This window comes from Streptomyces sp. NPDC039465, from assembly GCF_055639315.1.
In genome coordinates this window covers 738,495-850,699 of record NZ_JBVKAP010000003.1, presented here as the reverse complement: position 1 = coordinate 850,699, position 112,205 = coordinate 738,495, and the positions used below count along the sequence as shown (strand labels likewise).

The following is a 112,205-nucleotide window of genomic DNA, read 5'->3' as shown; positions in this document are numbered from 1 at the left end:
CGTACGCGACGGCAGCGACGAACTCCTCGACGGTGAAGCCGATCTCCTCGGGCAGCACCGGCAGGCCGTGCCGGCGCAGCACCTCGGTGAACAGTCCCGACTGCGCGCTGGCGCCGCGCAGGTGCATGGCGAACGCTGCGCCGATGCCGACCTGTTCGCCGTGGCTGGCCGCCCGCTTCGGATAGAGCAGGTCGAAGGCGTGGCTGATCTCGTGGCAGGCACCGGAGGAGGGCCGGGAGTCGCCGGAGATCGACATGGCGATGCCGGAGAGGACCAGTCCCTCGGCGAGGACGGTGATGAAGTCGTCGTCGCCGACGCCGCCGGGGTGGCGCAGCACGGATTCGCCGGCGGTGCGGGCCATCGCGGCGGCCAGGCCGTCGACCGGCTCGCCGGTGATCTCGTGCGACAGCTCCCAGTCGGCGATGGCCGAGATGTTGGAGATGGCGTCGCCGATGCCGGAGCGGACGAAGCGGGCCGGCGCGTCCCGGATCACGTCGAGGTCGATGACCATCGCGATCGGGGTGGGTACACCGTAGGAGCCGCGGCCGTTGTCGTTGTCCAGGATGGACACCGGCGAGCACAGGCCGTCGTGGGAGAGGTTGGTGGCGACGGCGGCCATGGGCAGGCCGACGCGCGCGGCGGCGTACTTCGCCACGTCGATGATCTTGCCGCCGCCGAGGCCGACCACGGCGTCGTAGCGCCTGCCCTTTATGTCGTCGGCGAGTTTGACCGCGGAGTCGAGGGTGCCGTCGCAGACCTCGTACCAGTCGGCGCCGGGCAGGGCGGGCGCGAGCTTCTCGCGCAGCTTCTGCCCCGAGCCGCCGCTGATCGCGAAGGCGAGCTTGCCGGACGCGGAGATCCGCTGGTCGGCCAGGAGGCCGGCCAGATCGTCCATGGCGCCGCGGCTGATGTCGACGACGACCGGGGACGGAATGAGCCGGGTCAGTACAGGCACGCGATCTCACGGCCCTTCGCGAGGTCGTCGTGGTTGTCGATCTCGACCCACTTGACGTCGCCGATGGGCGCCACGTCGATCTGGAAGCCCCGGTCCACCATTTCCTGGTAGCCGTCCTCGTAGTAGAGGTCAGGGTCGCGCTCGAAGGTGGTCTTCAGGGCGTCCGCGAGCTCCTCGGCGGCCTCGGGCTCGATGAGGGTGACACCGATGTACTCACCGGTGGCGGTGGCCGGGTCCATCAGCTTGGTGATGCGCCGCACACCCTGGCCGTCGGCGGTGATGACCTTCATCTCCTCGTCGGCGAGGTGCTTGACCGTGTCGAGGGCGAGGATGATCTTCCGGCCCTCGCCTCGGGCGGCGAGCAGGCTGCGCTCGACGGAGACCGGGTGGACGGTGTCGCCGTTGGCGAGGATGACGCCCCGCTTCAGGACGTCACGGGCGCACCACAGGGAGTAGGCGTTGTTCCACTCCTCGGCCTTGTCGTTGTCGATGAGGGTGAGCGTGAGGCCGTACTTCGCCTCCAGCTCCTCCTTGCGCGCGTACACGGCCTCCTTGCGGTAGCCGACGACGACGGCGGCCTCGGTGAGGCCGATCTCGGCGAAGTTGCCGAGGGTGAGGTCGAGGACGGTGGTCGAACCGTCTCCGGCGGGGTCCACCGGCACGAGGGCCTTCGGGAGCGTGTCGGTGTAGGGGCGCAGACGCCGTCCGGCACCGGCTGCCAGTACGAGGCCGATCATGCGGGTTCTCCTTCGTCGTGTACGGCGGGTGCTCCGGAGGACACCCAGAAGCGGATGGACTCCACGAGCACCACGAGCGCCACGGCGACCGCGCAGGCGACGAGCCCGAGGGTGAAGTGGTCCTCGCGCGGGGACAGCACGGCGGCGAGGACCGCCACCGCGACCGTCCGGCCTTCGTGGCCGCCGATCGTCCGCACCAGCCACGCGGGCGGCGCGCCGGTGCCCCCGCGGATGCGGTACACCGTGTCGTAGTGATGGTAGGCGACGGCCGCGACCAGGCCGTAAGCCGCGGGCAGCGCCCCGGGGACGCCCGCCTTGGCGGCGAGCAGCAGCACAGTGCCGTATTCGGCGGCGCGCAGGAAGGGGGGGACGAGCCAGTCCAGGGCGCCCTTGAGCGGCTTGGCCACGGCGAGACCGGCCAGGATCGCGTAGCCGCCGGCGGCGACGGCGGTCCAGGCGCTGCCGAAGGGCTGGGTCCAGGCGACGGCGAGGATCAGCGCGGCTGCCGCGGCGGCGATGAGCGGCGCGGGCGGCCGGGGCAGCCGGCGCAGCAGGCGCGCGGTGAGCTCGGCGAGCGGGCCGGAGTCGGCGAGGTCGGACAGGGCCTGGGCGGCCCGGTCGGTGCGGCGGGCCTTGCGGGTCACCGAGCGCAGGACGCGGCCGGCGGTGGTGTAGCAGGCGGCGAAGGCGCAGCCGACGAGGAGTGCGTAGAAGACGACGCGGGGCGTGGTCACGGCGGTGAGGACGGCGATCATCGCCCAGCGCTCACCGATCGGGAGCACGATCATGCGGCGGGCCCAGACCGTCCAGCCCTTGCTGTCGAGCCGGTCGGAGAGGGCGGCGGTGGGGCTGGTGTTGGCGGTGGCGTCGTGGTTGGCCTCGTTGAAGGAGAAGTCCACGACATGGCGGCAGGTCATCAGGACCATTGCGCCGAGCGCCAGGGCCCAGACGTCGTCGCCGTTGCGGGCGGCGCCGAGGGCGAGGCCCGCGTAGAAGGCGTACTCCTTGGCCCGGTCGAAGGTGGCGTCGAGCCAGGCCCCCATCGTGGAGTACTTCAGCGCGTAGCGGGCGAGCTGCCCGTCGGTGCAGTCCAGGACGAAGGAGACCAGGAGCAGGATGCCGGCGGCGACGTAGCCGCCGCGGGTGCCGGTGGCCGCGGCGCCGGCCGCGACCAGCGCGGTGAGCAGCGAGGCGGTGGTGACCTGGTTGGGGGTCAGTCCGCGCCGCGCGCACCAGCGGGCGATGTAGCGCGAGTACGGGCTGATGAAGAAGGTGGTGAAGAAGCCGTCGTGGGCCTTGACCGCGGAGCGCAGCCGGACGGCCTCGTCGTCGACGGCGGCGGTGGCGGCGGTGGCCCGGGCGCGGCTCTGGGCGTCCTCGGGCACGGCGGCGACGAGCGAGCCGAGCTCGGGGCGGTGCACGGCGACGCCGTCGGCGGCGAGCGCCTCGGCGAGGGTGTCCGCGGGGTGGTGCCAGCCGGTGGCGGGGGCGCCGGCGAGCGCGCGGGTGAGTGCGGGGCGCGCCTCGGGCTGCGCGGTCACCGCGCCGGTGGCGCGGGCGGCGGGGAAGCGGGGGTCGGTGAGGGCCAGGCGCAGGGTGTGGCGGTGGCCGACGAAGCGGGGGTCCACCACGGCGACGCGCTGGTCGGCCGGGACGGCGGCGAGCAGGGTGCCGATCTCCCAGGGGCCGTAGGCGACCTTGACGTCGAAGCCCAGCGACCGCAGATCCCCTTCGAGCGGCGATCCGGGTACCGGCGGACCGGTGAGGATGGCGGTCGACAGAGGAACTCACTCCTTGGAGCTGACAGGGCTGGTCCACGGCGGCTCGGCCCACGGTCCGGGCGGCGGCGCGCGTCGGCTGAGGCTATCGGATGAACGGAAGGTCGAGTTCACCGAGGTTTTCCGGTGTGCGGCCCCGCCCGTTCACCGGGCCCGCGGGGCGCGGGGGCGGCCCGGGACCGGAGGGATCATCATCGTTGATCACCGCCTCGCCCTCCAAACCCGCCCCCGGCCCCCGCCCCCGGAGGCCCGGCGTCCGCGACGGGCGGCCCCGTATGCTGACCGGCATGACTTGGCTGATCACGGGCGGGGCCGGCTACATCGGGGCCCATGTGGCATGGGCCATGGCGGAGGCCGGGGAGCGGATCGTCGTCCTCGACGATCTGTCGACCGGGGTGTCCGGGCGGCTGCCGGCCGGTGTGCCGCTCGTCCACGGCTCGATCGCCGACCAGGAGCTGGTCGCGCGGACGCTGGTCGATCACGCGGTGAGCGGTGTGGTGCATCTCGCGGCGAAGAAGCAGGTGGGCGAGTCCGTGGCGCAGCCGCTGCGGTACTACCGCGAGAACGTGCACGGACTGACCGTGCTGCTCGAAGCGGTGGCGGCGGCCGGGGTCGAGCGGTTCCTGTTCTCCTCCTCGGCGGCGGTCTACGGCGTCCCGGACGTGGAGCTGATCACCGAGGACACCCCCGCGGCGCCGATCAACCCGTACGGCGAGACGAAGCTCGCCGGCGAGTGGCTGGTCCGGGCGACGGGCCAGGCGCACGGGATCGCGACGGCCTGTCTGCGGTACTTCAACGTGGCGGGCGCCGGGCGCCCGGAGCTGGCGGACACCGGGGTGTTCAACATCATCCCGATGTACTTCGACCGGATCAGCCGGGGTGAGGCGCCGCGGATCTTCGGCGCGGACTATCCGACGCCGGACGGCACCTGCGTCCGGGACTACATCCATGTCGCCGATCTCGCCGAGGCGCATCTGGCGACCGCGCGGCGGCTGGCCGAGCGGTCGGGGGCGGGCGATCTGACGCTGAACATCGGCCGCGGTGACGGGGTCTCGGTGCGGGAGCTCGGCGATCTGGTGACCGAGGTCACCGGGAGCCGTCACGCGCCGGTGGTCTCCCAGCGGCGCCCCGGTGACGCGGCGCGGGCGGTGGCCTCGGTGGACAAGACCGCCAGGGAGCTCGGCTGGACCGCCTCGCGCGGGGTGCGCGAGATGGTGGAGTCGGCATGGGAGGGCTGGTGTCTGCACCGGCCCGCAAACGGTCACGGCGCGGCTCTCTGATCGTTCCGGGGCCCTGACCTGCGAACACACCCGGAGGGCATAACCGCAGGTCAGAGCATATGACAACGGTGTTCAACACCGGCTTGCGCATACCCCCCACCCGTAGTTCACTCATGGCCGTAGGAGATTTTTTCCGTCGACCGGGAGGCGCTCTCATGGGGGCTGGGCACGACCACGGGCATACACACGGCGGGCCGGTGCCCACCGGCACCGCCGCCAATGCCTACAAGGTGCGGCTGCGCATCGCACTGTCGATCACCCTGTCCGTGATGGTCGTCGAGATCGTCGGCGGCATCCTCGCCGACTCCCTGGCCCTGATCGCCGACGCCGCGCACATGGCGACGGACGCGGTCGGACTCGCGATGGCCCTGCTGGCGATCCACTTCGCCAACCGGCCCGCGAGCGGGAACCGCACCTTCGGCTTCGCCCGCGCCGAGATCCTCGCGGCGCTCGCCAACTGTCTGCTGCTGCTCGGCGTCGGCGGCTATCTGCTGTACGAGGCGATCGAGCGGTTCATCGAACCGGCCGAGACCAAGGGCGGTGTGGCCATCGCCTTCGCGCTCGTGGGCCTGGTCGCCAACATGGTCTCCCTCTCGCTGCTGATGAAGGGCCAGAAGGAGAGCCTCAATGTGCGCGGCGCCTATCTGGAGGTGCTGGCGGACGCGCTGGGCTCGGTGACGGTCCTGGTCTCGGCCGGGATCATCCTGGCCACCGGCTGGCAGGCGGCGGACCCGATCGCCTCGCTGGTGATCGGCCTGATGATCGTGCCGCGCACGCTCAAGCTGCTGCGCGAGACGCTCGACGTACTCCTGGAGGCGGCGCCCAAGGGCGTGGACATGGCGGAGGTACGGGCCCACATACTGGCGCTGCCCGGTGTGGAGGACATCCACGATCTGCACGCCTGGACCATCACGTCCGGGATGCCGGTGCTCTCGGCGCATGTGGTGGTGGCCCAGGAAGTGCTGGACTCCATGGGGCACGAGAAGATGCTCCACGATCTCCAGGGCTGCCTCGGCGACCACTTCGACGTGGAGCACTGCACCTTCCAGCTGGAGCCCAGCGGTCACGCCGCCCACGAGGCGAAGCTCTGCCACTGACGGCCAAGGCCCGTCGCCGTCGCCGCCGATCACCGTCACCGGCCGCTGTTAGGCTGAGAAGGTCGTACGCGTGTATGACGTGGTGTGAGAGGAGCTGAGGTTGATGACCGTCGCGGTGAGGGCTGCCCAGCGCAGCGCCCGGATCAGCATCGACCTCAGCTTCCGGGCCTTCGGCTGACCTGACGTCACACGTCGGCCGGGGCCCGCTTCACCAAAGGGTTTCCCACGTTGTCCGACAACGCTTCCGTACACGCCTTCTTCACCCTGCACCACGGTCTTCCGCGGCAGGGTCCCGGTTCCGACGACACCACCCGCCGTCTGCTCTCGCTCTGCGGTCCGCTGCCGCGGCGGCCGCGCGTCCTCGACCTGGGCTGCGGCCCGGGCCGCAGCGCGCTGCTGCTCGCCGAGGAGGCGGGTGCGCGGGTGACGGCGGTGGATCTGCACGAGCCGTTCCTCGACGAGCTGCGGCGGGCCGCGGCCGACCGCGGGCTCGGTGACGCCGTCACCGCTGTCAACGCCGACATGGGCGAACTGCCCTACGAGGATGGTTCCTTCGACCTGATCTGGGCGGAGAGCTCGGTCTACTCGATCGGTTTCGACACCGCCCTGCGCTCCTGGCGCCGGCTGCTCGCACCCGGCGGGATCCTCGTGGTCACCGAGTGCGAATGGACCGTCCCCGACGCGGGGCCGGACGCCCGCGCGTTCTGGGACGCGCACTACTCCCTGCGGACGACCGCCGAGAACACCGCGGCGGCGGTCGACGCCGGCTACCACGTCCTCGGCGTGGTGGGGCAGCCGGAGTCCGACTGGGACGCGTACTACCGTCCGCTCGGCGCACGTGCCGACGCCACCGACCCGGCGGCGCCCGGCATGGCCGAGGCCCTCGCCGCGACCCGCGCGGAGATCGCCATGCGCCGCGACCACGGCGCCGAGTACGGCTACACCGGTTATGTCCTGCGCCGCCGCGACGACCGGTGGCGCACCCGTCCGGAGACCGTCGCGGACATCGGCGCCGTACGCCTGGTCAACGCGGCCGCGTTCCCGACGCCGGAGGAGGCCGCCCTCGTCGACGCCCTGCGCGCCGACGAGTCGGCCTGGCTGCCGGGTCTTTCGTACGTGGCCGAGGCTCCCCCTACGCCCTGCGGCGTGGGGGGACCCCCAGACGGCACGGTCGCCGCGTACGCCCTGATCACCCGCTGCCGGGTGGACGGGGCTCCGGCGGCGGCGCTGGCGCCGGTGTCGGTGGCCCCGGCCCATCAGCGCACCGGCGCCGGGCAGGCGGTGGTCCGGGCGGTGCTTGACGCGGCGCGGCTCGCGGGTGAGCGGCTGGTGCTGGTCCTCGGACATCCGGACTACTACCCGAGGTTCGGCTTCACTCCGGCGTCCCGCTTCGGCATTCTGGCGCCGTTCGAGGTCCCGGACGAGGCCATGATGGCGCTCGCGCTCGAGGTGGCCGGGCGTGGTTCCGGGCCGCTGCCCACGGGAACGATCACCTATCCGGCGGCCTTCGGCGTCTGACCGTGTGCCCCCGCGTCGCGCTGCGGCGCGGCGCGGGGGGGACATGCCCGGCAGGCCAAGTACGGACAAGCCGGTTTTGTGCGGCAGACTGAGATGGCCCGACAGGGCCGAGGACCGATGCGAAGGATGGGTATGCCGACCACACCAGCCCCCGTGGCACACAGCTCGTCGTCGAACGGAACGCAGCCGTCCAACGGGACGGATCCGTCGATCATGCTCGAACTGGTCGACGAGGACGGCAACACCATCGGAACGGCGGAGAAGCTCGCCGCCCATCAGGCGCCGGGGCAGCTGCACCGGGCGTTCTCCGTGTTTCTCTTCGACGAGTCCGGGCGGCTGCTGCTGCAGCGGCGTGCGCTGGGCAAGTACCACTCCCCCGGCGTCTGGTCGAACACCTGCTGCGGGCACCCGTACCCCGGCGAGGCGCCGTTCGCGGCGGCCGCGCGGCGTACGTACGAGGAGCTCGGGGTCTCGCCGACGCTGCTCGCCGAGGCGGGCACGGTCCGCTACAACCACCCCGACCCGGCGTCGGGGCTGGTGGAGCAGGAGTTCAACCACCTCTTCGTGGGCATGGTGCAGGCTCCGCTGCGGCCGGACCCGGAGGAGGTGGAGGAGACCGCGTTCGTGACGGCCGAGGAGCTGGCCGAGCGGCATGCCTCCGCGCCGTTCTCCGCGTGGTTCATGACCGTCCTGGACGCGGCGCGTCCGGCGGTCAAGGAGCTGACGGGGCAGACGGGGGGCTGGTGATCCCGTAGACCGGGGGCGACAGGGGCAGTGCGGCCCAGATGATCTTTCCGCCGCTCGCGGTGTGCTCGACGTCGCACGCCCCGCCCGCCTCCAGGGCGATCTCCCGCACCAGCAGCAGCCCCCGGCCGCCGGTGCGGGCGTCGTCCGCCTCCAGTGCCTTGGGCCGGTAGGGGTGGTTGTCCTCGACGGAGACCCGGATCCACTCGGGGCCGATCGCCACCTCGACCCCGATCTGCGGGGAGAGCAGGGCCGCGTGTTTCACGGCGTTGGTGACCAGCTCGGAGACGATCAGCAGCAGCCCCTGGACGAGGTCGTCGTGGGCGGGGACGCGCTGACGGTTCAGCAGGTCGCGTACGGCGTGCCGGGCCTGCGGCACCGAGACGTCGACCGCGGGGGCGGTGAAGCGCCAGACCCCTTCGTACGACGGTGGCCGGGCGGGGATGCTCCCGCGGCTCTCCATAGTCCGGCTCCCACCCTCGTGCTCGATTGTCGCCACGAATCGAGTCTTGGGAATGAGCTGGTCCGGACCGACCTAGTGACCAGAAGTCGACACGTATCGATGCTTTCTGACCGGACGTGTGTGGCAGCGCCAGTTCTGCGACTGGTTCTGCTCTGCGTGTGATGGCTTCGAGGTCTGTTCGGCGACCAGGCTGACGATACGACGGCCGCCGATGCCGGTGGCCGGCGGACCGGGCCCGTCGTGGTCGGGGCGGGCATACGCGCCTGCTCGCGACGCCCCCCTGCGACCCTTCCGATCGTGCGGGCGACCTGCCCGGATAGCATCCGGCGCATGCAGCTGGAACACAGTGTCGCGGACGGCGTCGCCACGGTCGTCATCAACAACCCCGCCAAGCGCAACGCCATGACCGCGGACATGTGGCGGGCGCTGCCCGCGCTCCTCGGCACGCTCGCCGAGGACCGCTTGGTACGGGCCCTGGTCCTGACCGGCGCCGGTACGACCTTCTGCGCCGGGGCCGACATCTCCACGCTGCGGGAGCCCGGCGACGAGCAGCAGGCCCTCGCCGTGGGGGCCGAGGAGGCGCTGGCCGCCTTCCCCAAGCCGACCATCGCCGCCGTGCGCGGCTACTGCGTGGGCGGCGGCAGCCAGCTGGCCGCCGCGTGCGACCTGCGGTTCGCCGAGGAGGGCGCGCTGTTCGGGATCACCCCGGCCAAGCTCGGCATCGTCTACCCGTCCTCCTCCACCCGCCGCCTGGTGGCCCTGGTCGGCCCGTCGACCGCCAAGTACCTCCTCTTCTCGGGCGAGTTGATCGACACCGGGCGGGCGCTGCGCACCGGTCTGGTGGACGAGGTGCTGCCCGCCGGTGAACTGGACAAGCGGGTGGTGGAGTTCACCCGCGTCCTGGTGGCGCGCTCGCTGCTGACGCAGGCCGCGGCGAAGGAGTTCGCCGACGGCCGCACCGACCGGGACGCGCACTGGGCGCAGCGGGCGCGGGGCAGCGGCGACACCGCGGAGGGGGTCGCCGCCTTCCTGGAGCGCAGGTCGCCGCGCTTCACCTACGACGGCTGAACCAGCCCCGCGGCCTCGGGCTGCTGGGCCAGCTCGCGCCAGTAGGCGACCACCTCGGCCGGGGCCTTCTCCGGTGAGCCCGCGTCGTACGGCGGCTGGGGGTCGTACTCGGTCAGCAGCTGGACGATCTGGGCCGTCCGCTCGCCCGCGATCCGGCCCAGCAGGTGCAGCGCCATGTCGATGCCGGCGGAGACACCGGCGGCCGTGACGTACTTCCCGTCGAAGACGACCCGCTCGCCGGTCGCCTCGGTGCCCTTGGCGGCGAGCTCCTCCAGCGAGAGCCAGTGGCAGGTGGCCCGGCGGCCCTTGAGCAGCCCCGCGGCGGCGAGGACAAGTGAGCCGGTGCAGACCGACGTCGTCCAGGTGCTGGTGGCGTCCGCCGCGCGCAGCCAGCCAAGGATCTCCTCGTCCCCCATGGCCGGCCAGGTGCCGGGACCGCCGGGCACCAGCACGATGTCGGGGCGCGGCACCTCGGCGAGGGTCTTGTCGGCGACCAGCGCGAGACTGCGCTGATCGCCCCGGACGGGCCCGGTCTCCTTGGCGACGAACACGGTCTCGGCGCCGGGCAGCCGGCCGAGCAGCTCGTAGGCGCCGACGGCGTCGAGGACGGTGAAGTCGTCGTACAGGAGGATGGCGATCTGCATGCCAGTTTCCCTTTCGGTGGGCCGGGCCGCGGTCGACGGGCCGGCGGTACGGGTGCGGGCGGGTGCGTGGGGTGGTGGGCCGGCCGCGGTCGGCGGGCGGCGTTACGGGTGCGGGGGCACGGGTGCGTGGTACGGGGTGGTGGAGCCGACGCGGTCAGCGGCCGGCGGCACGGGGTGGTGGAGCCGGCCCGGATCAGCGGGCCGGCTGTACGGGTGCGTGGAAGCGGCGGCGGTAGTCGGCCGGGGCCGTGTCCATCGCCTTGACGAAGGCGCGCCGCATCGCCTCGGCGGTGCCGTAGCCCGCGGCCCGCGCGACCTCCTGGACGCCGTCGGCCGACTCCTCCAGGAGGCGGCGTGCGTGCTCCAGGCGTACCCGGTCGACGTAGCGGCCCGGGGTCGTGCCGGTCTCCGCCTGGAACGCGCGGGCGAAGTGCCGGGGTGAGAGCCGGGCGCGGGCGGCGAGCGCCTCCACGGACAGGTCCGCCTCGGGATGGTCGGCGATCCAGGCCTGGAGCTCGCGCAGCGGTTCACGCTTCGCGGTCTGGGCGGCGAGCTGGGCGCTGAACTGCGCCTGGTTGCCCGGGCGGCGCAGGAACACCACCAGCGCGCGGGCGATGGTGAGCGCGGCGTCCCGGCCCAGGTCCTCCTCGACCAGGGCGAGCGCCAGGTCGATCCCGGCGGTGACCCCGGCGGAGGTGGCGACGTTCCCGTCCCGGACGAAGATCGGGTCGGGCTCGACGGTCACCTCGGGGTAGTGCCGGGCCAGATGGTCGCAGGCGTACCAGTGCGTGGTCGCCCGCCGGCCGTCGAGCAACCCGGCCTCGGCGAGCAGCAGCGAGCCGGTGCACACCGAGACGAGCCGGGTGGCGCGCGGGCCGTTGTCCCGCAGCCAGTCGATCAGGCGCGGGTCGGGGACGCGGGTGCCGTCGCCGCCGGGAACCAGCAGGGTGTGCGGCCGGCCGGCCTGCGCCAGCGTGGAGTCGGGCAGCATGCGCAGCCCGCTCTGGGTGCGCACGGGCCCGCCGTCGAGCGAGGCGGTACGGATCGGATAGGCGTCCCCGGAGCCGGCGAGCTGCCCGGCACCCGCGAACACCTCCACCGGTCCGGTGACATCCAGGCTCTGCACGCCGTCGAAGAGGACGACGAGGACGGGTCGCTTCGTCATGACCCTCATCCTTCGCCGGGGCGCACTGTGGCCGCAATGACGAAGACCCCACCTTTCCTGCCATGCGGGAACACCCGCGCCGCGCGTCCCGGCGGCAGCCCGGCCACCACCTGCCCCCGGCAGGGTTTCGGGAAGGGGCGGGGTGGGGGACAAACCGCCCCCGGGTCGCCGTCCGACTACGTACCGCCCCCGCATTCCCTCCGTACCGACCAGTCGGTAACGTGCCGTCCATGACTTCTCTGCCCGCACGTGCCGGACGCCGCTGCCACAACGTCCTCAACCCGCTGCACTCGACGCACTACTTCTCCCCCGACTGCGACCGCGAATTCGCCGCCCTCGGCATCACCGACGGCGCCGCCGCCCGGCTCGCCGCCCGTAGCGCCGCTCTCGGGGCCGTCGGTCCCGGCACCGTCGCCGCCGCCTTCTACAACTACAACCACGCCCTGCTGGCCCAGCACCTGCCCGCCGTCTGGCGCGCGGCCTCCCCCGAGCAGGTCCTTGAGGCACGGCTGCGGGTCGTCGACGCCACCTTGCGGCGGCTCCTCGGCGACGCCGTGGACTCCGCCGAGATGAAGGAGGCCGCCCGCCTGGCGCTGACCGCCGCCGAGGCGTGCGGCCGGCACGCCCGGCCGCTGTACTCCGCCCACGCCGACCTGCCGGTGCCCGAGCAGCCGCATCTCGCCTACTGGCACGCGGCCACCCTGCTGCGCGAACACCGCGGCGACGGCCATCTCGCGGCGCTGCTGACCGTCGGGCTCGACCCGCTGGAGGCCCTGGTCAGCCACACCGCCACCGGCAAGGGCATGTCACCGCGCTGGGTGCTCGGCTCCCGCGGCTGGCGGCGCGCGGACTGGGAGGCGGCCGCGGGACGGCTGCGCGAGCGCGGGCTGCTCGACGCAGACGGCGAGTTGACCGAGGACGGCACCGCGCTGCGCGCCGCGCTCGAGGACCACACCGACCGGCTGGACGCGGCGCCCTACGAGCACCTCGGCGCGGCCGGTGTGGCACGGCTGACCGAGCTCGGCCGGGGCTTCCTGGAGCGGGCGCTTGCGGCGGGCGCGTTTCCGGCCGACCTGACCGGAAAGAGCTGAGCTGCGCCGCGCGGCGGGGGCGGTTGCGGCGCTCGGGGCGGCGAACCGGCAGAATGCAGGCGCAAGCTTGAGGCACGAGAAGGCGAGTCGGGACACGTGACGACGTCCATCGAAGGCAGGATCGCCGAGGAGCTCGGCGTACGCGAGCGACAGGTGAGGGCGGCCGTCGAGCTGCTCGACGGCGGTTCGACCGTGCCGTTCATCGCGCGCTACCGCAAGGAAGCGACCGAGATGCTCGACGACGCGCAGCTGCGCACGCTCGAGGAACGGCTGCGCTATCTGCGGGAGCTGGAGGACCGGCGGACCGCCATCCTCGACTCCGTACGCGAGCAGGGCAAGCTGACGGCCGAGGTGGAGGCCCAGCTCCGGGCCGCCGACACCAAGGCGCGGCTGGAGGACATCTACCTGCCCTTCAAGCCCAAGCGCCGCACCAAGGCGCAGATCGCGCGCGAGGCGGGTCTGGAACCGCTGGCCGAGGGGCTGCTCGGCGATCCGTCCGTGGAGCCGGCCGCCGCGGCGGCCGCGTTCGTCGACCCCGCCAAGGGCGTCGCCGATCCGCAGGCCGCCCTGGACGGCGCCCGGGCGATCCTCGCCGAGCGTTTCTCCGAGGACGCCGACCTCATCGGGGAGCTGCGCGAGCGGATGTGGGGCCGGGGCCGGCTGGTGGCCAAGGTCCGGGACGGGAAGGAGGAGGCCGGCGCCAAGTTCGCCGACTACTTCGACTTCGCGGAGGGCTTCACCCAGCTCCCCTCGCACCGGATCCTCGCGATGCTCCGCGGCGAGAAGGAGGACGTCCTCTCCCTGGAGCTGGAGCCGGAGACCCCCGCCGAGAACGGCGGCCCCTCCACGTACGAGGGCCTGGTCGCCCGGCGCTTCGGCGTCGCCGACCGGGGCCGGCCGGGCGACCCGTGGCTGCTGGACACGGTCCGCTGGGCCTGGCGCACCCGGATCCTGGTCCACCTCGGCATCGATCTGCGGCTGCGGCTGCGCACGGCGGCCGAGGACGAGGCGGTCCGCGTCTTCGCGGCGAACCTGCGCGACCTGCTGCTGGCCGCCCCGGCCGGGACGCGGGCGACGCTCGGCCTCGACCCCGGTTTCCGTACGGGCGTGAAGGTCGCCGTCGTCGACGCGACGGGCAAGGTCGTCGCCACCGACACGATCTACCCGCACGTGCCCGCCAACAAGTGGGACGAGGCGCTCGCCAAGCTGGCGCGGCTCGCGAAGGAGCACGCGGTCGAGCTGGTCGCCATCGGCAACGGCACCGCCTCCCGGGAGACGGACAAGCTCGCCGCCGACCTGATCGCCCGCCACCCCGAGCTCGGCCTGACCAAGGTGATGGTGTCGGAGGCGGGCGCGTCGGTGTACTCGGCGTCCGCGTTCGCCTCCCAGGAGCTCCCCGGGCTCGACGTGTCCCTGCGCGGCGCCGTCTCCATCGCGCGCCGCCTGCAGGACCCGCTCGCCGAACTGGTCAAGATCGACCCCAAGTCGATCGGCGTCGGCCAGTACCAGCACGACCTGTCCGAGGTGAAGCTGTCCCGCTCCCTCGACGCGGTCGTCGAGGACTGTGTGAACGGCGTCGGCGTCGACGTCAACACCGCCTCCGCGCCGCTGCTTTCGCGGGTGTCCGGCATCGGCGCGGGACTCGCCGAGAACATCGTGGCGCACCGGGACGCCAACGGCCCGTTCCGCTCCCGCAAGGCCCTCAAGGACGTGCCGCGGCTCGGCCCGAAGGCGTACGAGCAGTGTGCGGGCTTCCTGCGGATCCGCGGCGGGGACGACCCGCTGGACGGGTCCAGCGTGCACCCCGAGGCGTACCCGGTGGTGCGGCGGATGGTGAAGACGACGGGCGGCGAGGTCGCCTCGCTGATCGGCAACACGGGCGTACTGCGCTCGCTGCGCGCAGACGACTTCGTCGACGAGACCTTCGGTCTGCCGACCGTCACCGACATCCTGCGCGAGCTGGAGAAGCCGGGCCGCGACCCGCGTCCGGCGTTCCGCACGGCCACCTTCAAGGAGGGCGTGGAGAAGATCGGCGACCTCTCCTCCGGGATGGTCCTCGAAGGCGTGGTGACCAATGTGGCGGCGTTCGGCGCGTTCGTCGACATCGGTGTGCACCAGGACGGGCTGGTCCATGTGTCGGCGATGTCGAAGACCTTCGTCAAGGACCCGCGGGACGTGGTGAAGCCGGGCGACGTGGTGAAGGTGAAGGTCCTCGACGTCGACGTGCCGCGCAAGCGGATCTCGCTGACCCTGCGCCTGGACGACGAGGCGGGCGACCAGGCGCCTCCGAAGCGTGAGCGGGAGCGCGGCGGCCGTCCGCCGCAGCAGCGGCAGGGCGGTGGCGGCGGCCGGGACCGGGACCGCCGGCAGGGCGGCCAGGGCCGTGGCGGCCAGGGCGCACCGGCGCCCGCGAACAGCGCGATGGCGGACGCCCTGCGCAAGGCAGGGCTGCTGGACCCGAAGGGCCGTAAGTAGCGGACAGAGGGGCGGGTGGGGTGGCGGCATGCGGTGCCGGCGCCCCACCCGCCGTTCGTTCCGGCCGACGTGCGGGCCGCCCCGGGCTGTGTGACGCTGGCCGCGTCACCGGATCGGACGAGGCGCGGAAGGCGTGAGGTCATGAACCAGATCGGAGACAAGCCCGAAGAGGTCCGCAAGCACCTCGAGGAGGAGAAGCGGGGGGCTCGCCGCAAGGAGCGCAAGCACGGCGAGCGGGCCGCGCAGCCCGTGGACCCCGCCCGGCCTCGCAGGCCGGACGAGGAGACGTACGAAGAGAAGGACCGCCCGTAGGGGCGGCCCCCCGTTCAGGGCTCGGTGACCCAGGTCAGAGCTCGGTGACCTTGCCGGCCGCCACCTCGACGCGGCGCGTGGTGTGCACGGCGTCCAGCATCCGCCGGTCGTGGGTGACCAGGAGCAGGGTGCCGGTGTACGCGTCGAGGGCGGACTCCAGCTGTTCGATGGCCGGCAGGTCGAGGTGGTTCGTCGGCTCGTCGAGGACGAGCAGATTGACGCCCCTGCCCTGGAGGAGCGCGAGCGCGGCGCGGGTGCGCTCACCCGGTGAGAGGGTGGTGGCCGGGCGCAGCACGTGCTCGGCCTTGAGGCCGAACTTGGCCAGCAGCGTGCGCACCTCGGCCGGTTCGGTGTCGGGGACGGCGGCGCAGAACGCGTCGAGCAGCGACTCGGCGCCCAGGAACAGCCCGCGGGCCTGGTCGACCTCGCCGACGACGACGCCCGAGCCGAGCGCGGCGTGGCCCGCGTCGAGCGGCAGACGGCCGAGGAGGGCGCCCAGCAGCGTGGACTTGCCCGCGCCGTTGGCGCCGGTGATGGCGACCCGGTCGGCCCAGTCGATCTGGAGCGAGGCCGGGCCGAAGCGGAATCCGCCGCGGTGGATCTCGGCGTCCCTGAGCGTGGCGACGACGGTGCCGGAGCGCGGCGCGGCGGCGATCTCCATCCGCAGCTCCCACTCCTTGCGGGGCTCCTCGACGGTGTCCAGGCGTTCGATCATGCGCTGGGTCTGGCGGGCCTTGGCGGCCTGCTTCTCGCTGGCCTCGCTGCGGAACTTCCGGCCGAGCTTGTCGTTGTCCCCGGCCTTGCGGCGGGCGTTCTTGACGCCCTTGTCCATCCAGGAGCGCTGCATCTGGGCGCGGCCTTCGAGGGCGGCCTTCTTGTCGGCGTACTCCTCGTAGTCCTCGCGGGCGTGCCGACGGGCGGTCTCCCGCTCCTCCAGGTAGGCGTCGTAGCCGCCGCCGTAGAGGGTGATCCGCTGCTGGGCGAGATCGAGCTCCAGGACCTTGGTGACCGTACGGCTGAGGAATTCGCGGTCGTGGCTGATGACGACGGTCCCGGCGCGCAGGCCGCGGACGAACCCTTCGAGCCGCTCAAGGCCGTCGAGGTCGAGGTCGTTGGTGGGCTCGTCCAGGAGGAAGACGTCGTAGCGCGACAGCAGCAGCGAGGCGAGTCCGGCGCGGGCGGCCTGCCCGCCGGAGAGCGAGGTCATCGGCTGGTCGAGGCCGACGGTGAGGCCGAGGGAGGCGGCGACCTCGTCGGCGCGCTCGTCGAGGTCGGCGCCGCCGAGGTTCAGCCAGCGCTCCAGGCTGACGGCGTACGCGTCGTCGGCGCCGGGCGCGCCGTCGACCAGGCCCTGGGTGGCCTCGTCCATGGCGGCCTGGGCGGCGGCCACGCCGGTGCGCCGGGCGAGGAAGGCGCGCACGCTCTCCCCGGCGCGGCGCTCCGGCTCCTGGGGGAGGTGGCCGACGGTGGCGGCGGGCGGGGAGAGCCGCAGCTCGCCCTGTTCGGGGGTGTCGAGCCCGGCGAGCAGCCGCAGCAGGGTCGACTTTCCGGCGCCGTTGACACCGACGAGGCCGATCACGTCGCCGGGGGCGACGACGAGGTCGAGGCCGGAGAAGAGCGAGCGCTCGCCGTGGCCGGCGGCGAGGTCCTTGGCGACGAGGGTTGCAGTCATCAGGCCTCGCATCCTAAGCCAGGTTTCCGGGGGTGCCCGGGCCGGGATTCGGTTAGCGTCCGGGCATGAGCGGCGAGGTGGTCGTGGTGGGCGGCGGGGTCGTCGGGCTGACGACGGCGGTGACGCTGGCGGAGCGCGGGCTGCGGGTGAGCGTGTGGAGCAGGGACCCGCTCCTCGCGACGACGTCGGCGGTGGCGGGGGCGCTGTGGTGGCCGTACCGCATCGAGCCGCAGGAGCGGGCGGGCGCCTGGGCGCTGGTGTCGCTGCGGGTGTACGAGCGGCTGGCGGGGCTCGATCCGGCGGTGACGGGCGTACGGATGGTGCCGGGGGTGCACGAGGGGGTGCTGCTGGGCGGGCTCGGGGCGTGGGCGGGCCAGGTGGCGGGGCTCCGGCAGCTGACCGGTGACGAGGTGCCCGGCCCGTCGTCGACGGGCCTGTCGGCCCGGCTGCCGCTCATCGACATGCCGGTGCACCTGGCCTGGCTGCGGGCCCGGCTGGAGGCGGCGGGCGGCGAGGTGCGCGCCCGTACGGCCGGCTCGCTGGCCGAGGCGGCGGCCGCGGCGCCGGTGGTGGTGAACTGCACGGGCCTCGCCGCGCGGGAGCTGGTGCCGGATCCTGGACTGCGGCCGGTGCGGGGCCAGTTGGTGCTGGTGGAGAACCCGGGTGTGGAGGAGTGGTTCACCTCGGCCGACTCGGCGGCGAGCACGACGACGTACTTCTTCCCGCAGCCGGGGCGGCTGATCCTCGGCGGCACCGTGGAGGAGGGCGACGAGGACCTGACGGCCCACGAGGAGAGCGCCGCGGCGATCGTGGCGCGCTGCGCGCTGATCCGCCCGGAGATCGCGGATGCCCGGATCCTCGGCCACCGGGTGGGCCTGCGCCCGGCCCGGGCGGGCGGAGTCCGCATCACCGCGGAGCGGCTGCCGGGCGGGCGGCTGCTGGTGCACAACTACGGCCACGGTGGCGCGGGGGTCACGGTGGCGTGGGGCTGCGCGGAGGAGACGGCGGCGCTGGTGGGTTGAGCGCGGGGTGGCGGGGGCCGCGGGGCCCGGGAACCGGGACCGCGGCCTCCGGCCGCCTCTTAGTTGTTCTCCTCCGCGGCGATGATCGCGTCGATGCGGCGCTGGAGCTGGTCCGCCTGGGCGTAGGTGGCGCGGGCCTCGGCGTAGGCGCCGAGGTTCTGCAGCTGGGCGGCCCTGCGGCGGAGGTCGGCGACCTGCTGGCGCATCTCGTCGATGTTGACGGTGATGGAGCCGACGGTCTGGGTGCGCTCCAGGGTGTCGGGGGCGGCCTGGAAGCCGCCGGCGCCGAGGAAGGTGCCGCCGGCGATGGCGGCGGTGACGGCGAAGGTCGTCAGAAGCGACGCATGGGTGTTACTCCAACTTCCGGGTCGCGGAGACCCGTTGGGGTGCGGTCAGTACCGGTCGGTAACTTTAACCCAGAAGATCAACTTCCGACGACCGGGGACCTCGCCCCCTCCGGCCCGGTGCCCGTATCGGGCCCTACGCCCGGCCCGATACGCAGCTCGAAGTCGCCGTCGTACCTCTCGTGGCCCGCGATCACGGCGAGTTCGACGACCTCCTCCCCCATCTCACCGCGCACGATGAGCGGGTCGTGGCGCAGATCGCGCATGAGCGCCACGCACATCCCCGCCATGACGAGCACGAACGGGGCGGCGACGAGGATCGTCAGGTTCTGCAGTCCGGCCAGCGCGTCGCCCTGGCCGTTGCCGACCAGCAGCATGACCGCCGCGACCGCACCGGTCACCACACCCCAGAAGACGACGACGAACCGACCCGGCTCCAGGGCCCCCCTCTGGGAGAGCGTGCCCATCACGATGGACGCGGCGTCGGCGCCGGAGACGAAGAAGATCCCGACGAGGACCATCACGAGCAGGCTCATCGCCGTGGCCCAGGGGTACTGCTGGAGCACCGCGAACAGCTGGCCTTCCGGCGAGGCCTCGTCACCGAGGCGCGAGCGCTCCTGGAGGTGCATCGCCGTACCGCCGAAGACCGCGAACCAGCAGAGACTGACCGTGCTCGGCACGAGGATCACTCCGCCGACAAACTGACGGATCGTACGGCCGCGGCTGATCCGGGCGATGAACATGCCGACGAACGGCGTCCAGGAGATCCACCACGCCCAGTAGAAGACCGTCCAGCTGCCCAGCCAGTCGGCGACCCCTTCACCGCTGGAGGCCTCGGTGCGGCCGGCCAGCTGCGGCAGCTCGCCGAAGTAGGTGGCGATCGACGTGGGCAGCAGGTCGAGGACGAGGATGGTCGGCCCGACGACGAACACGAACACGGCCAGGATCAGCGCGAGCACCATGTTGATGTTGGACAGCCACTGGATGCCCTTCTCGACCCCGGAGACCGCCGAGACCACGAAGGCGACGGTGAGGACGGCGATGATGCCGACGAGGAGGCCGGTGCCCACCGTGTCCAGCCAGCCCAGTTCGATCGCCCCGCTGCCGATCTGGAGCGCGCCGAGGCCGAGGGAGGCCGCGGAGCCGAAGAGGGTGGCGAAGATGGCCAGGATGTCGATGACCCGGCCGCCGGCGCCCCGCGCGTGGCGCTCGCCGATGAGGGGTTCGAAGACGGCGCTGATGGTCTGGCGCCGACGGCGCCGGAAGGTGCTGTAGGCGATGCCGAGTCCGACGACGGCGTAGATCGCCCACGGGTGGAGCGTCCAGTGGAAGAGCGTGGTGGCCATGGCGGTCTCCATGGCCTGGGCGGGGTCGGTGGGGGTGGTCCCGGGCGGCGGTTTGGTGAAGTGCGCGAGGGGTTCGCTGACGCCGTAGAACATCAGGCCGATGCCCATGCCGGCGCTGAACATCATGGCGACCCAGGAGACCGTACGGAACTCCGGCGGCTCGCCTTCGTTGCCCAGCGGGATCCGTCCGTAGCGGCTGATGGCGAGCCAGAGCGCGAAGACCACGAACCCGGAGGCGGCGAGGACGAACGCCCAGCCGCCGTTGTGGATGAGCCCGGACAGCATGCTGCTGGAGACGGTGTGCAGGGCGTCCGTGGCGATGGCTCCCCACAGGACGAAGGCGAGCGTCAGGGCGGCGGTCACGCCGAAGACCACCCGGTCCGTCGAGGAGCGGGCCCCGGTGTGGGGCGAGCCGGGAAGGTCCGCCGTCACCAGCGGGCCCTTCCGGCCGTGCGGGTCCTTCCGGCCGTACGGCGGCGGTTCACCATCCGACTCGTGCGGCTCGCGCGACTCATGTGACACAGAGGCACCTTTCAGGTGATACCGGGGATTTTTCCCCGGTATCACCTGTTACCACAGGTGGTGGCGAACTCCCGGGATCAACAGGCCTGGACGGCCTGACCCGTTGTGAGGTGGTAGGCCGCACGCGCATCGAGCAGGAGCGGCACCAGCGCCCGCTGGGACTGCCGCAGCGGTACGAACACACCGCCCGGCACAGGCCGCACCGCCACCCCGTGCAGCGCCAGCTCGTCCTTGAACTCGTCGTACTGGCCACGGTCCAGGCGGTAGCCGCACGGCGGGTCCTGAAGGACCTCGGCGGGCTCGGCCGGGTCGTTGTCGGCGCCGCCCAGATACACCGGCCCCCGGTCGGCGAAACCGGCCAGCCGGGCCGCGCCGGTCGCCGCCTCGATCCGGCCACGACGGCCCTCGACGTAGCCGAAAGCGCCCTCCAGCGCGGCGCGTTGGGTGTCCACCCGGCGCCGGTGGTTGAGCGCCGGGTCCCTGCTCTCCGCCTCCGTCAGCGCCTCGACCCGGGTCTCGACGAGCAGACCGACCGCGTGCTTGAGCCCCGCCGTGTTACGCAGGATGCGTTCCTGGCCGTCACCCGCGACCTGCTTGAGCGGCTCCCCCGTCACCGGGTCGGTCCAGATGCCGTACACACCGCTGCTGAAGCCCGCCCCCTCGGCCGCGGGCCGGACATGACGCTCCGACAGCGTCCGCGCCTCGTCGTGAACGTGGCCGTCCGTGTTGAGGTTGCGCGGCCACAGCGCCAGCAGGTCCTTGTCGTAGTACGGCGACGTGCCGCCGTACTCGTGCAGGTCGTAGATCACGTCGGGCCGCCGGTCCCGGATCACCGCCGCCAGCGCCCGGCCCTCCGCCGTCTTCAGGGCGATGTGGTCGCGGTTGATGTCGACACCGTCGGCATTGCCCCGGGTGTCCGCCGCCCGCCCGTCGGGGTTTGCCGTCGGCACCACCAGAACCGTCGTACGGGCCAGGAAACTCCGGGTCTTCGGGTCCTGGGCGTAGCCGAGGTCCCGTACGGTGCTCAGACACGCCTCCCGGCCGGACGGCTCGTCACCGTGCTGGCTGCAGATCAGCAGCATCGTGTTCGCCGTGCGGCCCGAGCCGATGGTGAGCAGCTGCAGCGGCCTGCCCTGGACAGTGGTGCCGATGGTCCGGGCCGACACCCGGTCACTGCCGCGGTCCACGGCGGCCAGGAACTCCCACTCCTCCGGCTGGCTGGTCCAGCGCGCACCGCCGGAGGTCTCGAAGCCGGTGCGGGGCGGCGCGACCGCACGGTCCTCGGCGGCGGCCTGCGCCGGGGCGCCGAGCAGCGGCAGGGCGAGCGCGGCGGAGGTGACGGCGAGAACGAGGGCGCGGATACGGGGTCTCATCGCGGGAAGCCTCCAGGGATCGGACGGATCAGGCGCGGCACGGTCACACCCGTCGACCGCGCCGCGGGCGGGGCGGCGTCGGCCAACGGGCCAGAGGTGGCCCGGACGAACGAGAACGCGCCGCCGACCAGCGGCAGCCTGGCCGAGGTGCGGGCCAGGTCGAGGGTGAGGGTGGGCCGGGTGGCGGGAGCGTCGAGGAGGCCCCGGTCCGTACCGCCCACGATCAGCGCCAGACGGTGGCCGGCCGGGACGACATGGTCGGCCGACGCGAGGTCGAGGGTGAGGGTGTACGCCCGGCCGGGGGTCAGCGGGCGGCCCTTTGCGGGGTCGGCCCAGGTGCCGAGGTCGGCCCAGCCGCGGCTGACGACGCTGTACCCGACGTCGGCCGTCTTCGCCTTCGTCTCCTTGAAGCAGGCGCTGTCACCCGGGGTGCTCGCACCCCAGCAGGTGCGGTGGGCGAGAGTGATGATGCCTTCGCCGGAGGCGCCGTAGTCCCGGATGGTGTCCGGGCCCAGGTCGACCAGGACGGCGGACAGATGGGCGCTGGGGGTGCTGGGGGTGGCGGTGACCGTCACCTTCGAGGCCCCGGAGATCCGCAGGTCCCTGGCGAGCGGGCGGGTGAGGAACCCGGCCTTCGACGGGGTGGAGCGGTCTGCGGCGGCGGCCCAGTCCAGCTCGCCGAGCGCCGGATCGTCGGTGAACGTTTCGCTCGCGCCGGGCCGGGCCGGGGTCAGGGAGAGGGTGCCGACCCCGGCGGCCGCGCCGCGGCCCGGGCGGAGCGTGGTGGCGGCGGTGGCGCGCGGCGGCCAGACGCGGTCGGTGGTCCACCGGTCGGGGCTCCGCTCGATGTCGGCCATCGGCTCACGGTCGATGCCGTTGTCGATGCCGAGGAGGTAGTGGTCGAACCAGCGGTGCAGGGTGGTGACCCACTCGGCGCGCCGGAAGTCGAACGGGTCGACGTGCCCGGTCTGGGAGAGCCAGATCTTGCGCTCCACGCCGTGCCGGGCGAGCGCGTCCCACCACTGACCGTACTGCTTGGCGCGGACGTTGAGGTCCTGCTGCCCGTGCACGACGAAGACGCTCGCCCTCACCTTGTGGGCGTCCTTCACATGGTCCCGCTCGGTCCAGGCGGGGGTCCGGTCGCCGCTGTACGGCGTCCCGGCCGTGATCCGCTGCTGCACCGCCGCGCAACGCGCGTGCGCCTCAGGGCTGTTGACGTAATCGGAGAGCCAGCTGGGGTTGGCGTCGTAGAGCGGGGCGCCCTGGGAGTGGAAGTAGTCGTACCAGGAGGAGATCGCGCCGATCGGCACGATCGTCTTCAGGCCCTCGACGCCGGTGGCGGCGACGCCGTTGGCGATCGTGCCGTCCCAACTCTTGCCGATCATGCCGACGTCGCCGGTGGACCAGGCCGTGGCGCGGGCCGGCTCGGAGCCCGTACGGCTGGTGAAGGCGCGGGCACGCCCGTTCAGCCAGTCGACGACGGCCTTGGCGGACTGGACGTCGGAGCGGCCGCCGACGTCGTCGCAGCCGTCGGAGCGGTTGGTGCCGGCCAGGTCGACGGCGACGAAGGCGTAGCCGCGCGGGACGAAGTAGTTGTCGTAGTAGAGCGGGAACTGGACGGGCCGGCCGTCGGCGTCGTAGGTCTTCTTCTGGCTCTCGTTGCCCCGCCCGCAGCAGGCGTAGTACGGACTGGCGTCCATGATCACCGGGATGCGGCGGCCGCTCGCCGCCGGCTCGCGCGGCCGGACGATGTCGGCGGCGACCCGGTCCGTACGTCCGTCGCCGTCACCGTCGAGACCGGTGTCCACCCAGACGGACTCGCGGATGGCGTCGGCGTAGGAGTGGACAGGCTTGGACTCCCGGCCGGGTGAACGCTGATCGGGGGCCGGGGCGGGGAGCGCCGCGGGCGGTGTGACCGCCGTCGCGGGCGTGACAAGGACGGACATCAGGGCGGCCGCGGCCACCACCACGAGTGTTCTGCACGACAGCGGGGTTCTCCGCACGGATATCGGCATGGGCGGGAACGTACTGGAGTCAACTCCCGTGCAAAAGAGGGCAGTCAGCGGACCAACGCGACTGAAGGGACGCCCGGGGCGATGGTGGTTCATGTCCGCCAAATGGCGATCGTGTGACAGATGGGGCCATGGACATGACGTGATCCGAGAGGGCTGAATAGGGTCCAAGAGACGCCCAAGAGACCTGTTCACCTCATGACTTGGAGCCTTCCGTGCACCGCAGACTGATCGTCCCGAGCGCGCTCGCGGCCTCCCTGCTGCTGGCGATCCCGGCATCGGCCGCCGACTACGTCCCCGGCACCCCGGGCATCGGCGACGCCTACTACCCGGCCAGCGGCAACGGCGGATACGACGTGTCCCACTACGACCTGCGGCTGAAGTACCAGCCGGCGACCGATCTGCTGGAGGGCACGGCGACCCTCAACCTCACCACCAAGCAGAACCTCTCCCGCTTCAACCTCGACCTCGGCCTGAAGACCACCGAAGTACGCGTGGGCGGCAAGAAGGCGACGTTCAAGGCCACCGGCGACCACGAGCTGGAGATCACCCCGGCCACCCCGCTCGACAAGGGCAAGAGCGTCACGGTCGTCGTACGGTACGCCGGCAAGCCCTCCGAGCTGAAGATCGGCGGCTGGACGGCCTGGCACCGCACCCCCGACGGCGGCGTCGCCGCCCAGGAACCCGACTCGGCCGTCTGGTGGTTCCCCTCCAACGACCACCCGCTCGACAAGGCCACCTTCGACGTCTCCGTCTCCGTCCCGGACGGCACCCAGGCCATCAGCAACGGCACCCTCCAGTCGCAGTCCTCCCGGCTCGGCTGGACCCGCTACAACTGGCGCTCCAACAAGCCGCAGGCCACCTACCTCGCCACGCTCGCCATCGGCAAGTTCGACATCACCACCGACAGGACCGCGGGCGGTCTGCCGGTCCTCAACGCCTACAGCAAGGACCTCGGCGACAACGCCGGAGCCGCCCGCGCCTCCCTCGAGCGCACCACCGAGGTGGCCGAGTGGCTCGAGGAGATCTTCGGGCCCTACCCCTTCAACGCGCTCGGCGGCTACGTCCCCAACGTGACCAGCGGCTACGCCCTGGAGACCCAGACCCGGCCGTTCTACAGCCCGCGGCAGTTCGCGGGTGGCGCCAACGTGTCGGTGGTCGTGCACGAGCTGGCCCACCAGTGGTACGGCGACAGCGTCTCCGTCGACAACTGGAAGGACATCTGGATCAACGAGGGCTTCGCCCGCTACAGCCAGTGGCTGTGGTCCGAGAAGGAGGGCGAGGGCACCGCGCAAGAGCTCGCCGACTACGTGTACGCGCAGCGCGCGGCCGAGGACCCGTTCTGGACGGTCAAGCCGGGCGACCCGGGGCCGGACAAGCAGTTCGACATCGCCGTCTACGACCGGGGCGCGCTGGCCCTGCAGGCGCTGCGCAACAAGGTCGGCGACGAGGACTTCTTCGCGATCCTCAAGGGCTGGCCGACCGAGTACAAGTACGGCAACGCCAAGGTCTCCGACTTCGTGAAGTACGCCGAGCGGATCTCCGGCAAGCCGCTGGCCGGGCTCTTCGACACCTGGCTGTACCAGCCGGTGAAGCCGTCCGCGTCCACCGCCGCCCAGGCGAAGATCGCCCCGAAGGCGCGCGCGGCCTCCCCGTCCGGGGCGGTGGCGAAGCCGGCCAAGCCGAAGTCCTGGCAGAAGATCGCCGCGACGAACTCGATCCACGACCACGGCGACGAGCACGGCCACAGGCACTGAGCTCGGGCGACTCCGCGGCGCCGTCCGTCCCCCTCGGCGGGGCGGGCGGCGCCTTGCCGTCGCGCGGGGGGCCGGGGTGGCTTTGCTGAGAGCGCTCTCATCACGACGGGAAGCGGTTACCCTCTTCCCGTACTTCCCGTACGGACAAGGCCCGCGCCCGCCGTACGGTCCGTCCGCCGCCGTCCGACGAGGAGTGTCCGTTGCCCGAGCCGACCCCCGGGGCCCGTCCCACTCTGGAAGCCGTCGCGGCCCGCGCCGGGGTCTCCCGGGCGACGGCCTCCCGTGTCGTCAACGGCGGCGCGGGGGTACGCCGGCCCCTCGTGGAGAAGGTCAGCCGGGCCGTCGAGGAGCTCGGCTACGTCCCCAACCACGCGGCCCGCACCCTGGTCACCCGGCGCAACGGCGCCATCGCCGTGATCATCGCCGAACCGGAGTTCCGGGTCTTCTCCGATCCGTTCTTCGAGCAGCAGGTACGCGGCATCAGCCGGGAACTGACCGCCCACGACGCCCAGTTGGTGCTGCTGTGGGTGGAAGGCTCCGGCGACTACGAGCGGATCGCCCGCTACCTCGGCGGCGGCCATGTCGACGGGGCGCTCGCCTTCTCTCTCCACAACGACGACGAACTGCCCGCGGTCATCGCCCGGGCCAAGATCCCCACCGTGTTCGGCGGCCGGCCCGGCTGGCCGGGCGCCGGGGCCGGGCAGCAGGTGCCGTACGTCGACTGCGACAACCGCGGCGGCGCCCGCGAGGCCGTACGCCACCTCGTCGCCCTCGGCCGCACCCGCATCGCCCACATCGCCGGCCCACGCGACCAGACCTCGGCCCTCGACCGGATCGACGGATACCGCGACGCCCTGCTCGACGCGCCCGCGGGCGGCGGGCCGGGGCTGCTCGCCCAGGGCGACTTCACCGTCGACAGCGGGGCCCGTGCGATGGCCGAACTGCTGGAGCGCGCCCCCGACCTGGACGCGGTGTTCGCCGCCAACGACCTGATGGCGTCGGGGGCGTTGCGGGTGCTGCGCGAGCGGGGACGGCGGGTGCCGCAGGACGTGGCCGTGGTCGGCTTCGACGACATGACGCCGCTCGCCGAGTCCTGCGACCCTCCGCTGACGACGGTCCGTCAGGACATCGAGGGCATGGGCCGGTTGATGGTGAGGCTGCTGATGCGGGTGCTGGGGGACGGCACAGGACCGGGGGCGGACGGTGATGCGGACGAGCCCGGGGCGGGCGCCCCGGGCTCGGTGATCACGCCGACGCGGCTGGTGCGCCGGGCGTCCGCCTGACGGCCACCCGGCGACACCCGCCGTCATTGGTCAGCCGTCATCTGTCATCTGTCATCTGTCATCTGTCGTCCGCCATCGGTCATCGGTCATCGGTCATCGGTCATCCGTACGGGATGACCAGGACGGAACGGTCCGTCCCCGTCTGGAGCGTGGCCGTGCCGTTGCCGATGGCGTGCCACACCTCCAGGCGTACGGTGCCGCCCCGCAGGTCTCCCGGTGTGCCGGTGGCCGACTTCAGGCCGCGGGCCTGGTTGTACTCCTCCCAGCCGTGGACCGGGTCGGTGGCGAAGTAGTGGTACGTCTCCGTCCGGTCGAAGGTGCCGTCGCCGGTGTGGTCGTAGCTGATCCTGGCCTGCTGGCCGAGGCCGACGGTGGTGCCGGCGTCGACCTGGAGCCGGAAGGCGGTGGTGGCGCCGGGGGTGAGGGTGGCGTTCACGCCCTTGGCCTCGTAGACGAGGGGCCGGTGCGGGGTGCCGTCGTGGTTGGCGCCCTGGGCGGAGGCGAGGGTGTCGTTCACGGCCGTGGTTCCGGTGGTGGTGGTGAGGGTGCCGCCGGTGCGGAGCTGGAAGGTGTTGCCGGTGGACGGACCCGGCTCCCCCGGGTCGGTGGAGCCACTGCCCGTCTTCGTGGCGGTGGAGCGGGCGGGGACGGTGAGCTGGGTGCCGTCGGAGAAGGTGACCGTACGCGCGGTGGCCGCGTGGTTGTGGGCCGCGTACGTCCGCGCCGTTCCCTTGGTGAACACCGCCGATGTGGCGAGGTCACCGGTGACGGTCGCGTCGGGGGCGCCGAGCGTGTCGAGTGTGGTGATCCAGTGGTATGTGTGGGCCTTGGACTCGCCGGCCTCCGGGGTGTAGCCGGCGTGTCCCGCGTCCCACTTCGCCCGGGCGGCGGCCGGGTCGGCGAGGGACTGGAACTCCCAGAGGATGTCGCGCCATTCGACGGCGGGGCCGCCGTTCTCCCGTTCCAGTTCGGCGAGGTTGCGCCGGATCGCGGCCTTGTGGCGGGCGAGGTGGAGGGAGCCGCCCGCGGTGACGGGCAGGACGTTGATGCCGTGGATCTCCTCCGGGTTGGCGGTCCACCAGGTGGCGTAGGCGGCGCCGCTCCCCCACACCATGCCGGCCGTGTCATGGCCGAAGGAGCCGGGGAAGACCTGCTGGTCGGCGTCGAACCAGTACTGGGCGATCGCCTCGGACTCGGTGGTGAGCAGGTAGAGACCGAGATCGCGCAGTGCGGTGTCACCGGTCACGGAACCCCACAGGACGAGACCGGCGCTGAGGTTGGTGGACTCGGAGGAGGATTCCTGGTTGTTGCCGGCGGCGAAGCCCTGGTGTCCGGAGGCCCAGCTGTGGCCCGCGTACACGTCGAAGCCGCGCAGGAAGGGGAAGGCGGTGTCGGTCCTGCTGGGGTTGGCGGCGTCGCGGATCAGTGTCTTCACCATCCCGCCCCAGGCCTGGTCGGTGGCCCATGCCGGGTCGTACTGGGCGACGATGGCCGCCGCGTACACGTAGTACGAGTAGTGGAAGTGGTGGTCGTTGAGTTCGGTGTCGCTGCCGTAGGAGGCGGGGTAGCCGATGAGGGTCTTCCAGTTCTTGTCGTACGAGAACTCGTTCGCGCCGCCGGCCGTGAACCAGTCCTGGAGGCGACCCTTGAGCAGGCCGATCAGTCTGTCGCGGGTGGCGTGCTCGCCGATCTGGTCGGCGAGGGGGACGAGTTGGGCGAGCCGGCCGAGCGCCTTGCCGGTCCAGTAGGTGTCGGTGGCGCCGGCGAAGGGGTCGGCGGCGTTCGCGGCCTCGTTGAGGTGGGTGCGCAGCCGGGCCTGGTCGATGCCGGTGGTCTTCGGCAGGGCGGGCAGTACGGCCGCGGCCCGCTGGGTGGTGGTGAAGGTCCTCGCCGCCCTGACCTTCATGGTGCCGCGAGGGGAGACGTAGGTGTACGGGGTGAGCGGGTCGGTGGTGTGCAGCCACTGGTGGCGGTAGAGGGCCTGGAGGGTGCCGGTCTCGGTGCCTTCCTGCGGCTGGGTGGTGAGGGTGTAGGTGGCCTTGACCGTGCCGCCGGTGGCCGTCCAGGTGGCCTTGGAGCCGGTGACGAAGGAGTACGCGTACGTCTTGTAGAAGGCGAGGGCGTCGGTGGAGGGGAGGACGGCGAGTGAGAAGTAGTCCTTGGTGCCGAGCCCGGCGGTGAGGGTGTCTCCGGCCACGGTCCAGTCGCTGCCGGTGGGTGCGAACAGCGCGTAGTGGTGGCCGGCGACGGTGATGCCCAGCACGTTGCCCTGGTCGGCGAAGACGGTCGGGGTGGTGGCGGTGGTGACGCGGGCGCTGCCGCCGGTGCCCTTGGCGTACACGAAGGGCAGGCCGTGGCCGATGGTGGTGCGCAGGGTGCGGGTGCCGTCGGACCAGTACGGTGTGACGGTCCAGTCGGACCAGGAGTCGGCCTTGGTGTCGGGGGAGTTGAGTCCGCTCAGGCCGAGGGTGAGGTCGCGTTTGTGGGCGTACTCGTACTGCCGTCCTTCGCCGACGATCGCGGGTGTGGTGGGGTGGCCGATGTCGAGGCCGTTGGCCGTGGCCTGGTAGGTCAGGGGGTGGCCGTACATCGGGGTGGAGTACGGGTTGTCGCCGTAGCGCTGGTAGGCGAGGGAGGACCACCAGTCGTTGGTGGGGACGGGGCGGCCCTGGGCGGCGGCGGTGAGTTTGGGGAGGACCGGGGCGCCGGTGTGGTTGGTGGGGCCGGAGGTTCCGGCGGGGCGGGTGTCGGAGTAACTGCCGGATCCGACGGGGATGGTGGCGGCGGCGGCCGGGGCCGCGGCGGGCCCGGTCAGTGCGGCGGCGGCCAGGGCGGTGGTCAGCAGGAACGCTGCGGTGGGGCGGGCGCGGGCTGGCATGGACGGCACCTCGAAGTCGTGGGGGAAAAGGGTGTCGAGAGCGCTCTCAGGTGCCGAGGAACGTAAAACTCCTGAAACACACCTGTCAATACGGCGCGTCGGAGCCGGAGTTGATCGAATAGTGGGGCTGTTGTGTGTTCGACTCTTGACGGGAGGAGGATCGGGGATGCACGCTCCAGACGCCATCGTGAGAGCGCTCTCACCCAGATCTCCCGGTGAAGGCACACCACTTCGCACCGCGTTCCCTCCCGTATCGAAGCCAAGGAGGCTTCCCATGCCCCTCGCCCGAGCCGCCAGAACGGCCGTCGCGGTCGTGCTCGGCGGAGCCCTGCTCGCCGCCTGTGGATCGGGGCCGTCAAGCGGCGCGTCCGACGGCGCGGGCGGCAAGGTCACCCTGACCGTCGACCTGTTCGGCTCGTTCGGATATCAGGAGGCCGGGCTCTACGCCGAGTACGAGAAGCTCCATCCGGGCGTCACCATCAAGCAGACCGACACCGAGGACGAGCAGGACTACTGGAAGTCGCTGCAGACCCGGCTCGCGGGCGGCGGCGGACTCGCCGACGTGCAGGCCGTCGAGGTCGGCCGTATCGCCTCCGTCACCCAGCAGCAGGCCGACAAGTTCGAGGACCTGAAGAAGTACGGCGCGGACGGCCTGAAGAACCAGTTCGCCGAGGCCAAGTGGTCGGCCGCCACCACCAAGGACGGCCGTGTGGTGGGCCTCGGCACCGACGTGGGCCCCGAGGCGATGTGCTACCGCACCGACCTGTTGCGCGAGGCCGGGCTGCCCACCGACCGTGACGTGCTGGCCCAGAAGTGGGCCACCTGGGACGGCTATCTCGCCCTCGGCAAGCAGTACAAGGCCAAGGCCCCCGCCAAGAGCGCCTGGCTGGACAGTGTCGGCAGCCTCTTCACAATCATGATCGGGCAGGAGAAGGAGCGCTATTACGACGCCTCCGGCGCCCTCGTCTACGAGAACAATCCCGCGGTGAAGGCGGCCTGGGACGCCTCCGTGCGGGCCGCCGGGGAGGACTTGAGCGCCAAGCTCGACCAGTGGTCGCCACAGTGGAACCAGGCCTTCTCCTCCGGCTCCTTCGCCACCCTCCCCTGCCCCGCCTGGATGCTCGGCTACATCAAGGGCCAGGCCGGTGACGCCGGCAAGGGCAAGTGGGACATCGCCAAGCTCCCCGGCGGCGCCGGGAACTGGGGCGGCTCCTATCTGACCGTGCCGCGCGCGGCCAAGCACAAGAAGGAGGCGTACCAGCTCATCCAGTGGCTCACCGCCCCCGAACAGCAGGCCAAGCTCTTCCGCAAGCAGGGCAACTTCCCCTCCGCGACCGGCGCCATCGCCGCCGTCGCGGACGCCACCGACCCGTACTTCTCCGGCGCGCCCATCGGCAAGATCTTCGGCGAGGCCGCCAAGGCCGCGCCCGTGCAGGTCCTCGGCGTCCACGACAAGAACGTCGCCGACCAGATCACCAACGCGCTGAGCGAGGTCGAACGCAAGGGCACCTCGTCCGACGAGGCCTGGTCGCATGCGAAGAAGGGCGTCGAGAACGCCACCGGCTGACCGGCGCGGGCGGGCCCGGCCATCGCGCGCCCGGCCCGCCGCCCCGGCCCGACCCCAGCCCCCTCACGCCTCCCGAAGGGCCGCTCGATGACCCTGCCCTCCGCCCCGCCCACGGCCGCGCCGCCCGCCGCCACGCACTCCCCGCCCGCGACCGCGCCGCCCGCACCGCGTCGCCTGTGGCGCGCCCTCTCCCCGTACACGTACATCGCCCCGTTCTTCACCCTCTTCGCCGCCTTCGGTGTCTTCCCGCTGATCTACACCGCCGTCGTCTCCCTCTACCGCGTGGAGCTCCAGACCCCCGGCGAGATGGAGTGGCGGGGCCTGGGCAACTACACCGCCCTGTTCACCGACGCCTATTTCTGGACGGCGCTGCGCAACACGTTCACCATCGGGGTGCTCTCCACCGTCCCGCAGCTCGCCATGGCGCTGGGCCTGGCCCATCTGCTCCACTACAAGCTGCGCGGGCGGACCTTCTTCCGTACGGCGATGCTGCTGCCGTACGCGACCTCGGTCGCCGCCGCCACGCTCGTCTTCGCGCAGCTCTTCGGCCGGGACTTCGGCCTGGTCAACTATGTCCTGTCGGCCGTGGGCATCGGCCCCGTCGACTGGCAGACCGGCACGCTCGCCTCCCAGATCGCCGTCTCCTCGATCGTGATCTGGCGCTGGACCGGCTACAACGCGCTGATCTACCTGGCCGGGATGCAGTCGATCCCGGGCGAGCTGTACGAGGCGGCGGAGATGGACGGGGCCTCCCGGTGGCGGCAGTTCGTCCATGTGACCCTGCCGGGGCTGCGGCCCACGATCGTCTTCACGACCGTCGTCTCCACGATCGGCGCCACCCAGCTGTTCGGTGAACCGCTGCTGTTCGAGGGGTCTTTGTCGGGCGGCATCTCCCACCAGTACCAGACCCTTGGCCTCTACCTGTACGAGCAGGGCTGGGGCTTCTTCCACCTGGGCCGGGCCGCCGCCATCGCCTGGGTGATGTTCCTGCTGATCCTGCTGCTCGTGGGCGTCAACGCCCTGATCGCGCGCCGCCGTTCCCGTACGGAGACCACCCGATGACCAGCCACGCGGGCCGCACCCGGCACGGCGGAAAGCTCACCTACGCGCTCCTGACCGTCGCCGTCCTCATCTCCGCCTTCCCGTTCTACTGGACGCTGGTCGCCGCCAGCCGCTCCAACGCCGATCTGGCGCGGGTGCCGCCCTCGCTGCTGCCCGGGCCTCATCTGCTGCGCAACATCGAGGCGGTGACGCTGGAGGCCGACATCGGCAAGGCGCTGCTCAACTCCCTGATCGTCTCGACCTCGATCACCGTCGGCACGGTGCTGTGCTGCACGCTCGCCGGGTTCGCCTTCGCCAAGCTGCGCTTCCGGGGGCGGGGAGCGCTGCTCGCCGTCACCGTCGCCACGATGATGATCCCGCCGCAGCTGGGGGTGATCCCGCTGTTCATGCTGATCGCGAAGTTGCAGTGGGTGAACCAGCTCCAGTCCGTGATCCTGCCCGGGCTGGTCTCCGCGTTCGGGGTGTTCTTCATGCGGCAGTTCCTCGTGCAGGCGCTGCCCGACGAGCTGATCGAGGCGGCCCGGGTCGACGGCGCCTCCACCGCGCGGATCTTCTGGGCCGTCGTCGTGCCGATCGCCCGGCCCGGCATGGCCGTCCTCGGCCTGCTCACGTTCATGACCGCCTGGAACGACTTCTTCTGGCCGATCGTGGCGCTCTCCTCGCAGGAGCCGACCGTGCAGGTCGCGCTGCGTCAGCTCGGCGGCGGCTATGTCCACGACCAGTCCGTGATCATGGCCGGCACGCTGCTGGGCACCCTGCCCGTCCTACTCGTCTTCGGGCTGCTCGGCCGGCAGATCGTCGGCGGCATCATGCAGGGCGCCGTCAAGGGCTGACGCCCCCTCATCTTCTGTATGTCTCACCTCTGTTGGGAGTTCCTTCTCGATGACCTCCGTCGACGCCCGCCCCGAGGCCCCGGCCCTCGCCTTCCCGGCCGGTTTCCGCTGGGGCACCGCCACCGCCGCGTACCAGATCGAAGGCGCCGCCACCGAGGACGGCCGCACCCCCTCCATCTGGGACACCTTCAGCCGCACCCCGGGCCGGGTCCGCAACGGCGACACCGGCGACATCGCCGCCGACCACTACCACCGCATGGACGAGGACATCGCCCTGCTGGCCGACCTCGGCGTCAGCGACTACCGCTTCTCCATCGCCTGGCCACGCGTCCAGCCCACCGGCCGGGGACCCGCCGCCCACAAGGGCCTGGACTTCTACCGGCGGCTCACCGACTCCCTGCGCGCCGCCGGGATCCGCCCCGTCGCCACCCTCTACCACTGGGACCTGCCCCAGGAGCTGGAGGACGCGGGCGGCTGGCCGCGCCGCGACACGGCCGCCCGGTTCGCCGAGTACGCCCACCTCACCGCCGAGGCCCTCGGCGACCGGGTCGCCACCTGGACCACCCTCAACGAGCCCTGGTGCGCGGCCTTCCTCGGCTACGGCTCCGGCGTCCACGCCCCGGGCCGTACGGAACCGGCGGCCGCGCTGCGCGCCGCCCACCACTTCAACCTCGCCCACGGCCTCGCCGTACAGGCTTTGCGCGCGGCGCTGCCCGCGGCGGCGGAGATCTCCCTGACCCTCAACCTTCATGCGGTACGGTCGGCTTCGGGCGATGCGGCCGACCTGGACGCGGCCCGCCGGATCGACGCGCTCGGCAACCGGCTCTTCCTCGACCCGGTCTTCCACGGGCGCCTGCCGACCGATCTCGTCGCGGACACGGCCGCGCTGACCGACTGGTCCTTCGTCCGCGACGGGGACCTGGAGGCCGCGCACACGCCGATCGACTCGCTCGGCATCAACTACTACGCGCCGACCGTGGTGGCCGCGGGCACCTCCTCCACGCCCTCGCCGTGGCCGGGCACGGAGGACCGGGTGCGGTTCCTGCCCGCGCCCGGACCGCGGACGGCGATGGACTGGCCCGTGGACGCGGAGGGACTGTACGAGCTGCTGACCCGGCTGCGGGACGACCTGCCCGGTGTGCCGCTGGTGATCACCGAGAACGGTGCGGCGTACGACGACTACGCCGACCCGTCCGGCGACGTCCACGACCCCGAGCGGGTGGCCTACCTCCACGCCCATCTCGCCGCGGTCCACCGCGCTCTCGCCGACGGCGCCGACGTCCGCGGGTACTTCCTGTGGTCGTTGCTGGACAACTTCGAGTGGGCGTACGGCTACGGCAAGCGCTTCGGTATCGTCCATGTCGACTTCGCCACCCAGCGCCGCACGCCGAAGGACAGCGCCCGCTGGTACGCGCGGGTCATCGCGCGCGGCGGCCTGAGCGGCTGAGCCGCTCCCGGCGGCGCGCCTCGCGGGCGAGCGGCAGGTAGCGCAGTCGCTCGGGGAGTACGGGCACCACGATCCGTACGCCCCGGGCGAAGCGGCGCAGGGTGCGCTCCTGCCGGTCCGTCCAGGTCAGGCCGAGGGCTTCGCGGGCGTCCGGCGGCATCAGTCCGGCGGTGAGGAAGGACCGCAGCCGTACGTACCGAGGCATGAGCCACGGCCACAGCGCCCTCAGGAGCAGCCGCAGGGGCAGCGGGCCGCGGTCGAGGGGCGGCAGTTTCTGGTGTGGGTCGACGAGGTCGCGTACGACGGGGGTCGCTTCCAGTTTTTCGGTGACGACCTTGCGGTAGTACGGCCAGAACTCCTCGATGGTCTGCGGCATGTCCCGGTCCTGGATGCCGAGGATCCGGCCGACCTGGAGCCATTCGGCGTACAGCTGGCGTTCCTGGGCTGGGGTGAGTGACCTGGTGAAGTAGCGGGCGCCGTGGTGGTAGACGGGGAAGCCGGTGGCGTGGACCCAGGCGTAGGTGGCGGGGTCGAGGGCGTGGTAGGGGCGGCCGTGGGTGTCGGTGCCCTGGATGGAGCGGTGCAGCCGGCGCAGTCGGCGGCCTTCCTCGGCGGCGGCTTCTCCTCCGTACACCCACAGCTGGAGCGAGCGCAGGGAGCGTTCTCCGCGGCCCCAGGGGTCGGTACGGAAGACGGAGTGTTCGTCGACGCCGGCGCCGACGGCGGGGTGGGCGACCTGGAGGGTGAAGGCGGCGGGGAGCAGCAGGAGGCCGCGGATGTCGCCGGCCAGGGTCCAGAGCACGCCGCCGGGCGGGGGCGGTGCGGGGTCGGTGGGGGTGGCTGGGTGGTTCATGTGGTGCTCCCGGGGGGTGGTGCGCCGGGCACCGGCCGGTGTATTTCTCCGTGTCTCCTCCAGTATGGGCAGGGACGCTTCGGTGTGGCCGGTAAGAGTTTCGGGGGCGGACGTGGCCCGGCAAGATTCCCGCCCCCCGAAGGCTACCGGAAGGTAACCGTGGCTGATTTGATGTGCGGCGCCGCTCCAACCCCCCACCAGAAACGGGAGATCCTGTGCCGCACGCCTCGCTCCGCCGTCGTATCTCCGGTGCAGCTCTGTCCACCGCGCTCGCCGCCGTCACCCTGGCCACGGCCACCCCGTCGGCCACCGCCACGGAGGCGGCCGCGACCCCGCGGCTGAAGGTGCTGAGCTACAACACCTTCCTCTTCAGCAAGAGCCTGTACCCGAACTGGGGCCAGGACCACCGTGCCCGTGAGATACCGAAGACGTCGTTCTACCAGGGCAACGACGTCGTCGTGATTCAGGAGGCCTTCGACAACTCCTCTTCGGACCTGCTCATGCGGAACTCCGCCGCGCAGTACCCGTACCAGACCCCGGTCATGGGCCGGAGCAAGACCGGCTGGGACGCCACCGGCGGCGCCTACTCGTCGACCACGCCGGAGGACGGCGGGGTGACGATCCTCAGCAAGTGGCCCATCGTGCGCAAGGAGCAGTACGTCTACAAGGACGCCTGCGGCGGCGACTGGTACTCCAACAAGGGCTTCGTCTACACCGTGCTGAACGTGAACGGCGCGAGGGTGCATGTCGTCGGCACGCACGCCCAGTCGACGGACCCGGGCTGCTCGGCGGGCGAGGCGGCGCAGATGCGCAGCCGCCAGTTCAAGGAGATGGACGCCTTCCTGGACGCGAAGAACATCCCCGCGTCCGAGCAGGTGATCGTCGCGGGTGACTTCAACGTCGACTCGCGCACCGCGGAGTACGGCACCATGCTGAGCGATGCGGGCCTGGCCGGCGAGGACTCCCGCACCGGTCACCCGTACTCCTTCGACACGGAGGTCAACTCGATCGCCTCCGAGCGCTACCCGGACGACCCGCGCGAGGACCTGGACTACGTCCTGCACCGGGCCGGGCACGCCCGCCCTGCGGGCTGGACCAACCATGTGGTGCTGGAGAAGAGCGCGCCGTGGACGGTCTCCAGCTGGGGCACGAACTACACGTACACCAACCTCTCCGACCACTACCCGGTCGTCGGCTCCGGGCAGTAGGAGAAGGTGCCGTGCCGGCGCCCCTGAGGGGTCAGGGGCGCCGGCACGGCGTGGCCGCGTGGGGTCAGCGGCCGAGCAGCTTCTTCATCCGCTTGCCTTCGGGGGACTCCCAGAGGGTGTTCCAGAGCTTGGCGGAGCTGGTGGAGGCGTAGACGCCGGGGGCGCCCTGCTCGGCGCAGCCCTCGCCGTAGGAGACGATGCCGATCTGGTAGGTACGGCCGGAGACCTTGCGGAAGAGCGGGCCGCCGCTGTCGCCCTGGCAGGAGTCCTTGCCCTCGACGCCGGCGCAGATGTTGACGGCCTTGTTGTAGCCGGGGTAGGTCGCCTTGCACTCGGGGTGTGAGAGCAGCGGGACCTGGACGCCGCGCAGGCGGTCGGGGTAGTTGGTGATCTCGGTGTCGGTGTTGCCCCAGCCTATGACGGTGGCCTTGTGGCCGGGCCGCAGGAGGGCGTCGGTGCCGGGCGTGGGCAGCTTGACGGGGACGACGTTGGTGACGGGCTTGGCCAGTTCGAGCAGGGCCAGGTCGTAGGCGTCGTCGCCCTTGGAGTAGCGGGGGTGGGAGATCACGGCGGCGACGTTGCGCAGCTGGCCCTGCTTCTTGTTGGACAGGACCGTGCGTCCGACGGTGACTTCGAGCCCCTTGGGGTCGCTGCCGTCGACGCAGTGGGCGGCGGTGAGGACCACGGTGGGGGCGATGAGGCTGCCGCCGCAGAACTGGCGGTTCACCGGGCTGCCGGAGCCCTTGGAGAGCAGCGCCGCCATCCAGGGGTAGGCGTTGTCGGGCTGCTCGACGCCGCCGATGATGTAGGCACCGGGGTTGCCCTTGTCGGACGGCGACGCGGCGTGCGCGGTGGCGGCCGTGGCCGCCGACGCGACGAGCGCCAGCGCGGCGCCCGACGCGAGGCCGGCGGCGCTGATCCGGCGGGCGCGGCTGCGGGTGGAGGACATTCTCATGGGGGGTTGGTCTCACTTTCTCGAGGATGGGCGCCAAACGCCGTGACCCGTGGGGTCGTTGGTGTCCGGGCGCATGCCGTGTTGTGAGACCGGGGAATGTGCTCCGAGGTTCACTGCCTTTCGTGTCTTTGGCGTCTTTGGTTTCTTTGGCGCGTTCAGTAGGGCGCGTTGGTGACGCTGTGGACGTAGAGGCCGACGACCGCGGCGATGCAGAGGATGACCATCCAGGAACGCAGGCTGGTGTGACGGCCCTTGGGTCTGCGCGGGGGCTTCGCGGCGCGTCGCGGTGTGGGGCGACCGGCGCCACGCGCCTGTGTGGGGGCAGTCGTGTCGGCGGCGGCGTCGGCGAGCAGCCGGCGGCAGATCGCGGCGAGTTCGGAGGTCCCGGCGGCGAGGGAGACGACGATCTCCGAGCGCGCCGGGGCGGTGGTTCCGCCGTCCAGGATGCGTCCGGCCCGTACGAGGACTTCGTCGCGGCCCCCGGTCGGGGCGAGGCTGATCCACCGCTGCACATGCTCGCCCCGGATGACGACCCCGCCGCCGCGCTCCCGGTAGACGGTGTGCTCGCGCCAGAGGACGTCGGCCAACTCGGTTGCCGTTTCCCTGAGTTGTGTATGCATGTGCTCCCCCTCCACCGTGCCCATCAATTCGAACAAGCACATGACTTTAGCGGCAGGTGCACGCCATCGTCGGGCGGGGTGGGCTTCCGTGATCAGCTCTCCGGTTTCGGCGGGTCAGCGCGACACAAGGAAGTGGACCTGGCGGGGCCTGATCTCCAGGTCGCTCAGGCCGTCGGGCGTCGCGTCCATCTCGCGGGCGAGGTCGGCCGTCGCCAGGAAGGCCTCCTCGGACTCGAACGCGCCGGTGGTGACGACGGCGTCGCCGTCCGGGGTGACCCAGACCCCGACGGACTCGAAGCCGGGCTGGCGCCGCATCGCCTCGGCGACCTGGTGGCATTCGGCGACGAACGCGTCGACGTGCTCGGGGGCCGGGTAGTGGAAGGCGACGAAACCGAATGACATGACGTGTCCCTTCTCAGGTTATACGATGCCGTACAACGTGAGGCTAGACCCGTTGTACGGCTCCGTACAACAGGTCGGAGAGGGTGAGGTGAGCCACAGATGGGCGCGCTGCGCACACCGCGGGAGCAGTGGATCGAGCAGGGTCTGCGGGCACTGGCCGCCGGTGGTGTGGACGCGGTGCGGATCGAGGCGCTCGCCAAGGCGCTGGGGGTGACCAAGGGCGGCTTCTACGGCTACTTCGCCGACCGCGACGCACTGCTGACCGAGATGCTGGACACCTGGGAGCGCGAGAGCGTCGACGACGTCGTCGACCGGGTCGAGCGGGAGTGCGGCGACCCGCGCGACAAGGTCCGCCTGGCCGGGCAGCTCACCTTCTCCAGCGACCGCCTGCTCCCCATCGACCTGGCCATCCGCGAATGGGCCCGCCGCGACCCCGCCGTCGCCGCCCGCCTGCGCCGCGTGGACAACCAGCGCATTCAGCTGGCGCGCGACGCGATCAGTACGTTCTGCGCCGACCCCGAGGAGGTCGAGGCGCGCGCCCTGCTCGCGTTCTGCACGGCCATCGGCAGCCACTTCCTCGCCGCCGACCACCCGGCCGGTACCCGCGGCCCGGTCATCGCCCGCGCCGCCGACATCATCCTCGACCTCCCGCACGCCAGCCCCGAGAAGGATCAGCAGCGGACCGCACCGAGACCGCTCAGTCCCCGAAGTCGTACACCGTGACCGCGATCCCCCGCTCCACCAGCCGCCGGGCTATCAGCGGCTCCACCCGCGACCACTTCCCCCCGGCCAGCCCGCAGCCGATGCGCGGCATATGGACCGACGCGCCGAGCTCCTCCGCCTTGCCGGCGAGGGTCGCCAGCGCCGTGTCGATCGCCTCGTAGCGGACGGGCACGCCCTTGCTGCCGGTCCGCATGCCGCGCTGGCCCACCATGTTGGCCACCCACAGATACGGACCGACCTGGACGCACTGCACGGCGCCGAGGCCGAAGTCGTTGGCGGCGCGGTCGCGGTGCCAGCGCCGGTAGGCGGCCTCGGGCTCCGGCCAGCGCCGGGAGAGGGCGAGCACGAAGCCCTTGCCCCAGCCCCCGAGGTCGTTGCATACATGCGCGATGATCTTGACGCCTTTGCCGCGCGGCGCGGTGGCGTCCCCCCGTACGTACTCGATCCCCGTCATGCGAACTACCGTACGGGCCACCACTGACAGCCATCCGGACCGGACCGGGGCGCACTTTCACAACAGTGGTGAGACAGCAATACTGTTCCACCGGAGGGACGCACCGCGGGAAGGCGAGGCAAGCACATGGCGACCGAGACCGACGAGCCGGCGGAGCGGACGCTCACCGTCGACGAGCTGGCCGCGCGGGCGGGGGTCACCGTGCGTACCGTCCGCTTCTACGGCACCCGGGGCCTGCTGCCCCCGCCGGTGATCGGGCCGCGACGGGTCGGGCACTACGGCCCCGAGCATCTGTCCCGGCTCGCCCTGATCGAGGAACTCCAGCATCAGGGCATGACCCTCGCCGCGATCGAACGCTACCTGGAACAGCTGCCGCCGGACCTCAGCGCGCAGGATCTGGCCATCCACCGCGCCCTGGTGGCCTCCTGGGCACCCGAGTCCGCGGAGCAGATCACCCGCGGTGACCTGGAGCGCCGGGCGGGCCGGACGCTGACGGACGTGGACATCGACCGGCTGGCGGCGATGGGCGTCCTCGACCGCGGCCCCGACCCCGAGGCCTTCCGGCTCGACGCCACCCTGCTCAGGCTCGGCGTCGAACTCCTGGAGGTGCCGATCGCCCACGAGACGATCCTCGCCTCCCGCACGGTCCTCCTGGAACACGCCCGCGCCGCCGCGCACGAACTGTCACGGCTCTTCCGCGACGAGGTATGGAACCCGTACCGCGAGCGGGAGTCGGACCCCGACCATGTGGCGGCGATGAAGTCCCTGTCGGCACACATGCAGCCGATGGTGATCCAGGCCCTGGTGACGGCGTTCCAGCGGTCGCTACGGGAGGAACTGCGCGAGGCGTTCGGCACGGCGAGCGGCGAGCGGGCGGAGACTGGGAAGGACCCGGCCTGAGTCCAAGGAGGGTCCGCGGCTGACCGATGACAGCGGTCGGACGACGACTATCAGATGTGGTCATCTGACATCCGACATCGGTCAGCCGTCATCGGTCAGCGCTCATCGGTCAGCCGTGAGACACAGGCGCCCGGCGGTCAGTCGTCGGTGAAGATCTCCCCCCGTTCCGCCTTCGCCACCAACAGCGCCGGCGGCGTGAACCGCTCCCCGTACTCCGTCGCCAGTTCCCGCGCTCGTGCCACGAAGCCGGCCACTCCGCCCTCGTAGCCGTTGATGTACTGGAGCACTCCCCCGGTCCAGGCGGGGAATCCGATGCCCATGATGGAGCCGATGTTGGCGTCGGCGACCGAGATGAGGACGTTCTCCTCCAGGCAGCGGACGGAGTCCAGGGCCTCGGAGAAGAGCATCCGCTCCTTCATGTCCTCGAAGGGGATGGTGACGCCGGGCTTGGTGAAGTGCTCGCGCAGCCCGGGCCAGAGCCGGATGCGCTTCCCGTCCTCGTCGTACTCGTAGAAGCCGCCGCCGCCGCTGCGTCCGGTGCGTCCGAACTCGTCGACCATGCGGTCGATGACGACGTCCGAGGGGTGCCCGACCCAGGTGCCGCCGGCTTCCTCGACGGCTCGCCGGGTCTCGTTGCGGATCTTGCGGGGCAGGGTCAGGGTCAGTTCGTCCATGAGGGAGAGCACCTTGGCCGGGTAGCCGGCCTGGGCGGCGGCCTGTTCGACGGAGGCGGGGTCGGCGCCTTCGCCGACCATGGCGACGCCTTCGTTGATGAACTGGCCGATGACGCGTGAGGTGAAGAAGCCGCGTGAGTCGTTGACGACGATCGGGGTCTTCCTGATCTGGCGTACGAGGTCGAAGGCGCGGGCGAGGGCCTCGTCGCCGGTGCGGTCGCCCTTGATGATCTCGACGAGCGGCATCTTGTCGACGGGCGAGAAGAAGTGGAGGCCGATGAAGTCGGCGGGGCGGGCGACGCCTTCGGCGAGGCCGGTGATGGGCAGGGTGGAGGTGTTGGAGCAGAGCAGCGCGTCGGGTTCGACGATGTGCTGGATCTCCTGGAAGACCTGGTGCTTGAGGGTGGTGTCCTCGAAGACGGCTTCGATGACGGCGTCGCAGCCGGCGAGGTCGGTGATGTCGGCGGTGGGGGTGATGCGGGCGAGGAGTTCGTCGCGCTTGGCCTCGGTGGTGCGGCCGCGGGAGAGGGCCTTGGCGAGGAGTTTTTCGGAGTAGGCCTTGCCGCGGGCGGCGGCTTCGGGGGTGACGTCCTTGAGGATGACGTCGATGCCGGCCTTGGCGCAGGAGTAGGCGATTCCGGCGCCCATCATGCCGGCGCCGAGGACGGCGACCTTGCGGACGGTGCGGGGTTCGGTGCCCTGGGGGCGGCTGCGGCCGGCGTTGACGGCCTGGAGGTCGAAGAAGAAGGCCTGGATCATGTTCTTCGCGGTCTGGCCGGTGACCAGCTCGGTGAAGTAGCGGGCCTCGATGACGAGTGCGGTGTCGAAGTCGACCTGGGAGCCTTCGACGGCGCAGGCGAGGATGTTGCGGGGGGCGGGGTAGGGGGCGCCGGCCAGTTGCTTCTTGAGGTTGGCGGGGAAGGCGGGGAGGTTGGCGGCGAAGCGGGGGTTGGAGGGGGTGCCGCCGGGGATCTTGTAGCCCTTGACGTCCCAGGGCTGCTGCGATTCGGGGTGGGTGTCGATGAAGGCGCGGGCCTTGGCGAGCATGTCGTCGGTGGAGGTGGCGACTTCGTGGACGAGGCCGTTGTCGAGGGCGCGTTGGGGGGAGTACTGGGTGCCTTGGAGGAGGACCTTGAGGAGGGCGTCGGCGATGCCCATGAGGCGTACGGTGCGGGTGACGCCGCCGCCGGCGGGGAGGAGGCCGAGGGTGACCTCGGGCAGGCCGATCTTGGAGCCGGGGGTGTCGAGGGCGATGCGGTGGTGGCAGGCGAGGGCGATTTCGTAGCCGCCGCCGAGGGCGGCGCCGTTGATGGCGGCGACGACGGGCTTGCCGAGGGTTTCGATGCGGCGCAGGGAGGCCTTGATGGCGGTGCCGGTGTCGAAGGCGAGCTGGGCGTCTTCGGGCCGGAGTTTGATCATGTCTTTGAGGTCGCCGCCGGCGAAGAAGGTTTTCTTGGCGGAGGTGATGATGATGCCGCGGATGGTGTCCTTCTCGGTTTCGGCGCGGTCGGCGACGGCGGCGATGGAGTCCTTGAAGGCTTGGTTCATGGTGTTGGCGGACTGGTTGGGGTCGTCGAGGACGAGGGTGACGATCCCGGTGTCGTCCTGTTCCCAACGGATGGTGGTGCTGGTGGGCGTTGCGGTCATTGCTGCTTCTCCGTAAGGGGGTGGGGACGGGGCGGGCGGTCAGACGCGCTCGACGATGGTGGCGATGCCCATGCCTCCGCCGACGCAGAGGGTGGCGAGGCCGTAGCGCTTGTCCTGGCGTTCGAGTTCGTCGATGAGGGTGCCGAGGATCATGGCGCCGGTGGCGCCGAGGGGGTGGCCCATGGCGATGGCGCCGCCGTTGACGTTGACCTTGTCGAGGGTGAGGCCCATGTCCTGGACGAAGCGGAGGACGACGCCGGCGAAGGCTTCGTTGATTTCGACGAGGTCGATGTCGTCGATGGTGAGTCCGGCCTTGGCGAGGGCTTTGCGGGTGGCGGGGGCGGGGCCGGTGAGCATGATGGTGGGTTCGGAGCCGGAGACGGCGGCGGCGACGATGCGGGCGCGGGGGGTGAGTCCGTAGCGTTCGCCGATGGCGCGGGAGCCGATGGCGACGAGGGAGGCGCCGTCGACGATGCCGGAGGAGTTGCCGGCGTGGTGGACGTGGTCGATTTTTTCGACCCAGTGGTACTTCTGGAGGGCTACGGCGTCGAAGCCGCCCATGTCGCCGATGGTGGCGAAGGAGGGCTTGAGGGCGGCGAGGGAGTCGGCGGTGGTGCCGGGGCGCATGTGTTCGTCGTGGTCGAGGACGGTGAGGCCGTTGCGGTCGCGGACGGGGACGACGGAGCGGTCGAAGCGGCCGTCTTTCCAGGCGGTGGCGGCGCGTTCTTGGGAGAGTGCGGCGTATTCGTCGACGTCGCGGCGTGAGTAGCCTTCGAGGGTGGCGATGAGGTCGGCGCCGATGCCTTGGGGGACGAAGCCGGTGTCGAAGTTGGTCATGGGGTCGGCGAACCAGGCGCCGCCGTCGGAGGCCATGGGGACGCGGGACATGGATTCGACGCCGCCGGCGAGGACGAGGTCTTCCCAGCCGGAGCGGATTTTCATGGCGGCCATGTTGACGGCTTCGAGGCCGGAGGCGCAGAAGCGGTTTTCCTGGACTCCGGCGACGGTGTCGGGGAGTCCGGCGGCGATGGCGGAGATGCGGGCGATGTCGGAGCCTTGGTCGCCGACGGGGCCGACGACGCCGAGGACGATGTCATCGATGGCGGCGGGGTCGAGGGTGGGGTAGCGGCGGCGGATTTCGTGGATGAGGCCGACGACGAGGTCGATGGGCTTGGTGCCGTGGAGGGCGCCGTTGGCTTTGCCGCGGCCGCGGGGGGTGCGGATCGCGTCGTAGACGTACGCTTCGGTGCTCACTGGGGTGCCTTTCGTGAGGGTGTGCTTGGTGGGTCAGCCGAGCAGGGAGCGGCCGATGATTTCTTTCATGATTTCGGTCGTGCCGCCGTAGATGGTTTGTATTCGGCCGTCGGTGTAGGCGCGGGCGATGGGGTATTCGGTCATGTAGCCGTAGCCGCCGTGGAGTTGGAGGCAGCGGTCGGTGACGCGTTTTTGGAGTTCGGTGGCCCACCATTTGGCCATGCTGGCGTGGACGGCGTCGAGTTGGCCGTGGGTGTGGTCTTCGATGCAGCGGTCGAGGAAGGTGCGGGTGACGGCGCATTCGGTGGCCATTTCCGCTATTTCGAAGCGGATGTGCTGGTGTTTGGCGAGTGGGCGGCCGAAGGCTTGGCGTTCTTTTACGTAGCGGGTGGTGAGGTCCAGGAGGTGTTCGGCGGCGGTGATGGCGGCCATGGCTATGGCGATGCGTTCCTGGGCGAGGTTGGTCATGAGGTGGATGAAGGCGCCGTTGAGTTCGCCGAGGAGGTTTTCTTTGGGGATGTGGACGTCGTGGAAGAAGAGTTCGGCAGTGTCTTGGGATTTTTGGCCGATTTTGTCGAGGTTGCGGCCGCGTTCGAATCCGGGCATGCCGCGTTCGACGACGAGGAGGGAGAGTCCGTGTGCGCCGCCTTCGGGGGTGGTTTTGGCGACGACGATGACGAGGTCGGCGAGGATTCCGTTGGAGATGAAGGTTTTTGAGCCGTTGAGGAGCCAGTGGTCGCCGTGGTCTTCGGCGGTGGTGCGGATGGCTTGGAGGTCGGAGCCTGCGCCGGGTTCGGTCATGGCGATGGCGGTGATGGTTTCGCCGGTGCAGAAGCCGGGGAGCCAGCGTTGTTTTTGTTGGTCGGTGGCGAGGGTGGTGAGGTAGGGGCCGATGATGTCGTTGTGGAGGCCGAGGGCGAGGCCGGGTGTGCCGGCGCGGGTGAATTCTTCGGCGAGTACGGCGCTGTAGCGGAAGTCGGGGTTTCCGCCGCCTCCGTATTGTTCGGGGACGGCGAGGCCGAGGAGGCCTTGGCGGCCGGCGGCGAGCCAGGCGTCGCGGGAGACGATGCCGTCTTTTTCCCATTGGTCGTAGTGGGGGAGGACTTCTTTGGTGAGGAAGGTGCGGACGGTTTCGCGGAAGGCGTCGTGGTCGGTGTCGTAGAGGCGGCGTTCCATCAGGGCTCCTGGTGGAGGTGGGGGAGGTCCCAGTCGCGGGCGACCTCGGCGGTGTCGGCGCCGGGCTGGGCGGGGCCGCGGTGGATGGTGCCGGGGGTGGCGGAGAAGCGGGGTGCGGGGGCGGGTTGGGTGATGCCGCTGTGGTGGACGAAGGTGGCGCGGGCGGCGAGGTGGGGGTGGGTGGGGGCTTCGCGGAGGGAGAGTACGGGGGCGACGCAGGCGTCGGAGTTTTCGAAGAGGGCGGTCCATTCGTCGCGGGTTTTGGTGCGGAAGCGTTGGGCGATGGTGTCGCGGAGTTGGGCCCAGTGGGTGAGGTCTTTGCGGGCGGGGGCTTGGTCGTTGATGCCGAGGATGCGGGTGAATTCGTCGTAGAACTGCTCCTCGAGGGCGCCGACGGCCATGTGGTGGCCGTCGGCGGTTTCGTAGGTGCCGTAGAAGGGGCAGCCGCCGTCGAGGAGGTTGGTGCCGCGGCGGTCGTGCCAGCCACCGGCGGCGAGCATGCCGTGGATCATGGTGGTGAGGTGGGCGGTGCCGTCGACGATGGCGGCGTCGACGGTCTGGCCGTGGCCGGTGGTGCGGGCGTGCTGGAGGGCGGCGAGGACGCCGATGACGAGGTATAGGGCGCCGCCGGCGTAGTCGCCGAGGAGGTTGGCGGGGATGGCGGGTGGTTCGCCGTCTTTGCCGATCATGCCGAGGGTGCCGGTGGGGGCGATGTAGGCGATGTCGTGGCCGGCGCGGTGGGCGAGGGGGCCGTGCTGGCCCCAGCCGGTCATGCGTCCGTAGACGAGGCGGGGGTTGCGGGTGAGGCAGGTGTCGGGGCCGACGCCGAGGCGTTCGGCGACGCCGGGGCGGTAGCCCTCGATGAGGATGTCGGCGCGTTCGACGAGCTCGAGGAGGTGGGTGGGGCCGATGTCGCTTTTGAGGTCGATGAGTACGGAGCGTTTGTTGCGGTTGGTGAGGTCGTGGGTGGGGTCGATGGCGAGGCCGGGGCCGCCGGGGCGGTCGATGCGTACGACGTCGGCTCCGAGGTCGGCCAGGTGCATGGCGGCGAAGGGTCCGGGGCCGATGCCGGCGAGTTCGATCACGCGTACGCCGGTGAGCGGGCCGCTCGGGCCGGGGCCCGGTCCTGAGGTGGTCGGTGGTGCCGTCATCAAGCCCCCAAGCGGTATGACACATCTGATGTAACACCGGTGATGCTAGGAACGCGTTCCACTCCGCACAAGCCCTGTGGCGGGCAAGCGCGGGTCCACGGCCCGAAATTGACCGGCGGCCGTGACCGTCGCTTCGGCGGGATGTGCCGATGGACGATCACACCAGAATCGAGCCCCCGCACACGGGCGGCGAGCGCGCCACACTGACCGGCGTCCTCGACTTCCGGCGCGCGACGCCGGCGATGAAGTGCGCGGGGCTGAGCGCGGAGCAGCTCAGGGCGCGGGCGGCGCCGCGTTCGGGGCTGTCGCTGCTGGGTCTGGTGCGCCATCTGGCGGAGGTGGAACGCAGCTGGTTCGCCCACACCCTGATGGGTGAGGCGGTGGGGGCCTTCTGGCCCGGTCCGGGGCCCGGTGAGGTCGCCGGGTTCGATGTGGACCGCGGGTACGCGCGGCACCACGGGCACGCCGATCTGCCGTGGGAGCGTCTGGACGGCTCCACCGGCGAGTGAGGCCCCCGCCCGCCGCGTGGGCCCGGGCGTGGGAGCGCTAGGCTCCGCCTCCGACGACAGCGGGCGGGGAGTCCGCGGGGCGCAGCGGAGGGCTGGATGGAGACAGGGCGGGCGTATGACGTGGTGCTCTTCGGGGCGACCGGGTTCGTCGGGGAGCTGACCGCGCGGTACTTGGCCGCGCACGCCCCGGAGGGGTGCCGTTGGGCGCTCGCGGGGCGCAGCCGGGCCAAGCTGGAGGCGTTGCGTGAGCGGCTCGCCGCCCGGTGGCCGCACTGCGCGGAGCTGCCGCTGTCGTGCGCGGACGCGGACGATGCCGGATCGCTGCGTGAACTGGCGCTTTCGGCGCGGGTGGTGGCGACGACGGTCGGTCCGTACGTCTGGTACGGGGAGGGTCTGGTGGCGGCCTGCGCGGAGGCCGGTACGGATTATGTGGACTTGACCGGTGAGGCCGAGTTTGTCGATCTGATGTACGTACGGTATGACGCGCTGGCGCGGGAGACGGGTGCCCGGCTGGTGCACGCGGCCGGTTTCGACTCGGTGCCGCACGATCTGGGGGTGTATTTCACGGTCCAGCAGCTGCCGGAGGACGTGCCGTTGCGGGTGGACGGGTTCTTGCGGGCGGGGGCGTTGTTCTCGGGCGGTACGTTCGCCTCGGCGCTGACGGCGATGGGGCGCGGGCGGCAGATGCTGCGGGCGGCGCGCGAGCGGCGGCTGTATGAGCCGCGGCTGGTGGGGCGGCGGGCGCGGGCGGTGCTTGGTGGGCCGCGGTTCAGTGTGGAGACGGGTACGTGGGCGTTGCCGCTGCCGACGCTGGATCCGCAGGTGGTGGCGCGGTCGGCGGCGGCGCTGGAGCGGTACGGGCCGGACTTCCGCTACCGGCATTACGCCTCGGTGAAGACGCTGCCGATGGCGCTGGGCGGGGCGGCGGTGGTGGGTGCGGGGGCGGTCCTCGCGCAGGTTCCGTGGGCGCGGCGGTGGCTGATGGAGCGTTACGCGCCGGGCCAGGGGCCGGACGAGGAGCGCCGGGCGCGTAGCTGGTTCTCGCTGCGGCTGGTGGGCGAGGGAGGTGGGCGGCGGGTGTTCACCGAGGTGTCGGGTGGTGATCCGGGGTACGACGAGACGGCGAAGATGCTCGCCGAGTCGGCGCTCGCGCTCGCCTTCGACGCGCTGCCGAAGACGTCCGGGCAGGTCACGACGGCGGTGGCGATGGGCGACGCGCTGCTGGAGCGGCTGCGGTCGGCGGGGATCCGGTTCCGGGTGGCGGACGCGCGGTAGGTGGGGCGGGCCCGTCACTGTCGTACGGGCCCGTGGGCGTCGTACGGGCCGGTCGGTACCGGCAGGTGCCGACGGGCCCTCAGCGGCGTACGGGGCCGGTCAGTGCCGTACGAGGCAGAAGGGGTGGCCCGCCGGGTCGGCGTAGACGCGCCACGCGCGCGTGCCGCCTCCGTCGTCGAGGAGGGTGGCGCCGAGGGCGAGTACGTCGCGGTGGGCGCGCTCCAGGTCGTCGACGCGGATGTCGAGATGGGACTGCTGGGGGCGGGTGGGATCGCCCCAGACGGGCGGGCGGTGGTCGGTGGCGCGCTGGAAGGCCAGCACGGGGCCGGTGCCCGTGTGGAGGGTGGCCCAGTCGTCGTCGAGGGACCACTGGGGGTCGGGGCGGTTCACGTCACCGCCGAGAAGTCCCTGGTAGAAGCGGGCGAGGGCCAGGGGGTCGGGGCAGTCGAGGACGACGCACTGGAAGCTGCCGATCACGGGATGCGGGGTCCTTTCCGGGAGTGGTCCTAGAGCGTCCGGGAGATGTCCTTGAGCGCCCGCCGGCACAGGGCGTCGGCATGGCGGGTGGTCTCGGGGAGGCGGTAGCGGGGGCTGAGGTGGAGGGTGTGCGCGCAGGCGGCGTCGAGGGTGACGCGGTGGCCGACGGAGACGAAGACAGGTTTGACGCCGTCCTGGGTCCGCAGGGCGCGGCCGACGACCTCGCGGCCGTGGCTGTCGTCGGCGACGAGCGCGGCCGCCGAGCCGCGCCGCTCGCCGGGCGGCTCGTAGGTGAAGGTGAAGGGGTTCTTCGCGACGCCGATGACGGGCAGGCCGGTGAGGACGCCGAGGTGGCTGGCGAGACCGAAGCGGCGGGGGTGGGCGAGCCCGTAGCCGTCGCAGACGACCAGGCCGGGGGCGGTGTTGAGGGACTCCAGGGCGGCGAGGACGGTCGGTATCTCGCGGAAGGCGAGCAGGCCGGGTACGTACGGGAAGGAGATCCGTCCGACGGCGGTGGTCTCCTCCACGACCTCCAGGCTGCGCGCGTCGAGGACGACGGCCGCCGCGACGACGACGTCCCGCTCGTCGTCGTACGCCACGTCCACCCCGGTGACGAACCCGTCCCCGGGGGTGGGGCCGGCCTCGTCGAGGACGACCTTGCCTCGCAGTTCGTCCTGTACGGCCCGTGCGGCGGCCTCGTCGGCGGGCCAGCCCGCCGGGGTTTCGATGATCTTCATGGTGACGGCCACCTTACGGGGAGCCGGGGCCGGGCCGGCGGGGTGCGGCGGCGGTGGGGTCGATGGCAGCGGTGGGGGCGCGGGTCGCCGGCGGCGGTGGGGGTACGGTCCGCGAGTCGGACGGGACCGCGGGCGGCGGCCGGGCGGCGGTAGCCTGCCGATCATGTTCGTACTGGAATTGACCTACACCGCCCCCGTCGAGCGGGTCGACGCGCTCCTCGACGCGCATGTGGAGTGGCTGGACGCGCAGTACGCCGCCGGGGTGTTCATCGCCTCGGGGCGCAAGAACCCGCGTGACGGCGGGGTGATCCTCGCCGTGGGGGACGACCGCGCGCAGATCGAGAAGATCGCGGCGGCCGACCCCTTCACCACCGGCGGGGTGTGCGCGTACCGCATCACGGAGTTCGTGGCGACCAAGACCGCGCCGGAACTCGCCCCTTACCGCCAGCAGCTGCCCGCTTAGGGCGTGTTCCCAGCCAGACGGGACTTTCGAAACACGCGGCTAGAAGCCCAGGCGCGCCACCCGGCCCTTCTCTCCGGCCGCCCAGCAGCCGATGTCGGGCGTGCAGTCGACGGTGTCGTACGAGCCGGTGTCGACGGTGCGCCAGGTGCGGCCGGCGTCGAGGGTGAGGTCGGTGCCCGTGGGGCCGACGGCGAGGGCCGCGGTGCGGCTGTGCGGCAGCCAGGCGACGCCCGAGCGGTAGGCGGGCGGCGGGGTGGCCGCCTGCTGCCAGGTGCGGCCGCCGTCCCGGGTCACGGCGCCCGCCCGGGGTGAGGGTTGGTCCTTGCGGTAGTCGCCGCCGACGGCGATGCCGCGGTCGCGGCCCTGGAAGGCGAGGGCGAACACGCCGCGTGCCGGGTCGCCGGCCGGGATGGTGGAGTCGGCGGCCGTCCAGGTGAGTCCGCGGTCCGCTGAGTGCAGGACGCGGGCGGTGGCGCCGCCGCCGGTGGCCAGCCAGACGTCCTTGGGGCCGGAGCTGACCAGGCACTGGCCGCTCGCGGCGAAGCCCGCCTCGCCGGGCAGGGCGTCGGGCATGCCCTCGCTGGGCAGCACCTTCCAGGATTTTCCGCCGTCGCCGGTGGCGAGGATGCGGTACTTGCCGTCGACCGGGTCGCTCATGGCGAGGCCGTTGCTGCGGTCGAAGAAGGTGATGCAGTCGTAGAAGGCCTTCGGGTCGGTGTTGCGGAAGGATTCGGTCCAGGTCGCGCCGCCGTCGTCGGTGCGCAGTGCCCGGGATGCCTCGCCTTCGCCGATGGCGAGGACGACGGCCCGTTGGGTGTCGAAGGCCTCGATGTCCCGGAATTCCAGCTCCGCGGCGCCGGGCGGGGATACGTTCCGCCAGGTGCGGCCGCCGTCGGTGGTGCGCAGCACGGTCCCCTTGGACCCGGCGACCCAGGCGCTGTCGCCGCTGACGGCGGCGAGCCCGCGGAACCGTGCGTCGGTGCCGGTCGCGGTGGGCTTCCAGGGCGTCCACTCCGGGCGGTTCTGTGCGGCCGGCCCGGGCTCCCGCCACTCCCCCGCAGGCTCGTTGGTCATGCCCGCCGCCGCAGTCGTGTGCCGTGCCTTGGTCGTGTGCGGCGCCTTGGTCGTGTGGCGTACGTCGGCCGTGTCCGCCTGGGCGGGCGCCGCGAGGGCGGCCACGAGGGCCGCTCCGCACAGCCCCACCGACACCGTTCTTCTCGTCTTCCCCATGGACGTCATGGCGCCGGAAGCTAGCCGACGGGGCAGGTCCCGTCCAGGGTGCGATGTGACCGTGGGATGTCACTGTGCGGTGTCACGCTGCGACGTGACGTTGCGCGGTGGGATGACAACGATGGCGGTGACGCAGGTCACGCCATATGACAGTGCACGCCCCGACGAATTTCGTCGTCCTCCCAGGTGTAAGGGAGACGTCAGCAGAAGCCGCGCGCGAGGAGCAAGGCCTTGTCCACCGTCATCGAGCAGGCCGTGCAGGCCCGCATGGTCGCGTCCGCGCCGCGCGTGGAGACCGTGCACGCCACACTGCGTTACGACCGTAAGGACCCGTTCGCGGTGAGCATGGCGTTCCCGCCGCCTGCGACGCTGGAGGGCGTCGAGGTGTCCTGGGCGTTCTCCCGGGAGCTGCTGGCGGCGGGCATGGACCGGCCGGCCGGGCTCGGGGACGTACGGGTGAGGCCGTACGGGTACGACCGTACGGTGCTGGAGTTCCATGCTCCGGAGGGTGTGGCCATGGTCCATATCCGTACGTCCGAGGTGCGCAGCTTCCTGCGCCGTTCGCAGCATCTGGTGCCGTCGGGGCGCGAGCACCACTACCTGGATCTGGACGAGGATCTGGCGGAGCTGCTCCGGGACGCCATCTGAGGCCAGCCTTGCAGGACTGACTCCCTCGGCCCGGCCTTTCCGCATTAATTCGCTCGCCTCCCTCTCCTCCCTCGCGTACCGTCGTCGACGCCCCTGTTGCCGTCGATCGGAGTAGGACGTTGCTCGTCTGAGGTCTGAGACACCGTGCCGCACAGCCCCGCCGTCTTCGGCCCGCTGTGTGCGCCGCGTGCGACCTCGGCGTACGAGCCGTCCCTCGCAGCTCCGGCCCCCGGCCGGTGTCCTTGACGCTGCGGGCCCCTCTTCGCCCTGACCGGTCGCCCCGGTGTCTCACCCGTTGCCCTCTTCTTCTTCTCTTATGCAACCGGGAGGCCCGTATGTCTACCGTTCCCACCTTCATCACCTGCACCGATGTGTCCTTCTCCTGGCCCGACGGGACCGAGGTGTTCGACGGCTTCAAGCTCGCCGTCGGCCCGGGCCGCACCGGGCTGGTCGGGCTCAACGGCTCCGGCAAGTCGACGCTGCTCAAGCTGATCGGCGGGGAGTTGGCCCCGGCCCGGGGCACGGTGCGTACGGCCGGCGAGGTCGGGTATCTGCCGCAGAACCTGGTCCTGGACACGGCCCTGCGGGTCGACCGGGCGCTCGGTATCGACGTCACCCGCGCCGCGCTGCACGCCATCGAGGCGGGCGATGTCAGCGAGGCCAACTTCACTGCCGTCGGCGACGACTGGGACGTGGAGGAGCGGGCACGGGCCACGCTCGACCAGCTCGGTCTTGGGCATGTGGGTCTCGACCGGACGATCGGGGAGCTGTCGGGCGGCGAGTCGGTGCTGCTGCGGCTGGCCGCGCTGCTGCTGGCCCGCCCCGAGGTGCTGCTGCTGGACGAGCCGACCAACAACCTTGATTTGTACGCGCGTCGGCGGCTGTATGCGGCGGTGGAGTCGTGGTCCGGTGTGCTCGTCGTGGTGAGCCACGACCGTGAACTGCTTGAGCTGGTCGACCAGATCGCGGATCTGCGCGATGGTGAGGTGACATGGTACGGCGGCGCGTTCTCGGCGTACGAGCGGGCGTTGGCGGCCGAACAGGACGCGGCCGAGCGGATGGTGCGGGTCGCCGAGGCCGACGTACAGCGGCAGAAACGTGAACTGTCTGAGGCGCAGATGAAGTTGGCGCGCCGTCAGCGGTATGCGCGCAAGAGTTTCGAGAACAAGGTCGTCCCGAAGATCGTGGCGAACAACCGTAAGGGCGAGGCGCAGGTGTCGGCCGGGAAGCACCGCGCGGTGCAGGCCGGGCGGCTGGCCGAGGCTCGGGAGCGGCTCGACGAGGCGGTCGAGGCGGTGCGTGACGACGACGAGATCAGGGTGGAGCTGCCGTATACGACGGTGCATCCGGGCCGGGGTGTGCTGTTGCTGCGGGATCTGGAGCTGCGGTACGGGGCGCGGGTGCGTGCGGAGTTGGAGCTGCGTGGCCCGGAGCGGATCGCGCTGGTGGGGCGTAATGGTGCGGGCAAGACGACGCTGCTGCGGACGATCGCCGGCGAGTTGGAGCCGGTGTCGGGGGAGGCGGTGGCTCATGTGCCGCTGCGTTTTCTGCCGCAGCGGCTGGATGTGCTGGACGACGGGCTGAGCGTGGTGGAGAACGTGGCCCGTTTCGCGCCGGAGGCGACGGTCAACGCGATCAGGGCGCGGTTGGCGCGGTTCCTGTTCAGGGGGGCGCGGGCGGATCAGCCGGCGGGGACTTTGTCGGGTGGGGAGCGTTTCCGTGCCGCGCTGGCGGCGTTGCTGCTGGCGGAGCCCGCGCCGCAGTTGCTGATGCTGGACGAGCCGACGAACAACCTGGACTTGGCGAGTGTGCGGAAGTTGCGGGCGGCTCTGGAGGCGTACGAGGGGGCGTTGATCGTGGCGAGTCACGATGTGCCGTTCCTGGAGTCCCTGGGGATCACTCGGTGGCTGCTGCTCGATGGTGAGCTGCGGGCCACGACACCGGAGGAGGTACGGGAGGGGCGGGAGGTCGGCGGGGGGTCTGCGGTGGAGTGATGCCGGGCGGCAGGGGTGCGGCGGATCATGGGGTCTGGGAGGCTCTGCGAGCACGAGCACGAGCACGAGCGGAGCACGAGTCCGAGCGGAGCACGAGCACGGGTCCGCCCGGGCGCACCCGCCCTTCCCCGCCCTGAAGGAGAGTGACCGTGATGCCCAGCTCCATCGCCCTTGTCCGCCGCCCCGGCCCGCGTATCGCGGAGGGGCTGGTCACGCATATCGAGCGTTCCCCCGTCGATCCGGAGCGTGCGCTCGCGCAATGGGAGGCGTACACGGTCACATTGCGCGAGCACGGGTGGCAGACGGTGGAGGCCGAGCCGGCAGACGACTGTCCGGACGCGGTCTTCGTCGAGGACGCGGTGGTGATGTTCCGGAATGTGGCGCTGATCGCCCGGCCCGGCGCTCTCTCCCGCCGTCCGGAGACGGATGCGGTCGAGGCGGCGGTGGTGGGCCTGGGTGCTTCGGTGAACCGGGTCCGGGAGCCGGGGACCCTGGACGGCGGCGACGTTCTCAAGATCGGCGAGACGGTGTACGTGGGTCAGGGCGGTCGGACGAACGGGGAGGGTGTACGGCAGCTGCGGGCCGCGTTCGAGCCGCTGGGGGCGCGGGTGGTGGCGGTGCCGGTGAGCCGGGTGCTGCATCTGAAGTCGGCGGTGACGGCGCTGCCCGACGGCACGGTGGTGGGCCATGAGCCGCTGGTGGACCGGCCGTCGCTGTTCCCGCGCTTCCTGCCGGTCCCGGAGGAGGCGGGGGCGCACGTGGTCCTCCTGGGTGGTGGGAAGCTGCTGATGGCGGCGAGTGCCCCGCGGTCGGCGGAGTTGTTCGCGGGTCTGGGGTACGAGCCTGTCCTGGTCGACATCGGGGAGTTCGAGAAGCTCGAAGGGTGCGTGACATGTCTCTCCGTACGCCTGCGTGAGCTGCACGCATAACGGAACGTAACCGGACATCGTTCAGGACGGGGTTGGCCGACCCCTTACGGTCCCCTTAACCTACGGTCTCGTAACCTACGACCCCGTAGGTAAATTTGCATGCCCTCCCGTCCCCAGGAGTACCCGTGACGCTCACCTCTCCCCATCTCGGCAGTTCGGAAGCGTGGACCGACGCCCGGCTGCTGTACGCGCTGGAAGAGGTCGTCGAGAAAGAACTCAACCGCCATCTCAAGATCTACAAGGACTGGATGCCGCACGAGTACGTGCCGTGGTCCGACGGCCGGAACTTCCCCGGTTTCTTCGAGGACGGCGAGGCCTGGGAGCTGGGCCAGTCCAAGGTCACCGACATCGGCCGGATCGCGCTGGTGGTCAACCTGCTCACCGAGGACAATCTCCCCAGCTACCACCACGAGATCGCCACTCTCTTCGGCCGCGACGGCGCCTGGGGCACCTGGGTGCACCGCTGGACGGCGGAGGAGGGCAAGCACGGCATCGTGATGCGTGACTACCTGCTCACGTCGCGTGCGGTGGATCCGGACAAGCTGGAGCAGTTCCGGATGGCGCACATGAGCGAGGGTTTCGAGTCGGACAACCGGCACTCGATGCTGCACTCGATCGCGTACGTCGCCTTCCAGGAGCTGGCGACCCGTATCTCGCACCGCAACACCGGCCATCACTCCGGTGACCCGGTCTGCGACCGGATGCTGGGGCGGATCGCGCTCGACGAGAACCTGCACATGATCTTCTACCGCAATCTGCTGGGCGCGGCGTTCGAGCTGGCCCCGGACCTGACGATGCAGGCGGTACGGGATGTGGTGGTGGGCTTCCGTATGCCGGGTCACGGTATGCCGGGGTTCGAGCGGGCGGCCGCGCAGATGGCGATCGGCGAGATCTACAACATGCGTATCCACCACGACGACGTGCTGCAGCCGGTGCTGCGGTTCCTGAAGGTGCTGGAGATCGAGGGGCTGGGCCCGGACGGTCTGAAGGCGCAGGAGGAGCTGGGGCTGTACATGGGCGGCCTGGACGCGGAGGCGCGGAAGTTCGACGAGCGGCTGGCGGCGCGCAAGGCGCGTATGGAGGCGCGGGGCCGCTGACGGCGGAGCGGTCGCGCTGCCGGTGGCCGGTTGCGGAGCGGGGGCGTCAGCCCCCGGCGCCCGCGCCACCCGGGAGAGTTACGGCATTTCTCCGCTTTGGCGATGATCTGCAAGGGTGGTCCGCCATGGATCGTGATCTCCAGGTGGACACCGAACAGTTAGGCCGATTCTCCCGTGCGCTCGGGGAATCCTTGAGGTCGCTCGGCGCGGCGAGACGGGCGCTGGAGCACGCCCGGGCGGACCAGCTGGGCACGCGGCGGCTCGACGAGGCCTGCGACGGCTTCCAGAAGCGCTGGAAGTACGGCGCCGAGCAGCTGGGCGTACGGATCAAGGCGGTCCACGAGGGCGTGCACCTCAGCCATGAGGGCTACGTCCAGCTGAACCGCTCCCTGGAGGCGGCGTTCCGGGCGGTGGCGCCCCGTGGCTGACGCCGCCTACCCGCATCTGGGCTGGGACCCGGCCCCCGGCAGCCCCACGGAGATCGCCGCGCTCCGGGCGAAACTGTCGGCGTCGGCGACGTCCCTGGGCACGGCGTACCGCCTGGTCGCCGAGCTCCTCGGCGAGAGCTCGTACTGGCGCGGCGAGGCGGCGGACGCCTTCCGCGCGGCCCTCGACGGCGACCTCCCCCGCTACCTGAAGAACGCCCACCGCTCCCTGTCCAAGGCGGCCTCCCGCCTGGGCACCTGGCACGACGACCTGATCGGCTACCAGGCGACGGCACGCCGCTACGAGACCCGCGCGGCCCTCGAGTCGGCGGCCCTGCGCAAGGCCGAATCGGCGGCGACGACGGCCCGCACGACCCCGGACCTGCCGGCCGCCGACCTGGCGGCGGCGACGGACGCGGTGACGAGGGCGAGGACGGCGCTGGCGAACGTCCGCCGGCTGGCCCGCGAGCTGGAGGAGACGCACCGTGCGGAGGCGGAGCGGGTGGCGAAGTCCCTGGACGAGGCGACGGACCGGCTGGCGCCGGTGGAGCCGGGCTGGTTCGACAGGGCCGCCGACTGGCTGGACGAGAACCTCGGCGACACCCTGAGCCTGCTGGCTGCGGTTGCGGGGCTGGTTGCGGCCCTGGCGTCCGGTCCCCTGCTGATCCCGGCACTGTTCATCGCCGCCGGTCTCAGCCTCGCGGCTTTTGTGACGCACGCACAGGATCCGAAGATCCTTTCCGCCCTCAAGGGGGGCGTGGTCGAGGGCCGGTTCGACGGCAAGTTCTGGGGTGCGGCTGTCACGCTCGCCGGTGACGCCGTGGGATCGCTGCCTGGCGTGGGCGCGGTGGCTCAGGGAGCCAAGGGTGTGGCGGCGGCCGCCCGCGCGGGCGCTGCTGCCGAGGACGGCGTTTCCCTGGGTGTACGGAGTGGCGTGAGAACGTTCGCCACCGATTCCACGTCCGCGATGCGGAACATCAACGATGCTCCCAAGCCTCTGGCGGAGTGGGTGGTTCGCCGGACCGGGCCGCGTGCCGAGCGACCCACGCTCGCCGTCATCGCGGGCGCCGGCGTCGCCGCGTCCGGTACCGGCGTGCTCGCCCCCGACGACGAGCAGGCACGGAACACGGCTACCGCCGTCGACGGGGCCCGGCTCGCCGGCTCCGAAGGACCCAATCTCGGTAGCGCCGCCCGCGCATGGGCCCAGACGACCCGCTAGGGAGAACACCGTGGACGACTTCTGGTTCCGGCTTCCGCCGGGCTTCGCCGACCTCGACCTCGGCGGTCTGGAGCAGTTGAAGGTGAGCGACCCCCAGGCGCCCGGAGTGGGCGAGGCGCGGGCGCTTCTGCACCTGATCGACCGCCTCGGGGCTCAGGGGGTCATGCATGCCGCCTTCGGTGCCCACGAGGGCGACGACGGGGGCGTGTGCGTATCGCTTCTGTGCCTCTCGGAGGTGGACACCGGTTCGCCCACGGCGACGGTGGCGGCCGCGCAGTGCGCCCTCACGATGGTGAACGGGTGCTTCGGTACGGTCCTGAGCCGTGACCTCGTCGGCCTTGCCTGCGGCCGACCGGCCGCGCTGGCCACGTACCACCTGCCGCCACCCTCCGAGGAGCTTCTCCGCAGCGCCGGGCTGCCCGTCGTCGCTGGGGCGACCTTCCAGGCCCGCCTCGCCGTGGCCCGGCCGCACGGCCCTCGTGTGATCGTCATCGATCTGACCACGACCGCGCTGAGTCTTGCCGACGCGTACACCGACATCCTGCTCGGGATCGGGCAGACGGTCAGTTTCGTTGATCCGGACGCGCCGTCCGACGAACCACGGCGTTCAAGCCGCCTCCTGGAGGTGCTGCTGTGACGACAGCCGCGCCCCATCCACCGCTGGTGAAAACAGCGTTCGAACATCCGCCGACCGCGGCGGCCTTCCGCCGCCACGTCAGACGGCGCAGGGTCGGCTTCTACGGCAGCATCGCGGTCACGCTGTTCATGGTCTTCGGCCTGCCCGCCTTAGTGGATGCGGATACGGCCGTCCGCTGGGCCGTGCCCACCGTCCTTGGCGAGCCGCTGGTCGCCCTCCTGCCCGGCGCCGCTCTCGTCTCCTCCTCCCGCGCCGCCCGCGTCCTGCGCCACTACCCCTGGCGCGCCTACCCCTGCACCCACGTCCCCGTCCAGGAACACCGCGACCATCTCGTCGTACTCGACCTCGGCGGAGGCGAGCAGGTCGCCGTTCATCCCGTCCCTCTCCGCTGCGACCTGGAGCGGAAGAAGAACCGGCACCCCGGCGTCATCTGGTTCGCGGGGGACGTGCACAGCGGTGGGGTCGCCTCGCCCGTTGGGGGGCACTATCCGATGCGGGTCGTGCGGGCGGCGTCGCTCGGGCGCGGCGGAGGGCAGGATGGGACGCTGCCGCCCGCCACCCCCCTCGCCGAGCGCGCCGGCCTCGCCAAGGGCGGGCGGTATCGGCGGCTCAGTCTCTGAGAGGGCAGCGCCGCAGTCAGGCCGCGGCGGCCCTCACGCCTCGTTGTCGCGTCGCAGACGGTACCGCTCCTTCTCCGAGAGGCCGCCCCACACCCCGAAGCGCTCGTCGTGCGCCAGGGCGTATTCGAGGCACGCCACCCGGCCCTCGCACGCCCCGCACAACTGCTTGGCCTCGCGTGTGGACGCGCCGGGCGCGGGGAAGAAGAATTCGGGTCCCGCCTGTGCGCACAGCGCGTCCTCCTGCCAGGACAGGTCGGGGTCGATGATCGTCATGGTGTCGGTCTGCATGACGGACACGCTGCCCGGTGGTCATAAACGGCCTGTCAACGAACCATCAACGTCACGTACGAAAAGCCACCGCCGCCCCCCCGGCCCGGGTCGGGCCCGGCCGGGCGCGCTACTGCGTGGGGCTGCTCTTCATGATGGCGAATCGCGCCCCGAAGGGGTCCGCGAGCTTCGCGATCCGGCCCACGCCCTCCAGGTCGACCGGTGCCATCCGTACCGAGCCGCCGAGCTGTTCGGCCTTCGCCACCGTCGCGTCGACGTCGGCGACGTGGAAGTACGGGGCCCAGTACGGGCCTTCGGCGGCCTCGGCCGGGTCGAGGTCGACGGGGACGATCCCGCCGAACATGGCGTCCGCGCCCTGCCCCGAGGGGTTGATCATCAGGTAGTTGCCGGCGTCGCCCGGCATGGGCAGGCTCGTGGTCTCCCAGCCGAACACGGAGCGGTAGAAGGTGAGCGCGGAGTCCGTGTCCGGGGCGTACAGCTCCAGCCAGAACAGCGCACCGTCCTCGTTGACGACGTCGAGGCCCTTGTTGGTACCGGGCTGCCAGGCGGCGAAGCCGACCCCGTCCGGGTCGGTGAAGACGGCCATACGGCCCATGTCGAAGACGTCCATCGGTTCGACGGCGACCGATCCGCCACCCGCCTGGACCGCCTTCGCGGTCGCCTCGGCGTCCGGGGTCTGGAAGTACACCGTCCAGGCGGGCGGGCCCTGCTCCGGAGACACGGTCATGGCGCCCGCGACGGTCCGGTTCTCGCTCTGGAACATGCCGTAGCCGCCGGCCTCCGGGCCGGCCGACTGAAACGTCCAGTCGAAAATCCCCTCGTAGAAGCTCTGCGCCGCCTGCAGGTCGGGCGTGGCGAGGTCGAGCCAGTTCGGGGAGCCGGTGACGTAGCGGGTGGTGAGCATGGCTGCTCCTTCGTGAGTCTCCTGCGCCGGGGTGCACGCCGGTGCGCGGGGCGCGCGGGCTGCGCGGCCTGCCGTAAGGGGCGGCCGGGGGGTGGCCCCTGGCGTGCTTTCCCGAGTCTGCACCGGCCCTTCCCGGTCCGCACGCGGGCGTACTGCGCCCGGTACAGCCGTCCCCGCACGAGTCCACGCGAGTCCACGCGAGTCCACGCGAGGATGTCCGCACGATCGTGCGGACAGTAGTCTGGGGTGATGGGTACGAAGACGGACGGACGCGTCGAGCGCGGCAACCAGACCCGGCGCCTGATCCTCGCGCACACGATGGACATCGCATCGGTCGAGGGCCTGGAGGGGCTGTCGCTCGGGCGGATCGCCACCGAGCTCAAGCTCAGCAAGAGCGGAGTCTTCGCCCTCTTCGGCTCCAAGGAGGAGCTTCAGCTCGCGACGGTCCGCGCCGCGATCGCCGTCTTCGCCGAGCACGTCGTCACACCACTGCGGGACCTCCCGCCAGGGTCCGCCCGGGCCTGGGCGCTGGCCCGGAACTGGCTGACGTACTCCGCCGACCGGATCTTCGAGGGCGGCTGCTTCTTCTACGCCGTCTCGGCCGAGTTCGACGCCCGCACCGGGCCCGTGCACGACGCGATCGCCCGGGCCCGGCAGGACTGGGTGGAGTACGTGGAGCAGACGTTGCGGGAGGACCGCGCGGGCGGATGCTTCACCGACGACGTCGACGTACCGCAGCTCGCCTTCGAGATCATCGCGCTGATGGAGGCCGCGAACGCGCAGTCGGTGCTGCACGCGGACAGCTCCGCGTACGAACGTGCCGAACGCGGTATCCGGCGGCGGCTGCTGGCGGATGCGACGGATCGCGGGCGCGGCGAGATCGAGGGCCTCCCGGCCTGAGCCGCCGCCTCCTGCCACCTCCTGGCACCTCCTGCCATCTCCACAAGGAGCCGGGGGTCATGCGACAAACGGAGGATTGCTGCGATCCGGTGGTGCGCGAGCGGGGCGGGAACCGGCCGTACCCGTCGGCGCCTCTCCCCTGGCATCAACTCCCCTTGGAGGTCCTCATGATGTACAGCGGCACGACCACCGGATTCGCCGACACCCTGCACACGGACGCGCTGGACGACTTCCTGCTGCCCGCTCCGGACGCCCGGACCCGACTGCCGTACGTGCTGGCCCCCGCCGACCAGCGGAGGGTCGACCTCCACGCGGCGCTGACCGCCGCCGGCATCCCGCCCGGCCTGGGGGACGCCACGGCGATCGACGCGCTGTCGGATCTGGACACGACGACCGTGACCGCGGTCATCCGCTGGATCAACTGCGGGGTACGACTGGGGAGCGGCCGGACCGAGTGGTGACGCGCCGGCCGACGGCCTCGGTGTCGTCGTCCGCGGCCGTGACGAACTCCACCGTCTCGGCGACCACCGCGGGATCGGCCAGGATCCTGCGGTGGCCGAGCCCCTGGGTGCGGACCAGCCGTACGCGCCCCGTGTGCGCGGCTTCGATCAGCTGGGACTGGGCCGCCGGGACCATGTCGTCGCTTTCGTCGTGGAACAGCAGGACGGGTGCGGCGAGTTCGTCGGGACGGTAGGCCGCACTGAAGCGGTCCCACATTCCGGGCTCGCCCGGGAAGAGCACATTCTCGATCCGGCCCTTCAGCGCGCGGCGTATCGGCTCGCGCAGTCCGAGCTCGGCGCAGAACGAGTCGAGGACGAAGTCGAACTCGCCGACTCCGCCGATCCCGACGAACCTGCGGGTGGTCGGACCGTCCTGGAGAGCGAACAGCGACGCGAGCACCCCGAAGGAGTGCGCGACGACCGCCTCGAATCCGGCGGCGGCATGGCGGTCGTACAACTGCCGGATGATCTCGCGGAATTCGACGATCGTGGTGGTCGCGCCGTCGGATTCTCCGTGCGCCGGAGCGTCGAAGGCGACGGGGCTGTAGCCCCGTTCACGCAGGGCCGCGACGAAGGCCGAGAGGCGCGAGGCGCGGGACTGCCAGCCATGCACCAGGAGTACGGGGCGCGCTCCGTCACCCCAGGCGTACGTGACGACGTCCTTGCCGTTGACCGTGAGCAGGCTGGTGCGGGCCTCGCCGAGCAGGCCACGTTCGTCGGGCCGGAGCCGGGCGCGGCCCGGCGGGCGGGTGAAGACCGCGAAGGTGGCGCGGCCGGCGAGGCCGGGGGCGACGAGGGAGGTCGCGTTGAGGGCGGTGCGCAGGAGTGAAGCCTTGGCAGACATGCCGGTCTCCTCGGTCGTCCGATGCGTACAGTCATAAAAGTAGCACGATCGTTCGTGTTGTTTTGAGGAGCTGTTTCGCCACCGGAGTCCCGGGTCACCGGCCACCAGTCACCAGTCACCAGTCACCAGTCACCAGTCACCAGTCACCGGTGACACTGCACGCACCGAATGGCCGGCGCCCGGCCCCGGGCGGCGGCGTCGTCGGCGATCGCCCACCGCGGCTCAGTGCGCGTGCGCCCCACCAGGCGGCTTCCCCGGGGCCGGGGCCGACCGCTCGGCGGCCGGATGGTGCGGCTCGTACCCGGGGATCGTGCCGTCCGGCTTCGCGACCAGGAAGAGGCCCGCCATCCCCATGTCGGAGTGACTCTGCACATGGCAGTGGTACATCCAGGCTCCCGCCCCCACGTGCTCGCCCGCGATGACCTGGAAGCCGAAGGAGTCCGCCGGGCCCGTGATCTTGTTGTCGATGAGGCGACTGGGGTCGTCGGGGCCGGTGAGCAGGCCGGTGCGGTTGTCGGCCCAACGGTGACCGTGCATGTGGAAGGTGTGGTAGTACTCGCCGTGCGTGATCATCACGATCTCGACGCGCTCCCCCACCGTCGCCCGGAGTTCGGGGCTCTGGTGGCCGGGCCGGTTGTTGATGGTCATGTCGTTGAAGACGATGGTGAACTGCCTGTCGGGCAGGATGTCGCCCTTGCGGCGGACCACCAGCGGGCCGTAGAGCCCCTTGCGTATGCCGCCGGTTCCGTGGTCCGTGCCCACGACATGGTCGTGGTAGTGCCAGTAGCCGGCGCTGCCCGGCCGCCAGGTGCCGTCCTTGCGCCGGCCGGGGGTGTGGGTGCGCCAGGTGTACGTACGGGTGCCGCCCGGCTCCACGTGGCTGCGGTTCATGCGGGTGCCGTCGCTGGCCACGTCGAAGTCGACTCCGTGGACGTGCAGGCTGGCCGGCACGTCGAGGGTGTTCTCGAACTCGATGTGGAGGGTGTCGTCTTCGATGAGCTCGATCATCGGGCCGGGGATGGAGGCCTTGCCCTTCTCCAGGCCGTAGCCGAGCTGACCGTCCGCCAGTTTTTCGGCGTACAACTTCATATGGCGCACGCGTCCCCCGGCGGGTGCGGTGGGCGGCGGGGCCTCCGCCGACGCGGCGTCCGGGGCGGCAGCGAGTGACAACGATGTCACGCTGGCGGCCGCGGCGGCGCTCCCGGCCAGCAGGCGTCGGTTGAAGCTCCGTCGGTCCATGCCGAACTCCCATGTGGCGATCGGGGATTGACGGGGTGTGCGGAACCCCCGGGGACGGCCACACGGTAGCCGTGGGTGCAGGGTTTATCCACACCCAGGACAAAGTTCGCTCAATCGCTGCCTCATCTCTTGGCGTCCTACCGAAAGAGGTCTAGCTTCGTCGTCGTTTGTTGCTGTGACCTGAGAGGGGTCGGTGAACACATGCACCGTGCACCACATCATCGGTCAAGATCCCGGCGGAGTGCGGCGGCGGCCGTGGCCGCCGGAGCGCTGGCGGCCTCACTGCTGGGCGGCAACGCCGCCACGGCCGCGGACCCGGAACGGCCGCCGACAACGTTGTCGTTACCGTCGCCGCCAGGCGGCGCCAACGTACGCGTGCTCGTCTTCCACGCCTCGGCCACCGCCGAGTCACCGACCGTGGACGCCGGGATCGCGGCGATCGAGGCGATCGGCCAGTCCGGGCCCGCGGCGCAGCGTTTCCGTACCGAAGCCACCGACGACCCCGCCGTGTTCACCAACGCCACCAAGCTGGGCCGCTACAACGCCGTGGTCTTTCTGACCGGCGGCGGCGATGTGCTCGATCCCGCACAGGAAGCGGGTCTCGAGGCCTATATGGAGGCCGGCGGCGGTTTCCTCGGCATCCATGACGCGGCGCGCACCGAACCGTACTCCGACTGGTTCACCGGGCTCGTCGGCGCGCGCCCCGCGAACGGTCCGGTGACCGTACAACGTGCCACCGTAGAGGTGGGCGACCGGGTCCACCCGGCCACCAAGCAGCTCCCGCTGACGTGGAAGCGGCCCGACAAGTGGCTCAACTGGCAGGTGAATCCGTCCGGTTCGGTCCACACGGTGGCCCGGGTCAGGGAGAGCACCTACCAGCCGGGGGTGGGCGCCAACGGCTGGGACCACCCCGTCTCCTGGTGCCGTGACTACGACGGCGGCCGGTCCTTCTACACCGGTATGGGCGGCACGGTCGACTCCTTCGCCGAGACCGACTTCCGGGACCATCTGCGCGGGGCCCTGCACTGGACGACCCGGATCGCCCGCGCCGACTGCAAGGCGACGATCACCTCCCACTACACGGCGGAGCGGGTCACCCAGCCCAATCAGCCGGGCAAGAACGACCAGATCGGCGAGCCGCACGGGCTGGTCGCCGCGCCGGACGGCCGGATCCTCTACATCGGCCGTGGTGGCGCCGATTCCTCCCAGCCGGTCGTCACCGACTGGAACAACCCCGACATCGGCAAGGGCAAGGGCGAGATCCATGTCTACGACCCGAGGACGAAGAAGGTGACGCTCGCGGGGGCGCTGACCGTCTTCGGCAACAAGGGCGGCGGCGACGAGCTGATCAAGAACGAGGAGGGGCTGCTCGGCATCGAGCTCGACCCGGACTTCCTCTCCAACGGCTGGGTGTATCTGCACTACACACCGCACTCACGTATCAACCGTGATACGCGTATGGCCGAGCGTCACGTGTCACGTTTCACCCTTGACCTCGCGACCAACACCCTTGATCTGGCCGGCGAGAAGGTGCTGCTGAAGTGGCCGGTGCAGATCCACAGCTGCTGCCACGCCGGCGGGGGCATGGCCTGGGACTCCCGGCAGAATCTGTACATCGCCACCGGTGACAACAACTCCTCGGGCTTCAGCGCCGGTTACTCCGGGAACAACCCGGAGCCCGACTTCAAGGGCGTGTCGTTCGCCGACGCCCGCCGCACCGCGGGCAACACCAACAACCTCAACGGCAAGATCCTGCGGATCCACCCCGAGGACGACGGCACGTACACGCTCCCCGAGGGGAATCTGTTCACCGGCCGCGAGCCGGACGAGGGCGGCGGCAAGACCCGTGGCGAGATCTATGTGATGGGGGTACGCAACCCCGCCCGGATCTTCGTCGACAAGGCGACCGACATCCTCTACGCGGGCTGGGTCGGCCCGGACGCCGGCGCCCCCTCGACCACCTGGGGTCCGGCCAAGTACGACACCTTCGCCGCGATCACCAAGGCGGGCAACCACGGCTGGCCGTACTGCATGGGCAACAACCAGCCCTACCGGGACCGTAATCTTCCCGACCCGTCCGTGCCGCTCGGCTGGTACGACTGCGCCCGGCCGAAGAACGAGTCCCCGAACAACGACGGCCTGGTGCACCTGCCGCCCGTCACCCCGAACACCATCTGGTACGCGCCCCAGGGCGGCGGCCCCGACTTCCCCCGGGACGCGAACGGCGTTCCCAGCTACAAGACGGAGGAGCAGAAGCTGCTGCTGCCGTGGCTCAAGGGCGGCGGGCAGGCGACGATGAACGGGCCGGTGTACCGCTACGACGCGGCGCGTACGAGTGCGGTGAAGTGGCCGGCGTACTGGGACGGGAAGTGGTTCGTCGGTGACTTCTACGACGGCGACCAGCCGCGCCACGCCGTGCTGACCGACCCGAGGACCGTCGGCAAGGGCGGGCTTCCGGTGCACGCGGAGTCGCTGAAGAAGATCGTCCCGGTCGGGGCGAACGGCATCCGGAACCTGATGGACTGGAAGTTCGCTCCGGACGGGTCGCTGTACGTCCTGGACTACGGCCGCGGCTTCTTCACCTCCGACTCGCGCTCCGCGCTGTGGCGGGTCACCTACCAGGGCGGCGAGGCGACCCCGGCCGCCGCTCAGCTCGCGCGAAAGGCGGCGCCGTGACGGCTGTGACATTTCACCGGTCACCGAACACGCTTCGGTTGTGGACCGCGCTCGTCGCGGCCCTGCTGACGGTGGTCGGCCTGACGTCGGGTGCGGCGTACGGCCGCGGCGAGGTCCGTACGACCGCCCAGCAGGTGCTGACCTGGACCGCCGGCGACCCCATCGACCGGTATCTCTCCTTCCCCACCACGGCGGTGGCGGGGCGGACCACGATCGTCTTCGAGAACAGCAGGGCGAGCGGCAACACCTCGGGCATGCCGCACACGCTCACCTTCGACGTGTCCGACCCCGAGTACAACCATGACGTGCCGCTGAACATCCTTGCCAACCCGACGGACGACCAGGGCGGCCGGCACACCGCCGAAGTGACGCTCACTCCGGGCCGCTACCGCTTCTACTGCACCATCCCCGGCCACGGCCAGATGCAGGGCATTCTCACCGTCTCCGACCCGGGCGGCGAGGACACCACCCCGCCTCAGACCGCGGCGAAGGTGGAGGGTGAGAAGAACACGGACGGTGCCTACATCGGACACGCCAATGTGACATTGTCCGCCACCGACGCCGGATCGGGTGTGGACCGGATCGAGTACGCGGTCGGCGCGGCCGGCCCCTGGCAGCCGTACACCGCGCCGGTCATGGTGCACCAGGTCGGCACGCACCAGCTGCACTACCGGGCCACCGACAAGGCGGGCAACACCGCCGCCGAGAAGACCGTCGCCTTCACCGTCGTCGCCCCGCCCAGCGACGACACCACCCCGCCCGACACCTCGGCGAGCCTGAGCGGCGAGAAGGACGAGCAGGGCCGGTACGTGGGGATGGCGACGGTCACGGTCACCGCGTCCGACACCGGCTCGGGCGTCAACTCGCTGGAGTTCGCCCTGGGTTCCGGGGCGTGGCAGCCGTACACCGCGCCGGTCATGGTGCACCAGGCCGGTACGCACCAGCTGCACTACCGGGCCACCGACAAGGCGGGCAACACCGCCGCCGAGAAGACCGTCGCCTTCACCGTCGTCGCCCCGCCCACCGAGGACCGCACACCTCCGGTCACGGCAGCCGAGGTGACCGGGGCGGTGAACTCCGACGGCGCGTACATCACCAGCGCCAAGGTGACGCTCACCCCGACCGACACCGAATCGGGTGTGGAGCGGACGGAGTACTCCCTGGACGGCGGTCCTTACCTCGCCTACACCGCGCCGGTCCTCGTCGAGCGGGTCGGCCATCACATTGTGCTGCATCGCGCCACGGACAAGGCGGGCAACACCTCCGAGGCGAAGCGGGTGACCTTCACGGTCGCGGAGGGTGGCGGGGTCCCGGCACCGCACTGCCCCGAGCACGACGAACGGCTGACGGTCATCGTCGGCACGGTCGACTCGGGGGTGCCGAACCGGATGACGCGCAGTCGTTGCACGGTCGGCGAGCTGATCGAGGACGAGAAGGACTGGAGCTCGCACGCCCTGTTCCTCAAGCATGTCGACGCGATCTTGGACCGGCTGCTCGCCGAGGGAGTCGTCGATGCCCGCGAACACCGGACGATCTACCGCGCGGCCAAGCAGTCCGGCATCGGCAAACCAGGGCAGACGACCGGGTACAAGAGCCTCTTCGACGGTTCGGCCGCGTCCTTCGCCAAGTGGCAGCACGTGGGCGGTGGTTCGTTCGCGCTGAACGCCGACGGGTCGATGACGAGCGGCACCAGCCGGGCCGGGCTCGGCATGCTGTGGTTCCCGCAGCGCGCGTACGGTGACTTCTCGCTGAAGCTGCGGTGGCGCGACGACGCACCCGGCGCCGGCAACGCCAACAGCGGGGTCTTCGTCCGCTTCCCGTACGTCCATGAGAACCCCGAGGAGCCCAGGCCCGAGTGGGTCGCCATCAAGTACGGCCATGAGGTCCAGGTCCTGGACCGGCCGGACGGCGACATGTACAAGTCGGGGTCCGTCTACGGCTTCGACCGGGTCGGTCTCGGCGGGGCGGGGGTGACGCCGAAGGGCACCTGGAACGACTACGAGATCCGGGTGGAGGGCCAGCACTACAGCGTGTACCGCAACGGCGTACTGATCAACGAGTTCGACAACGTCGGCGGGCAGGACTTCTACCCGGCGCGCGCCGACGACCCGGGTACCGACGGCCGCCGGCACGCCTCCGGGTACATCGGCCTGCAGGTCCATGGCAGCACCGATGTCATCTCGTACCGCGACATCCGGATCAAGGAGCTGTGAGCACGCGGGCGGCCCGGTGCGGTTTCACACTGCACCGGGCCGTCGTACGGTGCTGTTCTACGCACCGGACGTGCCGCTGGGGTCCGCGTCGGCCTCCGCGTCGGTCGACCCCTTGGGCTTACGGGCGCGGCTGGGCTGCACGCGCTTGGGTTCGCCGGGCATCTTCGGGTACTCGGGCGGGTAGGGCAGGTCACCCAGCCCGTGGTCGGCCTCGTCCTTGCGGGCCAGTTCGAGCAGGCTCTCCAGGCTGAAGCGGTGGTCGTCCATGTCCGCGTGGACGTCGCCGACGTCGGCGTAACGGCCGGGCATGGTGCGGATGTCGAAGTCCTGGGGGACGACGTCGTCGACCTCCTCCCAGCGCAGGGGCGCCGAGACCGGGGCGTGCGGCCGGGGGCGCACGGAGTAGGCGGAGGCGATGGTGCGGTCGCGGGCGGTCTGGTTGTAGTCGACGAAGATCCGCTCGCCGCGTTCCTCCTTCCACCATTTGATGGTCACCCGCTGGGGCATGCGGCGCTCCAGCTCGCGGCCGCAGGCGATGGCGGCACGACGGACCTGGGTGAAGGTCCAGCGGGGTTCGATGGGGACGAAGACGTGCAGGCCGCGGCCGCCGGAGGTCTTGGGCCAGCCGCGCAGTCCGTTCTCGTCGAGGACGGAGCGCAGTTCGTGGGCGGCGTGGACGGCGTCGGCATAGTCGGTGCCGGGCTGGGGGTCGAGGTCGATGCGCAGTTCGTCGGGGTGGTCGGTGTCGTCGCGGCGTACGGGCCAGGGGTGGAAGGTGACGGCGCCGAGGTTGGCGGCCCACAGGACGGCGGCGGGTTCGGTGGGGCACATCTCGTCGGCGCTGCGGCCGCTGGGGAAGGTGATGTGGGCGGTGGGGATCCAGTCGGGGAGGTATTTGGGGGCGCGTTTCTGGAAGAACGATTCGCCGGTCACTCCGTCGGGGTAGCGCTCCAGGGTGGTGGGGCGGTTGCGCAGGGCGCGGGTGATGCCGTCGCCGACGGCGAGGTAGTAGGTGACCATGTCGAGCTTGGTGTAGCCGGGCTCGGGGAAGTACACCTTGTCCGGATTGGACACGCGTACGGTCCGGTCGCCGACTTCCAGCTCCACCGCGCCTGCTTTGCCCGCCTTGCCTGCCATGCCTGTCAGCCTAGGCCGCGCCGACATCCGACGCATACCGGACAATCTCCCTATGGATCTGCCGGTGATGCCGCCTGTGAAGCCGATGCTGGCCAAGGCCGTGAAGAAGATCCCGCCCGGGATGCAGTACGAAGCCAAGTGGGACGGCTTCCGTGCGATCGTGCACCGGGACGGTGCGGAGATCGTGATCGGGAGCCGTACGGGCAAGGAGCTCACCCGCTATTTCCCCGAGCTGGCCGCCGCGCTCCTCGCACGGCTGCCGGCGCGCTGTGTCGTCGACGGGGAGATCGTGATCGTGCACGAGGGGCGGCTGGACTTCGACCGGCTGACCGAGCGCATTCACCCGGCAGCGTCACGGGTGACATTGCTGTCGGAGAGAACACCCGCGAGTTTCATCGCCTTCGATCTGCTGGCGCTCGGTGACATGGCACTGCTGGACACTCCCCTGGCCGAGCGGCGTGTCCTGCTCACCGAGGCGCTGCGTGGGGTCGCCGCGCCGGTCCACCTGGCCCCGGCGACGACGGACCTGGCGGTCGCCGCCGAGTGGTTCGAGCAGTACGAGGGCGCGGGTCTCGACGGCGTGATCGCCAAGCCGCTCGATCTGCCGTACCGGCCCGACGCGCGTCTGATGTTCAAGGTCAAGCACGAGCGGACGGCCGATGTGGTCGTGGCCGGCTACCGCTTCCACAAGAGCGGGCCGGTCGTCGGCTCGCTCCTGCTCGGTCTGTACGACGCCGGGGGCCGGCTCCAGCATGTCGGTGTGTGCGCGGCGTTCACGGCCAAGCGCCGCGAGGAGCTGGTGGCGGAGCTGGCGCCGCTGCGGATGGACCCGCCCGACGACCACCCATGGGCCGCCTGGGCCGAGGAGGCGGCGCACGAGAGCGCCCGGCTGCCGGGGGCTCCGAGCCGCTGGTCGGGGAAGAAGGACCTGTCATGGGTGGCGCTGCGGCCGGAGCGGGTGTGCGAGGTCGGCTACGACCACATGGAAGGCGACCGGTTCCGGCACACGGCCCAGTTCAAGCGGTGGCGGCCGGACCGTGAGCCGGAGAGCTGCGGCTACGGGCAGCTGGAGGAGCCGGTGACGTACGACCTGTCACGTGTGCTGTCTCCTCCGACGTGAGGGCCGCGGGTGCCATGACATGTCACATCTACGGCTGTCACGTGTACGGCGGTCACGTGCAGAGCGGTCACGTGTACAACGGTCACGTGTACAGCGCCTCGATATCGTCCGCGTACGCCCGCGCGACGGCGTGCCGCTTCACCTTGAGCGACGGCGTCAGGAGCCCGTTCTCCTCGGTGAACTCACCCGGCACGATCCGAAAGACACGGATCGACTCGGCCCGGGATACGGCCTCGTGGGCATGGTCGACGGCTTTCTGTGCGTCGGCGAGCATCTCCGGGTCCTGACAGAGCTCGCCGGCGGCCGCGCGGGCGGCGGTCTCGGCGTGCTCGGCGGTCTCGACGACGAGGTGGCGGGCGCCCGAATCCTTCAGGATCCAGGCGATCTGCTCCGCGGAGGAGGTGGCGTAGAGGGGGACGCTCTGGCCGCCCGCCGCCCGGATGGCGAAGTCGAGCACGGACCATTCGTAGCTGGTACGGCCATCAGCGCGACGCGCCCGCCGGGCTGGAGCCCTGCGGCGATCAACCCCTTGACGGTGGCGGTCACTTCACGGGCGAATTCGACGGAGGTGACGGCCCGCCAGGCGCCGTGCTGTTTGCGGCGCAGGACCACGGCGTCCGGGGCCTCGGCGGCATTGGTGAAGGGAATGTCGGCGGCGGTTGCAGGGGCCACGGCGCTCGCGCCGGCGGACGGCCCGGGTGCGGTGCGGGCCTCGCGTACGGTGCCATTCTCCCGGATGACCTCGACCGGGTACCGCTCGGCGAGATCGCTGCGCTTTCTCGCCTGCCTCAGATCTTTGCGTACGCCCATGGCGGTCTCCTGTTCGCGCGGGCGGGCGGGAGTTACCTGGATCGACTGACGGGCTCTACGGGCTTACCGGGAGGTCAACTTACTCGCGCGTAATCAGAAGGCAACGGGTCCGGCAGCCTGGGCGCGGATACGGGAGGCGGGCGGCTCGGCCGGCGCGGCCGGTGACAGGTGAGTCCGCGGGCCTATGGCACAGGGGCGCCGACAGCGCATACTGAGTCCACGATGACAAATGCATCCGCGCCCCGGCGCCACCTGCCCACGAGTCCCTTCGCCGCCCCCAAGGAGCCTCTGATCGCGGACTTCGCCCTGGGCGACCGCGTCTCCCACGACCGCCACGGCCTCGGAAAGATCATCGGTGCGGAGGCGGCGGCCATGCTCGTCGACTTCGGCGCCACCCAGACCCGGATCGTCAGCCCCTACAAGGGCATGCACAAGCTCTGACCTCACCCCGCACCCCGGGCCAGGCACGGATTCATGCCCGGTCCGATGCGGCACGGCCGGGGCGGGCGGCCACACGCGGGCGGCCCGTTGTCAGTGGCCGCCGCTACGGTGGTGCCATCCCATTCGCGCTTGCTGGCTGCGGCGCGTACTCGGACCCGCCCCGCCGGTACAGCGCCCGGTGGGGCGGAGACATGTCCGGCGACTTCTTCCCCTTCGCGCCCCCGCCGACACCCGGCCGGGAGTGAGATGCTTCACATCCGGCGGCCTTTCGGCGCGGCGACGAAGGCCCGGACTCGACCCGGTGTTCGGTGCATGTGCGAGCGATGCGGGCCCCCGTTTCACGGTGGAGATCGCGTGGCACGCCATGCACCTGCGGGAACGCGGCGGGGTGTCGACGGCCGGGTTCGGGGGCCTCTCGCGTGTTCGATCGTCCGCGCCCCGGCGGGCGCGGCACGCCGTTGCCCGACGGAGACATCCCTGTGGAGGAACAGGTACCCGGGTCCGCGAGGATGGTGGGGAGACACCCGACCGCAGAGAAGGACCCGCTGTGTACGCCTCCTCACTCGTCCCCGTACCGATCCCCGACCGTGTGGCCGCGCTGATCGGATCCTGCATGCCAATCCACATCCTGCAGGCGGAGGTCGACGCGGAGTGCGCGGCACGTGAGGTCCAGCGGTTCCGGGGACCGCTGTGCGGGGAGGACCAGGCGGACCGGGAGCACGCGCTGTCGACGCTGGCCCGGGCGAACAAGGTGCTGGCCGCCTACCACCCGCGCCTGCCGGTACGACACTGCCGCTGACGCCGGACCGGGGGTCGGGGGGTCGCCTCCGGGCAGCGCGCCTCCCGTGCCCCTGTTCAGACCGGCTCCGCATGCGGGGGTACCCGGCCGGTGTGAGGGTGCGAGAGTGACCACCACCAGCGAGGCCGGGCAGCCCGCCGCCCCGCAGAGCGCCCCCGCCGCACCGCCGGTGCTCGACGCACGGCGGCGCAATGTCGTCTTCGGGACGATCATGCTCGGGGTGCTGCTGGCGGCGCTCGACCAGACGATCGTCGGTACGGCCCTGCCGACGATCGTGTCGGACCTCGGCGGCGCCGCGCACATGTCGTGGGTGGTCACCGCCTATCTGCTGGCCGAGACCGTGGCCACCGTCCTCGTCGGCAAGTTCGGCGACCTCTTCGGCCGCAAGGTGATCTTCCAGGTCTCGGCGATCATCTTCATCGCCGGCTCGTTCCTCTGCGGCCTGGCGAGCAATATGACATTGCTCATCGCCTGGCGGGCCCTTCAGGGCGTCGGCGCCGGCGGGCTGATGGTCACCGCCATGGCGCTGATCGCCGATGTCATCCCCCTGCGCGACCGGGGCAAGTACCAGGGTGCGATCGGTGCGGTCTTCGGGGTGGCCACCGTGATCGGGCCGCTGCTGGGCGGCCTGTTCACCGACCACGCCAGCTGGCGGTGGGCGTTCTACGTGAACGTCCCGATCGCGATCCTCGTCGTCATCGCGGCCGCGCGCTCCATCCCCTCCGTACGCTCCGCCGGCCGCCCTGTCATCGACTACACCGGCATCGCGCTGGTGGCGGCCGGTTCCAGCGCCCTGATCCTGGCGACCAGTTGGGGCGGCAACGAGTACGCGTGGGGTTCGGCGGTCATCATCGGGCTCTTCGCGGGCGGTCTGGTGGCGCTCGCGCTGTTCTGCTGGGTGGAGACCCGGGCCGCCGAACCGATGCTGCCGATGCGGCTGTTCGCCAATCCCGTCTTCACGGTCTGCTCGGTGCTCAGCTTCGTCGTCGGCTTCGCCATGCTGGGCGCGATGACGTTCCTGCCGACCTACCTCCAGTACGTCGACGGGGACTCGGCGACCGTGTCGGGCGTCCGTACCCTGCCGATGGTGGTCGGCCTGCTGATCGCGTCGATCTTCAGCGGCAACGTCGTCAGCAAGACCGGCCAGTACCGCGTCTTCCCCATCGCCGGATGCCTCGTGATGGGCGTCGGCCTCTATCTGCTGTCGCTGATGGGGACGCAGACCGGCGCCTCGCTGGAGTCGCTGTACATGTTCGTGCTCGGCGTCGGCATCGGACTGTGCATGCAGGTCCTGACGATCGCCGTGCAGAACACCGTGGACTACGCGGACCTGGGCACCGCCACGTCCGGTGTCACATTTCTCCGTACACTCGGCAGCTCGTTCGGCACCGCGGTGTTCGGCACCATCTACGCCAACTCCCTCGCACCCAACCTCTCCCAAGGCATCGGCGAGGCCGCGCAGGCCGCCGGGGCGCGGGATCCGGCCGCCCAGCAGGAGATCGCCCGTGCGGCGCAGAGTCCTCAGGGGGTGCACGACCTGCCGGCCGAGCAGGCCGGGCCGATCGTGCAGGCGTACGCGGACACATTGCACACGGTCTTCCTGTGGACCGTTCCAGTCGCCGTCGTCGGCTTCGTCGTCGCGCTCTTCCTCAAGCAGGTGAAGCTGCGGGACGTGGCGCGGGCCTCGGCGCCCGACATGGGCGAGGGCTTCGCCTCACCGACCACCGGCGGCGACTCGGCGAAGCTCCTCGAACTCGCCGTCGCCAAGATCATGCGGCGTACGGACCTGGAGACGGCGCGGCGGATCGTCGACGCGTCCGACACCCGCCTCGACCCGGCGGGCGCATGGGCCGTGATGCAGGTCGAGCTGTTCACCCGCCTGGTCGGGCACGCCGGCCTCGGCCTGATGGCGGCCCGCCTGCGGGTGCCGCCCGAGGTGCTGGTGCCGGTCTTCGACCGCATGGTCGAGGAGGGCTATCTGACCCGCGACGGCAATCTCTTCTCGCACACCGCGGCCGGGCGCCGCGAGGCGGATGTCATCACCCGGGCGTGGGCCGAGTGGCTGACCTCCCAGATCGAGCGGGAGCGGGGCCGGCCGAGCGGGCCGGACCTGCGGGCGGCGATCGATGCCATCGCGAAGCGGCTGATCGCCGAGGACCTGGCGCAGGGGTGGCCGGCCGGCCGCCGGGAGGCCGTCGGGGTCACGGCTCGATGAACGTACCGTCACGGTAGACCCAGGCGCCGTCGTGCCGTTCGAAGGTGCTGCGCTCATGGAGTGAGCCGGGCGTGCCCGCGTGGGTGTAGCGGGCGACGAAGGTGACGGTGCCGTGCTGGTGGAAGGCGGTGCCGTCGGTGTGGTCCAGGATCTCCAGGCCCGTCCACCGCATGGCGGGGTCGAAGTCGACCTCGCCGGGGCGGGTCGCGGGCGCCCAGGTGCGCAGCAGGTACGCCTCGTCGTGGACGACGAAGGCGGTGTAACGGGAGCGCATGAGGAGCTCCGCGGTGGGTGCGGTCGCCTTCCCCGCGTGGAAGCGCCCGCAGCACTCGCCGTACGTCGCGGCCAGCCCGCAGGGGCAGGGCGTGTCGGCGGTGACGGCCGGGGAGGCGGCGGGGGTTCGCGGGCGGGCGGGGCGTTTGGTGCGGCGTGCCATGGGCCCATTGTCGCGTGCGTGGACGGGCGGGGGTGGTACGGGGGCGGGGCGGGGGCTGGCGCGGGGGGCGGGGCCGGGGCGGCGTCGGTGGGCGGGGCCGGGCGCGGTGGGATCGAGCCATCGTGGTTTTTGGGCCCGCGTGCTGCTTCCGGGGTGCCGGTGGCATCCGTATATTCCTGCGCCGAACGCGACAGTTACCGCCGGTAAAGGGGTTGGGGCATGGACGGTACAGGCAGTACGCGGCGCACGTTCGTCGCCGGCGCGGCGGCCGTCACCGGCGCGCTCGCGGTCTCCGGCGCACCAGCGGTGGCGGCGGAGCGGCCCGGGGCACCGTCGGGTGCAGGGGCTGGAGGTTCGGCGCCGTCCGTCGCGGTGCTCGGCGGCGGCGTGGCGGGGCTCACCGCCGCCCATGAGCTGGCCGAGCGCGGGTACCACGTCACCGTGTACGAGCGCCGCGCACTCGGCGGCAAGGCCCGCAGCATGGACGTCCCTGGCAGCGCCCGTGGCGGGCGCCGGGCGCTGCCGGCCGAGCACGGCTTCCGGTTCATCCCCGGCATCTACCACAACCTCCCCGACACGATGCGCCGCATCCCCTTCCCCGGGAACGCCAACGGCGTCTGGGACAACCTCGTGGCGCCGCCCGAGATGTCCTTCGCCCGCACCGACCGGGAGGATCTGCGTATCCCGCTGCCCTGGCCCGGCCACAAACCCGCCGAGCTCACCCTCGACGAGATCCGCCGCGCCCTCACCGCGTTCCTGGACACCGCCCTGGGCATCCCGCTCCACGAGACGGCGTACTTCGTCAACCGCGGCCTGGTGTTCCTCACCAGCTGCGACGAGCGGCGCGACGAGGCCTGGGAGCGTACGCCCTGGTGGGACTTCATCAGGGCCGAGCGGATGAGCTACGACTACCAGCGCATCCTGGCCGTGGGGCTGACCCGGAACATCGTGGCGACCAAGGCGGAGGAGGCCAGCACCCGTACGGTCGCCACGCTCCTGGAGGCTTTCATCTTCAACGCGCTGGGCCGCGGCGCCGACGGCCCCCTCGACCGGATCCTCGACCTGCCCACCAACGAGGCGTGGATCGACCCCTGGGTGGCCCATCTGGAGGGCATGGGCGTCGACTTCCGCGTGGGCTGGACGGTACGGGAGGTGGAGTACGGCTCCGGGCTGGTCAACGGGGTCGTGGTGACCGACCCGTCGGGTGCGCGGTCACACGTCACCGCGGACCATTACATCTCCGCGATGCCCGTGGAGCACGCGCGACGGACCTGGGGGGCCGGCCTGCGGGCGGCCGACCCTCAGCTGGCGCGCTGCGACAAGCTGGAGACGGACTGGATGACCGGCATCCAGTTCTATCTGACCGAGCGGGCCCCGCTGCTCAACGGGCACGCCAACTGCATCGACTCCCCCTGGTCCCTGACGGCCATCCAGCAGGCCCGGCATTGGCCGGATCGGGACTTCCCCGTCGACTACGGCGACGGCGTGGCGGTGGACTGTCTGTCGGTGGACATCTCCGAGTGGGACCGGCCCGGCATCCTGTACGGCAAGACGGCCAAGCAGTGCACCCGGACCGAGGTGGCCCGCGAGGTGTGGGCCCAGCTCAAGGCCGCCTTCAACGACACGGGCAAGACCGTCCTCAAGGACAGCGCGCTCCACTCCTGGTTCCTGGACCCCGGCGTGGACGGCCTGGGCACCCCGAACCCGACCAACGACGACCAGCTCCTCATCCACCCCGTCGGCACCTTCCACAACCGGCCGCAGGCCGAGACCAAGATCCCCAACTTCTATCTCGCCGGTGACTACGTGGCGGTCGACATCGATCTGGCCACGATGGAGGGCGCCAACGCCTCGGCCCGTCAGGCGGTCAACGCACTGCTGGACCGTACGGGTTCGACGGCGCCGCGGTGCACGGTCACACCTCTCTTCCGCGCCCCCGAGCTCGAGATCCTCAAGCGCCACGACCGCACCCGCTACCGCCTCGGATTGCGCAACGCACTCGACCTGGGGTGACGACCACCTGCGCGCACGGTGACACCGGTGCGTGCACGGTGACACCGGAGGGGGCGGTGGCGCCGAGTAGCGTACGGGCATGAAGCTGACGATTCTCGGCGGCGGCGGATTCCGCGTGCCCCTGGTGTACGGAGCTCTCCTCGGCGACCACCGCGAGGGCCGGGTCACCCATGTGACATTGCACGACGTCGACGCCGAGCGGCTCGCTGCGATCGTACGGGTCCTCGCCGAGCAGGCGGCCGGCGTCGCGGACGCGCCGATGGTCACCTGCACCACTGATCTGGACGAGGCGCTGCGCGGCGCGGACTTCGTGTTCTCGGCCATCCGGGTCGGGGGGCTGGCGGGGCGGGCCGCCGATGAGCGGGTGGCCCTCGCCGAGGGGGTGCTCGGGCAGGAGACGGTCGGCGCGGGCGGCATCGCGTACGGGCTGCGGACCGTGCCGGTGGCGGTACGGATCGCCGAGCGGGTCGCCGAACTCGCGCCGGACGCCTGGGTCATCAACTTCACCAACCCGGCGGGCCTGGTCACCGAGGCGATGTCCCGTGTGCTGGGTGACCGTGTCATCGGAATCTGCGACTCGCCGGTGGGCCTTGGCCGGCGCGTCGCGCGGGTGCTGGGCGCGGACCCGGACGAGGCGTGGATCGACTACGTGGGCCTGAACCATCTCGGCTGGCTGCGGGCTCTGAAGGTCGGCGGGCGCGACGAGCTGCCGCGGCTGCTGGCCGACACGGAGCTGTTGGGCTCCTTCGAGGAGGGCAGGCTCTTCGGCGCCGAGTGGCTGAGGTCGCTCGGCGCCGTCCCCAACGAGTATCTGCACTACTACTACTTCAACCGTGAGGCCGTACGGGCCTACCGCGAGGCGGGCAAGACCCGCGGCGCGTACCTCCTGGACCAACAGGCCGGTTTCTACTCGGAGATGGCCCACCCAGCCACGTCCCCGCTCGATGCGTGGCACCGTACGCTCGCCGACCGCGAGGCAACCTACATGGCCGCCAACCGGGAGGCGGCCGGGGTCGGGGAGCGGGACGAGGACGACCTGGAGTCGGGCGGGTACGAAAAGGTGGCTCTGGCACTGATGCGTGCCATTGCACGTGATGAACGCGCCACGCTCATCCTCAACGTCCGCAACGGCACCACCCTTTCGGTGCTCGACGCGGACGCGGTCGTCGAGGTGCCCTGCGTCGTAGACGCGAACGGCGCGCACCCGGTCACGGTGCAGCCGCTCCCCCACCATGCCGTCGGTCTCGTCACGGCGGTGAAGGCGGTCGAGCGGGAGGTGATGGCGGCGGCGGAGAGCGGTTCGCGGTCGGCCGCCGTGAAGGCGTTCGCGCTGCATCCGCTGGTGGATTCGGTGACGGTGGCGGGCCGGCTCCTGGACGGATACCGCGCCGAGCATCCCGGACTCGCCTACCTGGCCGGCCGTTAGGAAAGGCCTGTGCGGGGCGGCCGGGCGGGCGCCGCGGTGTGGCCCGTGGCTTGCCCGGCCGTCTTTACGGCGTACGGGGCGGGCCCTACGCTCCGGCCCCATGGCTGATCACCGAATACGTTTACGAAGAGCGGCGGCCACCCTCACCGCCCTTTCCCTGTTCAGCGCCGGTCTCCTCGGGTCGCACTCCACCGCCTCCGCCGAGTCCCGGCAGGCCGTGCACGCCCTCGCGGACGGGGACGTGACCGACATCGCCACCGTCGTTCCCGTCCAGACCACCGGCCCTGCCGACAAACGCTTCAATCTCGTGATCCTGGGCGACGGTTACACCGCCGAGGAGCAGGGCGCGTTCCGCGCGGATGTCGACAAGCACCTCAACGTGCTGTGGAGCACCGAGCCGTTCGCCTCGTACCGCTCGTACATCAACGTGTGGGCCGTGGAGACCCCGTCGCCGCAGTCCGGGGTCGACTGTGATCCGTCCCTGGACGCGCCGCGCCGCGACACCCCGCTCGACATGGGCTTCTGGGGCGGCTGCGATCCCAGCAGCGTGCAGCGGCTGCTGACCGTCGACAGCACGTCCGCCGGGGCGCTCGCCGATCTCGTGCCGGGCACAAGCGCCGCCAACCGGCAGATCGTGGCGCTGGCCAACAGCTCCACCTACGGTGGCGCGGGCGGCAGTTACGCCACCGCGTCCGGCGGGAACGCCCTGTCGTCGCTGATCACTCCGCACGAGATCGGGCACTCGCTGGGCAAGCTCCAGGACGAGTACGACTACTACGGGCGGGGTGTGCCGGGCGGCACGTACACCGGTGGTGAACCGGCCTCGGTCCATCACACCCTGCTCACCGAGGAGCAGATGCGCGAGCGGCGCGCCAAGTGGTGGCGCTGGCTCGGCGAGCGCAGCGAGGCCGGCGGGGTCATCGGCCGGTACGAGGGCGGGATGTACTCCACCAAGGGAGTGTGGCGGCCGAGCAAGCACTCGCTGATGAAGACCCTCGGCTACGCCTTCGACCAGGTGGAGCGTGAGGTGATGGTGCAGGCGATCTCGGCCAAGGTGAATCTGGTACAAGGTCACACGGCACATGGCACACCGATCGGCGCCGACCGGACGGTGTGGGTGGAGACGCTGCATCCGGTGGGCGGCGCGCTCGACGTGGTGTGGCGGGTCGACGGCGAGCCGGTACGGTCCGTGGGCCAGGCCCGCACGGTCGATCTGCGGCGGCTCGGCCTGAGCCCCGGGGTGCATACGCTGACGGCGACGGTGACCGATCCGACGCCGTTCGTCCGCGATCCGGCAGTGCGGGGTTCGGCGGCGCTGACGCGCACGGTGAGCTGGACGGTGGACACCTCGCTGCGGACACGTCACGCCCCGGTCGAGGCGGCTTTCACCGGTCACACCGCCACGGACAGTCCGGTCGGCGCGGCGTCCGTCGTGTACGCGGACACCACGCATCCGACCGGCCGTACGCTCGCGGTGCGCTGGTCGCTGGACGGCCGGCGGCTCACACCGCGCGGCGGCAACGACCGTGATCTGGACCTGGGGTCGCTGCGGCTCAGTCCGGGCACGCACCGGCTGACGGCCAGGATCGCCGGTACGCAGCGTGAGCTGTCCTGGACGGTGGACGCCACGCAGGCCACGGCCTCGTACGCGCTGTCGCAGCCGCTGCGGACGGTGCACCGGCCGGGCCGGCCCGTCGAGTACGTCTACGACGGCGAGTTCACGATGCGGCTGACCGCGCGCGACGACCAACAGGGTTCGGTGGTGAGCCAGTTCAGGGTGGACGGCGACGGCTGGTACACGTACTACGGCTGGCCGACCGACGCGGAGGCGCCGTACCGCTTCTCGCCGGGCGGGACGGTCATCGACGGTCTCGTCTACGGGAAGCTGGGGAGGTCGCGGGCGGTGCCCTGGGACGACGCCACCCCGGACTACGGCACGCACACCGTCGAGTACCGGACGATCGACGCGGCCGGGAACGTCGGGGCGTCGAAGTCGTTCCTCGTCACCCTGGTGCCCCCGGCGCGCTGACCCGGCAGGGCGTACACCGTCACATGTGAGGTGTCACGGCTTGCGGGCCACGCCGGCCCAGCCCGGGATCGGGTCGTCGCCGGCGACGGGGACGGGCTCGCCGAGCTCCGGATGCCACTCCGCCGTCAGGGAGACTCCGGGCTCGGCGAGCTCCAGGCCGTCGAAGAAGCGGGTGAGTTCGGCGCGTGAGCGGGGCCGCAGGGTCAGGCCCCGGGCGCGGTACATCGCGGCGGCCTTCTCCGCGTTCTCGGGGTCGAAGTCACCGGTGACATGTGACAGTACGAGGTAGCTGCCCGAGGGGAGTTGCTCCACGAGCCGCTCCACCAGCTCGTACGCGCCGTCCTCGTCGCTCACGAAGTGCAGCAGGGCGAGCATCGACAAGGCGATGGGCCGGCTGAAGTCGAGGACCTTTCCGGCCCGCTCCAGGATGGCTTCGGGTTCCCGGGCGTCGGCCTGGATGTACTCGGTGGCGCCTTGCGGGGTGGAGCGGAGCAGGGCGGCGGCGTGGGCGAGGACGATCGGGTCGTTGTCGCAGTAGACGATGCGGGATTCGGGGGCGACCTGCTGGGCGATCTGGTGCAGGTTCGGCTCGGTGGGGATGCCGGTGCCGATGTCGAGGTACTGGCGTACGCCGTTGGCGCCGAGCCAGCGGGTGGCGCGGTGCATGAAGGCACGGTTCACGCGTGCCATGTCACGTCCCCTGGCGTCGAGGGTGAGGAGCTGGCGGGCCATCTCCTCGTCGACCGGGTAGTTGTCCTTGCCGCCGAGGAACCAGTCGTACATCCGGGCGGGATGAGGCTTGCTGGTGTCGATCTGTACGGCGGGGTCCTGCCCGGTCATCTCACACTCCAGGGTCTGCGGTAAGGGCCAGAAGATGCGTACGTGACGGAAGGGGCGCGGGGGAAGGGTCAGGTGAGCAGGAAGTCCGCCTGGCCTGATTTCGCCCCCGCGATGAACGCGGCGATTTCGCCGTGGGTGTAGATGAGCGCGGGGCCGTCGGGGTCGGCCGACTGGCGTACCGCGATCCTGCCGTCGGCCAGCTTCATGGCTTCGAAGCAGTTGCCGCCGTTGCCGCCGCTCCACGGCTTGTGCCAGCCCTCGGCGCCGAGCTCCGCGGCGGGCATGCCGTTGTATATGCGGTCCATTCACAGCTCCTTGCGGAGATCCTTGAGGATCTCCTTCGTACGTTGTGCAGTCGCGGCCTGGGCCGCCATGCGGTCCATGACCTCGAGGTGGGAGGCGACCTCGGGGCGGGCGTCGAGGTAGACGGCGCCGGTGAGGTACTCGCTGTAGACCATGTCCGGGAGTTCGGGCACGGCGAAGCGGAAGAGGACGAAGGGGCCGTAGGTGCCGGGATGGTGTCCGGTGGCGAATTCGGCGACCTGCAACGTGACATGGGACAGTTCGGCGGCCTCGATGAGCCGGTCGAGCTGTCCGCGCATGACGTCGGGGTGCCGGCCGACCGGGCGGCGCAGCACCGTCTCGTCCATGATCACCCAGAGTCTGGGGGCGTTGGGTCTGGTCAGCAGGGACTGCCGCGCCATCCGCAGGGCCACGTGCCGCTCGATGTCCTCGGGCCGGGCGGCGGAGCCGACGGCCCCGGTGCGCAGGATGGCGCGGGCGTAGTCCTCGGTCTGGAGGAGTCCGGGGACGAACTGCGGTTCGTAGGCCCGGATGAGGCTCGCGGCCCCTTCCAGGCTGACGTACATGGAGAACCAGTTCGGCAGTACGTCGTGGAAGCGCTGCCACCAGCCAGGTCTGTTGGCGTCCTCGGCGAGCGCGACGAACCCGTCGGCCTCCTCGTCGGGGACGCCGTACGCCTTGAGCAGTATCTGTACGTAGGGGATCTTCAGCGCGACTTCCGCGGTCTCCATGCGCCGGATGGTGGCGGGGGCGACGCGCAGGACCTTCGCGGCCTCCTCCCGCCTCAGGCCGGCCCGTTCGCGCAGCTCCTGCAGACGCTTGCCGAGAACGACCTGTCCCACCGTGGGGGCGGACCGCGGCTCGCTCACTTCAGACCTCCCCTGCGCGCTGTTTTCGACGAGTCTGCCATGCGCGCACCACTGAGGACACCGCACTCTGCAATTTTCAGAGTGCCTCTTGCCAAGTGTCCACGACGGGAGGAGAGTGTTCCGTTGAACCGGTACACGCGCTGCCGCGCACTGCCACGGGAGAGGTGGGGCTCGGCACCGCTTCCCCACCGTAAGGAATCGGCCGTGGTTTCTGGTAACGCCCTCACCCCCCGGGTCATCGACCCACGGCTTACCCGCCACGGCGACCACCACCGGTGGGCCGACGTCCGCCGCTTCGCCTTCGAGCTGCCCGCGCGGGCCGACTCGGTGGCCAGAGCCCGCCATCTCGCCTGTGAGCGGCTCACTCTGTGGGGGGTGGTCGAGGAGGTACGCGACACCGTCTCCCTGGTCGTATCCGAGCTCGTCACCAATGTCGTGATCCACACGGCGAGCCGCTATGTCGTCTGCGAACTGCGGCACGGAGCCGAGCAGTTGCGCATAGCCGTCCAGGACGAGGGCGGCGCGCCCGGACCGCGGCTGCGACGCGGCGGCGAGGAGGAATGCGGCCGGGGGCTGGTCCTGGTGGACGCGGTGTGCAGCGCGTGGGGAGCGCACCACACCCGCTGCGGGGCGGGCCGAACCGTCTGGGCCGAAGTGGCCCACGGCGTGGAGGAACCGTGCTGAGGTCCATGGCGAGCCTGCTGGCACAGCGAGGCCGCCGCCCCGGTCATCCGACCGGCCCACGTCCACTCCCCTCACCCCCGCGCGCCTGGAGCGCGGACGGCGCCCCCGACGCGCTCGCACCGACCCCGCTGGGCGGGACCGAGCTGAGCCTGCCGCCGGGCCTGAGCGCCACGCTGGGCCGCGATGCCGTGGGACTGCCCGCGCGGTACGGCCTGCGGGTCCTGTCCCGGCTGCCGGCCAAGGGCTGCGTGTACGCCGACGACGACTGGTGGTGGTGCATCGTCCCGGCCGGCTCGGACACCGAACTGACCTGGCCGCTGCCCTCCTGCTACGCCCCCGGCGCGTACGTACCCGACCGGCGCCCGCGCCTGATCCACCGGCCCGACAGCGGCTCGCCGTACACCCCGCCCATCCCGCTCTACCTGCTGATCTGCCAGCTGACCGGGATCGCGCCGGCCTGGTCCGTCCCTCCGGTGGGCAGCAGCCTCTGACGAGGCGCCCCGGCCCTCGGCCCCAGGGGTGTGTGGGGGCGGGGTGCCATGTCACAGCACGCTGAGTGACAGGTGACGGTGAAACGCCGTGTCCGGTAAGGGACGCGCGATGACCGCACCCCGATACTGTGACACTTCACGGCCTCAGGGCCGATCCGGACCACGGGGAGGACGGGCATGGGCAGTCTGCTCGCGGTGAGCGATCTTCATGTCGTGCACGCCGACAACCGGCGCATCGTCGAATCCATGAAGCCCACCGAGGCCGACGACTGGCTGCTCGTCGCCGGTGACGTCGGTGAACGCGTCGACGACATCGAATGGGCCCTGCGCACCCTCGCCGACCGGTTCGAGACGGTCGTCTGGGCGCCCGGCAACCACGAACTGTGGACCCACCCCAGCGACCCGGTCACCCTGCGCGGCGAGGCCCGCTACCGCCATCTGGTGGAGATCTGTCACGCGCTCGGCATCCACACCCCCGAGGATCCTTACCCCGTGTGGCGCCGCCCGGACGGTCCGCCGATCACGGTGGCGCCGCTGTTCGTCCTCTACGACTACTCCTTCCGCCCCGACGGGGCACACACGAAGGAGGAGGCGCTCGCGGTCGCGCACGCCAGCGGGATCGTCTGCAGCGACGAGCACCTCCTCCATCCGGATCCGCTGCCGACCCGTGACGACTGGTGCCGGGCCCGGGTCGCGTACACCGAACAGCGTCTTGCCGACGCCGAGTTGGCGCCCGGTCAGCGGTTCGTCCTGGTCAACCACTATCCGCTGGTGCGCGAACCGACCCGGATCCTGCGCTACCCGGAGTTCGCCCAGTGGTGCGGCACCGAGCTGACGGCGGACTGGCACCTGCGCTTCCCCGTCGAGACCGTCGTGTACGGGCATCTGCACATCCCGCGCACCACCTGGCACGACGGGGTGCGGTTCGAGGAGGTCTCGGTCGGCTACCCGCGCGAGTGGCGGGCCAGGCCCAGCGCGGGCCCCTGGCCGAGGGCGGTCCTCCCGGCGCCGCCGCGGTAGTACGTCACAGGCAGTACGTCACACCGCACGGCGCGGTACGTGACACCGTACGGGCACCGGGGGCGGCGCCCGCGGTTACGCTGACGGTGATGTTCACGCCACAGGGCCCCACGTTCCGGGAACTCGCCGTTCAGGCGCTGTCCTCGATCGAGCACGGCTACGACCTGCTCGCCCCCAAGTTCGACGCGACTCCGTTCCGCACCCCGCAGCCGATCCTGGACGCGGTGGAGTCGGCTCTCGGCCGCCTCGGGCCCTTCGAGCGCGGGCTCGACGTCTGCTGCGGTACGGGCGCGGGCGTCGGCCTGCTGCGCCGGGTGTGCGGGGGGCAGGTCACCGGGGTCGACTTCTCGGCGGGCATGCTCGCCCAGGCGCGCGCCGCGCATCCGGACGCGACGTGGGTACGCGCCGACGCGCGGGCGCTGCCGTTCGGCCCGCTCTTCGATCTGGCGGTCAGTTTCGGGGCGTTCGGCCACTTCCTGCCGCGCGAGCAGCCTGGCCTGTTCGCGCAGGTGCGGGCGTCGCTGCGGCCCGGCGGGCTGTTCGTGTTCCCGCTCCCGGCGCCGCCCCGGGTCGGCTCCAAGGCGTACTGGTTCATGCTCGGCTTCGACGCGGCGATGCGGGCGCGCAATGTGCTGTGGCGGCCGCGGTTCGTGATGTACTACCGCACCTTCCGCCTCGCCGACGTCCGCGAAGGCCTCGCGGCGGCCGGTTTCGAGGTACGCCTGCTGCCGTTGCCGGAGCTGGGGGTACGGGCGGACGGCAGCCCCAACTGCCGCCTCGTCGTGGCCCGTCGGCCGGTGGAGCGGCCATGACGACCGGCGAGCCCGCCCCGCTGGGGCCGAAGGCCGACCGGGACTCGGTACGCCGCCACAATCTGAGCCTTGTGCTGCGCGCGGTGCACGACGGGGGCGAGGTGACCCGCGCCGGGGTCGCCGCGCGCGTGGGCCTGACCCGGGCGGCGGTGTCGTCGCTGGTGGAGCAGTTGCTGGGCGGCGGGTTCCTCACCGAGTCCGGCAAGACGTTCAGCGGGCAGGCCGGCCGCCCCGGCACCGTACTGAAAGTGGCGCGCACCGGTCCCGCCGGGATCGGCGTCGAGATCAATGTGGACTATGTGACCGTGTCCGTCGTCGATCTCGCCGGGACCGACCGGGTGCGGCTGACCGAGCACCGCGATCACCGGGGCACGCCGCCGGCCGGCGTCCTCGGGCACGCGGCCGCCGTCGCGGCGCGCGCGGCGCGGTCGGCGGCCGAACAGGCGCTGCGTCCTGTCGGCGTCGAACTCGCCCTGCCGGGGCTGGTGTCGGCGGGCACGGTGCGCCAGGCACCCAATCTGGGCTGGACGGGCGTGCCGGCGCGCGACATCTTCGGTCGGGCGTTCGCTGCGCTGGAGCCGGGGCCCGGCGGGCAGCCGCTGCCGGTGAGCGCCGAGAACGAGGCGAACGCGGCAGCCCTGGCCGAGCTGTGGTTCGGCGGCCTCGGCCCGGTGCGCGACTTCCTCTATCTCACCGGTGAGATCGGGGTGGGCGGGGCGGTGGTCCTGGACGGTGAACTGCTGCGCGGGGCTCACGGGTTCGCGGGCGAGATCGGCCATACGGTCGTCGATCCGCGGGGGCCCGCCTGCCGCTGTGGGGCTCGGGGGTGCCTGGAGCAGTACGCGGGCCAGTCGGCGCTGCTACGGGGCGCCGGGCTCGGCGGGGACGCGGGCGCGACAGGCGTGGAGGAGCTGCGCCGACGGGCGGAGGCGGGCGACACGCGGGCTGCGGGCGCGATCGAGGAGGCGGGGACGGTGCTGGGTCGGGTGCTGTCGGGGGCGGTGAACCTGCTGGATCCGGGCGCGGTGGTGCTCGGCGGCATCTACCGGGAGCTGACCCCGTGGCTGGCCGCCGGTGCGGGCCGGGAGCTGGCGGCGCGGGTGGTGTCGGGCCTGTGGACCCCGGAGGCCGGCCGGCTGCGCGCCTCGTCCCTGGCGGCGGACGCGGCACGCGGCGCGGCAAGCAGGGTGGTACGGGTGGTGCTGGCGGACCCGTTGAGGTACGCGGAGCACGCGGCGATGTGACGCTGCGGTGTGACGTGCCGCGATGTGACACTGCACCGCATCCCCATCAAGTGCCGCGATGTGACACGTCACACCGTCATCGCACTCCCAACAGATGGTCCATCGCCAGCTGGTCGAGGTGCTCGAAGGCCATGCCCCGCTCGGCGGCGGCGCGGGCGTCGAAGTCCTCGTACGCGCCGGGGTCGGCGAGCAGCCCCGCGAGGCCGTCCTCGGCGGTGGGCCGGGCGAGTTCGTGGAGGCGGGCGGCGCGCAGGGCGTCCTGGACTCCTGGGTCGGCGCGGAACGCCGCCGCGCGTTCGCGCAGGATGAGGTACGTCCGCATGCAGCCGGCGGCCGACGCCCACACCCCGGCCGTGTCCTCGGTCCGCGGTGGCTTGAAGTCGAAATGGCGGGGCCCGTCGTAGCCGGCGGTTTCCAGCAGGTCGACGAGCCAGAAGGCGGCCCGTACGTCTCCGGCGCCGAAGCGCAGGTCCTGGTCGTACTTGACGCCGCTCTGGCCGTTGAGGTCGATGTGGAAGAGCTTTCCGGCCCATAGGGCCTGGGCGACGCCGTGCGGGACGTTGAGGCCCGCCATCTGCTCGTGGCCGACCTCCGGGTTCACCCCGTACAGCTCGGGCCGTTCGAGTCGCTCGATGAAGGCGAGGGCGTGGCCGACGGTGGGCAGCAGGATGTCGCCGCGCGGTTCGTTGGGCTTGGGTTCGATGGCGAAGCGCAGGTCGTAGCCCTGCTGTGTCACATATTCACCGAGCAGGTCGAAGGCTTCCTTCATCCGGTCCAGGGCGGCGGCGAGGTCCTTGGCCGCGCCGGACTCGGCGCCTTCGCGGCCGCCCCAGGCCACATAGGTGCGGGCGCCGAGTTCGACGGCGAGGTCGATGTTGCGGATCACCTTGCGCAGCGCGAAGCGCCGTACGTCACGGTCGTTGGCGGTGAAGGCGCCGTCCTTGAAGACGGGGTGGGCGAAGAGGTTGGTGGTGGCCATGGGGACGACGAGTCCGGTGGTGTCGAGGGCCTGCCGGAACCGTTTGACATGGGACTCGCGCTCGCTGTCGGAGGCCGCGAAGGGAATGAGGTCGTCGTCGTGGAACGTGACACCGTACGCGCCGAGTTCGGCGAGCCGGTGGACGGTCTCGACGGGATCGAGGGCGGCCCTGGTGGCCTCGCCGAAGGGGTCGCGGCCCTGCCAGCCGACGGTCCAGAGACCGAAGCTGAACCGGTCGCCGGGGGTGGGGGTGAGAGATCCGGTCATGGGTGCCGCCTTCCGATCGCGCCACAGAAGTGGCCAGGAGCAGTCCTGCCAACAGCCCAGAGGATGGACATCCTTATTTGTTTTCTCACTTACCAAATCATGCACAGTTCACCCTTCCAAGAGAACCCCTCCCTTCCAGATGCCCGATCCCGTAGTTTGTTCGAAGCACGTCCAAAAGTCCGTCGGAGGAAGAGGTACGCCCATGCCGCCGCACTCTGTGCCCCCGGTCGTCGTGGGCGTGGACAGCTCCACCCAGTCCACCAAGGCCGTCGTCGCCGACGTCACCACCGGCAGGATCCTGGCGACCGGCCGCGCCACGCACCATGTGACCGGTGACGCGGGCGCCCGCGAGAGCGACCCCGAGCAGTGGTGGACGGCGCTGTGCGACGCGGTCGCGGCGGCCCTCAAGGAGTCCGGGCTCCCCGGCGGCGCCGTCCGCGGCATCGCGGTCGCCGGCCAGCAGCACGGCCTCGTCGTCCTCGACCGTTCCGGGCGTCCGCTGCGCCCCGCGATGCTGTGGAACGACACCCGCTCCGCCCCGCAGGCCGCCGCGCTCACCGAGGCGCTCGGCGGCCCCGAGGCCTGGGCGGACCGTACCGGCTCCGTCCCGGTGGCCGCCGTGACCGCCGCCAAGTGGCGCTGGCTGCGCGAGACCGAGCCCCGCGCCGCCGAGTCGGCCACCGCGGTGCGCCTCCCTCACGACTTCCTCACCGAACGGCTCACCGGCACGGCGGCGACCGACCCGGGCGACGCGTCGGGTACGGGCTGGTACGCGACACGGACGGCCGCGTACGACCCCGACGTCCTCGGCCTCCTCCACCTCCCGGCCGGCCTGCTGCCGGCCGTCGCCCCGACCGCCGGGACCCGGGTCGGCACGCTCACCCGCACGGCCGCCGAGGACCTCGGCCTGCCCGAGGGCGTCGCGGTCGCCGCCGGCACCGGCGACAACATGGCCGCCGCCGTCGGACTCGGCCTCGGCGCGTCCGGCCTCCTCGACCACCCGGTCCTCAGCCTCGGCACCTCCGGCACCGTCTACGCCGCCACCCGCACCCGCCCCGTCTCCCCGGCGGTCTCCGGCTTCGCCGGTGCCGACGGCACGTACCTCCCTCTGGCCTGCACCCTCAACTGCACGCTCGCCGTCGACACCATCGCCGCCCTCCTCGGCCTGCACCGCGACGACACGGCCCCCGGCGGGGAGGCCGTCCTGCTCCCGTACCTGGACGGCGAACGCACCCCCGACCTCCCCACCGCCTCCGGCCTGCTCACCGGCCTGCGCCGGACGACCACACCGCAGCAGCTCCTCGGCGCCGCCTACGAAGGCGCCACGGTCACCGTCCTGCGCGCCCTCGACGCGCTCCTGAGCATCTGCGGCCTCGACCACCCCACCGCGGCCACCCGCCCGCTACGCCTCATCGGCGGCGGCACCCGCGGCCGCACCTGGATCAACACGGTCCACCGCCTCTCCGGCCGCCACCTCATCCTCCCCTCCACCGAAGAACCGGTCGCCCTCGGCGCCGCCGCCCTGGCCGCCGCGGCCGCCACCGGCGAGGACCCGGTGGCCCTCTCCACCACCTGGCAGCCACCGGCCTCCCGCGAACTCCCCCCGACGGAACGGGACATGGAGACCTGGACCCGTATCACCTCGGTCCTGGACAAGGCCTCGCCCACTCTCCTCGCCTGATCCTGGGCGGACTTGACACCCCTCATGCGCTGATGAAGCTCAACCCGGTATGAGTCGATCTCAACCCCGCCGGATCACAGTCCGTTCACCGAAGCGGCCGCCGCACTCGCGCTCAAGGTCGCCCTCGACACCATCGGCGCACCTCACCGCGGCGATCTCGAACTGCTCAGACTCGGCGAGAACGCCCTGTTCGCCAGCCCCGCACAGGTGGTGGCCCACCGGGTGGCCCGCTCCGACGCCCTCACCGCCAAGGTCGAGAAGGAGCTGGCGACCGCCCTCTGGCTGGTCTCGTACGGCTTCCCCGCCCTGCCGCCCCGCGACGAACTCCCCCAGCCCGTCAGCGCGGCCGGCCGCCTCGTCACCTTCTGGGAGTACGTGGCGCCCACGACCCTCACGCCCGGACTGGTCGATCTGGCCGCGCCATCCCGCTGCTGGAGGACCTGTACCACGCCGATGTCACCTTCGGCCAAAGCACCCTCGAGCAGACGGCGGACCGTCGCCGGGTGCGGACCGCCGTCGCGGTCACCTTCGTCACCACGGTCACCGCCACGCTCGGCCTGCTGTTCGCCTTCTTCGGCATCAACGCCGCCGAGGTCGACGAACGGCGCTCGATGTTCGACGTCGCCTACACCCCCGTGTACGGCCCCATCACCACGGTGATCGTCCTCGGATTCGTGCTGTACGCGGTTCTGCAGGCCGTCGACCGGGTGGCGCTGCGCCGGGGCGCGGCGCCCGGGCCCGTATGGCGCGGCACCCATCGTCTGCTGGCGAGCGGACTGGGCACGGCGCTGCTCGACGGGCCACTGGTCCCCGTCCCGCGGCCCCGGACGTCTGCCGTCGACCCGGCCGCCGATCCCGCCGCCGGTCCGGACGCGGCCGTCACACCGCCGCGACCTGCTCCCGCGTCGGGTACGAATCCTGCCCCCCCTTGCCCGTGACCGCGGCCGCGCCCGCGCGTACCGCGTAGGGCACCGCCGGTGCGCTGCGTACGGCCACCTTGCTGGGAGTACGCGAAAGGCCGGTCGGAAGATCTTCCGACCGGCCTTCGCCGCTGTGTCCGAGGGGGGACTTGAACCCCCACGCCCGATAAAGGGCACTAGCACCTCAAGCTAGCGCGTCTGCCATTCCGCCACCCGGACAAGGTGTCTGTCGTTTCGCGGGTTTTCCCCGCGGCGACATGGATAACTCTACCAGGGGTTCCAGGTGCCTTTCACCCACGTTTCCCGTGGTCAGTGGGGTGCGGTCGCCTTGTTCTCGTTGATCCAGTCCTGATTGTCCTGCCATGCGTACAGCGTGTTTCCGTCCGTGTACGCGTAGTAGATCCCGCAGCGCGCCGTCGCCTTTCCCGCCGCGTCGGAGGGGAACCAGGAGGGCGCGAGGGCCGGCTTCGGCTGTTTCGCGGCGCCGTCGGACGGCAGGGGTGTGCAGGCGGTCGGCAGTGCGGTGGAGGGGAGCGTCGCCTTGAGCGCGCGCTCTCCGCCGGTCGTGCGCATCGCGTACTCGATCTTCCGTGCGTTGTCGGGGAGCCAGTGCGGACAAAGGCGCGGGCCCTCTTGGCGTCGGAGCCCGTGGCGTAGGCCATCGTCGGGCCGCGGCGGGCGGTGTCTCGTACGTCCGGAGGACCGGTGTGTGTACGACGCAGGGCGCACGGGGCGTCGGCCGTCCCGGAAGGGTCGGCTCCGCCTAGCCTGCGCGAGGTGACATACGTACGTGACATGGCACAGGGCACCGATCACCGCCGTCCGCGCATGCTGTCGCCGCTGCGCGAGCATCTGAGGGACACCTTCTGGTTCGCGCCGGTGACGGGCCTGGTCCTGGTCTGCGTGCTGTGGACGGCGGCCGACGCTCTGGACACGGCGATCGTCTCGGCCGCACAGGACGCCGGCGAGTACGACGCGGTCAGCGACTACATCGGCATCGCCGAGGACGCCCGGATCGTGGTGACCACGATCAGCTCGGCGATGATGACCTTCATCGGTGTCGTCTTCTCCATCTCGCTGGTCGCGGTCCAGATGGCGAGCGGACAGTTCAGCCCCCGGGTCGTACGGATCTTCGTGCGGAGCCGGATCACCAAGGCGACGTTCGCGGTGTTCCTGTCGACGTTCGTCCTGTCGCTGCTGGTCCTCACCTCGTACGAGGGGGAGACCGATCCGCGGCTGGTGCGGAGCGTGCCGGTGGTCCAGGCGTTCCTGACCACGGTGATGGTGGCGCTGAGTCTGCTCCTGTTCATCGCGTACGTGAACGCCACGCTGCGGCTGATGCGGGTGAGCCATGTCGCCGAACGGATCGCGGCCGAGTCCTTCCGGGTGCTGGCGAAGCAGCCGCGGCAGGACGACGGCGGCGGGGAACCCGGCCTCGGCCAGGTCAGGGCGTACCTCACCTACGAGGGGCAGGCCGGGGCGTTGCGCGATGTGAACGTGGCGCGGCTGGTGCGCGCGGCCCGGCGGCACGGTGTGGTGCTGCGGCTCCTCCCTCGCATCGGGGACTTCGTGGTCCCTGGGACTCGGGTGCTCGCCGTGCACGGCGAGGGGCGGGTGCCGTCCCGACGGCTGGCGCGGTTCGCGGTGTCGGTGGGGGTCGAGCGGACCTTTCATCAGGATCTGGGGTTCGGTCTGCGGCAGTTGGCGGACATCGGTCAGCGCGCGCTGTCGCCGGCGGTGAACGATCCCACCACGGCGGTCCAGTGCCTTGACCGGATCGTGCAGTTCCTCGCGGCGACCGCGCATCGGCGGCTCGGTGTCGTACGGCATCGGGACCGCAAGGGCGTGGTGCGGCTGGTGCTCGACGGGCCGTCGTGGACCGGCCTCGTGGATCTCGGGCTGACGGAGATCCGGCTGTGCTCCGTGGGCAGTCCTCAGGTGACGCGCCGGATCCTGGCCGGGGTCGACGATCTGCTGTCGATGGTGCCCGAGGGCCGCCGCGAGCCGCTGCTGCGGCACCGTACGCTCCTGGTGCAGGCCGTGGAACGTACGGTGCCCGAGGCGGCCGAGCGGGCCTTCGCACTGGAACCCGACCGTCAGGGGATCGGGTGAGCTGTCACATGTGACCGCAGGGTGGGGTGCGGTGTGATGTGTGACGGGTCAGCAGTCCTTCTCCCGAAGGGAGTGGAGGTGGGCGCTGGACTTGCGGGCGAACGCGAATGATTCGACGGGGTTGTCGTGTTCGGCCTGCCAGTGGTGGTTGCGGCGGCCGCCGTGGGTGCGGTTCACGGCGGAGATGAACCGCTGGTAGTCGATGTCTCCGTCGCCGACGTCCGCCATGCGGTAGCCGTCGCGGACGGAGTCGTCGCGTTCGCCGTCCTTGACGTGGAAGAGCGGGTAGCGGTGGGGCTGCTTGAGGACGTAGTCGAGGGGGTCGAACGGGGCCGGTGTGCCGTCCGGGCGGCGGGAGTAGCGGAACTGGGCGACGTGGGCCCAGTAGATGTCCATTTCGAGGTGGACGAGCTCGGGGTCGGTCTCGGCGAGGAGGATGTCGTAGAGGCGGACGTGGGGGCGGTCGGTGGCGAAGGAGAACTCTTCGGCGTGGTTGTGCTGGTAGAACTTCATGCCGCGCTTCTTGGCCTCGGCGCCGTAGTGGTTGAACTCGTCGGCGCAGCGCTTCCAGCCGTCGACGGTGGCTCCGTAGCGCCAGGGCCCTGCGGCGGTCCCGATGTGCGGGAGGCCGAGGGCCTGCGCGTCGTCGAGGACCTTGTCGAGGTTCTGGGCGAAGGTGTATGCGTTCGGGTCGGAGGAGTAGTAGCCGACGTGACTGCCGATGCCGCGCAGACCGTGGTCGCGGGTGAGCTTCCTGAGCTGGGCGAGGGTGATGGGGCCTGCGGAGCCCTGGCCGTACCCGGCGTATTCGACTTCGTCGTAGCCGTGCTTGCGGAGTTCGGCGAAGACGGGTGCGAAGCCGAGCGTGGAGACCTTGTCGCGCAGGGAGTAGAGCTGGATGCCGAGCCGTCCGGGCGGGAGGACGGGGCGACCGTGACCGTGACCGCGGCCGTCCGCGGGGGCGGTGCCTTCGGTGTGGTCCCGGGCCGCGGCGGTGGGGGCGGCGGCGCCGAGGAGGGCGGCTGCGGTGGTGCCGGCGGCGACTCCGAGCATGCCGCGTCTGCTGAGCTTCTGTGCGAGTTCGGGGTCGGCGTTTCTGCTCGTGCGGCTCATCTGTGGATAACTCCTCGTTGTCGGTGGTCCGTGCTTCACTCAGATCAGTCAGTGGAGACCGGCCAGTTGGAGCAGCAGGGCCTTCACTTCGGTGGCCGCGACGCGGCCGGATACGGCGCGGGGGGTGGAGCACACGATGAGCGGACCTTCGTCGTCGCTCGCGGGGAGGCGGCCGTGGCTGCCGCGAATAGGTGAGGGGTCGAGGGGGACGACCGCGAGCCGGTAGCGCATGCCGAGTTTCTTGCGGGCGAGGGCTGTGGCCGCCTTGAGGCGGACGGCGGGGTCGTGCGGGTCCATGAACAGTTCGGCCGGGTCGTAGCCGGGCTTGCGGTGGATGTCGACGAGCTGGGCGAAGTCGGGTGCCCGCTGGTCGTCGAGCCAGTAGTAGTACGTGAACCAGGCGTGGGGCTCGGCGATGGCGACGAGCTCGCCGGAGCGGGGATGGTCGAGGCCGTACGCCTTCTTGCCTTCGTCGTCGAGGAGCTGGTCCAGGCCGGGGAGGGCGTGGAGGGCTTTGCGGGTGGCGTCGATGTCCTCGGCGCGGCGTACGTAGACGTGGGCGATCTGGTGGTCGGCGACGGCGAACGCGCGGGAGGCCATCGGGTCGAGGTACTCCATGCCGTCCTGGGTGTGGACGTCGAGGAGGCCTGCGCGGCGCAGCGCGCGGTTGATGTCGACGGGGCGGGTGGCTCTGGTGATCCCGTATTCGGAGAGTGCGACGACTGTGCGGCCTTCGGCTCGGGCGTCGTCGAGGAGGGGGGTGATGGTCCGGTCGAGGTCGGCGGCGGCCTGGTGTGAGCGGGGGTCGTCGGGGCCGAAGCGCTGGAGGTCGTAGTCGAGGTGGGGGAGGTAGCACAGGGCGAGGTCGGGGCGGCGGGTGCGCAGGATGTGCCGGGTGGCATCGGTGATCCACTGGCTGGAGACGATGTCGGCGCCCGGGCCCCAGAAGTGGAAGAGGGGGAAGGTGCCGAGTGTGTCGGTGAGTTCGTCGTGCAGGGCCGGGGGGCGGGTGTAGCAGTCGGGTTCTTTGCGGCCGTCGGCGTAGTAGATGGGACGGGGGGTGACGGTGATGTCGGTGTCGGCACCCATGGCGTACCACCAGCAGATGTTGGCCACCGTGTAGCCGGGGTGCCTGCGGCGGGCGGCGTCCCAGAGTTTGTCGCCGGAGACGAGGCCGTTGTGCTGGCGCCACAGCAGGATGTCGCCGAGTTCGCGGAAGTACCAGCCGTTGCCGACGATGCCGTGTTCGGCGGGGAGGGTGCCGGTGAGGAAGGTGGACTGGGCTGCGCAGGTGACGGCCGGCAGGACAGTGCCGAGAGAGGCGTGGGAGCCGCCGCGGGCGAGGGATTTGAGGCGGGGCATGTGGTCGAGGAGCCGGGGGGTGAGTCCGACGACGTCGAGGACGAGGAGGGGTGTGGGGTCCGTGGCGCTGAGGCCTGTGAGGGCCGGGCCCGTGGCGTTGGGGCCGGTGGGGTTGGAGCCTGGGGGGTTGGGGTTTCGGGGGTGGCTCATGGGAGTTCCTTGAGGCCGAGGTCGGTGAGCAGGTCGCGGGCGAGGGTGAGTTCGGCGGCGATGCCGTCGGCGAGCCGGCCTCGGGTGCGGGGGCGTAGTGCTGGCGGGAGGGCCTGCCAGGTGTAGGTCTCGACTTCGAGGTGGTGGGTGCGGGGCTGAGGGCCGCCGAGGAGCAGGGTGAGGGTGTCCCGGAGGACGTCCAGCGTGGAGGTGAGCGGCGAAGCCGGCGGGGCGTGCAGGGGGACGTGGAAGTGGGAGCGCCAGGGGGCGGTGTCGGGGAGGGCGCGGCCGGTGAGGGCTTCGGGCAAGTCGTCGGTGCCGTGGAGCCCGGAGGGGGTGCGGGTGCGGGTCTGGTGGAGGAAGCGGGGTTCGGCGAAGGCGGCCAGCGCGTGGCGGACTTCGGGGAGGTGGGGGTGTTCGGCGTGGAGGGCCGCGGACAGCTGGGCCTTGGGCAGAGGGATGCCGGCTGTGGCGAGTGCGTCGAGGGCGGTGTGGGGGTCTTCGAAGGAGGTGGCGAGGTGGCAGGTGTCGAGGCAGACGCCGATGCGGGGGCTTGAGAGGGCGGTGAGTGGGGCGATGGCGTCGGCGGTGGTTTCGATGGTGCAGCCGGGTTCGGGTTCGAGCGCGATCCTCAGGGATTTCCCGGTGAGCTCTTCGAGGGCGTCGAGTCGTTCGGCGAGCGTGGTGAGAGCGGTACGGGCGGTGTCGGCGGCGTCCGCGTCGAAGGCGGTGCGCCAGGCGAGGGGGAGGGTGGAGATGGAGCCTTCGGTGACGTCGTCGGGGAGGAGCGCGGCGAGGAGGCGGGCCAGGTCGGTGGTGTGGGAGAGCCGTTCGGGCCGGGTCCAGTCGGGCTGGTAGACGCGGTACTTGACCTCTTGGGCGCCGAAGCCTTCGTAGGGAAAGCCGTTGAGGGTGACGACTTCGAGACCACGGCGGTCGAGTTCGGCGCGCAGGGTGCGCAGGGCGGCCGGGTCGGTGGTGAGTCCGTGCGCGGCGTCCTTGGCCAGCCAGAGGCCGACGCCGAGGCGGTCACGGCCGAGGCGGCGGCGTACGGGTTCGCAGTGGTCGCGTAGTTGGGCGAGGACGCCGTCGAGGGTTTCGGCGGGATGGACGTTGGTGCAGTAGGCGAGGTGCACCGTGGAGCCGTCGGGGTGGCGGAAGCGCATCGCCTCACTCGCCTCCGCGGAGGATGGAGTTGCCTTCGTGGTGGGTAGTGGGGGTGTCGTGGGAGGGGAGGTCGAGTTGGAGGCGGCCGCTTTGGCCGTAGAAGGCGACGGGGTTGCGCCACAGGACCTGGTCGACGTCGTCGTCGGTGAAGCCGGCGGCGAGCATGGCGTCGCCGACCTTGCGGGTCTTCAGGGGATCGCTTCTGCCCCAGTCGGCGGCGGAGTTGACGAGGACCCGTTCGGTGCCGTGGTTCTTGAGGAGGGCGACCATGCGGTCCTCGTCCATCTTGGTGTCGGGGTAGATGGAGAAGCCGAGCCAGGCACCGCTGTCGGCGGCTTCCTTGACGGTGGTCTCGTTGAGGTGGTCGAGGAGGACGAGCTCGGGGGGCAGGGACGAGTCGCGCAGGACGTCGAGGGTGCGGCGCAGGCCGGCCAGTTTGTCGCGGTGGGGGGTGTGGACGAGGGCCGGCAGGCCGTGGTCGGCGGCGAGCTCGAGCTGGGTGGCGAGAGCGGCGTCCTCGGCGGGGGTCATGGAGTCGTAGCCGATCTCACCGACGGCGACGACGTTGTCCTTGACGAGATAGCGGGGCAGGGCATCGAGGACGGGGGTGCAGCGGGGGTCGTTCGCCTCCTTGGGGTTGAGGGCGAGGGTGCAGTGGTGGGCGATGCCGTACTGGGCGGCGCGGAAGGGTTCCCAGCCGAGGAGGGAGTCGAAGTAGTCGTAGAAGCTGGCGGGTGAGGTGCGGGGCTGGCCGAGCCAGAAGGAGGGTTCGACGACGGCGCGGACCCCGGCGTCGTACATGGCCTGGTAGTCGTCGGTGGTGCGGGAGGTCATGTGGATGTGGGGGTCGAAGATGCGCATCAGAAGTCCTCCGTGGGGGCGGTCAGGGTGAGGACGCGGTGGAGGTCGGCCGGGACGGTGCGGCCGGCGGCGCGGCGTTCGGCGGCGTAGTCGCCGAGCATCCGGGCGAGTTCGGCATCGTCCCGGGCGCGCGCCGCCAGCCCGGCCACGTGGTCGACGGGAACGCCGGTGAAGAGGCACTTGAGGACGGCGTGCCGCCAGGAGTGGGCGTCGAGATGCGCAGCGGCGTAGGGGCCGACGGCGGCGGCGATCAGCCGGGTGTCGTTGGTTCGGAGCGAGTCCTCGACCAGGGCCAGGGCCTCCGGGCCCGTGAGGAGGAAGGGGAGGGCGAGCAGGACGGCGCGGCGTTCGGCGGCGCTGCCCTGGTGGTAGAGGCGGGTGAGAGTGTCCGGGGTGGCCTGGGCGGTGTGGAGGAGGAGGGTGCGTACGGAGTCGGCGTGTTCCTGGCCGCAGTGGCGGCCGGCGGTGGTGAAGCGGAGTTCCCAGTCCGGTGTCCGGGCGGTGGCTTCGGCGAGGGCCTGGTCGAGCCAGGCGCGGGCGGCTCCGCCGAGAGGCGGCGTCGGGGGTGGGGCCGGGGGCGTGTTCGAGGCAGAGTCCGAGGGTTTGGGGGTGTGCGGGTTCACCATGCCGGGGCTCCCTGGGGGCGGAGGAACTCGATGGAGGAGCGGGCAAGTTCGGGTCCGGCGTAGGAGTGGCGTGGCAGTTCGACGACGCTGAGGCCCGGATAGCCGGCGGCGGTCAACTCGGCGAGGGCGGCCAGGACGGGCGGGAAGTCGATCTCGCCGTCGCCGAACGGAAGGTGTTCGTGCACGCCTCGGCGCATGCCCTCGATCTGGAGATGGCGGATCCAGGGAGCCGCGCTGCGGATGCAGTCGGCAGGAGGCGCGGACTCCAGGCACTGGCAGTGGCCGATGTCGAGGGTGAGGCCGAGGAGTTCGGGTTCGGGGTCGCCGAAGAGGCGGCGTAGGTGGTGGAAGTCGTCGAGGGTGGCGAGGAGGTGGCCGGGTTCGGGTTCCACGGCGAGCGGGATGCCGGCGGTGGCGGCGGCGTCCAGGACGGGGGTGAGGGACTGTTCGAGCCGCTGCCAGGCGGCGGGGGCGGAGGTGCCGCCGGGGGTGACACCGCTGAAGCAGTGGACGGCGTGGGCTCCCAGGTCCGCGGCGATCCGGACGGCACGGGTCAGCAGCCGGGTGCGTGCCGCGCGGGCATCCGGGTCGGGGTCGAGGAGGGAGGGGCCGTGCTTGCGGCGCGGGTCGAGCACATAGCGGGCGCCGGTCTCGACGGTGACGGCGAGCCCGAGCTCGCCGAGTCGACGGGCGACCTGTGCGGTGCGGGCGGCCAGGTCGGGGGCGAGCGGGTCCAGGTGCATGTGGTCGAGGGTGAGACCGACGCCGTCGTAGCCGAGGTCCGCGAGGAGGGAGAGGGCGTCATGGAGCCGGAGGTCGGTGAGGCCGTTGGTGCCGTAGCCGAGCCGGAAACCTGACACGGAGGTGGGGACGGGGGTTGGCGTGGGGATGGGGGCTGGGGAGGGGCCGGCGGCAGGGAGGGGGGCGGGGCGGGGGCGGGGGGCGGACCCCCCGAGGGCGGTCTGGCTCGCGGGTGGCGTGGGGGTTCTGCTCATGTGGGGCTCACCTTTCGGGCCAGGACCCGCGCCAGCGGGGTCAGGGCCATGACGCCGGCCGCGGTGGCGAGGGCTCCGGTGCGCGCGGTGAGGGTGGCTTGGAGGGGGATCAGGGCGCGGATACCGGCTCCGACGGCCTGCTGGGTGAGAGGGGGTGAGGGGTTGAGGGCGGCGTGGAGGAAGGGGGCAGCGGTGGTGCGGAGGTAGGCGGAGGCGAGGGCCGCGGTGAGGATGCGGTGGCCGGGGGTGGGCGATGGCGGCCGGTGCGGCGTCCCCGGGCTGCCCGGCCTCTCCGGGTTCCCCGGCCTCCCGGGCCTCTGCCGGCTCCCGGACCTCACCGGGTGCGCCCGACTCCCCTGCCTCCCCGGCCTCCCGGACCTCTCCGCGTTCGTCGGACTCCCCTGCCTCCCCGAGCGCCCCTGGCGCCCCTGGCGCCAGGGGTATGTGTCGGCCAGTGCCGCCCAAGCCACGGCCGCCGTTGTGCCGATGGCCGCCAGGGGTGTGAGCGTGGAGCCGCCCTGGGTTTCGTGGCGTGACAGCGATGTCACCGCGTACGTATGAGCGGCCAGCAGGGCGGCTGAGGGGAGGGCTCGGGGCGTGGCGGTGGGTGAGGTGGCGGTGGCGCCGAGGAGGAGGTCGAGGGCGCGGGCGGTGGCCATGGTGGCCGGGCCGGCCTTGGTGTGTTTGAGGTGGAGGTCGTAGGACCAGACCGTGGCCGCCAGGGCGGTGGCGGCGGCCAGCGGGGTGCGGCCGGCGCGGGCCGCGAGGGTGAGGCCCGCCGCGGTCAGCGCGGCCGAGGCGGTCAGGGCGGCGGTGGGGGTGACGCGGCCCGAGGGGATCGGGCGGTGCGGGCGGTCGTGGGCGTCCTCGTCGCGGTCGGCCCAGTCGTTGAGGGCCATCCCCGCCTCGTAGAGGCAGAGGGAGGAGCCGAGGGCGAGCCAGGTGGCTCGGCCGGGGCGGGTGCCGGTCGCCGCGGCGCCCGCCAGCGCGTCGCCGGGGACCGTGAACAGCGCGGAGATCCGCAGGAGTTCCGCCCAGGCTTGGCCTCTCGCCCGCCAGGTGAGCGGGCCGGTTCCCCGCGGGCTCATCGCGTCTCCCCCAGCCGCTTCGCGAAGCCCAGCAGGGCCTGGTACTGGTCGGCCAGGGCGGCCGGGCCGGTGCCGTCCGGGTCCTTGAAGTAGAAGGCGAGCTCGTCCAGCGGGCCCGAAAGGCCGGCTTCGTGGGCGCGGGCCGTCAGGCGGGCCAGGTCCAGGACGAGAGGGGCTGCGAGGGCCGAGTCGCAACCCTGCCAGATGGTCTGGAGGATCATGCGGATGCCGAGGAAGCCGTCGAAGGCGATGTGGTCCCAGGCGGTCTTCCAGTCGCCGAGGGACGGTACGTCGTCGATGTGTACCTCCCCCTGCGGGGTGTGGCCGAGCACGTCCGTGAGGACACGTTCCTTCCCGGCGTTCTTCGCGGCGGCCGCGCCAGGATCGGCCAGGGCCGCGCCGTCCCCGCCGCCCAGGAGGTTGGCGCCGGACCAGGCCCGTACGGTCAGGGCGCGCTGGACCAGCATGGGGGCGAGTACGGAACGGAGCAGGGTCTGGCCCGTCTTGCCGTCCCGGCCGGCGTGGGGAAGTCCGGCGGTCAGGGCGGCGGCGGTGAGGGCGGGGGTGCGCAGGCCGGTGGAGGGGGTGAAGTTGACGTAGGGGCAGCCGGCGCGGATTGCGGCGGCGGCGTAGAGGGAGCTGGGTGGGAGTCCGGCGCCCCCCGGCGTCGGTCGTCCCGCCTTCTCCTCGCCGCGGCCATGGATCGGCCCCGCCGCCTCGGCCCCCTCCATCGCCCGCCCCTCTCCCCGCTCTGGCTCCGCCTCCGTCGACGCCACGTTGATGACCACGACTCTCGCGAGTCCCAGGCGTTCACGGAAGTCGGTCATGTCGGCGGCGAAGGCGGAGATGAGTTGGTCCGGGGTGCGGGTGTCGCCGGGCAGGGGGCCGCCGGGCCTGATCTCGCGTTCGGCGGCGGCCAGCTCGGTGGCGAGCGCTGTCGCGAGGCCGTACGGGAGGACTCCCCCGGCGGTGAGTTCCTCGGCCCGTTTGGGCAGGGGGCACTCGGCGGTGTCGTGGCCGCCGAAGACGAGGGCCGGCAGTGGTGGCAGGCCCGCGGCCGTGAAGGGTTCGGTCTGCGTCACCATGCCCGTCGGTGGGTGCAGGCCCGCTGCGATCGCCGCGCAGCCCGTGGTCGCCGTGGTGGCGACGGAGCCTCTGGCGCCTATGAACCAGACCCCGACGCGTGCGTCTGACATGGGCATGGGCATGGGGTGCCTCCCTGTGTGCGGTGGAGACGGCGGGCGGGGGGTACGGCGCCTCCCCGCCCGCCGCCGGCTGGTGCCGGCCCGGGTGCGGCCCTAGGAGGGCAGCTCCCTGAGCTGGATGTTGCGGAAGGACACCTGGTCGTCGGCGCCGTGGTTCTGGAGGCCGATGTGTCCGTCGCGCAGGCTGCGCGCCGGGTCGGTGTTCGTGAAGTCGTTGATCTTGACTCCGTTGAGGAACACCTGGAGCCGTTCTCCTTGGACCCGGATCTCATAGCTGTTCCACTGCCCCGGGGGCCGCAGGACCTGATCGCGGGCTTTGAGATTGGCCGACTTGAATCCGTAGACGGCGCCGGTGGTGCGGTCGGCGGCGTCGGTGGCGTCGATCTGGATCTCGTAGCCCTTGTTCACCGCGGACCAGGGGTCGTCGGAGGCGGGGAAGCCGACGAAGACGCCGGAGTTGTCGTCGCCGGCCAGTTTCCAGTCGAGTTTGAGGGAGTACGCCGTGAGGTTCTTGGCCTGGTACCACAGCAGTCCCATGCCGCCTTCGGTGCGCAGTTCGCCGTCGGCGACCGTGAAGCTGCCGGGTCCTGCCTGCTTCCAGCCGTCGAGGGTGTGGCCGTTGAACAGGTCGCGGTAGCCGGTGCGCGGGGTGCAGTCGGCGCGGACTTGGCCGGTGGCGTAGCGCAGGCCGCCCAGGAGGTGTTGACGGAAGGCCGGTTCGGTGTAGGACTCCTTGGTGTGGCCGCCGCCGGTGTAGAAGGAGCGGCCGCCTTGGTAGGTCTTGCACCAGGCGATGGGGTGGTCGCCCTTCATCGTGCCGCCCTGATAGGTGGTTTCGTCGAGGGTGGCGAGGATGCGGGCCTGGCCGCGGGGGTTGGTGCGGTAGTTGTACCACTCATCGGTGCGCTCCCACGGGCCGTCCAGGTGGGCGGTGGCGGGGTGCTGGTGGTCCTCGGTGCGTACGGTCGCCTTCTGGATGTGGGGGTGGGAGGCGAAGTGGGCGCCGACGAGGCTGCCGTAGAACTCCCAGTCGTATTCGGTGTCGGCGGCGGCGTGGATGCCCATGTAGCCGCCGCCGGTGGCGACGTAGTTCTCGAAAGCCTGCTGCTGTGCGGTGTCGAGGACGTCGCCGGTGGTGGAGAGGAAGACGACGGCGTCGTAGCGGGCGAGGTTGGGGGTGGTGAACTGGCGGGCTTCCTCGGTGGTGTCGATGGTGATGTCGTGTCCGGCGCCGAGTTCCTTGAGGGCGGTGATGCCGGAGGGGATGGAGTCGTGGCGGAAGCCGGCGGTCTTGGAGAAGACGAGGACACGTTTGGCGTTGCGGTTCAGGGGGGTGTTGGACAGGTCGAAGTCGTCGATGTCGTAGAGGGCGCCGGTGCCGCCCTTGAAGACGAGGAAGAGTTCGGTGGTCTTCTTCGGCAGCTGGCGCAGGGGGACGTCGATGTTCTGGAAGGTTTCCCAGCCGCCGGTGACGGGGATGGCGGCGGAGCCGTGGAGGGTGCCGGTCGGGGATCCGGTGCGGACTTCGAGGAAGCCGCCGGCGCCGCCGGAGGAGATGCGGGCGGTGAGCTTGGTGGAGCCGGTGAGGCGGTAGGGCTTGAAGGAGATCCAGTCGCCGTTGTCGATGTCGCCGACGGTCTTGCCGCCGTTGGCGGTGGTCTTGTCGTAGGTGCGGATGCCGGACTGGGCGCCGTAGTGCTCGGCCTGCCGGTGGCGGGGCTGGAGCTGGGCCTGGTCGTGGCTGGTGAGTGGGGCCTGTCCGCCGCCTCCGCCGTCGGTGTATTGGGCGTCGAAGACGCCGAAGATGTTGGCGTTGGGGTCGTGGCCTCCGTCGGCGGAGGTTTTGATCGTCCCGGTGCAGCCGTGGGCGGAGGTGACGGGGTGGCCGTGGCTGTCGTGGCCGAGGATGTACGTCACCTTCACCTTGGCGCAGTCGATGGTGCCGTCTTCGGGGTCGGTGACGGTGACCTTGAAGGGGATGTCGTCGCCGAAGCGGAAGAGGGTGCCGTCCGCGGGGAGGTCGAGGGTCACCTTGGGGGCGGTGTTGCCGACGACGACGTGGACGGATGCGGAGCCGGTGCGGCCGGAGGGGTCACGGGCGGTGACGGTGGCGACGTAGGTGCCGTTGGTGCGGTAGGTGTGGGTGGGGTGGGCGGTGGTGGAGGTGGTGGTGCCGTCGCCGAAGTCCCAGTGGTAGGTGAGGGTGTCGCCGTCGGCGTCGCTGGTGCCGGCGGAGGAGAAGGCGACGCGCAGGGGTGCGGTGCCGGAGGTCTTGTTGGCGGTGGCTTCGGCGACGGGTGAGCGGCCTCCGGTGGCGTTTTCGATGCGGTAGAGCCCGGAGTTGTGGTCGCCGCCGAACCACGCGGTGCCGTAGTCGAGGACGTACAGCGCTCCGTCGGGTCCGAAGGCCATGTCCATGATCTGGGTGCCGGTCCAGGGGACGGGGTTGATGGTCTGGACGGCTCCGTCGGCGCCGTGTTCGATGCGCTTGATCCAGCGGCGGCCGAATTCGCCGGCGAAGAAGTCGCCGTCGTACGCCTCGGGGAACTTCACCGGTGAGGTGGAGGTGGCGTCGTAGCGGTAGACCGGGCCGCCCATCGGTGATTCCGATCCGGAGCCGAATTCGGGTACGGATCCGCCGTCGTACGGGATCCAGGCGGGCTCGGCCTTCGGCAGGTCGACGAGGCCGGTGTTGTGCGGGGAGTCGTTCTTGGGGGCGGCGCAGTCGAAGGTGGCGCCGGATGTCTTGGTGGCGAAGTCGTAGTCGACGTACGGGGCGTTGTCGCCGGTGCAGAAGGGCCAGCCGAAGTTGCCGGGTTTGGTGACGCGGGCGAATTCGACCTGGCCGGCGGGGCCGCGCTTGGGGTCGGCGGCGCCGGCGTCGGGGCCATAGTCGCCGACGTACAGGATGCCGGTCTTCTTGTCGACGCTGAACCGGAAGGGGTTGCGGAAGCCCATGGCGTAGATCTCGGGGCGGGTCTTGGTGGTGCCGGGGGCGAAAAGGTTGCCGTCGGGGACGGTGTACGAGCCGTCTTCGGCGACCTTGATGCGCAGGATCTTGCCGCGGAGGTCGTTGGTGTTGCCGGAGGTGCGGCGGGCGTCGTAGGCGGGGTTGCGGCCGGGGCGTTCGTCGATGGGGGTGAAGCCGTCGGAGGCGAAGGGGTTGGAGTCGTCGCCGGTGGAGAGGTACAGGTTTCCCTGGGCGTCGAAGTCGATGTCTCCGCCGACGTGGCAGCAGATGCCGCGGGTGGCGGGGATGTCGATGACCTTCTTCTCGCTGGCGTTGTCGAGGGTGCCGTCCGCCTTCAGGGTGAAGCGGGAGAGGCGGTTGACGCCGTCGTATGGGGCGAAGTCGGCGGCGGTGCCGTCGTTGGGGGCGTCGCCGGCGGGGGTGGTGAGGGGCGGTGCGTAGTAGAGGTAGAGGGCCTTGGTCCGGGCGAAGTCGGGGTCTAGGCCGATGCCTTGCAGGCCTTCCTCGTCGTGGGAGTAGACGGGGATGGTGCCGATGACCTTGGTGTTGCCGGCGGCGTCGGTGCGGCGGAGTTCTCCGTTGCGGGAGGTGTGCAGGACGCTGCGGTCGGGCAGGACGGCGAGCGACATGGGTTCGCCGACTTCCTCGGCGCCCTTGGCGAGGGTGATCTGCTGGAACTCCTCGGCTGCGGCGGGCGTGGGGGTGGCGGTCGCGGTCGGTGCGGCGCTCAGGGTGAATGAGGTCAGTGCGAGCAGGGCGCCGCTGAGGAGGGCGAGGGGCCTGCGGAAGCCGAGTGCGCGGCGGGAGCTGGGTGCGCTGCGGGGGCTGGGCGCGCTGTGGGGGCTGGGGAAGCCACGTGCCCCGCGGGCTGCGAAAGGCCCATGGGACGTGGGTGGCTGGGGCGGCTGGGCTGCTCGGTCTCGGGGCCTTTTTCTGTGCACGGGTGTCCTCCGGAAGGAGCCGGGCGCACGGGGGCGCCAGGGTCGTCGTACGGGCGGGTTGCGCCGGGATGTCCGGGGACCGGCGTGCGCCGTCACGCTGGTCGGAGCAATGAGTCGGAGCTCTGAGGTGCCGGTGGGTCACATGGGGGCGGTGCGTCACGCAGGCTCACGGTGACCTGTACACCTCAGGGACGGTAGCGGGGTTCGTCCGGGTCCGAAAGCCCTTGCGCGCAGAGGCGGTTGGACTTTTCACCGGGTCAGGACAAAGCCGCCCCGCGGCAGGCCGGACCGGCCCGGTGGCGGCCGCACCACCCGGCGGTGACCTGCGACGATGGGTGGCGGTTTCTAGTCGGCGCTCCCGAAGGCGGCATCGAAGGAGGCAGCCGGCGGGTCGAAGTCATAGCGCTTGAGGGTAGTAAGCGCTTGCGGCGCGCCGGTCATCCGGTCCATTCCGGCGTCCTCCCACTCGACCGAGACCGGGCCGTCGTAGCGGATGGACCGCAGCATCCGGAAGACGTCCTCCCAGGGGACGTCGCCGTGTCCGGCCGACACGAAGTCCCAGCCGCGCCGTGGATCGCCCCACGGCAGGTGCGATCCGAGGCGTCCGTTGCGCCCGTCGAGGCGCCGCCGGGCCTCCTTGCAGTCGACGTGGTAGATCCGGTCCCGGAAGTCGTAGAGGAAGCCGACCGGGTCTATGTCCTGCCAGACGAAGTGGCTGGGGTCGAAGTTCAGGCCGAAGGCGGGCCGCCGTCCCACCGCGTCCAGGGCGCGCCGGGTGGTCCAGTAGTCGTAGGCGATCTCGCTCGGGTGGACCTCGTGGGCGAAGCGCACGCCCTCGGCGTCGAAGACGTCGAGGATCGGGTTCCAGCGTTCGGCGAAGTCCTCGTAGCCGCGCTCGATCATCCGCTCGGGGACAGGCGGGAACATCGCCACGAGGTGCCAGATGGACGAGCCGGTGAAGCCGACGACGGTACGTATTCCGAAGGCGGCCGCGGCCCTGGCGGTGTCGGCGAGCTCGCGCGCCGCCCGCTGCCGTACGCCCTCGGGGTCGCCGTCGCCCCAGATCCGGGCGGGGACGATGGCCTGGTGCCGTTCGTCGATGGGGTGGTCGCAGACGGCCTGCCCGACGAGGTGGTTGGAGACGGCCCAGCACGTCAGGCCGTACTTCTCCAGGAGCGCACGTCGTCCGTCCAGGTAGGCGGGGTCGGTGAGGGCCTTGTCGACCTCGAAGTGGTCGCCCCAGCAGGCGAGTTCGAGGCCGTCGTAGCCGAAGTCACGGGCCAGTCGGCAGACCTCCTCCAGGGGAAGGTCGGCCCACTGGCCGGTGAAGAGGGTGAAGGGACGGGGCACTGCGGACCTCCTAGGCGGGTGCGATGGGTGAGGCGGGTGAGGCGGCCGGTGAGGGCTTTACGACCGAGGCGCCTGAGGCGGGATCGGTGACCGAGGCCGGTTTGGCGTCTGAGGCGTCTGAGGCGCGACGTGCGACGGACGCGGGCACGGTGACAGGGGTGTACACGGCGTTGTTCCGTGCGCTCTCCTCGACGGCGGCCAGTACCCGCTGGACCTGGAGGCCGTCCGCGAACGACGGCGCCGGGGCGGCGCCGGAGGCGATCGCGAGCACCAGGTCGCGGGCCTGGTGGGCGAAGGTGTGCTCGTAGCCCAGTGCGTGGCCCGGCGGCCACCAGGCCTCCAGGTAGGGGTGGCCGGGTTCGGTGACCAGGATCCGGCGGAAGCCGGCGGAAGCGGCCGGTTCGGTGTGGTCGTGGAAGAAGAGTTCGTTGAGGCGTTCCAGGTCGAAGGCGAGCGAGCCCTTCTCGCCGTTGATTTCCAGGCGCAGGGCGTTCTTGCGGCCGGCCGCCATGCGGGTGGCTTCGAAGGAGGCCAGGGCGCCGGAGGCGAGGCGGCCGGTGAACAGTGCGGCGTCGTCGACGGTCACCGTCCCGTACGCGCCCGTTGTCTCCGGTGACGCCCCGGACAGCCCTGCCGAGGCTCCGGCCAGCAGCGGCCGGCGCCGTACGAAGGTCTCGGTGAGCGCCGACACTCCGACGACCGGCTCGCCCGCCAGGTACTGCGCGAGGTCGACGGCGTGTGCGCCGAGGTCGCCGAGTGCGCCCGAGCCGGCGTGTTCCCGCTCCAGGCGCCAGGTCAGCGGGAACGCCGGGTCGACGAGCCAGTCCTGGAGGTAGGTGATGCGGACGTGGCGCAGCGCCCCGAGCCGTCCTTCGGCGATGAGTCCGCGGGCGTGGGTGAGGGCGGGCACACGGCGGTAGTTGAAGCCGACCATGGCGGCCTGGCCGTGTGCGGCGGCGCGTTCGGCGGCGGCGGCCATCGCCTCGGCTTCGGCGACCGTGTTGGCGAGGGGTTTCTCGCACAGGACGTGTTTGCCCGCTTCCAGGGCGGCGATCGCGATCTCCGCATGGCTGTCGCCGGGGGTGCAGACGTCGACGAGCTGGACGTCGTCGCGGGCGACGAGGTCGCGCCAGTCGGTCTCGGCCGCGGCCCAGCCGTGCCGGTCGGCGGCGGCGCGTACGGCCACGGCGTCGCGGCCGCCGATGGCGGCGAGAACGGGGCGCAGCGGCAGGTCGAAGACGCGGCCCACGGTGCGCCATCCCTGGGAGTGGGCGGCGCCCATGAAGGCGTAGCCGACCATGCCGACGCCGAGTGCCGGCGGTGTGTCGGCGCTGTCGCTCTGTTCCATACGGATTCCTCCTCGTCGGTGTACGCGGTGGGGCCGGGGCGGCCCGGCGGCGGCCGCGGCGCCGGTGCCCTTCGGCGCTGCCGCCAGTGCTCCGCGTGGGCTCAGCTGAAGCCCGTGGGCAGGTATTCGTCGACGTTGTCCTTGGTGACGACGGCCGAGTAGAGGGTGATGGAGGCGGGGATCTCCAGCTCGGACAGGCCGGCCACGCCCTTCTTCTGGGCGAGTGCGCGGGCCAGGTCGATGGCGGAGGCGGCCATGGTCGGCGGGTAGAGGACCGTGGCCTTGAGGACGCTGTTGTCGGCCTTGATGGCGTCCATGGCGGACTTGGCGCCGGCGCCGCCGACCATCAGGAACTCCTTGCGGCCTGCCTGGGCGATGGCGCGCAGCGCGCCTACGCCCTGGTCGTCGTCGTGGTTCCACAGGGCGTCGAACTGGCTCTGGGCCTGGAGCAGTTGGGCCATTTTGGCCTGGCCGGACTCGACGGTGAACTCGGCGGCCTGGCGGGCGACTTTGGTGATGTTGGGGTAGTTCTTGAGGGCGTCGTCGAAGCCCTGGGTGCGCTGTTTGGTGAGTTCCAGGCTGTCCAGGCCGGCGAGTTCGACGACCTTGGCGCCGGGCTTGTTTTTGAGTTTCTCGCCGATGAAGCGGCCGGCGTTGAGGCCCATGCCGTAGTTGTCGCCGCCTATCCAGCAGCGGTAGGCCTGCGGGGAGGCGAAGACGCGGTCGAGGTTGACGACGGGTATGCCGGCTTTCATGGCCTGGAGGCCGACCTGGGTGAGGGCCTTGCCGTCGGCGGGCAGGATCACCAGCACGTCGACCTTCTTGTTGATCAGGGTTTGGATCTGGCCGATCTGGGCGGCGGTGTCGTTGGAGCCTTCGGTGATCTCCAGGGTCACCTCGGAGTACTTCTTGGCGCGTTCCTTGGCGTTCTGGTTGATGGCGTTGAGCCAGCCGTGGTCGGCCTGGGGGCCGGCGAAGCCGATGGTGACGGGGGTGCCGGGCTTGTCGTCGGCGGCGGGTGCGTTGTTGGCGGCCGGTTCCTTCGCGCGGGGCTCGTTGCTGGTGCAGGCGGTGAGCAGCGCTCCGGCGGAGACGGCGGCGGTGCCGAAGAGCAGTCCTCTGCGACTGGGTGTTGGCATGGCGATCGGACCCTTCCGGGGAGGGGGTGGGTGTGGGGGTCTGTGGGCGGTGCGGAGTAGGGGCGGGCTCAGGTGCCGTCGGCGCGTGCGGTGCGGCGCTGGACGAGGACGGCGGCGACGATGATCGCGCCCTTGGCGATCTGCTGGACGTCGCTCTGCAGGTTGTTGAGGGCGAAGATGTTGGTGATGGTGGTGAAGACGAGGACGCCGAGGACGGAGCCGACGATGGTGCCGCGGCCCCCGCTGAGGAGGGTGCCGCCGATGATGGCGGCGGCGATGGCGTCGAGTTCGTAGAGGTTGCCGTTGGTGTTCTGGCCGGAGCCGGACAGGACGATCAGCAGGAACGCGGCGATGCCGCAGCACAGTCCGGACAGCAGGTAGAGGTAGAGGCGCTGGCGTCGGACGTCGATGCCGGCGAGGCGGGCGGCTTCGTCGTTGCCGCCGACGGCGACGGTGCGGCGCCCGAAGGTGGTGCGGCCGAGGATCAGCCAGCCGGCGAGGGTGACGGCGGCGAAGACGAGGACGAGCGGGGGGATGCCGAGGAGGTAGGCGTCGGGCAGTCCGAGGTCGAGGACGGACTGGACGGTGACGATCTGCGTGCGGCCGTCGGTGATCTGGAGGGCGAGTCCGCGTGCCGAGGCGAGCATGGCGAGGGTGGCGATGAAGGGGACCATGCCGCCGTACGCGATGAGCAGCCCGTTCACGAGGCCGCAGGCGAGGCCGACGACGACGGCGGTGAAGAGGATGCCCGCGAAGCCGTACTCCTGGGTGGCGAGGGTGGTTGCCCAGACGGAGGCGAGGGCGACGATCGCGCCGACCGACAGGTCGATGCCGCCGCTGGTGATGACGAAGGTCATGCCGACGGTGACGACGCCGATGACCGAGGCCTGGGTGAGGACGAGTTGGAGGTTGGAGGTGGCGAGGAACTCGGCGGGGCGGGTGAAGCCGCCGACCGCGATCAGTACGGCGAGGACACCGAGGAGGGAGAGGTTGCGGACATCGGCCTTGAGGCCGAGCGCCCGGCGCATCCGGGCCGACCGGCCGCCCTCCTGTGCGCAGGCCCCGGAGGCCGCGGACGTCGCGGAGTTCGCGGACGTCTTGGTGGTGGACACGGTCATGGCGTCGGGCTCCCTTCCATCACGAGGTCGAGTACGCGGTGTTCGTCGAGGTCCCGGGCGGGTGCCGTATGGACGACCCGGCCCTCCTTGAGCACCAGGACGCGGTCGGCGAGCCCGAGTACCTCGGGGATTTCGCTGGAGACGAGCAGGACGGCGAGTCCGTCGTCGGCGAGGCGCCGGATCACGGCGTAGAGCTCGGCGCGGGCGCCGACGTCGACGCCGCGGGTGGGTTCGTCGAGCAGGAGGACCCGGCAGCCGCGCAGCAGCCAGCGGGCGAGTACGGCTTTCTGCTGGTTGCCGCCGGAGAGGGTGCGGACGGGCGCGTCGGGGCGGTCGGGCCGCAGGGACAGGGCGCGGGTGGCGGTGCGGGCGGCGTCCCGTTCGGCCGTACGGTCCAGCCAGCCGGCGCGGGAGAAGCGGGAGAGGGAGGACACCGAGACGTTGCGGGTGACGGATTCGAGCAGGAGCAGGCCTTGGGCCTTGCGTTCCTCGGGGGCGAGGCCGAGGCCGGCGCGGACGGCGGCGCGGACGCTGCCGGGGCGCAGGGGTTTGCCGTCGACGAGGACCCGTCCGGCGGTGGGGGTGCGGGCTCCGTAGACCGTCTCCAGGATCTCGGAGCGTCCGGAGCCGACGAGTCCGGCGAGTCCGACGATTTCGCCGGGGCGCAGTTCCAGGTCGAGGGCGGCGAACTCGCCGTCGCGGGCGAGGCCTTCGACGGTGAGGACGGGGGCGGCGGCCGGCTGCGGCGGGGTGGGCGGCCGGTCGGGGAAGACGTATTCGACGTTCCGGCCGGTCATTATGGCAACGATGTCTTTGGTCGGGGTCTGCCGGGCGGGCAGTCCGACGGCGACGGCCCGGCCGTCCTTGAGGACGGTGACCCGGTCGCCGATGGTGCGGATCTCCTCCAGGCGGTGGGAGATGTAGACGACGGCGACGTTGTCGGCGGTGAGGGCCTCGACGATACGGAAGAGGTTGGCGACCTCGTCGGGGTCGAGGGCGGCGGACGGTTCGTCCATGACGATCAGGCGTACGTCGTGGGAGAGGGCGCGGGCCATGGAGACGATCTGCCGCTGGGCGGCGGAGAGTTGGGCGACGGGGGCGGCTGGGGCGATCTCCGGGTGGCCGAGTCGCTTCAGGAGGTCGGCCGTGGCGGTCCGGGCCGTGCGGGCGTGGACGACGAATCCGGCGGTGGTGGGCTCGTGTCCGAGGTGGACGTTCTCGGCGACGGACAGGCCTTCCACCAGGTCGAGTTCCTGGTAGATGGTGGCGATGCCGAGGCGCATGGCGGCGGTCGGGGTGGGGAGGACGACGGGGGTGCCGCGCCAGGTGATGCGGCCGCCGTCGGGCTGGTGGGCTCCGGCGAGGACTTTGATGAGGGTGGATTTGCCGGCTCCATTCTGGCCGAGGAGGCAGTGGACTTCGCCGGCCCGGACTTCCAGGTCGACGCCGTCGAGGGCGCGGACGCCGGGGAAGGACTTGGTGATGCCTTCCATGGTGAGCAGGGGCGGGGGTGCGGGTGGGGGCGGGGCCTGTTCGGGTGCCATTGGTGTTCCCCTCGGCGGGTGCGGGTTGCGCCTGAGCGGGTGGTCACGGGGGTGGGGCGGGGGTACGGACGTACGGAGATGCGCCGGTGCGGGGGGCGGTGGTGCACGTGGGGCAGAGGTACGCGTGGGGCAGAGGTACGCGTGGGGCAGAGGTCACAGCTGGGGCCAAGGTGGTCGCTGGGGCCGAGTTGGTCGCTGGGACACCGGCGGCGCGGCGGGCCCGGGCCGACGCCCGGTGGCCCCCCGCCCCGCCGGCCCCTCAGGCAGGTGAGAAGAGGTGGTCGCTGATGAGG

Annotated in this window: 98 protein-coding genes, 1 tRNA gene and 1 pseudogene (2 of these 100 cut by a window edge); 48 read left to right on the top strand and 52 right to left on the bottom strand. The window is 71.4% G+C overall.

Annotation, left to right across the window (positions count from 1 at the left end; genetic code table 11):
• The 3 genes in view from ACZ7LT_RS14260 to ACZ7LT_RS14250 are tightly spaced (each overlapping or abutting the next) and all read right to left on the bottom strand, a layout consistent with a single transcriptional unit that may run on beyond the window.
• Nucleotides 1-955, bottom strand: partial view of an iron-containing alcohol dehydrogenase family protein gene (locus ACZ7LT_RS14260; protein ID WP_471236297.1) — the 5' portion only. It extends 107 nt beyond the left edge of the window; the window shows 955 of its 1,062 coding nt (coding positions 1-955); its start codon is at nt 953-955; the stop codon falls past the left edge of the window.
• Nucleotides 943-1,692 (bottom strand): phosphocholine cytidylyltransferase family protein, encoded by a 750-nt coding sequence (locus ACZ7LT_RS14255; RefSeq protein ID WP_471236296.1) that lies wholly within the window; start codon nt 1,690-1,692, stop codon nt 943-945. Before ACZ7LT_RS14255 ends, ACZ7LT_RS14260 begins: the two co-directional genes overlap by 13 nt.
• The gene (locus tag ACZ7LT_RS14250; RefSeq protein WP_471236361.1) at nt 1,689-3,473 is read right to left on the bottom strand and encodes a DUF5941 domain-containing protein; all 1,785 of its coding nucleotides are present in this window, start codon (nt 3,471-3,473) and stop codon (nt 1,689-1,691) included. Before ACZ7LT_RS14250 ends, ACZ7LT_RS14255 begins: the two co-directional genes overlap by 4 nt.
• A gap of 284 nt (nt 3,474-3,757) precedes the next feature.
• Here ACZ7LT_RS14250 and galE point away from each other — a divergent pair, with 284 nt between their 5' ends.
• The 4 genes from galE (at nt 3,758) to idi (ending at nt 8,112) form a co-directional block, all read left to right on the top strand.
• Complete coding sequence (galE, locus tag ACZ7LT_RS14245; RefSeq protein WP_471236295.1) at nt 3,758-4,750, top strand: UDP-glucose 4-epimerase GalE; 993 nt, start codon at nt 3,758-3,760, stop codon at nt 4,748-4,750.
• 155 nt (nt 4,751-4,905) lie between these two features.
• The gene (locus tag ACZ7LT_RS14240) at nt 4,906-5,847 is read left to right on the top strand and encodes a cation diffusion facilitator family transporter (protein ID WP_471236294.1); all 942 of its coding nucleotides are present in this window, start codon (nt 4,906-4,908) and stop codon (nt 5,845-5,847) included.
• A gap of 228 nt (nt 5,848-6,075) precedes the next feature.
• Nucleotides 6,076-7,365 (top strand): GNAT family N-acetyltransferase, encoded by a 1,290-nt coding sequence (locus tag ACZ7LT_RS14235; RefSeq protein WP_471236293.1) that lies wholly within the window; start codon nt 6,076-6,078, stop codon nt 7,363-7,365.
• 132 nt (nt 7,366-7,497) lie between these two features.
• The gene (gene idi / locus ACZ7LT_RS14230) at nt 7,498-8,112 is read left to right on the top strand and encodes an isopentenyl-diphosphate Delta-isomerase (protein ID WP_471236292.1); all 615 of its coding nucleotides are present in this window, start codon (nt 7,498-7,500) and stop codon (nt 8,110-8,112) included.
• Here the strand turns inward: idi and ACZ7LT_RS14225 are convergent.
• Entirely contained in the window at nt 8,078-8,572 is a 495-nt protein-coding gene (locus ACZ7LT_RS14225; protein ID WP_471236291.1) for an ATP-binding protein, read from the bottom strand. The two genes, idi and ACZ7LT_RS14225, sit on opposite strands and share 35 nt — an antisense overlap.
• 330 nt (nt 8,573-8,902) lie before the next feature.
• Here ACZ7LT_RS14225 and ACZ7LT_RS14220 point away from each other — a divergent pair, with 330 nt between their 5' ends.
• On the top strand, nt 8,903-9,640 hold the full coding sequence (locus tag ACZ7LT_RS14220; RefSeq protein ID WP_471236290.1) for an enoyl-CoA hydratase/isomerase family protein: 738 nt from the start codon (nt 8,903-8,905) through the stop codon (nt 9,638-9,640).
• Here ACZ7LT_RS14220 and ACZ7LT_RS14215 read toward each other — a convergent pair.
• On the bottom strand, nt 9,628-10,284 hold the full coding sequence (locus tag ACZ7LT_RS14215) for a DJ-1/PfpI family protein (RefSeq protein ID WP_471236289.1): 657 nt from the start codon (nt 10,282-10,284) through the stop codon (nt 9,628-9,630). The genes ACZ7LT_RS14220 and ACZ7LT_RS14215 overlap by 13 nt on opposite strands.
• Nucleotides 10,285-10,477: 193 nt before the next feature.
• Complete coding sequence (locus ACZ7LT_RS14210; protein WP_471236288.1) at nt 10,478-11,449, bottom strand: GlxA family transcriptional regulator; 972 nt, start codon at nt 11,447-11,449, stop codon at nt 10,478-10,480.
• A gap of 230 nt (nt 11,450-11,679) precedes the next feature.
• Between ACZ7LT_RS14210 and ACZ7LT_RS14205 the strand changes: the two genes are divergently transcribed.
• The 3 genes from ACZ7LT_RS14205 (at nt 11,680) to ACZ7LT_RS14195 (ending at nt 15,327) form a co-directional block, all read left to right on the top strand.
• A complete protein-coding gene (locus ACZ7LT_RS14205) occupies nt 11,680-12,540 on the top strand; it encodes an SCO6745 family protein (RefSeq protein ID WP_471236287.1) in 861 nt (286 codons plus the stop codon).
• Nucleotides 12,541-12,636: 96 nt separating this feature from the next.
• Nucleotides 12,637-15,015, top strand: coding sequence for a Tex family protein (locus tag ACZ7LT_RS14200; RefSeq protein WP_471236286.1), 2,379 nt, complete (start codon nt 12,637-12,639; stop codon nt 15,013-15,015).
• Nucleotides 15,016-15,156: 141 nt separating this feature from the next.
• Nucleotides 15,157-15,327: a hypothetical protein gene (locus tag ACZ7LT_RS14195; RefSeq protein ID WP_471236285.1), complete on the top strand. Its 171-nt coding sequence runs from the start codon at nt 15,157-15,159 to the stop codon at nt 15,325-15,327.
• A gap of 34 nt (nt 15,328-15,361) precedes the next feature.
• Here the strand turns inward: ACZ7LT_RS14195 and ACZ7LT_RS14190 are convergent, their stop codons facing one another.
• On the bottom strand, nt 15,362-16,999 hold the full coding sequence (locus tag ACZ7LT_RS14190; RefSeq protein ID WP_471236284.1) for an ABC-F family ATP-binding cassette domain-containing protein: 1,638 nt from the start codon (nt 16,997-16,999) through the stop codon (nt 15,362-15,364).
• A 65-nt stretch (nt 17,000-17,064) separates the two neighbouring features.
• On the opposite strand from ACZ7LT_RS14190, the gene ACZ7LT_RS14185 reads away from it, so the two are divergent.
• Nucleotides 17,065-18,021 (top strand): FAD-dependent oxidoreductase, encoded by a 957-nt coding sequence (locus ACZ7LT_RS14185; RefSeq protein WP_471236283.1) that lies wholly within the window; start codon nt 17,065-17,067, stop codon nt 18,019-18,021.
• 59 nt (nt 18,022-18,080) lie between these two features.
• On the opposite strand, the gene ACZ7LT_RS14180 is transcribed toward ACZ7LT_RS14185, so the two are convergent.
• The 4 genes from ACZ7LT_RS14180 to ACZ7LT_RS14165 all read right to left on the bottom strand — a co-directional run bounded on the left by ACZ7LT_RS14180 (nt 18,081) and on the right by ACZ7LT_RS14165 (nt 23,621).
• Nucleotides 18,081-18,227 (bottom strand): hypothetical protein, encoded by a 147-nt coding sequence (locus ACZ7LT_RS14180; RefSeq protein ID WP_471236282.1) that lies wholly within the window; start codon nt 18,225-18,227, stop codon nt 18,081-18,083.
• A gap of 218 nt (nt 18,228-18,445) precedes the next feature.
• The gene (locus tag ACZ7LT_RS14175; RefSeq protein WP_471236360.1) at nt 18,446-20,143 is read right to left on the bottom strand and encodes a BCCT family transporter; all 1,698 of its coding nucleotides are present in this window, start codon (nt 20,141-20,143) and stop codon (nt 18,446-18,448) included.
• A gap of 167 nt (nt 20,144-20,310) precedes the next feature.
• On the bottom strand, nt 20,311-21,606 hold the full coding sequence (locus ACZ7LT_RS14170) for a M14 family metallopeptidase (protein ID WP_471236281.1): 1,296 nt from the start codon (nt 21,604-21,606) through the stop codon (nt 20,311-20,313).
• A complete protein-coding gene (locus ACZ7LT_RS14165; RefSeq protein WP_471236280.1) occupies nt 21,603-23,621 on the bottom strand; it encodes a Xaa-Pro dipeptidyl-peptidase in 2,019 nt (672 codons plus the stop codon). Before ACZ7LT_RS14165 ends, ACZ7LT_RS14170 begins: the two co-directional genes overlap by 4 nt.
• Before the next feature lie 212 nt (nt 23,622-23,833).
• Between ACZ7LT_RS14165 and ACZ7LT_RS14160 the strand changes: the two genes are divergently transcribed.
• Both ACZ7LT_RS14160 and ACZ7LT_RS14155 read left to right on the top strand, forming a co-directional pair.
• On the top strand, nt 23,834-25,375 hold the full coding sequence (locus ACZ7LT_RS14160; RefSeq protein ID WP_471236279.1) for a M1 family metallopeptidase: 1,542 nt from the start codon (nt 23,834-23,836) through the stop codon (nt 25,373-25,375).
• Between the two features lie 200 nt (nt 25,376-25,575).
• Nucleotides 25,576-26,658, top strand: coding sequence for a LacI family DNA-binding transcriptional regulator (locus ACZ7LT_RS14155; protein ID WP_471236278.1), 1,083 nt, complete (start codon nt 25,576-25,578; stop codon nt 26,656-26,658).
• 100 nt (nt 26,659-26,758) lie between these two features.
• Here the strand turns inward: ACZ7LT_RS14155 and ACZ7LT_RS14150 are convergent, their stop codons facing one another.
• Nucleotides 26,759-29,536, bottom strand: coding sequence for a glycosyl hydrolase (locus ACZ7LT_RS14150; protein WP_471236277.1), 2,778 nt, complete (start codon nt 29,534-29,536; stop codon nt 26,759-26,761).
• Nucleotides 29,537-29,810: 274 nt separating this feature from the next.
• On the opposite strand from ACZ7LT_RS14150, the gene ACZ7LT_RS14145 reads away from it, so the two are divergent.
• From ACZ7LT_RS14145 to ACZ7LT_RS14130, 4 genes are all read left to right on the top strand, one after another.
• A complete protein-coding gene (locus ACZ7LT_RS14145; RefSeq protein ID WP_471236276.1) occupies nt 29,811-31,103 on the top strand; it encodes an ABC transporter substrate-binding protein in 1,293 nt (430 codons plus the stop codon).
• Nucleotides 31,104-31,190: 87 nt separating this feature from the next.
• Nucleotides 31,191-32,165, top strand: coding sequence for a carbohydrate ABC transporter permease (locus ACZ7LT_RS14140; RefSeq protein WP_471236275.1), 975 nt, complete (start codon nt 31,191-31,193; stop codon nt 32,163-32,165).
• Nucleotides 32,162-32,998 carry a carbohydrate ABC transporter permease gene (locus ACZ7LT_RS14135; protein WP_471236274.1) on the top strand — a complete coding sequence of 279 codons (837 nt, stop codon included), beginning with the start codon at nt 32,162-32,164 and terminating at the stop codon, nt 32,996-32,998. The genes ACZ7LT_RS14140 and ACZ7LT_RS14135 overlap by 4 nt, the downstream gene beginning before the upstream one ends.
• Before the next feature lie 49 nt (nt 32,999-33,047).
• Entirely contained in the window at nt 33,048-34,445 is a 1,398-nt protein-coding gene (locus ACZ7LT_RS14130) for a GH1 family beta-glucosidase (RefSeq protein WP_471236273.1), read from the top strand.
• On the opposite strand, the gene ACZ7LT_RS14125 is transcribed toward ACZ7LT_RS14130, so the two are convergent.
• Nucleotides 34,417-35,298 (bottom strand): oxygenase MpaB family protein, encoded by an 882-nt coding sequence (locus ACZ7LT_RS14125; protein WP_471236272.1) that lies wholly within the window; start codon nt 35,296-35,298, stop codon nt 34,417-34,419. The genes ACZ7LT_RS14130 and ACZ7LT_RS14125 overlap by 29 nt on opposite strands.
• A gap of 215 nt (nt 35,299-35,513) precedes the next feature.
• Here ACZ7LT_RS14125 and sph point away from each other — a divergent pair, with 215 nt between their 5' ends.
• Nucleotides 35,514-36,506, top strand: a complete 993-nt coding sequence (gene sph, locus ACZ7LT_RS14120) for a sphingomyelin phosphodiesterase (protein WP_471236271.1) — start codon at nt 35,514-35,516, stop codon at nt 36,504-36,506.
• 64 nt (nt 36,507-36,570) lie between these two features.
• On the opposite strand, the gene ACZ7LT_RS14115 is transcribed toward sph, so the two are convergent.
• From ACZ7LT_RS14115 to ACZ7LT_RS14105, 3 genes are all read right to left on the bottom strand, one after another.
• On the bottom strand, nt 36,571-37,461 hold the full coding sequence (locus tag ACZ7LT_RS14115) for a S1 family peptidase (protein ID WP_471236270.1): 891 nt from the start codon (nt 37,459-37,461) through the stop codon (nt 36,571-36,573).
• A gap of 155 nt (nt 37,462-37,616) precedes the next feature.
• Nucleotides 37,617-38,081, bottom strand: coding sequence for a hypothetical protein (locus ACZ7LT_RS14110; RefSeq protein WP_471236269.1), 465 nt, complete (start codon nt 38,079-38,081; stop codon nt 37,617-37,619).
• A 114-nt stretch (nt 38,082-38,195) separates the two neighbouring features.
• The gene (locus ACZ7LT_RS14105; protein WP_471236268.1) at nt 38,196-38,483 is read right to left on the bottom strand and encodes an antibiotic biosynthesis monooxygenase; all 288 of its coding nucleotides are present in this window, start codon (nt 38,481-38,483) and stop codon (nt 38,196-38,198) included.
• Between the two features lie 99 nt (nt 38,484-38,582).
• On the opposite strand from ACZ7LT_RS14105, the gene ACZ7LT_RS14100 reads away from it, so the two are divergent.
• Nucleotides 38,583-39,206: a TetR/AcrR family transcriptional regulator gene (locus ACZ7LT_RS14100; protein ID WP_471236267.1), complete on the top strand. Its 624-nt coding sequence runs from the start codon at nt 38,583-38,585 to the stop codon at nt 39,204-39,206.
• Here ACZ7LT_RS14100 and ACZ7LT_RS14095 read toward each other — a convergent pair.
• On the bottom strand, nt 39,181-39,660 hold the full coding sequence (locus ACZ7LT_RS14095) for a macro domain-containing protein (RefSeq protein WP_471236266.1): 480 nt from the start codon (nt 39,658-39,660) through the stop codon (nt 39,181-39,183). The genes ACZ7LT_RS14100 and ACZ7LT_RS14095 overlap by 26 nt on opposite strands.
• A gap of 126 nt (nt 39,661-39,786) precedes the next feature.
• Here ACZ7LT_RS14095 and ACZ7LT_RS14090 point away from each other — a divergent pair, with 126 nt between their 5' ends.
• Nucleotides 39,787-40,560, top strand: a complete 774-nt coding sequence (locus ACZ7LT_RS14090; RefSeq protein ID WP_471236265.1) for a MerR family transcriptional regulator — start codon at nt 39,787-39,789, stop codon at nt 40,558-40,560.
• 137 nt (nt 40,561-40,697) lie between these two features.
• Here ACZ7LT_RS14090 and ACZ7LT_RS14085 read toward each other — a convergent pair whose 3' ends face one another.
• From ACZ7LT_RS14085 to ACZ7LT_RS14070, 4 genes are read right to left on the bottom strand one after another with little or no spacing between them, the layout of a single operon-like run.
• A complete protein-coding gene (locus ACZ7LT_RS14085; RefSeq protein WP_471236264.1) occupies nt 40,698-42,881 on the bottom strand; it encodes a 3-hydroxyacyl-CoA dehydrogenase NAD-binding domain-containing protein in 2,184 nt (727 codons plus the stop codon).
• Between the two features lie 39 nt (nt 42,882-42,920).
• Complete coding sequence (locus ACZ7LT_RS14080; protein ID WP_471236263.1) at nt 42,921-44,135, bottom strand: acetyl-CoA C-acetyltransferase; 1,215 nt, start codon at nt 44,133-44,135, stop codon at nt 42,921-42,923.
• A 33-nt stretch (nt 44,136-44,168) separates the two neighbouring features.
• Entirely contained in the window at nt 44,169-45,311 is a 1,143-nt protein-coding gene (locus ACZ7LT_RS14075; RefSeq protein ID WP_471236262.1) for an acyl-CoA dehydrogenase family protein, read from the bottom strand.
• Nucleotides 45,311-46,462: a CaiB/BaiF CoA transferase family protein gene (locus tag ACZ7LT_RS14070; protein ID WP_471236261.1), complete on the bottom strand. Its 1,152-nt coding sequence runs from the start codon at nt 46,460-46,462 to the stop codon at nt 45,311-45,313. Before ACZ7LT_RS14070 ends, ACZ7LT_RS14075 begins: the two co-directional genes overlap by 1 nt.
• A 149-nt stretch (nt 46,463-46,611) precedes the next feature.
• Here ACZ7LT_RS14070 and ACZ7LT_RS14065 point away from each other — a divergent pair, with 149 nt between their 5' ends.
• Both ACZ7LT_RS14065 and ACZ7LT_RS14060 read left to right on the top strand, forming a co-directional pair.
• On the top strand, nt 46,612-46,971 hold the full coding sequence (locus ACZ7LT_RS14065) for a mycothiol transferase (RefSeq protein ID WP_471236260.1): 360 nt from the start codon (nt 46,612-46,614) through the stop codon (nt 46,969-46,971).
• Between the two features lie 96 nt (nt 46,972-47,067).
• Nucleotides 47,068-48,246 (top strand): saccharopine dehydrogenase family protein, encoded by a 1,179-nt coding sequence (locus ACZ7LT_RS14060; protein ID WP_471236259.1) that lies wholly within the window; start codon nt 47,068-47,070, stop codon nt 48,244-48,246.
• Nucleotides 48,247-48,345: 99 nt separating this feature from the next.
• Here ACZ7LT_RS14060 and ACZ7LT_RS14055 read toward each other — a convergent pair whose 3' ends face one another.
• Together ACZ7LT_RS14055 and ACZ7LT_RS14050 are read right to left on the bottom strand one after the other, a co-directional pair.
• The gene (locus ACZ7LT_RS14055; protein ID WP_471236258.1) at nt 48,346-48,723 is read right to left on the bottom strand and encodes a VOC family protein; all 378 of its coding nucleotides are present in this window, start codon (nt 48,721-48,723) and stop codon (nt 48,346-48,348) included.
• 29 nt (nt 48,724-48,752) lie between these two features.
• Nucleotides 48,753-49,460: an endonuclease V gene (locus ACZ7LT_RS14050; protein ID WP_471236257.1), complete on the bottom strand. Its 708-nt coding sequence runs from the start codon at nt 49,458-49,460 to the stop codon at nt 48,753-48,755.
• Between the two features lie 163 nt (nt 49,461-49,623).
• On the opposite strand from ACZ7LT_RS14050, the gene ACZ7LT_RS14045 reads away from it, so the two are divergent.
• Nucleotides 49,624-49,923 (top strand): YciI family protein, encoded by a 300-nt coding sequence (locus tag ACZ7LT_RS14045; protein WP_471236256.1) that lies wholly within the window; start codon nt 49,624-49,626, stop codon nt 49,921-49,923.
• A gap of 39 nt (nt 49,924-49,962) precedes the next feature.
• On the opposite strand, the gene ACZ7LT_RS14040 is transcribed toward ACZ7LT_RS14045, so the two are convergent.
• The gene (locus ACZ7LT_RS14040; RefSeq protein ID WP_471236255.1) at nt 49,963-51,162 is read right to left on the bottom strand and encodes a WD40/YVTN/BNR-like repeat-containing protein; all 1,200 of its coding nucleotides are present in this window, start codon (nt 51,160-51,162) and stop codon (nt 49,963-49,965) included.
• A 222-nt stretch (nt 51,163-51,384) separates the two neighbouring features.
• Between ACZ7LT_RS14040 and ssgD the strand changes: the two genes are divergently transcribed.
• The 8 genes from ssgD to ACZ7LT_RS14000 all read left to right on the top strand — a co-directional run bounded on the left by ssgD (nt 51,385) and on the right by ACZ7LT_RS14000 (nt 58,722).
• Nucleotides 51,385-51,801, top strand: a complete 417-nt coding sequence (gene ssgD, locus ACZ7LT_RS14035) for a spore wall synthesis regulator SsgD (protein ID WP_471236254.1) — start codon at nt 51,385-51,387, stop codon at nt 51,799-51,801.
• A gap of 335 nt (nt 51,802-52,136) precedes the next feature.
• Entirely contained in the window at nt 52,137-53,795 is a 1,659-nt protein-coding gene (locus tag ACZ7LT_RS14030) for an ABC-F family ATP-binding cassette domain-containing protein (RefSeq protein ID WP_471236253.1), read from the top strand.
• Between the two features lie 152 nt (nt 53,796-53,947).
• Entirely contained in the window at nt 53,948-54,724 is a 777-nt protein-coding gene (gene ddaH / locus ACZ7LT_RS14025; protein WP_471236252.1) for a dimethylargininase, read from the top strand.
• A 125-nt stretch (nt 54,725-54,849) separates the two neighbouring features.
• A complete protein-coding gene (locus ACZ7LT_RS14020; protein WP_471236251.1) occupies nt 54,850-55,821 on the top strand; it encodes an acyl-ACP desaturase in 972 nt (323 codons plus the stop codon).
• A 125-nt stretch (nt 55,822-55,946) separates the two neighbouring features.
• Complete coding sequence (locus tag ACZ7LT_RS14015; protein WP_471236250.1) at nt 55,947-56,249, top strand: hypothetical protein; 303 nt, start codon at nt 55,947-55,949, stop codon at nt 56,247-56,249.
• A complete protein-coding gene (locus ACZ7LT_RS14010; RefSeq protein ID WP_471236249.1) occupies nt 56,242-57,465 on the top strand; it encodes a hypothetical protein in 1,224 nt (407 codons plus the stop codon). Before ACZ7LT_RS14015 ends, ACZ7LT_RS14010 begins: the two co-directional genes overlap by 8 nt.
• A 10-nt stretch (nt 57,466-57,475) precedes the next feature.
• Nucleotides 57,476-58,102: a hypothetical protein gene (locus ACZ7LT_RS14005; protein WP_471236247.1), complete on the top strand. Its 627-nt coding sequence runs from the start codon at nt 57,476-57,478 to the stop codon at nt 58,100-58,102.
• Between the two features lie 26 nt (nt 58,103-58,128).
• Complete coding sequence (locus tag ACZ7LT_RS14000; protein ID WP_471236246.1) at nt 58,129-58,722, top strand: hypothetical protein; 594 nt, start codon at nt 58,129-58,131, stop codon at nt 58,720-58,722.
• 33 nt (nt 58,723-58,755) lie between these two features.
• Here the strand turns inward: ACZ7LT_RS14000 and ACZ7LT_RS13995 are convergent, their stop codons facing one another.
• The gene (locus tag ACZ7LT_RS13995; protein WP_471236244.1) at nt 58,756-59,010 is read right to left on the bottom strand and encodes a WhiB family transcriptional regulator; all 255 of its coding nucleotides are present in this window, start codon (nt 59,008-59,010) and stop codon (nt 58,756-58,758) included.
• Nucleotides 59,011-59,119: 109 nt separating this feature from the next.
• Nucleotides 59,120-59,914, bottom strand: a complete 795-nt coding sequence (locus ACZ7LT_RS13990) for a VOC family protein (RefSeq protein WP_471236243.1) — start codon at nt 59,912-59,914, stop codon at nt 59,120-59,122.
• 246 nt (nt 59,915-60,160) lie between these two features.
• Between ACZ7LT_RS13990 and ACZ7LT_RS13985 the strand changes: the two genes are divergently transcribed.
• Together ACZ7LT_RS13985 and ACZ7LT_RS13980 are read left to right on the top strand one after the other, a co-directional pair.
• Nucleotides 60,161-60,814 carry a TetR/AcrR family transcriptional regulator gene (locus tag ACZ7LT_RS13985; protein ID WP_471236242.1) on the top strand — a complete coding sequence of 218 codons (654 nt, stop codon included), beginning with the start codon at nt 60,161-60,163 and terminating at the stop codon, nt 60,812-60,814.
• Nucleotides 60,815-60,873: 59 nt separating this feature from the next.
• Nucleotides 60,874-61,275 (top strand): hypothetical protein, encoded by a 402-nt coding sequence (locus ACZ7LT_RS13980; protein ID WP_471236241.1) that lies wholly within the window; start codon nt 60,874-60,876, stop codon nt 61,273-61,275.
• Here ACZ7LT_RS13980 and ACZ7LT_RS13975 read toward each other — a convergent pair.
• Both ACZ7LT_RS13975 and ACZ7LT_RS13970 read right to left on the bottom strand, forming a co-directional pair.
• Nucleotides 61,232-62,158, bottom strand: a complete 927-nt coding sequence (locus ACZ7LT_RS13975) for an alpha/beta fold hydrolase (protein WP_471236240.1) — start codon at nt 62,156-62,158, stop codon at nt 61,232-61,234. The genes ACZ7LT_RS13980 and ACZ7LT_RS13975 overlap by 44 nt on opposite strands.
• Before the next feature lie 222 nt (nt 62,159-62,380).
• Nucleotides 62,381-63,397 carry a multicopper oxidase domain-containing protein gene (locus tag ACZ7LT_RS13970; RefSeq protein ID WP_471236239.1) on the bottom strand — a complete coding sequence of 339 codons (1,017 nt, stop codon included), beginning with the start codon at nt 63,395-63,397 and terminating at the stop codon, nt 62,381-62,383.
• 255 nt (nt 63,398-63,652) lie between these two features.
• Here ACZ7LT_RS13970 and ACZ7LT_RS13965 point away from each other — a divergent pair, with 255 nt between their 5' ends.
• Both ACZ7LT_RS13965 and ACZ7LT_RS13960 read left to right on the top strand, forming a co-directional pair.
• Nucleotides 63,653-66,073, top strand: coding sequence for a ThuA domain-containing protein (locus tag ACZ7LT_RS13965; RefSeq protein ID WP_471236238.1), 2,421 nt, complete (start codon nt 63,653-63,655; stop codon nt 66,071-66,073).
• 38 nt (nt 66,074-66,111) lie between these two features.
• Nucleotides 66,112-68,286, top strand: a complete 2,175-nt coding sequence (locus ACZ7LT_RS13960) for an OmpL47-type beta-barrel domain-containing protein (protein WP_471236237.1) — start codon at nt 66,112-66,114, stop codon at nt 68,284-68,286.
• A 57-nt stretch (nt 68,287-68,343) separates the two neighbouring features.
• On the opposite strand, the gene ligD is transcribed toward ACZ7LT_RS13960, so the two are convergent.
• Nucleotides 68,344-69,423: a non-homologous end-joining DNA ligase gene (gene ligD / locus ACZ7LT_RS13955; RefSeq protein ID WP_471236236.1), complete on the bottom strand. Its 1,080-nt coding sequence runs from the start codon at nt 69,421-69,423 to the stop codon at nt 68,344-68,346.
• 52 nt (nt 69,424-69,475) lie between these two features.
• On the opposite strand from ligD, the gene ACZ7LT_RS13950 reads away from it, so the two are divergent.
• A complete protein-coding gene (locus ACZ7LT_RS13950; protein WP_471236235.1) occupies nt 69,476-70,543 on the top strand; it encodes an ATP-dependent DNA ligase in 1,068 nt (355 codons plus the stop codon).
• A gap of 295 nt (nt 70,544-70,838) precedes the next feature.
• Here ACZ7LT_RS13950 and ACZ7LT_RS13945 read toward each other — a convergent pair.
• A pseudogene (locus tag ACZ7LT_RS13945) lies at nt 70,839-71,353 on the bottom strand (AMP-binding protein); the annotation flags it as partial.
• A 222-nt stretch (nt 71,354-71,575) separates the two neighbouring features.
• Here ACZ7LT_RS13945 and ACZ7LT_RS13940 point away from each other — a divergent pair.
• The 3 genes from ACZ7LT_RS13940 (at nt 71,576) to ACZ7LT_RS13930 (ending at nt 74,808) form a co-directional block, all read left to right on the top strand.
• Nucleotides 71,576-71,794, top strand: coding sequence for a hypothetical protein (locus tag ACZ7LT_RS13940; protein WP_019890575.1), 219 nt, complete (start codon nt 71,576-71,578; stop codon nt 71,792-71,794).
• A 547-nt stretch (nt 71,795-72,341) separates the two neighbouring features.
• Nucleotides 72,342-72,593 carry a hypothetical protein gene (locus ACZ7LT_RS13935; protein ID WP_019890574.1) on the top strand — a complete coding sequence of 84 codons (252 nt, stop codon included), beginning with the start codon at nt 72,342-72,344 and terminating at the stop codon, nt 72,591-72,593.
• 106 nt (nt 72,594-72,699) lie between these two features.
• Nucleotides 72,700-74,808, top strand: coding sequence for an MDR family MFS transporter (locus ACZ7LT_RS13930; RefSeq protein WP_471236234.1), 2,109 nt, complete (start codon nt 72,700-72,702; stop codon nt 74,806-74,808).
• Here ACZ7LT_RS13930 and ACZ7LT_RS13925 read toward each other — a convergent pair.
• Nucleotides 74,795-75,244, bottom strand: a complete 450-nt coding sequence (locus tag ACZ7LT_RS13925; RefSeq protein WP_471236233.1) for a YchJ family protein — start codon at nt 75,242-75,244, stop codon at nt 74,795-74,797. The two genes, ACZ7LT_RS13930 and ACZ7LT_RS13925, sit on opposite strands and share 14 nt — an antisense overlap.
• A 219-nt stretch (nt 75,245-75,463) precedes the next feature.
• On the opposite strand from ACZ7LT_RS13925, the gene ACZ7LT_RS13920 reads away from it, so the two are divergent.
• The 3 genes from ACZ7LT_RS13920 (at nt 75,464) to ACZ7LT_RS13910 (ending at nt 80,712) form a co-directional block, all read left to right on the top strand.
• Complete coding sequence (locus ACZ7LT_RS13920; protein WP_471236232.1) at nt 75,464-77,257, top strand: hydroxysqualene dehydroxylase; 1,794 nt, start codon at nt 75,464-75,466, stop codon at nt 77,255-77,257.
• 79 nt (nt 77,258-77,336) lie between these two features.
• A complete protein-coding gene (locus ACZ7LT_RS13915) occupies nt 77,337-78,683 on the top strand; it encodes a 6-phospho-beta-glucosidase (RefSeq protein ID WP_471236231.1) in 1,347 nt (448 codons plus the stop codon).
• 100 nt (nt 78,684-78,783) lie between these two features.
• Nucleotides 78,784-80,712 (top strand): M64 family metallopeptidase, encoded by a 1,929-nt coding sequence (locus ACZ7LT_RS13910; RefSeq protein ID WP_471236230.1) that lies wholly within the window; start codon nt 78,784-78,786, stop codon nt 80,710-80,712.
• Nucleotides 80,713-80,745: 33 nt separating this feature from the next.
• Here the strand turns inward: ACZ7LT_RS13910 and ACZ7LT_RS13905 are convergent, their stop codons facing one another.
• The 3 genes from ACZ7LT_RS13905 to ACZ7LT_RS13895 all read right to left on the bottom strand — a co-directional run bounded on the left by ACZ7LT_RS13905 (nt 80,746) and on the right by ACZ7LT_RS13895 (nt 82,724).
• Nucleotides 80,746-81,552, bottom strand: a complete 807-nt coding sequence (locus ACZ7LT_RS13905) for an SAM-dependent methyltransferase (protein ID WP_471236229.1) — start codon at nt 81,550-81,552, stop codon at nt 80,746-80,748.
• A gap of 68 nt (nt 81,553-81,620) precedes the next feature.
• A complete protein-coding gene (locus tag ACZ7LT_RS13900) occupies nt 81,621-81,857 on the bottom strand; it encodes a DUF397 domain-containing protein (RefSeq protein ID WP_019890566.1) in 237 nt (78 codons plus the stop codon).
• Nucleotides 81,858-82,724 carry a helix-turn-helix domain-containing protein gene (locus ACZ7LT_RS13895; RefSeq protein WP_471236228.1) on the bottom strand — a complete coding sequence of 289 codons (867 nt, stop codon included), beginning with the start codon at nt 82,722-82,724 and terminating at the stop codon, nt 81,858-81,860.
• Between the two features lie 204 nt (nt 82,725-82,928).
• On the opposite strand from ACZ7LT_RS13895, the gene ACZ7LT_RS13890 reads away from it, so the two are divergent.
• The 5 genes from ACZ7LT_RS13890 (at nt 82,929) to ACZ7LT_RS13870 (ending at nt 86,975) form a co-directional block, all read left to right on the top strand.
• On the top strand, nt 82,929-83,408 hold the full coding sequence (locus tag ACZ7LT_RS13890; RefSeq protein WP_471236227.1) for an ATP-binding protein: 480 nt from the start codon (nt 82,929-82,931) through the stop codon (nt 83,406-83,408).
• 5 nt (nt 83,409-83,413) lie between these two features.
• Complete coding sequence (locus tag ACZ7LT_RS13885; protein WP_471236359.1) at nt 83,414-83,899, top strand: hypothetical protein; 486 nt, start codon at nt 83,414-83,416, stop codon at nt 83,897-83,899.
• A 177-nt stretch (nt 83,900-84,076) separates the two neighbouring features.
• Nucleotides 84,077-84,919: a metallophosphoesterase family protein gene (locus ACZ7LT_RS13880; protein WP_471236226.1), complete on the top strand. Its 843-nt coding sequence runs from the start codon at nt 84,077-84,079 to the stop codon at nt 84,917-84,919.
• Between the two features lie 89 nt (nt 84,920-85,008).
• Nucleotides 85,009-85,731 (top strand): class I SAM-dependent methyltransferase, encoded by a 723-nt coding sequence (locus ACZ7LT_RS13875; RefSeq protein ID WP_471236225.1) that lies wholly within the window; start codon nt 85,009-85,011, stop codon nt 85,729-85,731.
• Nucleotides 85,728-86,975, top strand: coding sequence for an ROK family protein (locus ACZ7LT_RS13870; protein ID WP_471236224.1), 1,248 nt, complete (start codon nt 85,728-85,730; stop codon nt 86,973-86,975). Before ACZ7LT_RS13875 ends, ACZ7LT_RS13870 begins: the two co-directional genes overlap by 4 nt.
• Before the next feature lie 76 nt (nt 86,976-87,051).
• On the opposite strand, the gene xylA is transcribed toward ACZ7LT_RS13870, so the two are convergent.
• Entirely contained in the window at nt 87,052-88,221 is a 1,170-nt protein-coding gene (xylA, locus tag ACZ7LT_RS13865; protein ID WP_471236223.1) for a xylose isomerase, read from the bottom strand.
• A 202-nt stretch (nt 88,222-88,423) separates the two neighbouring features.
• Between xylA and xylB the strand changes: the two genes are divergently transcribed.
• Both xylB and ACZ7LT_RS13855 read left to right on the top strand, forming a co-directional pair.
• Nucleotides 88,424-89,902, top strand: coding sequence for a xylulokinase (xylB, locus tag ACZ7LT_RS13860; protein WP_471236222.1), 1,479 nt, complete (start codon nt 88,424-88,426; stop codon nt 89,900-89,902).
• A 503-nt stretch (nt 89,903-90,405) separates the two neighbouring features.
• On the top strand, nt 90,406-90,840 hold the full coding sequence (locus tag ACZ7LT_RS13855; protein WP_471236221.1) for a hypothetical protein: 435 nt from the start codon (nt 90,406-90,408) through the stop codon (nt 90,838-90,840).
• 116 nt (nt 90,841-90,956) lie between these two features.
• On the opposite strand, the gene ACZ7LT_RS13850 is transcribed toward ACZ7LT_RS13855, so the two are convergent.
• Together ACZ7LT_RS13850 and ACZ7LT_RS13845 are read right to left on the bottom strand one after the other, a co-directional pair.
• Nucleotides 90,957-91,041 (bottom strand) — tRNA-Leu (locus ACZ7LT_RS13850).
• Nucleotides 91,042-91,131: 90 nt separating this feature from the next.
• Nucleotides 91,132-91,395: a hypothetical protein gene (locus ACZ7LT_RS13845; protein WP_471236220.1), complete on the bottom strand. Its 264-nt coding sequence runs from the start codon at nt 91,393-91,395 to the stop codon at nt 91,132-91,134.
• A gap of 222 nt (nt 91,396-91,617) precedes the next feature.
• Between ACZ7LT_RS13845 and ACZ7LT_RS13840 the strand changes: the two genes are divergently transcribed.
• Complete coding sequence (locus ACZ7LT_RS13840; RefSeq protein ID WP_471236358.1) at nt 91,618-92,934, top strand: DUF2254 domain-containing protein; 1,317 nt, start codon at nt 91,618-91,620, stop codon at nt 92,932-92,934.
• A 48-nt stretch (nt 92,935-92,982) separates the two neighbouring features.
• Here ACZ7LT_RS13840 and ACZ7LT_RS13835 read toward each other — a convergent pair whose 3' ends face one another.
• From ACZ7LT_RS13835 to ACZ7LT_RS13765, 15 genes are all read right to left on the bottom strand, one after another.
• Nucleotides 92,983-94,047: a sugar phosphate isomerase/epimerase family protein gene (locus tag ACZ7LT_RS13835; protein WP_471236219.1), complete on the bottom strand. Its 1,065-nt coding sequence runs from the start codon at nt 94,045-94,047 to the stop codon at nt 92,983-92,985.
• A gap of 48 nt (nt 94,048-94,095) precedes the next feature.
• Nucleotides 94,096-95,559, bottom strand: coding sequence for a nucleotide pyrophosphatase/phosphodiesterase family protein (locus ACZ7LT_RS13830; protein WP_471236218.1), 1,464 nt, complete (start codon nt 95,557-95,559; stop codon nt 94,096-94,098).
• Nucleotides 95,556-96,725: a metabolite traffic protein EboE gene (gene eboE, locus ACZ7LT_RS13825; protein ID WP_471236217.1), complete on the bottom strand. Its 1,170-nt coding sequence runs from the start codon at nt 96,723-96,725 to the stop codon at nt 95,556-95,558. The genes ACZ7LT_RS13830 and eboE overlap by 4 nt, the downstream gene beginning before the upstream one ends.
• Before the next feature lie 4 nt (nt 96,726-96,729).
• Nucleotides 96,730-97,587, bottom strand: a complete 858-nt coding sequence (locus ACZ7LT_RS13820; protein WP_471236216.1) for a TatD family hydrolase — start codon at nt 97,585-97,587, stop codon at nt 96,730-96,732.
• A complete protein-coding gene (locus tag ACZ7LT_RS13815; protein ID WP_471236215.1) occupies nt 97,587-98,213 on the bottom strand; it encodes an EboA domain-containing protein in 627 nt (208 codons plus the stop codon). The genes ACZ7LT_RS13820 and ACZ7LT_RS13815 overlap by 1 nt, the downstream gene beginning before the upstream one ends.
• A complete protein-coding gene (locus tag ACZ7LT_RS13810; protein ID WP_471236214.1) occupies nt 98,207-99,208 on the bottom strand; it encodes a sugar phosphate isomerase/epimerase family protein in 1,002 nt (333 codons plus the stop codon). The genes ACZ7LT_RS13815 and ACZ7LT_RS13810 overlap by 7 nt, the downstream gene beginning before the upstream one ends.
• A complete protein-coding gene (locus ACZ7LT_RS13805; RefSeq protein ID WP_471236213.1) occupies nt 99,205-100,296 on the bottom strand; it encodes an SCO3242 family prenyltransferase in 1,092 nt (363 codons plus the stop codon). Before ACZ7LT_RS13805 ends, ACZ7LT_RS13810 begins: the two co-directional genes overlap by 4 nt.
• Entirely contained in the window at nt 100,293-101,492 is a 1,200-nt protein-coding gene (locus ACZ7LT_RS13800) for an inositol-3-phosphate synthase (protein WP_471236212.1), read from the bottom strand. Before ACZ7LT_RS13800 ends, ACZ7LT_RS13805 begins: the two co-directional genes overlap by 4 nt.
• A 102-nt stretch (nt 101,493-101,594) precedes the next feature.
• Nucleotides 101,595-105,227 carry a ThuA domain-containing protein gene (locus ACZ7LT_RS13795; protein ID WP_471236357.1) on the bottom strand — a complete coding sequence of 1,211 codons (3,633 nt, stop codon included), beginning with the start codon at nt 105,225-105,227 and terminating at the stop codon, nt 101,595-101,597.
• Nucleotides 105,228-105,758: 531 nt separating this feature from the next.
• Complete coding sequence (locus tag ACZ7LT_RS13790; protein ID WP_471236211.1) at nt 105,759-106,763, bottom strand: sugar phosphate isomerase/epimerase family protein; 1,005 nt, start codon at nt 106,761-106,763, stop codon at nt 105,759-105,761.
• A gap of 10 nt (nt 106,764-106,773) precedes the next feature.
• A complete protein-coding gene (locus ACZ7LT_RS13785) occupies nt 106,774-108,111 on the bottom strand; it encodes a Gfo/Idh/MocA family protein (RefSeq protein WP_471236210.1) in 1,338 nt (445 codons plus the stop codon).
• A gap of 101 nt (nt 108,112-108,212) precedes the next feature.
• The gene (locus ACZ7LT_RS13780; protein WP_471236209.1) at nt 108,213-109,250 is read right to left on the bottom strand and encodes a substrate-binding domain-containing protein; all 1,038 of its coding nucleotides are present in this window, start codon (nt 109,248-109,250) and stop codon (nt 108,213-108,215) included.
• A 68-nt stretch (nt 109,251-109,318) separates the two neighbouring features.
• Complete coding sequence (locus ACZ7LT_RS13775) at nt 109,319-110,278, bottom strand: ABC transporter permease (protein ID WP_471236356.1); 960 nt, start codon at nt 110,276-110,278, stop codon at nt 109,319-109,321.
• Nucleotides 110,279-110,364: 86 nt separating this feature from the next.
• Complete coding sequence (locus ACZ7LT_RS13770) at nt 110,365-111,912, bottom strand: sugar ABC transporter ATP-binding protein (RefSeq protein WP_471236208.1); 1,548 nt, start codon at nt 111,910-111,912, stop codon at nt 110,365-110,367.
• Nucleotides 111,913-112,171: 259 nt separating this feature from the next.
• Nucleotides 112,172-112,205 carry the 3' end of an ROK family transcriptional regulator gene (locus tag ACZ7LT_RS13765; RefSeq protein ID WP_471236206.1) on the bottom strand. Its footprint extends 1,148 nt past the window's final position, so only the last 34 of its 1,182 coding nucleotides appear in the window; its start codon lies off the right edge, out of view — the gene reads right to left on this strand; the stop codon is at nt 112,172-112,174.

Excerpts from the sequence above, each read along its gene's own strand:
- ACZ7LT_RS14255 (WP_471236296.1), bottom strand. The coding sequence starts at position 1,692 with ATGATCGGCCTCGTACTGGCAGCCGGTGCCGGACGGCGTCTGCGCCCC.
- galE (WP_471236295.1), top strand. The coding sequence starts at position 3,758 with ATGACTTGGCTGATCACGGGCGGGGCCGGCTACATCGGGGCCCATGTG.
- ACZ7LT_RS14240 (WP_471236294.1), top strand. The coding sequence starts at position 4,906 with ATGGGGGCTGGGCACGACCACGGGCATACACACGGCGGGCCGGTGCCC.
- idi (WP_471236292.1), top strand. The coding sequence starts at position 7,498 with ATGCCGACCACACCAGCCCCCGTGGCACACAGCTCGTCGTCGAACGGA.
- ACZ7LT_RS14225 (WP_471236291.1), bottom strand. The coding sequence starts at position 8,572 with ATGGAGAGCCGCGGGAGCATCCCCGCCCGGCCACCGTCGTACGAAGGG.
- ACZ7LT_RS14220 (WP_471236290.1), top strand. The coding sequence starts at position 8,903 with ATGCAGCTGGAACACAGTGTCGCGGACGGCGTCGCCACGGTCGTCATC.
- ACZ7LT_RS14215 (WP_471236289.1), bottom strand. The coding sequence starts at position 10,284 with ATGCAGATCGCCATCCTCCTGTACGACGACTTCACCGTCCTCGACGCC.
- ACZ7LT_RS14210 (WP_471236288.1), bottom strand. The coding sequence starts at position 11,449 with ATGACGAAGCGACCCGTCCTCGTCGTCCTCTTCGACGGCGTGCAGAGC.
- ACZ7LT_RS14205 (WP_471236287.1), top strand. The coding sequence starts at position 11,680 with ATGACTTCTCTGCCCGCACGTGCCGGACGCCGCTGCCACAACGTCCTC.
- ACZ7LT_RS14195 (WP_471236285.1), top strand. The coding sequence starts at position 15,157 with ATGAACCAGATCGGAGACAAGCCCGAAGAGGTCCGCAAGCACCTCGAG.
- ACZ7LT_RS14190 (WP_471236284.1), bottom strand. The coding sequence starts at position 16,999 with ATGACTGCAACCCTCGTCGCCAAGGACCTCGCCGCCGGCCACGGCGAG.
- ACZ7LT_RS14185 (WP_471236283.1), top strand. The coding sequence starts at position 17,065 with ATGAGCGGCGAGGTGGTCGTGGTGGGCGGCGGGGTCGTCGGGCTGACG.
- ACZ7LT_RS14180 (WP_471236282.1), bottom strand. The coding sequence starts at position 18,227 with ATGCGCCAGCAGGTCGCCGACCTCCGCCGCAGGGCCGCCCAGCTGCAG.
- ACZ7LT_RS14170 (WP_471236281.1), bottom strand. The coding sequence starts at position 21,606 with ATGAGACCCCGTATCCGCGCCCTCGTTCTCGCCGTCACCTCCGCCGCG.
- ACZ7LT_RS14165 (WP_471236280.1), bottom strand. The coding sequence starts at position 23,621 with ATGCCGATATCCGTGCGGAGAACCCCGCTGTCGTGCAGAACACTCGTG.
- ACZ7LT_RS14150 (WP_471236277.1), bottom strand. The coding sequence starts at position 29,536 with ATGCCAGCCCGCGCCCGCCCCACCGCAGCGTTCCTGCTGACCACCGCC.
- ACZ7LT_RS14145 (WP_471236276.1), top strand. The coding sequence starts at position 29,811 with ATGCCCCTCGCCCGAGCCGCCAGAACGGCCGTCGCGGTCGTGCTCGGC.
- ACZ7LT_RS14140 (WP_471236275.1), top strand. The coding sequence starts at position 31,191 with ATGACCCTGCCCTCCGCCCCGCCCACGGCCGCGCCGCCCGCCGCCACG.
- ACZ7LT_RS14135 (WP_471236274.1), top strand. The coding sequence starts at position 32,162 with ATGACCAGCCACGCGGGCCGCACCCGGCACGGCGGAAAGCTCACCTAC.
- ACZ7LT_RS14130 (WP_471236273.1), top strand. The coding sequence starts at position 33,048 with ATGACCTCCGTCGACGCCCGCCCCGAGGCCCCGGCCCTCGCCTTCCCG.
- ACZ7LT_RS14125 (WP_471236272.1), bottom strand. The coding sequence starts at position 35,298 with ATGAACCACCCAGCCACCCCCACCGACCCCGCACCGCCCCCGCCCGGC.
- ACZ7LT_RS14115 (WP_471236270.1), bottom strand. The coding sequence starts at position 37,461 with ATGAGAATGTCCTCCACCCGCAGCCGCGCCCGCCGGATCAGCGCCGCC.
- ACZ7LT_RS14110 (WP_471236269.1), bottom strand. The coding sequence starts at position 38,081 with ATGCATACACAACTCAGGGAAACGGCAACCGAGTTGGCCGACGTCCTC.
- ACZ7LT_RS14105 (WP_471236268.1), bottom strand. The coding sequence starts at position 38,483 with ATGTCATTCGGTTTCGTCGCCTTCCACTACCCGGCCCCCGAGCACGTC.
- ACZ7LT_RS14100 (WP_471236267.1), top strand. The coding sequence starts at position 38,583 with ATGGGCGCGCTGCGCACACCGCGGGAGCAGTGGATCGAGCAGGGTCTG.
- ACZ7LT_RS14095 (WP_471236266.1), bottom strand. The coding sequence starts at position 39,660 with ATGACGGGGATCGAGTACGTACGGGGGGACGCCACCGCGCCGCGCGGC.
- ACZ7LT_RS14090 (WP_471236265.1), top strand. The coding sequence starts at position 39,787 with ATGGCGACCGAGACCGACGAGCCGGCGGAGCGGACGCTCACCGTCGAC.
- ACZ7LT_RS14085 (WP_471236264.1), bottom strand. The coding sequence starts at position 42,881 with ATGACCGCAACGCCCACCAGCACCACCATCCGTTGGGAACAGGACGAC.
- ACZ7LT_RS14075 (WP_471236262.1), bottom strand. The coding sequence starts at position 45,311 with ATGGAACGCCGCCTCTACGACACCGACCACGACGCCTTCCGCGAAACC.
- ACZ7LT_RS14070 (WP_471236261.1), bottom strand. The coding sequence starts at position 46,462 with ATGACGGCACCACCGACCACCTCAGGACCGGGCCCCGGCCCGAGCGGC.
- ACZ7LT_RS14065 (WP_471236260.1), top strand. The coding sequence starts at position 46,612 with ATGGACGATCACACCAGAATCGAGCCCCCGCACACGGGCGGCGAGCGC.
- ACZ7LT_RS14060 (WP_471236259.1), top strand. The coding sequence starts at position 47,068 with ATGGAGACAGGGCGGGCGTATGACGTGGTGCTCTTCGGGGCGACCGGG.
- ACZ7LT_RS14050 (WP_471236257.1), bottom strand. The coding sequence starts at position 49,460 with ATGAAGATCATCGAAACCCCGGCGGGCTGGCCCGCCGACGAGGCCGCC.
- ACZ7LT_RS14045 (WP_471236256.1), top strand. The coding sequence starts at position 49,624 with ATGTTCGTACTGGAATTGACCTACACCGCCCCCGTCGAGCGGGTCGAC.
- ACZ7LT_RS14040 (WP_471236255.1), bottom strand. The coding sequence starts at position 51,162 with ATGACGTCCATGGGGAAGACGAGAAGAACGGTGTCGGTGGGGCTGTGC.
- ACZ7LT_RS14030 (WP_471236253.1), top strand. The coding sequence starts at position 52,137 with ATGTCTACCGTTCCCACCTTCATCACCTGCACCGATGTGTCCTTCTCC.
- ddaH (WP_471236252.1), top strand. The coding sequence starts at position 53,948 with ATGCCCAGCTCCATCGCCCTTGTCCGCCGCCCCGGCCCGCGTATCGCG.
- ACZ7LT_RS14015 (WP_471236250.1), top strand. The coding sequence starts at position 55,947 with ATGGATCGTGATCTCCAGGTGGACACCGAACAGTTAGGCCGATTCTCC.
- ACZ7LT_RS13995 (WP_471236244.1), bottom strand. The coding sequence starts at position 59,010 with ATGCAGACCGACACCATGACGATCATCGACCCCGACCTGTCCTGGCAG.
- ACZ7LT_RS13990 (WP_471236243.1), bottom strand. The coding sequence starts at position 59,914 with ATGCTCACCACCCGCTACGTCACCGGCTCCCCGAACTGGCTCGACCTC.
- ACZ7LT_RS13980 (WP_471236241.1), top strand. The coding sequence starts at position 60,874 with ATGCGACAAACGGAGGATTGCTGCGATCCGGTGGTGCGCGAGCGGGGC.
- ACZ7LT_RS13975 (WP_471236240.1), bottom strand. The coding sequence starts at position 62,158 with ATGTCTGCCAAGGCTTCACTCCTGCGCACCGCCCTCAACGCGACCTCC.
- ACZ7LT_RS13970 (WP_471236239.1), bottom strand. The coding sequence starts at position 63,397 with ATGGACCGACGGAGCTTCAACCGACGCCTGCTGGCCGGGAGCGCCGCC.
- ligD (WP_471236236.1), bottom strand. The coding sequence starts at position 69,423 with ATGGCAGGCAAGGCGGGCAAAGCAGGCGCGGTGGAGCTGGAAGTCGGC.
- ACZ7LT_RS13950 (WP_471236235.1), top strand. The coding sequence starts at position 69,476 with ATGGATCTGCCGGTGATGCCGCCTGTGAAGCCGATGCTGGCCAAGGCC.
- ACZ7LT_RS13940 (WP_019890575.1), top strand. The coding sequence starts at position 71,576 with ATGACAAATGCATCCGCGCCCCGGCGCCACCTGCCCACGAGTCCCTTC.
- ACZ7LT_RS13925 (WP_471236233.1), bottom strand. The coding sequence starts at position 75,244 with ATGGCACGCCGCACCAAACGCCCCGCCCGCCCGCGAACCCCCGCCGCC.
- ACZ7LT_RS13920 (WP_471236232.1), top strand. The coding sequence starts at position 75,464 with ATGGACGGTACAGGCAGTACGCGGCGCACGTTCGTCGCCGGCGCGGCG.
- ACZ7LT_RS13915 (WP_471236231.1), top strand. The coding sequence starts at position 77,337 with ATGAAGCTGACGATTCTCGGCGGCGGCGGATTCCGCGTGCCCCTGGTG.
- ACZ7LT_RS13910 (WP_471236230.1), top strand. The coding sequence starts at position 78,784 with ATGGCTGATCACCGAATACGTTTACGAAGAGCGGCGGCCACCCTCACC.
- ACZ7LT_RS13905 (WP_471236229.1), bottom strand. The coding sequence starts at position 81,552 with ATGACCGGGCAGGACCCCGCCGTACAGATCGACACCAGCAAGCCTCAT.
- ACZ7LT_RS13900 (WP_019890566.1), bottom strand. The coding sequence starts at position 81,857 with ATGGACCGCATATACAACGGCATGCCCGCCGCGGAGCTCGGCGCCGAG.
- ACZ7LT_RS13885 (WP_471236359.1), top strand. The coding sequence starts at position 83,414 with ATGGCGAGCCTGCTGGCACAGCGAGGCCGCCGCCCCGGTCATCCGACC.
- ACZ7LT_RS13880 (WP_471236226.1), top strand. The coding sequence starts at position 84,077 with ATGGGCAGTCTGCTCGCGGTGAGCGATCTTCATGTCGTGCACGCCGAC.
- ACZ7LT_RS13875 (WP_471236225.1), top strand. The coding sequence starts at position 85,009 with ATGTTCACGCCACAGGGCCCCACGTTCCGGGAACTCGCCGTTCAGGCG.
- ACZ7LT_RS13870 (WP_471236224.1), top strand. The coding sequence starts at position 85,728 with ATGACGACCGGCGAGCCCGCCCCGCTGGGGCCGAAGGCCGACCGGGAC.
- xylA (WP_471236223.1), bottom strand. The coding sequence starts at position 88,221 with ATGACCGGATCTCTCACCCCCACCCCCGGCGACCGGTTCAGCTTCGGT.
- xylB (WP_471236222.1), top strand. The coding sequence starts at position 88,424 with ATGCCGCCGCACTCTGTGCCCCCGGTCGTCGTGGGCGTGGACAGCTCC.
- ACZ7LT_RS13845 (WP_471236220.1), bottom strand. The coding sequence starts at position 91,395 with ATGCGCACGACCGGCGGAGAGCGCGCGCTCAAGGCGACGCTCCCCTCC.
- ACZ7LT_RS13840 (WP_471236358.1), top strand. The coding sequence starts at position 91,618 with ATGGCACAGGGCACCGATCACCGCCGTCCGCGCATGCTGTCGCCGCTG.
- ACZ7LT_RS13835 (WP_471236219.1), bottom strand. The coding sequence starts at position 94,047 with ATGAGCCGCACGAGCAGAAACGCCGACCCCGAACTCGCACAGAAGCTC.
- ACZ7LT_RS13830 (WP_471236218.1), bottom strand. The coding sequence starts at position 95,559 with ATGAGCCACCCCCGAAACCCCAACCCCCCAGGCTCCAACCCCACCGGC.
- eboE (WP_471236217.1), bottom strand. The coding sequence starts at position 96,725 with ATGCGCTTCCGCCACCCCGACGGCTCCACGGTGCACCTCGCCTACTGC.
- ACZ7LT_RS13820 (WP_471236216.1), bottom strand. The coding sequence starts at position 97,587 with ATGCGCATCTTCGACCCCCACATCCACATGACCTCCCGCACCACCGAC.
- ACZ7LT_RS13815 (WP_471236215.1), bottom strand. The coding sequence starts at position 98,213 with ATGGTGAACCCGCACACCCCCAAACCCTCGGACTCTGCCTCGAACACG.
- ACZ7LT_RS13810 (WP_471236214.1), bottom strand. The coding sequence starts at position 99,208 with ATGAGCAGAACCCCCACGCCACCCGCGAGCCAGACCGCCCTCGGGGGG.
- ACZ7LT_RS13805 (WP_471236213.1), bottom strand. The coding sequence starts at position 100,296 with ATGAGCCCGCGGGGAACCGGCCCGCTCACCTGGCGGGCGAGAGGCCAA.
- ACZ7LT_RS13800 (WP_471236212.1), bottom strand. The coding sequence starts at position 101,492 with ATGTCAGACGCACGCGTCGGGGTCTGGTTCATAGGCGCCAGAGGCTCC.
- ACZ7LT_RS13785 (WP_471236210.1), bottom strand. The coding sequence starts at position 108,111 with ATGGAACAGAGCGACAGCGCCGACACACCGCCGGCACTCGGCGTCGGC.
- ACZ7LT_RS13780 (WP_471236209.1), bottom strand. The coding sequence starts at position 109,250 with ATGCCAACACCCAGTCGCAGAGGACTGCTCTTCGGCACCGCCGCCGTC.
- ACZ7LT_RS13775 (WP_471236356.1), bottom strand. The coding sequence starts at position 110,278 with ATGCGCCGGGCGCTCGGCCTCAAGGCCGATGTCCGCAACCTCTCCCTC.
- ACZ7LT_RS13770 (WP_471236208.1), bottom strand. The coding sequence starts at position 111,912 with ATGGCACCCGAACAGGCCCCGCCCCCACCCGCACCCCCGCCCCTGCTC.